The 104,306-nt window shown below is 69.9% G+C and carries 90 protein-coding genes, 3 tRNA genes and 4 pseudogenes; 53 read left to right on the top strand and 44 right to left on the bottom strand.

Going from position 1 to position 104,306, the window contains the following annotated elements:
- Nucleotides 1-1,393 (bottom strand): annotated as a pseudogene (locus tag PV396_RS40505) (ALF repeat-containing protein); the annotation flags it as partial.
- A gap of 262 nt (nucleotides 1,394-1,655) precedes the next feature.
- Between PV396_RS40505 and PV396_RS40500 the strand changes: the two are divergent.
- The 4 genes from PV396_RS40500 (at nucleotide 1,656) to PV396_RS40485 (ending at nucleotide 8,928) form a co-directional block, all read left to right on the top strand.
- On the top strand, nucleotides 1,656-2,009 hold the full coding sequence (locus PV396_RS40500; protein WP_319213330.1) for a hypothetical protein: 354 nt from the start codon (nucleotides 1,656-1,658) through the stop codon (nucleotides 2,007-2,009).
- A gap of 86 nt (nucleotides 2,010-2,095) precedes the next feature.
- Nucleotides 2,096-4,624, top strand: coding sequence for an ABC transporter permease (locus PV396_RS40495; RefSeq protein WP_319213341.1), 2,529 nt, complete (start codon nucleotides 2,096-2,098; stop codon nucleotides 4,622-4,624).
- A 206-nt stretch (nucleotides 4,625-4,830) separates the two neighbouring features.
- Nucleotides 4,831-5,664 carry a PIG-L family deacetylase gene (locus PV396_RS40490; RefSeq protein ID WP_319213329.1) on the top strand — a complete coding sequence of 278 codons (834 nt, stop codon included), beginning with the start codon at nucleotides 4,831-4,833 and terminating at the stop codon, nucleotides 5,662-5,664.
- Between the two features lie 213 nt (nucleotides 5,665-5,877).
- On the top strand, nucleotides 5,878-8,928 hold the full coding sequence (locus PV396_RS40485) for a VCBS repeat-containing protein (protein WP_319213328.1): 3,051 nt from the start codon (nucleotides 5,878-5,880) through the stop codon (nucleotides 8,926-8,928).
- 157 nt (nucleotides 8,929-9,085) lie between these two features.
- Here the strand turns inward: PV396_RS40485 and PV396_RS40480 are convergent, their stop codons facing one another.
- Nucleotides 9,086-12,181, bottom strand: a complete 3,096-nt coding sequence (locus tag PV396_RS40480; RefSeq protein ID WP_319213327.1) for an FG-GAP-like repeat-containing protein — start codon at nucleotides 12,179-12,181, stop codon at nucleotides 9,086-9,088.
- A 118-nt stretch (nucleotides 12,182-12,299) separates the two neighbouring features.
- Nucleotides 12,300-13,523 (bottom strand): helix-turn-helix domain-containing protein, encoded by a 1,224-nt coding sequence (locus PV396_RS40475; protein ID WP_319213326.1) that lies wholly within the window; start codon nucleotides 13,521-13,523, stop codon nucleotides 12,300-12,302.
- Nucleotides 13,524-14,023: 500 nt separating this feature from the next.
- On the opposite strand from PV396_RS40475, the gene PV396_RS40470 reads away from it, so the two are divergent.
- The 7 genes from PV396_RS40470 (at nucleotide 14,024) to PV396_RS40440 (ending at nucleotide 21,939) form a co-directional block, all read left to right on the top strand.
- Nucleotides 14,024-15,445: an aspartate aminotransferase family protein gene (locus tag PV396_RS40470; RefSeq protein WP_319213325.1), complete on the top strand. Its 1,422-nt coding sequence runs from the start codon at nucleotides 14,024-14,026 to the stop codon at nucleotides 15,443-15,445.
- Nucleotides 15,439-16,479, top strand: a complete 1,041-nt coding sequence (locus PV396_RS40465) for an NAD-dependent epimerase/dehydratase family protein (RefSeq protein ID WP_319213324.1) — start codon at nucleotides 15,439-15,441, stop codon at nucleotides 16,477-16,479. The genes PV396_RS40470 and PV396_RS40465 overlap by 7 nt, the downstream gene beginning before the upstream one ends.
- A 131-nt stretch (nucleotides 16,480-16,610) precedes the next feature.
- Nucleotides 16,611-17,582, top strand: coding sequence for a UbiA prenyltransferase family protein (locus PV396_RS40460; RefSeq protein WP_319213323.1), 972 nt, complete (start codon nucleotides 16,611-16,613; stop codon nucleotides 17,580-17,582).
- A gap of 56 nt (nucleotides 17,583-17,638) precedes the next feature.
- Nucleotides 17,639-18,670, top strand: a complete 1,032-nt coding sequence (locus tag PV396_RS40455) for a glycosyltransferase family 2 protein (RefSeq protein ID WP_319213322.1) — start codon at nucleotides 17,639-17,641, stop codon at nucleotides 18,668-18,670.
- A gap of 14 nt (nucleotides 18,671-18,684) precedes the next feature.
- On the top strand, nucleotides 18,685-19,962 hold the full coding sequence (locus PV396_RS40450; protein WP_319213321.1) for an endonuclease/exonuclease/phosphatase family protein: 1,278 nt from the start codon (nucleotides 18,685-18,687) through the stop codon (nucleotides 19,960-19,962).
- Nucleotides 19,959-20,918: a lysylphosphatidylglycerol synthase domain-containing protein gene (locus PV396_RS40445; protein ID WP_319213320.1), complete on the top strand. Its 960-nt coding sequence runs from the start codon at nucleotides 19,959-19,961 to the stop codon at nucleotides 20,916-20,918. The genes PV396_RS40450 and PV396_RS40445 overlap by 4 nt, the downstream gene beginning before the upstream one ends.
- Nucleotides 20,919-20,934: 16 nt before the next feature.
- Nucleotides 20,935-21,939 carry an aldo/keto reductase gene (locus PV396_RS40440; RefSeq protein ID WP_319213319.1) on the top strand — a complete coding sequence of 335 codons (1,005 nt, stop codon included), beginning with the start codon at nucleotides 20,935-20,937 and terminating at the stop codon, nucleotides 21,937-21,939.
- Nucleotides 21,940-22,033: 94 nt separating this feature from the next.
- On the opposite strand, the gene PV396_RS40435 is transcribed toward PV396_RS40440, so the two are convergent.
- Nucleotides 22,034-22,228: a hypothetical protein gene (locus tag PV396_RS40435; protein ID WP_319213318.1), complete on the bottom strand. Its 195-nt coding sequence runs from the start codon at nucleotides 22,226-22,228 to the stop codon at nucleotides 22,034-22,036.
- 104 nt (nucleotides 22,229-22,332) lie between these two features.
- Between PV396_RS40435 and PV396_RS40430 the strand changes: the two genes are divergently transcribed.
- Nucleotides 22,333-23,760, top strand: a complete 1,428-nt coding sequence (locus PV396_RS40430; RefSeq protein WP_319213317.1) for a PLP-dependent aminotransferase family protein — start codon at nucleotides 22,333-22,335, stop codon at nucleotides 23,758-23,760.
- A 19-nt stretch (nucleotides 23,761-23,779) separates the two neighbouring features.
- Here PV396_RS40430 and PV396_RS40425 read toward each other — a convergent pair whose 3' ends face one another.
- A complete protein-coding gene (locus PV396_RS40425; RefSeq protein ID WP_319213316.1) occupies nucleotides 23,780-24,136 on the bottom strand; it encodes a hypothetical protein in 357 nt (118 codons plus the stop codon).
- A gap of 368 nt (nucleotides 24,137-24,504) precedes the next feature.
- Between PV396_RS40425 and PV396_RS40415 the strand changes: the two genes are divergently transcribed.
- The 4 genes and pseudogenes from PV396_RS40415 to PV396_RS40400 all read left to right on the top strand — a co-directional run bounded on the left by PV396_RS40415 (nucleotide 24,505) and on the right by PV396_RS40400 (nucleotide 26,439).
- Nucleotides 24,505-25,335, top strand: coding sequence for a helix-turn-helix transcriptional regulator (locus PV396_RS40415; RefSeq protein WP_319213340.1), 831 nt, complete (start codon nucleotides 24,505-24,507; stop codon nucleotides 25,333-25,335).
- On the top strand, nucleotides 25,332-25,544 hold the full coding sequence (locus PV396_RS40410) for a DUF397 domain-containing protein (protein WP_319213314.1): 213 nt from the start codon (nucleotides 25,332-25,334) through the stop codon (nucleotides 25,542-25,544). The genes PV396_RS40415 and PV396_RS40410 overlap by 4 nt, the downstream gene beginning before the upstream one ends.
- A 253-nt stretch (nucleotides 25,545-25,797) precedes the next feature.
- Entirely contained in the window at nucleotides 25,798-26,094 is a 297-nt protein-coding gene (locus tag PV396_RS40405; protein WP_319213313.1) for a hypothetical protein, read from the top strand.
- Nucleotides 26,076-26,439: pseudogene (locus PV396_RS40400) on the top strand (DNA-binding protein). Before PV396_RS40405 ends, PV396_RS40400 begins: the two are co-directional and overlap by 19 nt.
- Nucleotides 26,440-26,878: 439 nt before the next feature.
- Here the strand turns inward: PV396_RS40400 and PV396_RS40395 are convergent.
- Genes PV396_RS40395 through PV396_RS40380 form a run of 4 tightly spaced genes read right to left on the bottom strand, consistent with a single transcriptional unit; the run spans nucleotide 26,879 to nucleotide 29,268 of the window.
- Complete coding sequence (locus PV396_RS40395) at nucleotides 26,879-28,042, bottom strand: FAD-dependent oxidoreductase (protein WP_319213312.1); 1,164 nt, start codon at nucleotides 28,040-28,042, stop codon at nucleotides 26,879-26,881.
- A 36-nt stretch (nucleotides 28,043-28,078) separates the two neighbouring features.
- The gene (locus tag PV396_RS40390; protein WP_319213311.1) at nucleotides 28,079-28,468 is read right to left on the bottom strand and encodes a VOC family protein; all 390 of its coding nucleotides are present in this window, start codon (nucleotides 28,466-28,468) and stop codon (nucleotides 28,079-28,081) included.
- Nucleotides 28,465-29,079, bottom strand: coding sequence for a dihydrofolate reductase (locus PV396_RS40385; protein WP_319213310.1), 615 nt, complete (start codon nucleotides 29,077-29,079; stop codon nucleotides 28,465-28,467). The genes PV396_RS40390 and PV396_RS40385 overlap by 4 nt, the downstream gene beginning before the upstream one ends.
- Before the next feature lie 21 nt (nucleotides 29,080-29,100).
- The gene (locus PV396_RS40380) at nucleotides 29,101-29,268 is read right to left on the bottom strand and encodes a hypothetical protein (protein WP_319213309.1); all 168 of its coding nucleotides are present in this window, start codon (nucleotides 29,266-29,268) and stop codon (nucleotides 29,101-29,103) included.
- A gap of 110 nt (nucleotides 29,269-29,378) precedes the next feature.
- Between PV396_RS40380 and PV396_RS40375 the strand changes: the two genes are divergently transcribed.
- Entirely contained in the window at nucleotides 29,379-30,011 is a 633-nt protein-coding gene (locus tag PV396_RS40375) for a TetR/AcrR family transcriptional regulator (RefSeq protein WP_319213339.1), read from the top strand.
- Here the strand turns inward: PV396_RS40375 and PV396_RS40370 are convergent.
- Nucleotides 29,996-30,166, bottom strand: coding sequence for a GNAT family N-acetyltransferase (locus PV396_RS40370; RefSeq protein WP_416071566.1), 171 nt, complete (start codon nucleotides 30,164-30,166; stop codon nucleotides 29,996-29,998). The two genes, PV396_RS40375 and PV396_RS40370, sit on opposite strands and share 16 nt — an antisense overlap.
- 9 nt (nucleotides 30,167-30,175) lie before the next feature.
- On the opposite strand from PV396_RS40370, the pseudogene PV396_RS40365 reads away from it, so the two are divergent.
- A pseudogene (locus PV396_RS40365) lies at nucleotides 30,176-30,959 on the top strand (IS5 family transposase).
- A 301-nt stretch (nucleotides 30,960-31,260) separates the two neighbouring features.
- On the opposite strand, the gene PV396_RS40360 reads toward PV396_RS40365, so the two are convergent.
- Nucleotides 31,261-32,394 (bottom strand): hypothetical protein, encoded by a 1,134-nt coding sequence (locus PV396_RS40360; RefSeq protein ID WP_319213307.1) that lies wholly within the window; start codon nucleotides 32,392-32,394, stop codon nucleotides 31,261-31,263.
- Nucleotides 32,395-32,661: 267 nt separating this feature from the next.
- On the opposite strand from PV396_RS40360, the gene PV396_RS40355 reads away from it, so the two are divergent.
- The 3 genes from PV396_RS40355 (at nucleotide 32,662) to PV396_RS40345 (ending at nucleotide 35,633) form a co-directional block, all read left to right on the top strand.
- A complete protein-coding gene (locus PV396_RS40355; RefSeq protein ID WP_319213306.1) occupies nucleotides 32,662-33,537 on the top strand; it encodes a calcium-binding protein in 876 nt (291 codons plus the stop codon).
- Between the two features lie 139 nt (nucleotides 33,538-33,676).
- A complete protein-coding gene (locus PV396_RS40350; RefSeq protein WP_319213305.1) occupies nucleotides 33,677-33,826 on the top strand; it encodes a hypothetical protein in 150 nt (49 codons plus the stop codon).
- 253 nt (nucleotides 33,827-34,079) lie between these two features.
- A complete protein-coding gene (locus PV396_RS40345) occupies nucleotides 34,080-35,633 on the top strand; it encodes an alpha/beta hydrolase (protein ID WP_319213304.1) in 1,554 nt (517 codons plus the stop codon).
- Between the two features lie 454 nt (nucleotides 35,634-36,087).
- Here the strand turns inward: PV396_RS40345 and PV396_RS40340 are convergent, their stop codons facing one another.
- Nucleotides 36,088-39,060, bottom strand: a complete 2,973-nt coding sequence (locus PV396_RS40340; protein ID WP_319213303.1) for a SpoIIE family protein phosphatase — start codon at nucleotides 39,058-39,060, stop codon at nucleotides 36,088-36,090.
- Between the two features lie 258 nt (nucleotides 39,061-39,318).
- Between PV396_RS40340 and rutA the strand changes: the two genes are divergently transcribed.
- The 3 genes and pseudogenes from rutA to PV396_RS40325 form a co-directional block, all read left to right on the top strand.
- Nucleotides 39,319-40,401 (top strand): pyrimidine utilization protein A, encoded by a 1,083-nt coding sequence (gene rutA / locus PV396_RS40335; protein WP_319213302.1) that lies wholly within the window; start codon nucleotides 39,319-39,321, stop codon nucleotides 40,399-40,401.
- Nucleotides 40,398-41,090, top strand: a complete 693-nt coding sequence (locus PV396_RS40330) for an isochorismatase family protein (RefSeq protein ID WP_319213301.1) — start codon at nucleotides 40,398-40,400, stop codon at nucleotides 41,088-41,090. The genes rutA and PV396_RS40330 overlap by 4 nt, the downstream gene beginning before the upstream one ends.
- A 120-nt stretch (nucleotides 41,091-41,210) precedes the next feature.
- Nucleotides 41,211-41,849: pseudogene (locus tag PV396_RS40325) on the top strand (ATP-grasp domain-containing protein); the annotation flags it as partial.
- Nucleotides 41,850-41,938: 89 nt separating this feature from the next.
- On the opposite strand, the gene PV396_RS40320 reads toward PV396_RS40325, so the two are convergent.
- Nucleotides 41,939-42,391, bottom strand: coding sequence for a DUF5707 domain-containing protein (locus PV396_RS40320; RefSeq protein WP_319213300.1), 453 nt, complete (start codon nucleotides 42,389-42,391; stop codon nucleotides 41,939-41,941).
- Between the two features lie 170 nt (nucleotides 42,392-42,561).
- Nucleotides 42,562-43,146 (bottom strand): TetR/AcrR family transcriptional regulator, encoded by a 585-nt coding sequence (locus PV396_RS40315; RefSeq protein WP_319213299.1) that lies wholly within the window; start codon nucleotides 43,144-43,146, stop codon nucleotides 42,562-42,564.
- A gap of 121 nt (nucleotides 43,147-43,267) precedes the next feature.
- Here PV396_RS40315 and PV396_RS40310 point away from each other — a divergent pair, with 121 nt between their 5' ends.
- On the top strand, nucleotides 43,268-43,693 hold the full coding sequence (locus PV396_RS40310; RefSeq protein ID WP_319213298.1) for a nuclear transport factor 2 family protein: 426 nt from the start codon (nucleotides 43,268-43,270) through the stop codon (nucleotides 43,691-43,693).
- Nucleotides 43,690-44,547: an NAD(P)H-binding protein gene (locus tag PV396_RS40305; protein ID WP_319213297.1), complete on the top strand. Its 858-nt coding sequence runs from the start codon at nucleotides 43,690-43,692 to the stop codon at nucleotides 44,545-44,547. Before PV396_RS40310 ends, PV396_RS40305 begins: the two co-directional genes overlap by 4 nt.
- Here PV396_RS40305 and PV396_RS40300 read toward each other — a convergent pair.
- The 9 genes from PV396_RS40300 to PV396_RS40260 form a co-directional block, all read right to left on the bottom strand.
- The gene (locus PV396_RS40300) at nucleotides 44,516-45,715 is read right to left on the bottom strand and encodes a hypothetical protein (protein WP_319213296.1); all 1,200 of its coding nucleotides are present in this window, start codon (nucleotides 45,713-45,715) and stop codon (nucleotides 44,516-44,518) included. The genes PV396_RS40305 and PV396_RS40300 overlap by 32 nt on opposite strands.
- A 95-nt stretch (nucleotides 45,716-45,810) precedes the next feature.
- On the bottom strand, nucleotides 45,811-47,838 hold the full coding sequence (locus PV396_RS40295; RefSeq protein ID WP_319213295.1) for a beta-galactosidase: 2,028 nt from the start codon (nucleotides 47,836-47,838) through the stop codon (nucleotides 45,811-45,813).
- A 42-nt stretch (nucleotides 47,839-47,880) separates the two neighbouring features.
- Nucleotides 47,881-48,804 carry a carbohydrate ABC transporter permease gene (locus PV396_RS40290; RefSeq protein WP_319213294.1) on the bottom strand — a complete coding sequence of 308 codons (924 nt, stop codon included), beginning with the start codon at nucleotides 48,802-48,804 and terminating at the stop codon, nucleotides 47,881-47,883.
- Complete coding sequence (locus PV396_RS40285; RefSeq protein WP_319213293.1) at nucleotides 48,801-49,799, bottom strand: sugar ABC transporter permease; 999 nt, start codon at nucleotides 49,797-49,799, stop codon at nucleotides 48,801-48,803. Before PV396_RS40285 ends, PV396_RS40290 begins: the two co-directional genes overlap by 4 nt.
- Nucleotides 49,796-51,106, bottom strand: a complete 1,311-nt coding sequence (locus PV396_RS40280) for an ABC transporter substrate-binding protein (protein WP_319213292.1) — start codon at nucleotides 51,104-51,106, stop codon at nucleotides 49,796-49,798. Before PV396_RS40280 ends, PV396_RS40285 begins: the two co-directional genes overlap by 4 nt.
- Before the next feature lie 481 nt (nucleotides 51,107-51,587).
- Complete coding sequence (locus tag PV396_RS40275; protein ID WP_319213338.1) at nucleotides 51,588-53,441, bottom strand: copper resistance CopC/CopD family protein; 1,854 nt, start codon at nucleotides 53,439-53,441, stop codon at nucleotides 51,588-51,590.
- 207 nt (nucleotides 53,442-53,648) lie between these two features.
- Nucleotides 53,649-54,500 carry an SDR family NAD(P)-dependent oxidoreductase gene (locus PV396_RS40270; RefSeq protein ID WP_319213291.1) on the bottom strand — a complete coding sequence of 284 codons (852 nt, stop codon included), beginning with the start codon at nucleotides 54,498-54,500 and terminating at the stop codon, nucleotides 53,649-53,651.
- Nucleotides 54,497-54,976 (bottom strand): cupin domain-containing protein, encoded by a 480-nt coding sequence (locus PV396_RS40265; RefSeq protein WP_319213290.1) that lies wholly within the window; start codon nucleotides 54,974-54,976, stop codon nucleotides 54,497-54,499. The genes PV396_RS40270 and PV396_RS40265 overlap by 4 nt, the downstream gene beginning before the upstream one ends.
- A 38-nt stretch (nucleotides 54,977-55,014) precedes the next feature.
- Nucleotides 55,015-57,717 (bottom strand): GNAT family N-acetyltransferase, encoded by a 2,703-nt coding sequence (locus PV396_RS40260; RefSeq protein ID WP_319213289.1) that lies wholly within the window; start codon nucleotides 57,715-57,717, stop codon nucleotides 55,015-55,017.
- A 90-nt stretch (nucleotides 57,718-57,807) separates the two neighbouring features.
- On the opposite strand from PV396_RS40260, the gene PV396_RS40255 reads away from it, so the two are divergent.
- The 6 genes from PV396_RS40255 (at nucleotide 57,808) to PV396_RS40230 (ending at nucleotide 61,416) form a co-directional block, all read left to right on the top strand.
- On the top strand, nucleotides 57,808-58,551 hold the full coding sequence (locus PV396_RS40255; protein ID WP_319213288.1) for a siderophore-interacting protein: 744 nt from the start codon (nucleotides 57,808-57,810) through the stop codon (nucleotides 58,549-58,551).
- Nucleotides 58,552-58,585: 34 nt separating this feature from the next.
- Nucleotides 58,586-59,179, top strand: coding sequence for an HhH-GPD-type base excision DNA repair protein (locus tag PV396_RS40250; RefSeq protein WP_319213287.1), 594 nt, complete (start codon nucleotides 58,586-58,588; stop codon nucleotides 59,177-59,179).
- Between the two features lie 384 nt (nucleotides 59,180-59,563).
- Nucleotides 59,564-59,905: a hypothetical protein gene (locus PV396_RS40245; protein ID WP_319213286.1), complete on the top strand. Its 342-nt coding sequence runs from the start codon at nucleotides 59,564-59,566 to the stop codon at nucleotides 59,903-59,905.
- A 67-nt stretch (nucleotides 59,906-59,972) separates the two neighbouring features.
- Entirely contained in the window at nucleotides 59,973-60,104 is a 132-nt protein-coding gene (locus PV396_RS40240; protein WP_319213285.1) for a hypothetical protein, read from the top strand.
- A 255-nt stretch (nucleotides 60,105-60,359) separates the two neighbouring features.
- The gene (locus PV396_RS40235) at nucleotides 60,360-60,656 is read left to right on the top strand and encodes a type II toxin-antitoxin system VapB family antitoxin (RefSeq protein WP_006377352.1); all 297 of its coding nucleotides are present in this window, start codon (nucleotides 60,360-60,362) and stop codon (nucleotides 60,654-60,656) included.
- 109 nt (nucleotides 60,657-60,765) lie between these two features.
- On the top strand, nucleotides 60,766-61,416 hold the full coding sequence (locus tag PV396_RS40230) for a LytR C-terminal domain-containing protein (protein ID WP_319213284.1): 651 nt from the start codon (nucleotides 60,766-60,768) through the stop codon (nucleotides 61,414-61,416).
- A gap of 42 nt (nucleotides 61,417-61,458) precedes the next feature.
- On the opposite strand, the gene upp is transcribed toward PV396_RS40230, so the two are convergent.
- Nucleotides 61,459-62,094: a uracil phosphoribosyltransferase gene (gene upp / locus PV396_RS40225; protein WP_319213283.1), complete on the bottom strand. Its 636-nt coding sequence runs from the start codon at nucleotides 62,092-62,094 to the stop codon at nucleotides 61,459-61,461.
- 117 nt (nucleotides 62,095-62,211) lie between these two features.
- On the opposite strand from upp, the gene PV396_RS40220 reads away from it, so the two are divergent.
- The 9 genes from PV396_RS40220 (at nucleotide 62,212) to PV396_RS40180 (ending at nucleotide 67,749) form a co-directional block, all read left to right on the top strand.
- Nucleotides 62,212-62,439, top strand: coding sequence for a hypothetical protein (locus PV396_RS40220; protein ID WP_319213282.1), 228 nt, complete (start codon nucleotides 62,212-62,214; stop codon nucleotides 62,437-62,439).
- Nucleotides 62,440-62,700: 261 nt separating this feature from the next.
- Nucleotides 62,701-63,252, top strand: coding sequence for a hypothetical protein (locus PV396_RS40215; protein ID WP_319213281.1), 552 nt, complete (start codon nucleotides 62,701-62,703; stop codon nucleotides 63,250-63,252).
- A gap of 77 nt (nucleotides 63,253-63,329) precedes the next feature.
- A complete protein-coding gene (gene tadA, locus PV396_RS40210; protein ID WP_319213280.1) occupies nucleotides 63,330-63,764 on the top strand; it encodes a tRNA adenosine(34) deaminase TadA in 435 nt (144 codons plus the stop codon).
- Nucleotides 63,765-63,826: 62 nt separating this feature from the next.
- Nucleotides 63,827-63,911, top strand: a tRNA-Ser gene (locus PV396_RS40205).
- A 91-nt stretch (nucleotides 63,912-64,002) separates the two neighbouring features.
- Nucleotides 64,003-64,179 carry a hypothetical protein gene (locus PV396_RS40200; protein WP_319213279.1) on the top strand — a complete coding sequence of 59 codons (177 nt, stop codon included), beginning with the start codon at nucleotides 64,003-64,005 and terminating at the stop codon, nucleotides 64,177-64,179.
- 31 nt (nucleotides 64,180-64,210) lie between these two features.
- On the top strand, nucleotides 64,211-64,504 hold the full coding sequence (locus PV396_RS40195) for a Dabb family protein (protein ID WP_307627601.1): 294 nt from the start codon (nucleotides 64,211-64,213) through the stop codon (nucleotides 64,502-64,504).
- 183 nt (nucleotides 64,505-64,687) lie between these two features.
- The gene (locus PV396_RS40190; protein ID WP_319213337.1) at nucleotides 64,688-65,593 is read left to right on the top strand and encodes an RNA polymerase sigma factor SigF; all 906 of its coding nucleotides are present in this window, start codon (nucleotides 64,688-64,690) and stop codon (nucleotides 65,591-65,593) included.
- 325 nt (nucleotides 65,594-65,918) lie between these two features.
- Nucleotides 65,919-66,836 (top strand): RNA polymerase sigma factor SigF, encoded by a 918-nt coding sequence (locus tag PV396_RS40185; protein ID WP_319213278.1) that lies wholly within the window; start codon nucleotides 65,919-65,921, stop codon nucleotides 66,834-66,836.
- A 58-nt stretch (nucleotides 66,837-66,894) separates the two neighbouring features.
- Nucleotides 66,895-67,749 carry a hypothetical protein gene (locus PV396_RS40180; protein ID WP_319213277.1) on the top strand — a complete coding sequence of 285 codons (855 nt, stop codon included), beginning with the start codon at nucleotides 66,895-66,897 and terminating at the stop codon, nucleotides 67,747-67,749.
- Here PV396_RS40180 and PV396_RS40175 read toward each other — a convergent pair.
- A complete protein-coding gene (locus PV396_RS40175) occupies nucleotides 67,739-68,902 on the bottom strand; it encodes an endonuclease/exonuclease/phosphatase family protein (RefSeq protein ID WP_416071565.1) in 1,164 nt (387 codons plus the stop codon). The two genes, PV396_RS40180 and PV396_RS40175, sit on opposite strands and share 11 nt — an antisense overlap.
- A gap of 605 nt (nucleotides 68,903-69,507) precedes the next feature.
- Here PV396_RS40175 and PV396_RS40170 point away from each other — a divergent pair.
- Both PV396_RS40170 and PV396_RS40165 read left to right on the top strand, forming a co-directional pair.
- Nucleotides 69,508-70,203: a response regulator transcription factor gene (locus PV396_RS40170; protein WP_319213276.1), complete on the top strand. Its 696-nt coding sequence runs from the start codon at nucleotides 69,508-69,510 to the stop codon at nucleotides 70,201-70,203.
- A 10-nt stretch (nucleotides 70,204-70,213) separates the two neighbouring features.
- Nucleotides 70,214-71,308 (top strand): HAMP domain-containing sensor histidine kinase, encoded by a 1,095-nt coding sequence (locus PV396_RS40165; RefSeq protein WP_319213275.1) that lies wholly within the window; start codon nucleotides 70,214-70,216, stop codon nucleotides 71,306-71,308.
- 60 nt (nucleotides 71,309-71,368) lie between these two features.
- Here PV396_RS40165 and PV396_RS40160 read toward each other — a convergent pair whose 3' ends face one another.
- On the bottom strand, nucleotides 71,369-71,569 hold the full coding sequence (locus PV396_RS40160) for a hypothetical protein (RefSeq protein ID WP_319213274.1): 201 nt from the start codon (nucleotides 71,567-71,569) through the stop codon (nucleotides 71,369-71,371).
- 204 nt (nucleotides 71,570-71,773) lie between these two features.
- Here PV396_RS40160 and PV396_RS40155 point away from each other — a divergent pair, with 204 nt between their 5' ends.
- From PV396_RS40155 to PV396_RS40140, 4 genes are all read left to right on the top strand, one after another.
- On the top strand, nucleotides 71,774-72,211 hold the full coding sequence (locus PV396_RS40155) for a MarR family winged helix-turn-helix transcriptional regulator (RefSeq protein WP_319213273.1): 438 nt from the start codon (nucleotides 71,774-71,776) through the stop codon (nucleotides 72,209-72,211).
- A 27-nt stretch (nucleotides 72,212-72,238) separates the two neighbouring features.
- Entirely contained in the window at nucleotides 72,239-74,761 is a 2,523-nt protein-coding gene (locus PV396_RS40150) for an MFS transporter (RefSeq protein ID WP_319213272.1), read from the top strand.
- A gap of 15 nt (nucleotides 74,762-74,776) precedes the next feature.
- Nucleotides 74,777-75,727 (top strand): YceI family protein, encoded by a 951-nt coding sequence (locus PV396_RS40145; protein ID WP_319213335.1) that lies wholly within the window; start codon nucleotides 74,777-74,779, stop codon nucleotides 75,725-75,727.
- A gap of 141 nt (nucleotides 75,728-75,868) precedes the next feature.
- A complete protein-coding gene (locus tag PV396_RS40140) occupies nucleotides 75,869-76,336 on the top strand; it encodes a PPOX class F420-dependent oxidoreductase (RefSeq protein ID WP_319213271.1) in 468 nt (155 codons plus the stop codon).
- A 117-nt stretch (nucleotides 76,337-76,453) separates the two neighbouring features.
- Here the strand turns inward: PV396_RS40140 and PV396_RS40135 are convergent, their stop codons facing one another.
- The 7 genes from PV396_RS40135 to PV396_RS40105 all read right to left on the bottom strand — a co-directional run bounded on the left by PV396_RS40135 (nucleotide 76,454) and on the right by PV396_RS40105 (nucleotide 85,300).
- Nucleotides 76,454-78,664, bottom strand: a complete 2,211-nt coding sequence (locus tag PV396_RS40135; protein ID WP_319213270.1) for an ArnT family glycosyltransferase — start codon at nucleotides 78,662-78,664, stop codon at nucleotides 76,454-76,456.
- Complete coding sequence (locus PV396_RS40130) at nucleotides 78,661-80,058, bottom strand: bifunctional glycosyltransferase family 2/GtrA family protein (protein WP_319213269.1); 1,398 nt, start codon at nucleotides 80,056-80,058, stop codon at nucleotides 78,661-78,663. Before PV396_RS40130 ends, PV396_RS40135 begins: the two co-directional genes overlap by 4 nt.
- A 14-nt stretch (nucleotides 80,059-80,072) precedes the next feature.
- On the bottom strand, nucleotides 80,073-81,929 hold the full coding sequence (locus tag PV396_RS40125; protein ID WP_319213268.1) for a HAMP domain-containing sensor histidine kinase: 1,857 nt from the start codon (nucleotides 81,927-81,929) through the stop codon (nucleotides 80,073-80,075).
- 61 nt (nucleotides 81,930-81,990) lie between these two features.
- Nucleotides 81,991-82,728 carry a response regulator transcription factor gene (locus PV396_RS40120; RefSeq protein ID WP_319213267.1) on the bottom strand — a complete coding sequence of 246 codons (738 nt, stop codon included), beginning with the start codon at nucleotides 82,726-82,728 and terminating at the stop codon, nucleotides 81,991-81,993.
- A 160-nt stretch (nucleotides 82,729-82,888) separates the two neighbouring features.
- A complete protein-coding gene (locus PV396_RS40115; protein WP_416071564.1) occupies nucleotides 82,889-83,845 on the bottom strand; it encodes an amidohydrolase family protein in 957 nt (318 codons plus the stop codon).
- 106 nt (nucleotides 83,846-83,951) lie between these two features.
- Nucleotides 83,952-84,860 carry a DUF2797 domain-containing protein gene (locus PV396_RS40110; protein ID WP_319213265.1) on the bottom strand — a complete coding sequence of 303 codons (909 nt, stop codon included), beginning with the start codon at nucleotides 84,858-84,860 and terminating at the stop codon, nucleotides 83,952-83,954.
- Nucleotides 84,861-84,937: 77 nt separating this feature from the next.
- The gene (locus tag PV396_RS40105; protein ID WP_319213264.1) at nucleotides 84,938-85,300 is read right to left on the bottom strand and encodes an HGxxPAAW family protein; all 363 of its coding nucleotides are present in this window, start codon (nucleotides 85,298-85,300) and stop codon (nucleotides 84,938-84,940) included.
- A 183-nt stretch (nucleotides 85,301-85,483) separates the two neighbouring features.
- On the opposite strand from PV396_RS40105, the gene PV396_RS40100 reads away from it, so the two are divergent.
- Nucleotides 85,484-85,912 carry a helix-turn-helix domain-containing protein gene (locus PV396_RS40100; protein ID WP_319213334.1) on the top strand — a complete coding sequence of 143 codons (429 nt, stop codon included), beginning with the start codon at nucleotides 85,484-85,486 and terminating at the stop codon, nucleotides 85,910-85,912.
- A 22-nt stretch (nucleotides 85,913-85,934) separates the two neighbouring features.
- Here PV396_RS40100 and PV396_RS40095 read toward each other — a convergent pair whose 3' ends face one another.
- The 4 genes from PV396_RS40095 to PV396_RS40080 all read right to left on the bottom strand — a co-directional run bounded on the left by PV396_RS40095 (nucleotide 85,935) and on the right by PV396_RS40080 (nucleotide 87,808).
- Nucleotides 85,935-86,615, bottom strand: a complete 681-nt coding sequence (locus PV396_RS40095; RefSeq protein WP_319213263.1) for a class I SAM-dependent methyltransferase — start codon at nucleotides 86,613-86,615, stop codon at nucleotides 85,935-85,937.
- 55 nt (nucleotides 86,616-86,670) lie between these two features.
- On the bottom strand, nucleotides 86,671-87,024 hold the full coding sequence (locus PV396_RS40090; RefSeq protein ID WP_319213262.1) for an ANTAR domain-containing protein: 354 nt from the start codon (nucleotides 87,022-87,024) through the stop codon (nucleotides 86,671-86,673).
- Nucleotides 87,025-87,471: 447 nt separating this feature from the next.
- Nucleotides 87,472-87,544 (bottom strand) — tRNA-Arg (locus tag PV396_RS40085).
- Between the two features lie 173 nt (nucleotides 87,545-87,717).
- Nucleotides 87,718-87,808: transfer RNA gene (locus PV396_RS40080), tRNA-Ser, on the bottom strand.
- A 184-nt stretch (nucleotides 87,809-87,992) separates the two neighbouring features.
- On the opposite strand from PV396_RS40080, the gene PV396_RS40075 reads away from it, so the two are divergent.
- Together PV396_RS40075 and PV396_RS40070 are read left to right on the top strand one after the other, a co-directional pair.
- Nucleotides 87,993-88,637 (top strand): SSI family serine proteinase inhibitor, encoded by a 645-nt coding sequence (locus PV396_RS40075; RefSeq protein WP_319213261.1) that lies wholly within the window; start codon nucleotides 87,993-87,995, stop codon nucleotides 88,635-88,637.
- Nucleotides 88,638-88,819: 182 nt separating this feature from the next.
- Nucleotides 88,820-93,418 carry a PAS domain-containing protein gene (locus PV396_RS40070; RefSeq protein WP_319213260.1) on the top strand — a complete coding sequence of 1,533 codons (4,599 nt, stop codon included), beginning with the start codon at nucleotides 88,820-88,822 and terminating at the stop codon, nucleotides 93,416-93,418.
- A gap of 62 nt (nucleotides 93,419-93,480) precedes the next feature.
- Here PV396_RS40070 and PV396_RS40065 read toward each other — a convergent pair whose 3' ends face one another.
- The 6 genes from PV396_RS40065 to PV396_RS40040 all read right to left on the bottom strand — a co-directional run bounded on the left by PV396_RS40065 (nucleotide 93,481) and on the right by PV396_RS40040 (nucleotide 99,135).
- Nucleotides 93,481-95,124 carry a long-chain fatty acid--CoA ligase gene (locus PV396_RS40065; RefSeq protein WP_319213333.1) on the bottom strand — a complete coding sequence of 548 codons (1,644 nt, stop codon included), beginning with the start codon at nucleotides 95,122-95,124 and terminating at the stop codon, nucleotides 93,481-93,483.
- Between the two features lie 140 nt (nucleotides 95,125-95,264).
- Nucleotides 95,265-95,837, bottom strand: coding sequence for a SigE family RNA polymerase sigma factor (locus tag PV396_RS40060; protein ID WP_319213259.1), 573 nt, complete (start codon nucleotides 95,835-95,837; stop codon nucleotides 95,265-95,267).
- Nucleotides 95,838-96,062: 225 nt separating this feature from the next.
- Complete coding sequence (locus PV396_RS40055) at nucleotides 96,063-97,229, bottom strand: lipid-transfer protein (RefSeq protein WP_319213258.1); 1,167 nt, start codon at nucleotides 97,227-97,229, stop codon at nucleotides 96,063-96,065.
- A complete protein-coding gene (locus PV396_RS40050) occupies nucleotides 97,226-97,633 on the bottom strand; it encodes a MaoC family dehydratase (protein ID WP_319213257.1) in 408 nt (135 codons plus the stop codon). Before PV396_RS40050 ends, PV396_RS40055 begins: the two co-directional genes overlap by 4 nt.
- Entirely contained in the window at nucleotides 97,630-98,550 is a 921-nt protein-coding gene (locus PV396_RS40045) for a bifunctional MaoC family dehydratase N-terminal/OB-fold nucleic acid binding domain-containing protein (RefSeq protein ID WP_319213332.1), read from the bottom strand. Before PV396_RS40045 ends, PV396_RS40050 begins: the two co-directional genes overlap by 4 nt.
- Nucleotides 98,551-98,829: 279 nt before the next feature.
- Nucleotides 98,830-99,135: a hypothetical protein gene (locus PV396_RS40040; RefSeq protein ID WP_319213256.1), complete on the bottom strand. Its 306-nt coding sequence runs from the start codon at nucleotides 99,133-99,135 to the stop codon at nucleotides 98,830-98,832.
- A 408-nt stretch (nucleotides 99,136-99,543) separates the two neighbouring features.
- On the opposite strand from PV396_RS40040, the gene PV396_RS40035 reads away from it, so the two are divergent.
- Nucleotides 99,544-100,413 (top strand): bifunctional DNA primase/polymerase, encoded by an 870-nt coding sequence (locus tag PV396_RS40035; RefSeq protein WP_319213255.1) that lies wholly within the window; start codon nucleotides 99,544-99,546, stop codon nucleotides 100,411-100,413.
- Nucleotides 100,414-100,466: 53 nt separating this feature from the next.
- Here PV396_RS40035 and PV396_RS40030 read toward each other — a convergent pair whose 3' ends face one another.
- Nucleotides 100,467-100,823, bottom strand: a complete 357-nt coding sequence (locus tag PV396_RS40030; protein ID WP_319213254.1) for a hypothetical protein — start codon at nucleotides 100,821-100,823, stop codon at nucleotides 100,467-100,469.
- Between the two features lie 807 nt (nucleotides 100,824-101,630).
- On the opposite strand from PV396_RS40030, the gene PV396_RS40025 reads away from it, so the two are divergent.
- Nucleotides 101,631-103,004, top strand: a complete 1,374-nt coding sequence (locus tag PV396_RS40025; RefSeq protein WP_319213253.1) for an AAA family ATPase — start codon at nucleotides 101,631-101,633, stop codon at nucleotides 103,002-103,004.
- The gene (locus PV396_RS40020) at nucleotides 103,004-103,858 is read left to right on the top strand and encodes a hypothetical protein (protein WP_319213252.1); all 855 of its coding nucleotides are present in this window, start codon (nucleotides 103,004-103,006) and stop codon (nucleotides 103,856-103,858) included. The genes PV396_RS40025 and PV396_RS40020 overlap by 1 nt, the downstream gene beginning before the upstream one ends.
- Nucleotides 103,859-104,306 lie beyond the last annotated feature (448 nt).

Raw genomic sequence — 104,306 nt, 5'->3', positions numbered from 1 at the left:
ACCACGCCCAGGCCGACCGCAACGTACGACGTGTATGACAGCCGGGGCCGGCCGCGAACAGGGGACCCCCTGCGGGGGCCGGGGCTGCCAGTGCGGGTTCTGCTGCGGGTGGCCCTGCGGCGGGTACGGCTGCTGCGGTTGCGGCGGCGGCCTTGTTGAGGGACACGGCGGGGTCGGCCAGGAGGGCGGAAGGTGCCTCGGCGCCGGCGAGGGCCGCCTTGGCGGCAGCGGCGGCGGCGCTACGGGCCTTGGCGGCGGCGTTACGGGCGGCCACCGCGGCGTCCTTGGCGCCCTGCGCCTTGCCGGCGTCCTTGGACGCGGCGATCGCGGCGTTGTAGGCGCGGGCGGCGGCGTTGCCGGCCTTCGCGGCGGCCTGGGCGGCGCCTACGGCGGCCCAGGACGCGCGGCGGGAAGCCTGCACGGCGGCGTTGGAGGCGTTGACGGCGTTGCGGGAGGCGTCGGCCGCGCCCTTCGCCGCACTCGCGGCCTTGCGGGCCGCGGCCCCTGACTTCTGTACGTCGCTCTGGGCGGCGGCGGCCTCGGCGGCGGCCTTCTCGGCGGCCTCCTTGGCCTTGACGGCGGCGGTCTCGGCGCGGGCCCCGGCCTCGACGGCCAGGTTCGTCTCGCGCTCGGCGCGCTTGCCCTCGCGCTCGACGACGGCCACCAGCTCCTCGATGGTCGCCGACTCCTGGTCGCGGGCGCGCGCGATGTGCTGGCCGGTCTCCATGAACCACTCGAGGTCGTTCGCGGTGCCGCTGAGCGCGCGGTCCGCGTACTTCTTCACCTCCGGACCACCGGTCAACAGCATGGCGTTGACCTGGAGCCGGGTGTCCTCCACCCGGGCGTCGTACTGGCCGTCGGCGAGGAAGTCGATGAGGGCCTGCTCGGTACCGACGTTCAGGGCGGCGTTGGCCTTGCGGACCACGGCCTTGTCGCCGGTGGACGCGACGATGCTGGTGGCGACCTGGAGGTCCTCGCGAATGGCGGCGGCGAAGCCCTGCGAGAGGAATCCGGCCACCGCTCCGTCACCGTTGTCCAGTGCGGCGACGGCCTCGCGGCGCAGGCCCTTGCCCGCGCGGTCCAGACTGCGGACGATCGCGACCCGGTTGTCCTGCACGATCTGCTGCGGCAGCGTCTGCGCGAGGAAGGTCTGTATCTCCGTGTCGGTCCCGTAGAGAGCCTTGGTCGCGGCGGCTTTGACACCCTTGCCGCCGGTCAGCCACGCACGGACGGCCTTGGCGCGCTCGGTGTCCGGCAGCGGCACCGGGTCGGCGCCCGCGGTCTCGGCGGCCACGGCGATGGCCGGCCGCAGGATCGAGGGGGCGGCGGCGACAGCGGTCGTCGCCGCGATCGCTCCGAGAACACGACGTCTGCTCCAGAAAGCTGTCTGCATACGGAACTTGCCCTTCTACGAGTAATGCGGTGACGTGTCGGATTTCGCGTCGCAAATGGACGACAGATCCGTTGATCGACGTTCGCACAAGTCGTGAACAGTATCAACGTAGTAAAAAACTCGGAGCAGTTGGGCCAATTGAGGCTTGAACTGTGCAGTCGCATATGACCATTTGACGGACCGACACATTTCCTTCGCAAATGCAGTTCGCGATTCGGGTACGTGCCGGCCCGTTGTCAGACCCATCCGTCAGAATCCGGCCATGCTGACAGCGACAAGCGCGAACGGGCACGTGGTGAAGCGTCCCTCGGAGCCGGACATCGGGACGATGCTCGCCAATCTGGGACGCGGCAACGAGCACATGCTGCTCGACCGGCAGGAGGAGGACCTCGAAGGGGACTGGTACATCCAGGTCCTGCTCCACGACAACAACACGTACCAACTGGAGTACCGGGACGGCGTCCCCGCTGAGCACTATCAGACGCAGACCGTCTCGCAGGAGAAGGTGCTGGCGGCGCTGACCGGTTGGGCGACCGGCAGGGCGGGCCGGCGCGACGGGTTCATGTGGAACAACATCGGCGACATGTTCACGTCGGCACCGTCACCCGGGGGATAGCCCCCTGCTGAGGACGCCGGGTCACCGCAATGTGCGGGTGCCTGCGCGCAGGGGACTGTGTGGGCATGTCACGGATGAGTTCCCCCATGATGCTGCGCTACGCCCTGAAGACCGTCCGCGCGCGCAAGGCAGGCTTTCTCGGTGCCTTTCTCGCCCTGATGTGTGCGAGTGCCCTGATCACCGCGTGCGGCACGCTCCTCGAGACGGGGTTGCGCGGCACCGTCCGGACCGAGCGTTACGGCGCGGCCCCGGTCGTGGTCTCCGCCGATCAGAACGTCCATCAGACCACCGTCAAGCAGAAGAAAGGCAAGACCAAGGTCAAGCACAAGGCCAAACCCATCGCCGAGCGCGCCTGGTTACCGGACAGCGTCAGGCGCACTTTGGCCGGCACACCCGGTGTCGCCCGCGTCGTTCCCGAACTCACCTTCATGGCCGAGCCGTTGACCCCGAACGGCACCGGCGGCCGGCCCGCCTTCGGGCATGCCTGGGAGTCGGCCGTGCTGACGCCCTACCGGCTCGTCGCGGGTACCGCCCCCGCGGCCGTCACCGATGTCGTCGTCGACCGCCACCTCGCCGAGCGCGCCCGCCTCGAACCCGGTGACCGTCTCGCCGTGCAGTCGACGCAGGCCCCACGCTCCTACCGTGTCTCCGGTATCGCCGCCCCCACCACGGCCGTTCGCCACCAGACGTCCCTGTTCTTCTCCGACGCCGAGGCCCGGCGTCTCGCCGACCGGCCCGGGCAGGTCACCGCGTTCGGTGTGATCCCGGACGCGGGCACCGATCCGGGCCGACTGCGCAGCGCCGTCGCCACAGCGCTGAGTGGCACCGGCGCCCAGGTCAGCGCCGGAGACGCCCGTGGTCCGGTGGAGTTCCTGGACGCCGCTGCCGCGCGTACCAAGCTGGTCAGCATGGGCGGCGCCATGGGGGGCACCTCACTGCTCGTGGCGGTCCTCGTGGTCGTCGGAACCTTCGCGCTCTCCGTCCAGCAACGCCATCGCGAACTCGCCCTGCTCCGGGCCATCGCCGCCACCTCCGGGCAGATCCGCAGGCTCCTCGGGCGGGAGGCCCTGATCGTCGGAGCGGCTGCGGGCACGGCCGGAGCACTGGTGGGGCTTCCCCTGGGCAGTTGGCTGCACGGCAGGTTCGTCGCCCTGGGCGCCGTACCCGCCACCTTGGAGCACACCGTCGGCGTCTTCCCGCCGCTCGCCGCCCTCGCCGCGACCCTGTTCGGTGCGTGGGCCGCCGCCCGGATCGCCTCGCGCCGGGTCGCCCGGATCCGCCCGGCCGAGGCGCTCGCCGAGGCCCGGACCGAGCGCGCCCGCCCCGCCTGGGGTCGTCTCCTCGCCGGTCTGCTGCTGCTCGCCGGTGGCGCCGTCCTCGTAGCCCTGCTCAGCGTCCTGCGCAGCGAGCCCGCGTCCACGCCGGTGACGTTCCTCGCCGTCGTCGTCCTGTCCGGTTCCGTCGCCCTGCTCGGGCCGGTTCTCGTCAAGGCAGCCGCCCTTCTGCTCGCCGGTCCACTGCGCCTGACCGGCCCCGGTGGGGGGCTCGCCACCGCCAACCTTCGCGGCAACGCCGTCCGCATGGCCTCCGTCGTCACTCCCCTCACCCTGCTGATCGGTATGACCTGCACGGTCCTGTTCGTGCAGCCCACCCTCGGCGACGCGGCCCGCGCCCAGACCCGTGACGGCGTCCACGCCGACTGGGTGGTCACCTCCCAAGGTCCGGGCGTCCCGTCCGAAGCGGCACGGCAGCTGCGTACGCACCACGCCGTCGTCACCGAAGTGGTCCGTACGACCGTCCGCGTCGGGCTCGACAAGTACGCGGCGCAGGGCGTCAGCCCGGCCGGCCTCGCCCGCACCTGGGATCCGGACGTCACCGCCGGGTCCCTCCGAGGGCTCACCGAGCGCACAGTCGCCGTCAGCGAGCTTGCCGCCGACCAGCTCCACCTGGAACCCGGAAGCACCCTGAAGCTCACGCTCGGCGACGGCACGCCCGCCACGCTCACCGTCGCCGCCGTCTACACCCGGGGGCTCGGCTTCGGGGACCTCACCTTCGCGCACGACCTGCTCGTACACCACGTCGACAACCCGCTCTCCACCTCCCTCCTCGTCAGCACGGACCGTACACAGACACAACTCTCGACTACTCTGCGTGAGTTCCCGAAGCTCGATGTTCTCTCGCCGGCCACCGCCGACTCGCTCCAGGCGCGGCGCCTGCAGGCCAACGCCGAGGTCAATTTCCTCGCCATGGGGCTCGTGCTGGCCTTCACGGCCATCGCCGTGGTCAACACGCTCGCCATGTCGGTCTCCGAGCGCGTCCGGGAGTTCGCGCTGCTGCGTCTCGCGGGGGCGACCCGCCGGCAGGTGCTGCGCATGCTGCGTACCGAGGCCCTGGCGGTCCTCCTCCTCGCCGGTGCCCTCGGCAGTGCCGTCGCCCTGGCCGTCCTGACCTCGTTCAGCATCGGTATGACAGGAGAGGCGGCGCCGGCCGTCGTACCGCTCGTGTACGTCACGGTGGTCGCCGTGGCCGGGCTCCTCGCGCTCGTCGGGACCGCCCTGCCCGGCCGCGTGGCGTTGCGGGTCCGGGCGGTGACGGTGGCGACGGCCAGGGAATGAGGTACCGCCGAGCAGGGCATTGGGTCGGGTCGGGAACAGTCGGTCCCGCCCGAGCGGTTGCATCTCCGGGGGATCGGCCTGGTACGGGCGGGGAACACGGAGACCGTAAGGTCGTCCGCCTCGCCACGTCCGGGTCCCCGGGCCGGCGGCACGTTCGCCGCCGCTCACTCGGAGTCAGACGTTTTCATCCGCTGGAGGACTGTTCCATGACTGACCGGCCCTTGACGCTCATGGCCGTGCACGCGCACCCCGACGACGAGGCCACCGGGACCGGAGGGGTCCTCGCCCGGTATGCCGCGGAGGGCATCCGCACGGTCCTCGTGACCTGTACCGACGGGGGATGCGGTGACGGGCCGGGAGGCACGAAGCCGGGTGATCCCGGGCACGATCCGGCGGCGGTCGCCCAGATGCGTCGGCAGGAACTCGAGGCCAGTTGCGAGGTCCTGAAGATCAGCGATCTGGAGATGCTCGACTATGCCGACTCCGGAATGATGGGCTGGGCCGGCAACGACGCCCCCGGTTCCTTCTGGCGGACACCCGTTGAGGAGGGCGCGGCCCGGCTCGCGGAACTCATGCGGCACTACCGTCCCGACGTGGTCGTCACCTACGACGAGAACGGCTTCTACGGCCATCCCGACCACATCCAGGCCCACCGCATCACGATGGCGGCGCTCGAGATGACCGAGCTGACACCGAAGGTCTACTGGACCACGATGCCCCGCTCGAAAATGCAGCGGTTCGGCGAGATCATCCGTGAGTTCGGGGAGGACATGCCGGAGCCGGATCCCGCCGAGGCCGCCGCGCTGGCCGAGATCGGTCTGCCCGACGACGAGATCACCACCTGGGTGGACACCACCGCGTTCAGTGATCAGAAGTTCGACGCGCTGGCCGCGCACGCCAGCCAGGGCGAGAACATCTTCTTCCTCAAGATGGGCAGGGAGAGGTTCGGCGAGTTCATGGGCCTGGAGACCTTCCTGAGGGTCCAGGACACCACGGGTGCGGCCATACCCGAGGACGACCTCTTCGCCGGCCTGCGCTGATCCGATCGTCCCGACCGGCTGACCGCCCGGAGTCCCGGCCACGCCGGTTCCGCGACGGGCGGCCCGCGTCAGAACCTCGCGCCCGGGTGCCATGACTTCTCCCTCGCCCTTCACAAGGTCGTCCGCGTCCGTCAACTGCTAGGATTCGACAGCTTGTTCGGGGGGACGGGGCCCTCCGCGGGGGAGGGAAACCAAGTGGCTTTTCATACGTTCGTGCGTGGCTCGCTTGCCGCCGTCACCGGGTTGGCGCTGTATGTGTCCGCCGTCCCGCCGACAGCGTCGGCGCACGCGGAAACCACGGCGGAGACAGAGGTCGTCGTCCCGGCCACCATGCGTACGACTCCGCGCACGGCGCGTCCGCAGAGTGCCGGGGCCTCCGGCTTCCTCGAGTACCGTTCCACCGCCGCGGGCCGCGGCCTCTGGTGGACCACGTACGACGGCCGCCGGAAGCCCGTGGAGGGCGGCGATCGGCTCGAGCCGCGCACTCTGGGTTACTACGGGACCGGGTCGGACGTCGTCGCCCTTCCCAGCCTGTCGCAGAACGGAACCGGCGGGCAGGTCCTGCTCCGTGACATGGGGACCGGGACGACGGAGACCGTGGCGATTCCGGCAGGGCAGAGCTATCTGAGGACGTACGGGCGCATCGTCCTGACCGGGATTTCCACGGGTGGGGAACGGACTGGACTGTTCCTGCTGCACAACGAGAACGGCAGCACGGTGCAGCAGCCCCTCACCGGCTTCCCGGACGGGGCGGTCCTCGATTCTCTTCCCCGGGGCACCGCCTCCGGGCTTCTCGTCACGTACGCCGACGCGGACAACCTCTCCCAGCAGGCCTGGGTGGATCCTCAGACCGGTGCCGTCACCCTCCTGCCCCCGGGGGTGTCGAACTGGGCCGCCGTGGCGGGTCCCGACTACGTGGTCAGCAGGTCGTCCACGTCGACGGTGCGGGTGTACGCCGCGGGTGCCTTCGACTCGCCCACACACGAGATTCCGTTCGCCGCCAACGCCGCGCACAAGATCCTCGGGGTCGTCGGTGACGCGCTCGTCGTCGCGCGGCGCGACGAGTCCTCCGTCTGGAGTGTGTTCGCGGTGCCCTTCGACGGCTCCGGGGAACTTCCCCTGGCCAAGCGGGCGGATCCCGAGGCCGCCCTCGTCACGCCCGACGGTGGCCTGCTGCTCGCCGGCGGGGAGTCCTCCGTGGACTACGGCATCGCCAAGATCGAGGCGGGCGCCGACGGTCTGCCCGCGATGCACCGGATCGTGGACCTGCCGGCCGTGCCCATGGGCATCGAGTCGCTCGATCTGAGCGGCGGTCAGCTGATGACCTACGAGTCCGGCGACCAGGCGACGCGCCTGTACAGCCGCTCGTTGCTCGCGAATGGAACCCTGACCGCGGGCACCCGCACCGACCGGGGGGGCACCGGGAGATGCGGGATCATGGCCGGGGACTACGGATCCTGTCCCCAGCTCATGGGTACGGGTGACGGGCGGGCGGTCTACCGGACCGGGGACGGCGTGCTGCGCGTCCTGGACCGGGGTGAGTCGCTCCCCGGGACCGTGTTCGCCTCCGGCCTCGACGAGACCCAGTGGCTCGGGGACGCCGCCGGCCGGTACGCGAGCTGGAAGGGGCCGACGCCCGCGGGAGACGGCCTGACGGTGACGGATCTGGACACGCGCCAAGCCGTACTCACCCGCGCTGGTTCAGCCGGCAGGGTCCCCACCGCCCTGTGGGGGGAGGCCCTGTGGACGTGGTCCGCCGACGGCACCGCGACGGCCACCGAGGTGCGTTCGGGCGACACGGTCGCGTCGTTCCGGGTGGGCGGTGGTTGCGGTGCCGGGGACTTCCAGGCGGTGGGGCGCTGGGTGTACTGGTCCGGTTGGTGCGACGGTCCCCAGGGGCAGGTGGCGAAGGCCTTCGTGTACGACGCCCGCAGCAGGAAGCTCATCGCCGCTCCGACCGGACGGGAGAGCCGCCTGGGCGACGGTTTCCTGGTCACGCGTGACTCCACGTCCGGGGCACTGAACGTCACGGACGTCACCGGCGGCTCCGCGGTGAGCCGGCCCCTGGCCGCCGCGGCCGGGAAGTGGGACGTCGATCCGTACACCGGCCTGGTCGCTTACGTGGACCCCGCCTCCCAGGACATCCACGTCGTGCAAAGCGGCCCGACCGCCACGGACATCGCGGTCATCGGGCAGAAGGCGGCACCCTCGCTCCATGTGGTGGGCCCGTCGTCCACATGGAGCGGCACATGGTGGGCGTCGAAGCCGGCCGAGTCGTGGACGTTGGTATTCAGGAACAAAGCGACCGGCGTCATCGCGGTGATCATGGGCGAGAACCGCCCCCGGGACTTGCTCCGAGTGGCTTGGCAAGGCAGAACACCCTACGGGAACCTGGTACCCAACGGCACCTACACCTGGACGCTGACGGTGATGCCGGGCGACCGGCGGGGCGCGCCGACCACGGTGTCCGGCTCGCTGAAGCTGGTCGGTGGTGCTGCCGTGAGGCACGACCATGTCGGGTCCGACGGCTTCGGTGACCTGCTCACGCTCACTCCTTCGGGCGCGCTCACCTTCCACCAGGGCGACGGCGCCGGAAGGTTCCCGACGAAGACGACGGCCACGGGCTGGCCGTCCTCGATCACCGCGGTGCCGTTCGGAGACCTGAGCGGTGACCGCTGCGACGACGTGCTGGTGCGGCTCAACAGCGGCACGCTGCGGGCATACCGGCCGGTGTGCGGCAAGGCCCTGACCACGGCCACGCCGTACACCACGCTGGGCACAGGCTTCAACCAGTACAACGTGCTGACCTCCCCCGGCGACGTCAACGGTGACGGCCGGACGGACCTGATCGCCCGCCAGACGTCGACCAATGACGTCTACCTGTACACGTCCACGCGCGGTGGAACCCTCTCGCCGCGGGTGAAGATCGCCAAGTGGTCCGGCTACAAGAAGATCATCGGCGCCGGTGACCTCAACGGCGACGGGCACGGCGACCTACTGGCGCAGGACACGTCGAACAGACTGTGGCGATACGCGGGCACGGGGACCGGCGGCTTCGGGGCGCGGGTCAAGGTGGCCGACAACTGGGGCGCCTCCTACAACGTGGTGGTGGGCGTCGGCGACGTCACCGGGGACGGAAAGGCCGACCTCGTCGCCCGTGACACCTCCGGCAAGCTGTGGCGCCACAACGGCAACGGCAAGGGCTCCTTCGGCCCCCGCACTGCGATTGCCACGGGCTGGCAGGACTACAAGGCCCTGTACTGACCCGACCCACGCAACCCACGGCGGGTGGGCTACGGAGCTGTCCCGCAGTCGTTCACAAGCCGGCGAGGCCAGCCTGGCACGACGGCGAAGGGCCCCACCGCTCGCGGTGGGGCCCTTCGCGTCATCGTCTGCCCGCGCCTGCTGCCGGGTGGTTCATTCAGTACAGGCCCGTGTAGCCGTTCCAGCCGGTGGCGATGCGGGTCTTGGTGCCCAAGGTGGCCGATGGTGTGCCGTTCCAGCGCCACAGGGCGCCCGAGCGGTCGCGGCCGACGAGGTCCGGGCGTCCGTCGCCGTTCAGGTCGCCGGGTACCGTCAGGGCGTTGACGGTGATGCCGGTGGCGATGCGGGTCCGGCTGCCGAAGGCGCCCTTGCCGTTGCCGAGCCAGCGCCAGAGCACGTTCGCACGGTCCAGGCCGACCATGTCGCCGATGCCGTCGCCGTTCATGTCGCCGGCGCCGATCAGCCGGGTGTAGCCGCCCTGGCCCCCGACCACCTTGACCCGCGCGGTCAGGCCGCCCCTGCCGTCGGCGGCGTAGCGCCACAGCACCCCCGCCCTGTCGCGGGCGATCAGGTCGGGGTGGCCGTCACCGGTCAGGTCGCCGGGGGAGGTCAGCACGTTGTACCCGCCGAAACCGGTGCCGAGCAGGCGGTGCGGGCTCCTCGGCGTGAACGCCCTCCCGCACGTGCCCTCGTACCGGGTCAGCCGCCCGGCGGAGTCCCGGACCAGGAGGTCGTTGCACATGTCGCCGGTCACTTCACCGAACGGCACGAAGGCCGACGAGGTGGGCCAACCGCTGCCCAGGACCTTGTGGGCGGTGTCGATGGTGCCGCGCCCGGTGCCGGGCTGGATCGCCAGGCGGCCCGCGCTGTCGAAGGTGAGCAGGTCGCCGATGCCGTCCCGGCCGAAGTCATGGCGTTCCACCGAACGTATCGGCACCTGCTTGTCGAGGAGCACCACGTTCGTGGGCGTGCCGTTCGCGGACTGGGCGGTCATGCGTATCCGGTAGGTACCGGTGCGGACCAGTGCGCCCTTCTCGTTGCGCCCGTCCCAGACCGCGGTGAGGGTCCCGCGCGTGACGCCACCGGTGACGGTCCGCACGGGGGCGCCGGTGGAGGTGGCGATGGTCAGCTTCCAGCTCGTGGCCGGCCTGTTCAACTGCCAGACGCCCTGGAAGCCGCTGTTCTCCCGCAGGTTGACGGAGGTGGGGACGTCGACGTGGATCGCCCCGAACGGGGAGTTGGTCACCTGCGGCCACTTCACCGTGATGTCGCCGGACGCCGTCTGGTAGGCGACCGGACCGCCGTACGGGTCCACGTTCCAGAACCGGCCCCGGCGGTCGGCGGGGGCGTACGCCGGGGACGGCAGCGGGCCGAGTTCCTGGGTGCCGACCCGGTCGGCGGGGACCGCGCCCGGCAGATAGGTGATCAGCAGCTTGCCGAGATCGGCGTCCTGGGTGACCAGGTAGCCGTCGCCCAGCCGCGCGTAGCCCTGCGGTACGTCGTGCTCCGTCCCGGTGACCTGGTCGAGGACGCGCGCGTCCGCGTCCGGGCCGCAGGACCAGTAGACGTACCGGCCCACCACCTGCAGATCGGAGGGGAGGCAGGTGCCGGACGGTGTCAGGCTGCCCAGCCGACGCATCGACGGCAGGGCGGACCGCTCGAACACGGTGTCGCCCCTCGCGTCGGTCCCGGCCGTCCACAGGGTGTTCCCCCACAGGGCGGCGGCCGGCCAGGAGCCGGTGGTCAGCACTTTGGAGCCGTCCCGTACCTCCACTTTGCCCCGGCCGGTGCGGAGAACCCGGTACGAGGCGGACGCCGCCACCACGGCCGACACCTCTTGCGCCGGGCGGTCGATCTCGCTCTCGCCGGTGCCGGTGAGCCGCAGGCACTCCTCGTAGCAGTCGACGTGGTAGCTGTAATCGGGGTTGGACTCCTCGTACCCGAGGTCGCCCAGGGTCTCGGGCGGGGCGGCGGTCAGCGTCCCGTCGGCCGCGAGGGAGAGCGCGGTGGCGGAGAGATGGGTGCCGTCGTACGCGCTGGTCGCGTCCGCGCGCTCGGTGCCGAGCAGGACCCGTCCCTGGTCGACCGCGATGCCGCCGGCCTCGTACACCGAGACGGCGGGCAGCGGCGCCACCGCTTCGAAGACGGGGATGCCGTCCGTGCCCAGGGTGACGCGCTGGACCGCCCAGTGCTCCGCGTCCGTGCCACCCTCGATGGAGAAGCTGCCGTCGTCGCCGTCGACGAACTTGCCGGTCGAGGCGGCCAGCAGCGTCCGCGCGGGGCCGCCGGTCACCGGCACGGCGAGGATCGTGTTCTTGGCGGTGTCGGGATAGACCACCCAGTCGCCGATCGCCCGGGCCTTGAGGCGGGCGTCTTCCGGAATGTCGATGAGGTGTCCGGGAGCCGCCGGACGCGCGCGGTCGATGACGTACAACCGCGAGTTCGAGAACCTCTTGTCGAGCGCGTAGAAGATCACGGTGTCGCCGGCCAGGTGCGGGTATTCCAGGAGGCCGAAGTCGTCACTCGGTACGTAGGTCAGCGCGGCGGTGTCGAAGTCCAGCAGCGCGGTGCGCCAGGGTTCGCCGCCGTCGGCCTGCTTGTACCAGAACGCGGCTCCCCGCGTGTCCGAGGTCTCTTCGAGCATCCACCCGGCGAAGTCGTCCGCCACGCCGGTCACCGGCCGGTCGACCGGCGTGCCGCCGCCCGCCGGCATCTCCAGCAGGTGGAGCGTCCACTTCCCCTCGACCTGGCGGGAGACCAGCAGGCGGTTCTCAGCGAAGACCCTGGTGACCCGGTCGCCGGCCGGCACGTAGAACCGCGTCACCTTGCCGGTGGGGTAGTGCCGGATCTGGTGGACGTTCGTCGTCTGCGGGACTTTTTCCAGCCCGAGGACGCCGTTGTAGGCGGTCGTGTACGGGCGGTTCGGGATGTCCCTGATCGTGCCGTCGCGGCCGATCCACCTCGCCGGGGAGCCGCCCGGGTACGCACTCGGTACGGACAGGTACCCGGAGCTGTCGGCGGCGGCCAGGAACGCCTGTCGCGGCGCGGCCCGGTGAGCGCCGGTCAGCGTGACGGACGGCATGTCGCCGTCGTCCGCCGCGACGGCCGGCCCCGCCGCGAACTGCAGCAGCCCGGCCACCACGGCCAGGGCCGCCGCGACGGAGACCGCCCCAGTGGCCGTCCGCTTTCTGTACTGCTTGCCGAACTGCTTGCTGGACTGCTTTTGGTACCTGTTCGGCTTTTCGTTCCGCATCGCACGCAGAGTCATGCGTCTCACGCGTCCACCCCCGTTTTGTCCGCCCGTGTACATGCGTGACCCGCATGTACCGCCCAGTCAGACTCACGCCGCGGTGAATGCGTTGTACGAGACCTCACTGTCGTTCGGGTGTCTCCGCGAGGGTCCGCCAGATCTCCGCGGCCAGGTCGATGTTCGACGTCTGCTGGGCCCGTTCGGCGAGTTCGCGCAATTGGGTGCTGCCCTGCTGGGTGCGGCCCTCCTGGATCAGCAGTCGGCTGTGGAGCATGTCGAGCCGGATACGGTCCCGGTAGGTGAGCCTCAGTTCGTCGAGCACGAGTTCGTCGTGGGCCGCGCGCGCGTCCTCGTACCGGCCCTCCTCGAAGGCGAGGTGCACCCGGAGCGTCAGCATCTCCTGGCGCAGTACCGGGGTTCCGACGAGGGCGAGCGCGGGTTCCGCCTCGTCCAGGCGCCGCCCGCACTCGTCGAGCTGCCGGGGTGAGACCTGGAGGTAGAGGGAGGCGGCGGCCAGCCGCAGTCGCATCCACAGGACCAGGTCGAGGCGGCTGTCGAACTCCTCTATGGCCTGCTCCAGCCGTTGCCGGGCGGTGGCGGAGTCGCCCTGACGGAAGCTCACCGTGGCCGCCGCCCACAGGGCCTCCGCACGCAGGGTGTCCGTACGCAGGGTGTCCGTACGTTCCGCCACCAGGGCGAGCAGGTCGTCGGCGTGCGCCCTGGCGTCGTAGAGCCGGCCCGCCTCCGCCTCCACCGAGACCAGCGTCAGCAGGGCCGCGCCGGCGTCCTGGACCGACAGTTTGTGGTCGTGGGCAAGGCGGCTCGCCTCCTGCGCGGCCTCCAGTGCCCGGGGAATCTCGCCGAGGGAGCGCAGACAGCGGGCGAGCTGGGCGCGGGCCCTGCACTGCAGTTCGGGGATCATCAGTTCCTCGGCGGTGCGCACCAGTTCCTCGCGCAGCCTGGCCTCCTCCACGCGCTCCCCGTGTCCGGCCGCGGCGCCGGCGAGGAGCCACAGCACCTGCCAGCGCAGCGTCGGATCGACGGCGGGCGACTGTTCCAGGGCCGCGGACAGTTTCCGCAGCGCCTCGTCGCCGCCGTCGGACGAGGTGGCCAGCGCGAGGGCCTCGGCGACCGAGCCGACGCTCGGTTCGTCGAACTCGGACGGGTCCACCTGGAGCCGTTCGGCCAGGTAGGCGACCGCGCGCGCGGTCGGCTGGCGCGCCCCCGACTCCAGCCGGGACAGATAGCCGGTCGACATGTTGTCGCCGGCGACGGCCGCCTGCGACAGCCCCCGTTCCCTGCGCATTTCCCTGAGGCGGCGTCCGAAGGCAGGTTGCTCCACCATGTGGGTCTCCCCCAGTTGCTCGTGAGGGTGGCGGGGCCTCGTCCGGCAGGGCCTGAGCCACCTCGTGAGATGAGATGCCTGATGTGTCCCCCGACGCCGTGACCACGCTAGTCGCGCACGGGGAGACTGGCAAGGATTTGCCAAGTTCGACACGGGCGATGCGCGTGCCATTTCTGGCAAGCATATGCCCCAAGCGATTCACCGAGCCCTTCGACCGGTAGATCCCCGGCCGTTTCACCTGCCCTCACACTGCCCATCTGAGCAGCAAAAAGGGGAACATCCGCACGTCACGTCCCGATTACTCACCGCTTTGGCAAGTGCTTGCCAAGCTCTGGCAAGCGCTGTTACGTTCGTTTGGCAACACCGGAGCACGTGCCCTGTCCCTGCGGACCCACAAGGTGGTGGTCAGCAATGCACGTCCTGATCGACTGGCCGTAGGCCCTCACTCGAACCAGCACGGAGACAACGCAACCCAGCAGCGACGCGAGAGGAAGCCACTCATGCCCGAGCTCATCGGAATCGAGCAGTGCGAACAGCTCAGCGCAAAGCAGGTACAGGCTCTCTACCGGGACTACGTGAGCCGCAGCCACGTGTCCCTCACCACCACGTTCGGCTTCGGCAAGCAGCTGATCGAGAAGGCCGAGGGGGTCTGGCTGCACACCCGGGACGGCGGGAAGATCCTCGACTTCACCGGCGCCGTCGGGGTCCTGAACCACGGGCACAACCACCCGCGCATCCTCGAGGCCCGCAGGCGCTTCGCGGAACGCACCCGGATGGAGGTCCACAAGGCGTTCCTGTCGCCCTATGTGGCCGCGCTCAGCCACAACGTCGGCCGGCTCCTCCCCGGCGACCTCGACATCTCGTACTTCCCCAACTCGGGCGCCGAGGCGAACGAGGGCGCCATCAAGCTGGCGTACAAGTACCACGAGGGCAAGCGGCAGACGATCCTGCGGTCGGACATCAGCTTCCACGGCAAGCTGATCGCCACGGGCAGCCTCACCGGCTCCCTGGAGAACAGCTTCCGCTTCCCCGGCATCCCCAACGTGACGTATCCGTACGGCGACATCGACGCCATCCGTGAACTGGTGGCCGCCCACCGCACCGCCGACGGGTCCTGCGACGTCTACGCGATCATGGTGGAACCTTTCAGCGCCTCCACCATGAACAGCTGGACCGAGGCCGCGCTGCGGGAACTGCGGGAGCTGTGCACCCGGGAGGACATCGTCCTGATCTTCGACGAGGTCTACACCGGGTGGGGCAAGTCGGGCAGCCTCTTCTACTTCATGCGCTACGACGGGCTGATACCGGACATCCTCACCTACTCCAAGTCCTTCGGCGGCGGCAAGGCGTCCATCGCCGGGTACACCACGCGGGAGCCGGTGTTCCGCAAGGCCTACGACCGGCTGAGCGAGGTGATCCTGCACTCCACGACCTACTACGGCTTCGGCGAGGAGACGGCCACCGCGATCGAGGCCGTCAACATCATCGTGGAGGACGACTACCCGGGCCGGGCCCGCAAGATCGAGGAGATGCTCACCCACGGGCTGGCCGAGATCCAGCGCAAGCACCCCGAGACGGTGACCGCCACCGAAGGCGTCGGCGCCATCCACGGCGTCTTCCTCGGCGGCGGCACGAAACTGCTCGACCTGGCGGGCAAACTGGCGCCCTCGGGGCTGGCGGCCGACCCGAAGTTCCGTACGAAGCTGATCACCAGTGCGGTGATCGCCGAGCTCTACCGCGAGCACGGCATCCTCACCTACTTCAGCCCCAACGGGGACAACCCGCTGGTGGTGGCGCCCTCGCTGGTCGTCGAACCTGCCGAGGTGAACTACTTCCTGGAGAGCCTGGACGCGACCCTCGCCAAGGGGCTGCCGGGCCTGCTCACCAAGTTCGCCCGCGACCGGGTCCTGGCCCGATGGTGAGCCGCGTCGTCGTCACGGGCAGCAGCGGCATGCTGGGCCGCAACCTCGTCGCCCGCTTCGCCGCCGACGGCTGGTCCGTCACCGGCCTCGACATCGCACCCAGCGGTCAACAGCCTTCCGGCGTACGGGAGATCACCGGAGACATCCGCGACCCGCAGGCGGTGGGACGCGCCCTCGAGGGTGCCGATCTGCTGGTGCACTGCGCGGCGGCCCTGCCGAGCTACCCCGCCGAGGAGATCCGCTCGATCGTCGTCGGCGGCACCCGCACCCTCCTCACCGCCGCCCGCAGGCTGGACGTACCCCGCGTCGTCCACATCTCCTCGACCGCCGTCTACGGCCTCCCGGAGATCGTCCCCACCCCCGAGACCCACCCCTACGCGCCCGTCGACCACTACAGCCGGGCCAAGGCCGAGGCCGAGGCGCTCGCGCTGGGGTTCAGGGACGAGGGCATGGTGCTGCCGGTGCTGCGCCCCAAGACCTTTGTGGGGCCGGGTCGCATGGGTTTGTTCTCGATGCTCTTCGAATGGGCCGAGGAGGGCCGCAACTTCCCCGTGCTCGGCCGGGGTGACGTACGCATCCAGATGCTCGCCATCGACGACCTGGTGGACGCCGTCCTCCTGGCCGCCACCGCGCCCGCCTCCACCGCGAACGGCACCTTCAACGTCGCCGCCGCCGAGTTCGGCACCCTGCGCGAGGACTTCCAGGCCGTCCTGGACGAGGCCGGACACGGCAAACGCATCGTCTCCGTCCCGGCCGGGCCCGCGCTCGCCACGCTCCAACTGCTCCAGAAGGCCCATCTGTCCCCGGTCTACGGACGGCTCCTGCAGAAGCTGCGCGCCGATTCGTACGTCAGCACCGACCACATCCGGGACACGCTCGGCTTCGTCCCCCGCAGCTCCAACCGGGACGCCATCCTCGCCACGTACCGCTGGTGGCGCGAGCAGCCTCGCGGGGCGCGGGCCGCCCGGGCCGGCCGGACCAGCCGCGATCCCTGGCGCCAGGGCGCCCTCGGACTGGCCAAGGTGCTCTTCTGACCCGTACGGCGGATCCGTACGGCTGATCCGCTGATCGGTACGGCTGATCGGTACGGCTGACCCGTACGTCGCCGTTCCCCCCACCCAACTCCCCTCGCTCTCCCTCGACTTCTGGCACGAGGAGATCACCCATGTCCACCGTCACCACGCCCGGTACGCGTCCGTCCCCGGACGCGACCGCGCTCGCCGCTCCCCCGACTTCGCCGACTCCCCCACAACGCGCCCGTCGGCGCGGTCCGTTCGCCGAGCTGCTGACCCTGTCGCGCCCCTACCAGTGGGCCAAGAACCCGCTGGCCGTGGCGCTCGCCCTGATCACGATGCCGGTCTGGGGGACCGACACCGTGCTGGGCATCGCCTGGTCGACCGGGCTGTTCGTGCTCGCCTCCGTCGCCGTGTACGTCCTCAACGACGTCCTCGACCGGCACCGGGACGGCCTGCACCCCGTCAAACGGCACCGCCCGCTGGCCTCCGGCCGGCTGCGGGTCCCGACCGCCCTCGCGTTCCTGGCCGTCGTGTGCGCGCTCTTCGCGGGCGGGGTCGTCCTCGCCTCTCCGGCCCGCTGCTGGCCCGTACTCGTCTACCTCGGGCTGAACCTCGCCTACAGCCTGCGGCTCAAGCACATCCCGCTCATCGACGCCTTCTGTGTGGCTCTCGGGTTCGTGCTGCGCACGCTCCAGGGGTACACGGCCGTCGACGTGCCCGCCTCCGGCTGGCTGCTGCTCACCGTGTTCGCGGTCTGCCTGCTGCTCGTCTTCGGCAAACGGCGGCACGAACTGGCCCAGGGCAACGCCTCCCACCGGCCCGCGCTGCGCGGCTACACCGTCCCCTACCTGGACCATCTGACCGTGATCAGCGCCACCCTGGCCACCGTCGGCTATCTCCTCTGCGTCCGCTCGGACATGGCCCTCCAGGACGGCACGGCGACCCTGGTCCTGCTCACCGCGCCCTGCGCGTTCTTCGCCGTCTTCCGCTATCTGCAACTGCTGCTCGTCGGACACGGCGGCGCCGACCCGGTGCGCACCCTCTCCGGCGACCGGCTGCTGGTCGGCAGCGGTCTGCTGTGGGCCGCGCTGACGGCCGTATGCCTCGCGGCACTTCACTGACTTCGCCGGCACCGACCTCGCCGACCCCACCGCCCCCGCCGAAGGAACGATTTGCCATGGACTCGCTCCCCCTGGTCTCCGTCATCGTCCCCAACTACAACTACGGCCGCACGATCGGCCTGTGCCTCGACTCGGTACGCCGGCAGACGTACCCGCACCTCGAAGTGATCGTCGTGGACGACTGCTCCACCGACGACTCCGCGCACATCGCCCGCGAGGCCGGCGTCACCGTGCTCAGCACCGGTACCAACAGCGGGGTCGCCGCCACCCGCAACGTCGGCGTCCGGCATGCCGGCGGCGAGGTGCTCCTCTTCCTCGACTCCGATGTGGCGCTCGCCCCGGACGCCGTGGAAAAGGCCGTGACCCGGCTGCTCGCGGAGCCCAACGCCGGTGCCGTGTGCGGTATTTACGAGCCCGTACCGCTGATCCGGGACAGCATGGTCGAGGAGTGCCGCTCGCTCCAGGCCTACTACTGGCGGGAGACGGCGGAGGGCACCGTCACCTTCCTCTTCCCGTCCATCTGCGCCATGTGGCGCCGGGTGTACGACGACGTCGGGCCCTTCGACGCCCGGCTGCGGCAGACCGAGGAGGTGGACTACGGGCTGCGCCTCTCCGCCCGCTACGACCTCATCCTCACCTCCGCCGTCAGAGGCACCCACGACGACGACCACGAACTCCTGCCGCTGGCCCGCAAGATCTTCACCCGGGCACGGCTGCGCGTGCCGCTGTACGCCCGCAGGCGGAAGTTCGCCAAGGGCTTCGAGACCGCGTCCCGCGCGTGGGGAAGCCTCGCCGCGCTCATGGCCCTGCCCGCTCTGCTGCTGCCGCTGCTCGTGGGGCCGGTCGGCTGGCTGCTGCCCGCCGCGCTGCTGGCCCTCTCCCTCGGCTGCGACCTCGGCATGTACCGCTATGTGCGCGCCGCGCGCGGCACCGGCTTCCTGCTGTTCTTCGTCGCCGTCCAGTTCGTCTTCAACCTGGCGGTCGCCTCCGGGGTGGTGACGGGAGTCCTCCACTGGCTGCTCTCCGGCCGCTTCCGCGCCCTGTACGACCGCGAGGACGCCCCCGTCGCCGTCCTGCCCGCCCACTGAGGACGGGGAGAACCATGGCCACGGACAGCACGCACACCACACACACCACAAACAGCACGCACAGCACGCACAGCACGCACAGCACGCACGGTACGGATATCGCCGACAGCCCGGATGACCTGACCCGGGAGCCCTCCTCCGACTCCGCCGCCGGCTCCGACGCCATACCCCCGGATGATGCCGCCGCCCCCGCGACCCCGCCCCGCTGGTGCCTCTACACCCGGCTGCTGGTCGCGGCCGGCGCCGGATGGCTGGTCCTGCTCCTCCTCCAGTACGCGCTCAGTGGCCGTTGGTGGGCCATGATGGCGCTCAACCTCGAACCGCCCCTCGCCTTCCTCGCCGTACCCCTGCTCCTGCTGGCCGGTGTCCCCGCCGCCAGGCTGGCGCGGCGCAAGGTGCCCCGGCGGCCCGCGCTGGCCGTCACCGGTCTCGCCCTGGCCGGGCTGGTCCTCGGCTACCCGTGGGCGGGCCTGAACCCGGCAGCCCTGTGGAACGGCGACGCCGAGGCACCTCCCGGCGCGCTGCGCGTCGTCTCCTTCAACACCCTGGCCTGGGGAAAGAGCACCACCCCGGACCGCTTCTACCAGGCGCTCAAGGCACGGAACGCCGACGTCTACCTGCTCCAGGAGTACGTCTGGAGCGACCAGGACGACGCCAACGAGCGGCGGATCGACGACATGGCCCGGATCAGAAAGCAGTTCCCCCAGTACCACGTGGCCGTACAGGGCGAACTCGTCACGCTCTCCCGGTACCCGATCGTCGCCCGCCCGCTGGTCGGCCCGTACCGGGCGACCGCCCGCACCGCCTCGCCCGACTGGTACGACGTCTACCGGACCGGGAAGGTGCTGCGGACCGACATCCGCGTCCGGGGGGAGGTCGTCTCCCTCTACAACGTGCACATCCCCGTCCAGGTGGACATGCGCGAGAGCTTTCTGACGCCCACCTTCTACCGGGTGATCCACGACCGGGAGGCGGCCCGCCGCGCCCAGTACCGGGGGCTGCTCGACGACATCGGCGCCAACCGCAACCCGCTCCTGGTCGCCGGGGACTTCAACACCACCGCCGCGATGGGCGATCTGCGGCCACTGCGCTCGGCACTGGACGACGCGGCCGACCACGGCGACTCGGTCCTGCCCCTCTCCTGGAACGAGCAGGGCAGGCTGCGGCTGTGGCGGCTCGACTGGACGTTCACGGCCGGCCTGAAGACCTACCGGTACGCGCTCACCGCGCTGCCGGAGATCTCCGACCACCGTCTCCAGGAGACCGTCGTCTCCGTGCGGGCGTCCCGATGAGCCGGAGCAGACGCCTCCTCAGAACGGCTCTGGCGGCGACGTTCCTCGCCGCGGCCACCGCCGGCATGGGCGCGGTGCTCTGGGGACACGGCGACGATGTCCTCGCGATGTTCTCCGGGCCCCGGGCCACCGCACTGCTCGGCTGCGCCCTGCTGCTCAAGGCCCTTGGCCAGCTTGCCGGTTGGGCCTCCTGGCGGGCCGGACTGACCGGGCTCGGCGCACCGCTGCCCGCCCGGCAGAGCGCGCGCATCTACTTCCTCGCCCTGCTGGGCAAGTACATCCCGGGGCCGGTGTGGGGCGTGCTGGCCTACGTCCGGCTCGGCGGTGCGGTCGGTGTGGGCGCGGGCCGGATGGTGACGGCCTATCTGCTCAACACGGTCGTGGTGCTGCTCACCGCCGCAGTCGTGGGCCTGCTGTGCGCCCCGGGGCTCGGCGCCGGAGGCCTGTGGCTGCTGGCGGCGGCCCCGCTCGCCCTCGCCGTGCTGTGGCGCCCGCGGATGCTGCTGCGTGTGGTGTCGGGGGCGGCCCGCTTGCTGCGACGCGAGCCGCCCTCGGCGGATTTCTCCGACCGGAGTGTGCGTGCGGCGATCGGGCTGGAGACGCTGTGCTGGGCGGTGTCGGGGCTGCACCTGTGGCTGATCGCCGTCCTCCTCGGCGCCTCGCCGGGACAGGCGCTGCCGGTCTGCCTGGGCGCGTTCGCCCTGGCCACGGTCGTCGGGGCGCTCACCCTGGTGGTGCCCGACGGCGCCGGCACCCGGGAGCTCGTCCTGCTCGCCGCGCTGTCGGCCGTACTGCCCTGGGCCCAGGCGGGCGCGGCGGCCCTGGCCAGCCGGGTGGTGTGCACGGCGGCCGAACTGCTCGGCGCGGGCGGGGTGTTGCTGCTGACCAGCCGGAAGAAGATCGACAGACTGCCCGAGATACCGGTGAAGGTACCGGTAACAGAAACCAGAGCATGAAACACAAGGGAGTGACATGAACGACCAGCGACGACGAACCCTTGTCGCCGACGGACCCGAGGTATCGGCCCTCGGGCTGGGCACCTGGGCACTCGGCGGCCCCTCCGCCGCCGGTGACCAACCCCTCGGCTGGGGCGCCCGGTTCGACCGCGCCGAGGCGGCGGACGTCTTCCGGGCCGCGTACGACAGCGGCATCACGCTCTACGACACGGCCGACGCCTACGGCACGGGCACCGCCGAGCGCCTCATCGGCGAGACCCTGTCGGGCAAGCCGGACACACGGGACCGGATCACCCTGGTCTCCAAGTGGGGCAACACCATCGACGAGGAGGCCCGCCAGCTCACCGGCCAGAACGCCACCCCCGGATACGTCCGCCAGGCCCTGGAGGCCTCCCTGGGCAGGCTCCGCACCGACTACCTCGACCTCTACCTGCTCCACCTGTCCGGCCTGCCCGTCGCCGAGGCCGACGAACTGCTGGGCACCCTCCAGGAACTGGTGGCGGAGGGCGCGATCCGCGCGTACGGCTGGTCCACGGACGACCCGGAACTCGCCGCCGCCTGGATCGGCCAACCCGGCTTCGGGGGCCTGGAGTTCGAGATCAACGTGGTGCACGACGCGCCCGCCCTCGTAGAACTCTGCGAGACCCACAACATCCCCGGCCTGGCCCGTGGCCCCCTGGGCACCGGCCTGCTGACCGGCGCGCACCCGCTGGGTTCCCTGATCACGGACGAGCAGGACTTCCGGCGCCGCTCCCCGGACTGGCTCAACTACTTCAAGGACGGCGCACCGGTGAAGGAACTCGCCGAGGCGCTGGAGGCCGTACGGCACATCCTGACCTCCGGCGGCCGCACGCTCGCCCAGGGCGCGCTGGCCTGGCTGTGGGCACGCTCACCCGCGCTGCTGCCGGTGCCGGGGGCGCGGACGGTCGCCCAGGTACGGGAGAACGCCGCCGCGATGGAGCACGGCCCGCTCACGGCGGACCAGCTGCGGGAGATCGACGGGCTGCTCGCGGCGAGGTGAGACGCCGAGCCGCCAAGACGGCGAGATGACATACGGCCGCGCCCCGCTGGTGGCATCCAGCGGGGCGCGGCCGTATGTCGTCATGTCGTGTCTGTCATCGGGCTCGCGGCCAGTCGATCTCCCGGCCCCGCAGCCACCGGGACACGGGCCGGCGCGACCGGGAGTCGTCCGGTACGACGGGCGCGTCCGGCAGTGCCGACATGGCGCCGGCCTTGGCGTGCCAGTCGGCGAACACGCCGAGGAACAGCGGGTGGGCCTGGGTCTGCGTCGATCGCCTCATAGTTGCCACGACTTGCTCCCATGTCTGTTGCGTACGGCTGCTTCTCGCTTGGTTGTCGCTCTCGTACACATTCGAAGTTAGAGGGAAATGGCCCGCTGCTACCGTCCAATGGCATGCGGGTATCACAGACCAATTCCCATACCAATCTGGCGGGAGATCTCCTGCTCCACCTCGGCGGAGCCGGCGACGGGCCGCTGCACGAGCGGGTGAAGCGAGGGCTGCGCGCGGCCATCAGGGAAGGGCGTATCGAGGTCGGCACCGCGCTGCCGCCCAGCCGCCAACTGGCCGCCGACCTGGGCTGTTCGCGGTGGGCGGTGACCGAGGCGTACGGGCAGCTCGTGGCCGAGGGCTATCTCGAGGCCCGGACGGGCTCCGCGACGAGGGTGTGCTGGTCGAACACCCCCGACGTCGGCGCACCCGACCGCGCCGCCCCGCAGGCTCCGGCAGCCCGCTTCGACCTCGCGCCCGGTCTGCCCGACCTGCGCGCGTTCCCGCGCCGCCGGTGGGCGGACGCCGTCCGCGCCCAGGTGACGGAGGCCGAGTTCACCGAGTTCGGGTATCCGCAGTCCGGCGGTCATCCCCGGCTGCGGCGGCTGCTCGCCGAGTACCTGGCCCGCTCCCGGGGTGTCGTCGCCGACGCGCGGGACGTGACGGTGTGCACGAGCGTGACCGACGGCGTACGACGCGTCTGCCACACCCTGCGGGCCCAGGGCATCACCGCGGTCGGCTGCGAGGAGCCCGGCTGGACCCGGCTGCGTGAGGTGATCCGCGCGGCGGGCCTCGACCCGGTGCCCGTCCCGACCGACGGGGATGGCGTGCGCACCGAGGACCTCACCGCTCACCCGGGCCTGAGGGCGGTGCTGACGACCCCGGCGCACCAGTTCCCGCTGGGGAGCGTGCTCGTACCCGAGCGGCGGGCGGCCCTGCTGCACTGGGCCCGCCGGGTGGACGGCGTCGTACTGGAGGACGACTACGACGCCGAGTTCCGCTACGACCGCCGTCCGGTGGCCGCCCTCCAGGGCATGGACCCGTCCAGGGTGATCCTGTTCAAGTCGCTCAGCAAGATCATCTCCCCGGCGCTGGGCATCGGCTGGATCGTGGCGCCGCCCCGCTGGACGGCCCGCCTCCATGAGGCCGACCAGGCGGCGACCCAGCCCCCGACGGTCGACCAGCTGGCCTTCGCGGCCCTGCTGGAGTCGGGCGCGTACGACCGCCACCTACGCGCCTGCCGCCAGCGCTACCGCAACCGCCGAGACGCCCTGGTCCGCACCCTCGCCACCCACCTCCCGGATGCCCCGATCTCCGGGGTCGCAGCGGGCCTCCACCTGATCCTCGGGCTGCCGGCGGACGTGGACACGGCAGCGGTCGTCAAGACGGCGGCCCGCCGCTCCCTACTCGTCGCCGACCTGGCGGCGTACCACGCGACGGAGGCGCGAGCTGAGCATGGGTTGGTGTTGGGGTACGGGAATCTTGCGGACAGCGCGGTGGGGGAGGCGGTTCGGCGGCTGCGGGGGGCGATTGAGGTGAGTGCGCGGGGGTGAACGGGGGTGGGAGGCGGGGTCAGTTCGCGCGTCCGTCCGCCGGTTGGGCGGTTCGCCGCCACGGCGAACACTGGCACCAGTAACCCTCGACCCCGCGCGCAGGGCAGTTCACGCCAGCCCCTCCCGCCACATCACCCGGGCGCTCGATCACCTCCGCGTAGCCGGTGTGTTCGGGGTGCTCGCGCAGGTGGTTGAACGCCCAGGTCTGCGGTTCGGTCGGGTCGGTGCTCGGCAGTGACCTCGCTCCACACCCGGTGTCGTCGTCCTCGATGGCGAGACACCGGAGGGCGTACGTGGTCGGCGGGGCGTCGTCTTCACGGTCGGGGCGCAACGTCCACCGGACGAGCCGGAACACGCGACCGACCTCGCTGCTCACAGCAACTCACCCCGACTTCGCGCATTCGCGCGAGCGGTCTCGGCCCGCAGACGCTGGTCGGGGCTCGCAGGGGCCACGTCCCGGGGATTCACGGCCCACTCCGTTCCGCCGGTGACGGGCCGGAGCGACCAGAAGCCACACCACTCACCGCGAAACTCGCCGACCCGATCGTGTATGTCCACGAAGAGAGTTCCGAGGGGAGGGAGGGTGGGGGGTCCCTGTCTCTCCGGCGCCTCGTGCGCAGAGCCGTTCTCGCCGGACATGGGTCACTCCTCTCCGTAGTCATTCCACTACCAAGCGAGTTCAGCGTGACTTATAGTCGAGAGGTCTTCAACCTGCGTTATTCGCTCGGAGAGTTGGGCTCTCACATGGTCAACCGGAAGGCACTGGACCCCGAATCATCGCCAGGAGCGGCGTTCGGGCAACGCTTACGCAGGCTGCGAGAGGAACGCGGCTGGACGCAGGACGAGCTGGGCGTACGCATGGGGTGCACCGGCACGCACATTTCCGCCGTGGAAACTGGTCGACGCCCTCCAACTGGTCGTTTCTCAGCAAGTGCTGACAGAGCGCTGGGCACCGGGGAGGAATTGCAGGGCCAGTGCAATGCGATACGGCACACGGCACTACTGGAAGGCTTCCCGGAGTACGTCCGTCAGGAGGCCCGAGCTGCCGAGATCAGGCTCTTCGAGCTGGGGATCGTCCCGGGGCTGCTCCAGACTCCGGAGTACGCGGCGGCCATCACCATGGGTGCCGTGCGGCGGGGCGCGATCACGGAACAACAGGCGGAGGAACGGCTGACGTTGCTCGCAAAGCGGCAGGCGTCCCTGGAGCGGACGCCTGCGCCGCTGGTTTACGCGGTGCTGGACGAGAGTTGCATCTGCCGTCCAGTTGGCGGGAACGGAGTGACGGCGGCTCAGCTGGAACGGCTCATCGCGTTCGCCGAGTTGCCCTCAACGGTCCTCCAAGTGGCCCCGTTCTCCCTCGGCGAGCGGAGATCGTTCGATCTGCCCGTGACGCTTCTGACGCTCCCGGACCGGTCTCCCATCGCATACTCCGAGTCCGCACAACAAGGGCGGTTGGAGCGCGATATGAGGTTCGTACAGCCTTTGTTGACGGCCTACCATCAGTTGCAGGCCGAATCCGCTTCGCAGGCGGCGTCAGTGGCCACGATCGAACGGCTACGAAAGGGCACACCGTGACGACGACCGAAACCCCGCGTTGGTTCACGTCCTCGTACAGCAGCAACGGCGGCCAGTGCATCCAGGTCGCCGCGAACCTCGTCACCTCACGCGGCATCGTCCCCGTCCGCGACTCCAAGAACCCGGCCGGCCCGGTTCTGAACGTCCCCGCCGACTCGTTCGCGTCCTTCGTGACGGGCGTCAAGGCAGGGCGGTTCGACACCGTCTGACGGCAACGACGATCAGAGCCCTGCCGTATCTCCTCCAGTTCGGAAGGTATGGCGGGGCTCTGGTCGTTCTGATGGGGCGCGGAGGCGGCGCCGACGAGCCGTGGCGCGGACTGTCCGGCAGCGTTCAGACGCTGCCGGACATCGGTGGATGAGACCCGGAACTGAGACCACGAGGTGACGGGCGGGAGGCCCGCGTCGTTGGACCGAGGGCTGCACCCCGATCAATTTCCTACTTGTTTGAAATCTCGATCCCATGAGTGAGATTCCGTACAACGTCGGTGAAGGGCCGGCCACCAGGGTCAGCCTCTCCCTCCCCGAGGGGACGGCGGAGGCGATCCGCCGACGGGTCGGCAAGCGTGAGTTTTCGGCGTTCATCACCGAAGCGGTCGAGTGCGAGCTGCGCGGTCAAATCCTGGACGAGTATCTGGCGGACTACGAACGCCGGCAGGGGCCGATCTCCGAGCACGAGCAGGAGCATGCCCGCCGGGTCTTCGACGAGGTGTTCGCCGAGGTGTTCGCCGAGGAGGGGCAGTGGCCCGCCGCAGACTGAGCCACAAAGGCACCCTCGTTCTCGACTGCGAGGGCCTGTCGAAGTTGGTCAGTGATCACGAGCCCGTACGCGCTCACCATCATCGAAGCGGTGAATCGCCGGACCGACAAGACGCGGCTCGCCTGGGTCCTGTCCGGCGGGCGGATCGTGCACATCGGCGACGAGGAGGCCAAGGCCGCCTCAGCCATGCTGATCAACGCCGGGCTGCATGGTCACAAGTACGCCATCGACGCCGCCGTGGCAGAGGCAGCGCTGTGCCAACGCCGCCCGGTCGTCATGCTCACCTCGGACATCGACGACATGACGAAGCTCTGCGGCGACAGGGTGCGTCTCGTCGCCGTGTAGTCGACGCCCGGGGCGTGGACGCCGGGGACGGAGGTCGGCTCCTACACACATGCCCGCGCCGCGCTGATGCACAAAGTCAGGCGAGCTGATAACCCTCGAAGTGCATCGGGCGTGCTCGTGCAGAGGACCGTTTGCGAGAGACCAGCTGCGCCTCCCCGTGCTCCGGAATTGCAAGATCGAGTGAGACGGTACAGATCGTTTACGACATGGTCGACTGCTCGTCGGATGCCGCCAGCCGATCGGGGCGGGACTGCGCCGGGTGCCGCGGTCGCTGCTTCTGGGTTTCGACCCCTCGGGTTTCCCCACGATGTCGCCAACCTCCTATCGACTATCGGGCTCTTGGTACCGTCCCGCCGATCCGCGGTGTGCCAGACGCTGAATGGGCCTTGGTGTAGCGCTAGGGCAATCTGCCCCCCACGTCCACGCAGGCACGGCACGGTCAGGCAGCAGCCTTCTGTGGCTCGCCGGGTTCGTAGCTGTACAGCCACGCGGTGGCCTTCTCGTAGATGAGCGGCACGCACACGCGCATCAGCAGCGCCTGCAACCGCCGTTTGACGGGGCCGGCCTTCTTCACGCCGCGGTTGTCCTCGGCGGCGCCGAGGAGTTTGACGATGCGTGGGCGGCGTTGGGTGTCGTACGCCGTCAACGCGGCCGGGATCGTGGGCTCTGCTCGCAGCACGGTGGCGAGTGTGAGGGCGTCCTCGATGGCCATCGAGGCGCCCTGTCCGGCGCCGACCGGGTGTGCGGCGTCGCCGATCAGGACGACGCGGTCGGCGTGCCAGGTCGGTACCGGGCCGACCGCATGGAAGATCACCGTTGGCTGCAGGTGTGTGGTGGCGGCGACGACCGCCGAGGGCACTGCCTCTTTCGCGTAGAGGTCCGCGGTGCGCCGCAGCCAGTGCTTGTCGCTGACGTCGTTCCGGTCCGGTTCGACCGGGTCGGCGATCTGCGCCGACCACCACACCTCGTCGTCGCCTGTGGCGAGGTGGATGAAGGCGCCGTTGCGGGCGAAGGTCATGTTGAACACGCCTGGCTCGACACCGTCCATCCGGGACACGCCAGAGACGGCGTAGAGCCCGGCGTATTCTGGGTGCGGCGCGTCCTGGTCGAGCAGTCCGCGTACGGTCGACCAGATGCCGTCCGCGGCCACCAGCAGATCGGCGGTGTCGCGCTTTCCGCTGGCGAACTCGGCGACCACGCCGTCCGGTGTCTCGGTCACGGCGGCGAGCCGTTCTCCGGTCACGATCTCCGCCCCGGCTGCGCTGGCGGCGTCGCGTAATACCGCCACGAGTCGGCCACGCATCAGCGTGACGCTGTGCAGGGTGTCGCTGCGACGCCGGCCCCGTGGCACGTCGCCCAGGAGGTGCCCGCCAGCGGACCACATTCGTTGTCTGGGGATATCGACGCCGGCCGCCTGGATTTGTGGCAGGCAGCCGAGCGCGTCCAGGCCACGCAACCCGTTGGTGGCCAGGCTGACGAACGAGCCGACCTGCCCGGCCGGGTCCTCGTGGGCCTCGTAGACGGTCACCTCGACATTGGTCTGGCACAACGCCCGCGCCGTGGCAGCCCCGGCGACACCGCCGCCGATCACTATCGCACGCATTCCAGCTCTCCGTTCAGTCAAGGGGGTCGGTGAGCGTCAGGACGCCCATTCGACGAATTGCAGCACGATGCCGTTGGGGTCGGTGACCTGGAACAGCCGTTCACCCCAGGGTTCTTCGCGCAACGGCACAGTGATGTTGGCGCCCCCGGCGCGCAGGCGCTCGTGTTCGGCGGCGATGCCGGTCACGGTGAAGGCCAGGATCAGTCCGGCCACTTGCTGGTCACGCTGGTCCTCGGGCAGGACCTCGATGCCGCGCCGCAGCAGCACGATGTCGGCTGCCGCGTTGGGTGTCGTGTCGGGTCGGGTCAGGGAGACGAAGCCGTCGGCGGCGTTTACTTGCTTGTAGCCGAAGTGGGTGATGAGAAAGTCCCGGGACGCGGCCACGTCCTCGACGGTGAGCGAGATGGTCGTGGCGGTGATGTTCATCGTTGTCCCCCGGCTGTTTCCGTGGCGGTGTAGGTGAGGATGGCGACCCCGCTGTCGAGGACCACGTTGTCGCGCAAGGCGAAGCGGCGTGGGCCGGCGTCGGTCCTGCCAGCGAACAGAGGGATGCCGGCCAGGGCGGCTACCGGGTTGACCTTGAGGATGAGTTCGTCGATCTCGTAGTAGAGCGCGCCGGCGAGTTCGGCACCGCCGGCGAGCCAGATGCCCCTGGTGGTCTCCGTGGTCTCGGCCTTGAGTTCCCTGACTGTCGCCACCGGGTCGGTCGCGACCACCTCCACACCCGGGTCGGGGTTGTGGTCGAGGGTGCGGGAGAAGACAAGGTGCCGCAGATGCGGGTAGGCGTTGGTGACGCCCGCGTCGAGACCGATCTGGTATGAGCGGCGGCCTTCGAGCACGGCGTCGAAGCGGGTGCCCGGGTCAGTGACGCCGAGCGCCTCCCGGGCGCCTGCCGGCAGGGTCTCCGGGTAGTGCTCGACGATGTGGGCCAGGTAGTCCTGGCCGACGGTGAACAGGCTGCCCGTGGGGTCGGCGCGGTCGGCTTCGGCGATGTACCCGTCGAGTGTGGTCGCGACGTAGTAGGTCAGTGTGCGCAAAGGATTCCTTCCGGGGGAGGATCAGCGGGCGCCATGGGCGCGCGGAATGCCACGGTGTGCCTTGGGCGCTGGCTGCGAGTAACGCATGGCGCGGACCTGCGCCTGACGCCACGCGCCGCGGCGGCGGCGAAGTGGGAACTCCTCGAGCGTCGGGTCGGACTGGGACTTGCCGAGGTCGGACTTTCGCATCCAACTTCCCTTCAGATTAACTTTGCGACAGTGGTAAGTTTGCCTGAAGGCACTCTGTGGTGTCAACATAAATTTACTACGAGAGTAAGATTCTTTCTGTGGAGACCAAGATGGATGCCCCACTGGGCTTGCGGGAGACCAAGAAGCAGGAGACTCGACAGCTGATCTCCGACCACGCCACCCGGCTGTTCATCGAGCAGGGCTTCGAGAACACGACCATCGCCGAGATCGCCGCGGCCGCCCGGGTCGCGAAGAAGACGGTGACCAACTACTTCGCGCGCAAGGAGGACCTGGCCCTCGACCACCAGGACGAGTTCGCCGCCACGCTGGCGCATGCCGTGGCCTCCCGCCGTTCCGGGGAGTCCGCGCTCGCGGCGCTGCGCCGCGCGTTCGAGGCCGCGATCACGGCACGGGACCCGGTCGCGGGGTTCTCCGGTCCGGCGTTCTCCCGCATGGTTACCGAGAGCCCGACCCTGTCGGCGTGCCTGCGTGGCCTGCATGACCAGCGCGAACACGTGCTCGCCGACGCGTTGGCCGAGGCTGTCGGTGTTCGAACGGACGACATGACCGTCCGGACGGCCGCCGGGCTGCTCGGCGCCGTGCACCGTGTCCTGTTCGGGCGCCTCCAGGACCTCACCCTGGCCGGGCACACCAACGACGAGATCGCCGAGATCGTCACCGGGGAGGCGGCCCGCGCGTTCGACCTTCTCGAACCAGCCCTCGGTGACTACGCGGTTGCCTGAGTGGTCGCTTCGGTCTCGTAGTAGTGCAGGTTTTCGTCGGAGCGGGTGCGGTGCAGGCCGGCCTTCTCCAGCACCCGCTGGGAGGCGAGGTTGTCGTGGGCGGTGTCGGCGCGCACGCGACGCACGCGCCCGGTGGTCAAGGCGTAGTGGAGCAGGGTGCGTTGATGGAACCGACCTTGACGGCCTGGCGGACCGAACGGCAGAAGACCTCGCTCAACCTCGGCGGCAAGGTCACTGACCTACGCGAAGTGATGAACGCGATTCTCTTCCTAAACCGAACCGGCGTCCCCTGGCGCTACCTGCCGCACGACTTCCCGCCGCACACCACCGTGTTCAGCTACTTCAGCGCCTGGACCGCCGACGGCACCATCGAGAAGCTCGGCGTCCGCCTGCACCGGATCGTCCGTGAGCAGGTAGGACGCGCCGCCGAGCCCACCGCCCTGCGTCCTCGACGCACTGAGCGTCAAGACCGCCCCCAGCGTGCCCAACGATACCCAGGGAACCGACGCCGGCAAGAAGATCGTGGGACGCAAACGCAGCATCGTCGTCGACACCCTCGGCCTGTTACTGCTGGTCATCGTGACTGCCGCCAGCGTCCCTGACAACCGCTGGCAAGCAACTCCTCTCCCGGATCGCTGCCGACCACCCCACGATCACCAAGGCATGGGGCGAAACCGGCTACAAGACCCAAGCCATCGAGCACACGGCGCCACCCCCGGCATAGATGTCGACGTCGTCCGCAGGAACCCGCAGGTCAAATGGTTCTCGGTTACCCCTGGGCGCTGAGTAGTAGAGCGAACTTTCGGTTGGATCATGATGCACCGCCGCCTCGCCCGGAACTACGAGACCAAACCCGCCCACTCGGAGAGCATGATCCGCCTCGCCATGATCTCCAACCTCGCAAAACGAGCAACCGGTGAAACACTCATAACTTGCCATAATCCATGAACTGTCGCGTCTTCAACCGGAACATCCTCTCAGAGGCCTCGTTGTCCGGTCCCGGGTGATGCTTGACAGTTCGGTCCCAGCTGATGGTTGACAGTGGCCGTGATCGGCTTTTCTGTGCACGTCGTTGCGCCGTGTGCTGGCGGACGGGATCAGCGTCCGTTTCCGTGCCCGGTGAGAGACGGACTGCCTCGCGCAACCTCGACGCGCTGACCGGCACCGGCCCGCGCGACCGTGCCCACACCTGGACCACGAGCAGCTACCCCCCTCCTCGCCGGACGCCCCCGAGTTGCCGGACCGCGAATCAGCCGGCCACCTGAGGCGCCGCCCCCGGCCGAACCACCGACCGCCTGCGCCGCCGGTCCCGTACCGGCCAGAACAACACGTACGCCGTCGAGACCGCCACGAAGCCCAGGCGGACCGAGCCGCGGGCCGCGTCGTCGGGGACGACGAAGACGCTGCCGTACAGGGTGATCAGGGCTATCCAGCTCCACCACGGCACCAGGCGGCGCTGGCCGATCACGTCCCACAGCAGGGTGCCCAGTAGGACCGAGGCCGTGTAGTAGGTGTAGACGCTGGGGTCCAGGGCGATGCGGACGTTGGCGCCGATCAGGACGACGGCCGGCCAGCGTCCGCGCCACACCGCCACGCAGCCCAGGGCCACTCCCGCGACGGCCTGGGCCGGTCGTACCCAGGGCGGGGTCACCGGGTCGCCCACCCCGAGGCGGCGCAGGGCGGACGCCGGCTGGTTGGGGATGACGAACTCGGCGGCTGCCAACGAGTGCGGGGCGCCTAGGAAGAAGGGAAGCCAGACGATCGCGATCAGGCCCACGCACCACAGGCCCGCGCGCAGCCACTGGCGTTTCGGTAGGGCGAGCAGGAGCGGGAGGAAGGCGACAGCTGTCGGTTTCGAGTCGACGGCGAGGGCGAGGAGGATGCCGGTCGCCGCCGCGTCGCCGCGGGTGAGGGAACGTACCGCCAGAGCCGTGAAGAAGAGGGCCAGGACGTCGTCGAGGTGGCCGAAGCGGACCGCGACCTCGATCCACATCGGGATGAAGGCGAGGCCCGCGATCAGTACGCGTTGGCGCAGCCGCTGGTGGTTGGTGCCGGTGCCCAGGAAGTACTGGGCGGCGCTGCGGCCTGCCACCACCAGGATCACCAGGCCGAGGAGAGACATCGCTGCGGCTGCCAGGAACTGGCTGACGTGCTCGGGGAAAGGATTCAGCAGGCCCGCCGCGAGGAAGCTGACGGGGCCCATCTGGAGTTCGGGGTGGTGGGCGTAGAGGTTCAGTCCGCCGTCGGGGCTGCCGGGGCGCTCGTAGATCAACTCCCCGCCGGTGCGCAGATAGTGCCAGGAGAAACCGCCGTGCGGCTCGACCAGGGCGAACCACAGAACCGTCCAGACGGTGAGCAGCACGAGGTGCGTCCGCTGGCCCATGCGCGGCACGTCTCTTCCTGGTCCCTTCCGCTCGTTCCTCCTCCCCCTTCTACAGAGGGTCGAACGGGGGTGCGGGTTCTCTGTGGAACCCGTGATTCAGCGCGATTCCCCGTTATTCGGCTCGATTCACCGTGATTCTTGATCATTACGGTGTGATTGGCCGTGATTGGTCGTGAATCGGATTTTCGGTACAACCCAAGACCCTGGTCCGCTGTCTAACGGGTAATCAGAACCCACGGCACCACTCCCGCGAAGGGGCTGCTCGGCATGCGTACACACAGAAGGATCGCCACCGCCACAACCACCGCTCTCGCCCTCACCTGCGCCCTCGGCGCGGCCGCGCTCACCGCCCCTACCGCCCAGGCGGCCACGCCGAGCGCGGGTACGCTCGTCGACGCGGCCAACGACCTCCGGTACGTGGGCAACCCCGGCCAGGTGAGCCGGCTGTCGGTCACGAGCGTGTACGAGGACCGCGACGGCGAGAACGACGTCTACTACATCCTCACCTTCCGCGACCGCGCCCCCATCACCATCGCCCCCAGCGCGGCGGAGGACTACGAGTGCGTGTATCCCTCGCCGGCGGACCGCACGGTCGCCCGCTGCGCCGTCCACATCCCGGTGGGAACCGACTTCACCGACATGTACTACATCGATCTGGGCGACGGAAACGACACCGTGACGATCCCCGCCGCCAACGACGTCTCCGTCACGATCTTCGGCGGCAAGGGCAACGACACTCTGAACGGCAACAGTGCGTCGACGCTCTACGGGCAGGACGGGAACGATCGCACGGTTGGTGGAGGCGGGCCCTACGACAACGGGGCGCGCGGTGGTGCCGGGAACGATGTCATGACCGGGTGCGCGTCTGCGTGCTGGGGTGAGGCCGGGAACGACAAGATCATCGGCGTGGACAACAGGGTTCCCGGGGATTACGACCTTCTCGACGGTGGGGACGGCAACGACGTGGTGTACGGGAAGGGGGGCAACGACCTTCTGCGTGGTGGCAGGGGGAACGACCGGCTGTACGGGGAGAAGGGCAACGACACGATCTACGGGAACAGTGGGAACGACACCCTTTATGGGGGCCCGGGGCGAGACCGCCTCTCGGGTGGGCCCGGAACGGACAGGGTTTACCAGAACTAGGCCGTTTCGTCGTTTCGTTCAGATCATCTGATCGTTGGTCCGGATGTGCCGTTGACTGCCGCGCAGTGGGCGCGGAGCGAGCCGTCACTTCCGGACCGAACGCCGAGGCCGGGGGGGTCGGTGACGTGACCACCGCGAGGTGATCGACGCGATCGCCTTCAAGTTCCTGCGCACACGCGGAATCCGTGCGGTCAGCCCCGTCCCCGCCGACCAGCAGACACACCGCCTTCCCACGCGGCAGCCGGAGCGGCAGGCCGCCCGCCTCGCAGGCCGCCCGCCTCGGGCGTGAGACCTCCAAGCACCGCAACACCGTCGAGCAGTGCATCAACTGCCTCAAGCAGTGGCGCGGTCCGTGGAGGAACAGGGCGGCTCTGACCGAGGCCGCGGTGGGTCACTCGATCAGTCCGTTACGCCAGGAGCCGAGCTGCTGTCGGAGACGGCTTGTACGCTGCACTCATTCGACGATCGGACGATCGGACGACCGCGCACACGGGCATGCGTGCCCGGGGCGGGCGTCCAGGGGCGGGAGCGCGGGGGCTTCGATGATTGACGCATATCCGATACGACGCCGCAGACCGGGCCTCTCGGCCGGTGCGTGGATCATCGCCGGGATCTTCCTCGCCGCGATCGGGGTCGTCGGCGCCTGGCTCCAGCACGACGCTCCCGGCCGGAGTGCGGAGCCGCGTACGGAGTTCACCGCGAACAACCCGCCCGCCGGTCTGCCCACCGCGCTCACCACCGGCCAGCGCCTCCACTGGTCCCGCTGCACCTCGCCGCCCACCGCGCGCACGGGCTACGACTGCGCCACCATGAAGACCCCCCTCGACTACCGGAAACCAGATGGCAGGACGATCGAAGTCGCCCTGATCCGCCGCAAGGCCACCGGCCCGAACGCCCGGCGCATCGGCTCACTCGTCTTCAACTTCGGTGGCCCCGGCGCATCCGGCGTGAGCGGATTACCTGAATACCTCAACCAGTACAAGCCGCTCCTCGACCGCTACGACCTGGTCTCCTTCGACCCGCGCGGCGTCGGCGCGACCATCCCCGTGCGCTGCGGCAAGACCGCGGACGACACCAGCTACGACGGGGCCGACGCCTGCGCCGAGCACTCCGGGGCGCTCCTCCCGTACATCGGCACGTCACACACCGCGCGTGACCTCGACCTGATGCGCTACCTCCTCGGCGACGAGCGACTGCACTACTTCGGCGTCTCGTACGGAACGGCGCTCGGCGCGGTCTACGCCCACCTGTACCCGTCGCACGTCGGACGGCTCGTCCTCGAAGCGTCCGTCGATCCCACCGAGGACCTCAACGAGGAGCAGGTGTCGCAGGTCAAGGCGGTCCAGGCGGCGTTCGACCGGTTCGCTGTGCACTGCGCGGCCCGTATCCGCCACTGCCCGACCGGCGACGGGCCCGAGGAAGCCGCGCGGCGCATGGCGCGCCTGGCCGACCGCCTGGAGAAAAAGCCCGCCCCGGCCGGCGGCGGACGGAGCCTCGATGCCGACGACCTCGCGCACATTGTCAGCGACCATCTCGACCTCGGCACAGATGGCTGGTCGCCGCTCGCCAAGGCCCTCACCGCGCTGATCGACCGCAACGACGGCGGTCCGCTGAGCAAGGGCGCGGACGACGGCGGCTCCGCCGACCGCGCGCCGACCCCGCGCGACAACAGCCGCGCCGCCCGAACCGCAATCACCTGCGCGGACTCCAGCCTGCGCCCCGGCTTCGAACGTCTCGCCAGGGACGAGGCCCGTGTCAAAGCCGCCTCACCTGTCTTCGGCGCGGCTTGGTCCACCGGCGTCTACCTTTGTTACGACTGGCCGTTCGACGGCGAGCGCGCCACGCCCCAGGTGAACGCCGACGGCGCGGCCCCCGTCCTGGTGGTCGGCGGCACCGGCGACCCGACTACCCCATATTCCGGCGCCCGCAACATGGCCCGCGCTCTGGGCGACGGTGTCGGCGTGCTCCTGACGGCCGAGGAGGAGGGGCACGGCACGTACCCGCAGAACCGCTGCGTCATGGAGGCGGTCGACACATATCTCCATACGGGCCGAACCCCGGCCGTGGGGACTGTGTGCCGGGGCAGCATGTCCTGAGGCCTGTATGGACGCCGGGCGGGCGGGTGGCCGGGGGGCCGGGTGGCCGGGTGGCCGTCAGCACACCGGTTTGCTCGCAGGGGCCCTGGGCGTGCACCGTCCTTTTAGTGCGGGCCGGAGGGGGTGGGTGCGCAGTTCCCCGCGCCCCTTCGATGACAGTGCCGGCCCGTGGGGGCCGGGCGCGCCGTTCCCCGCGCCCCTTTAGTGCCAGTGCCGGCCGGTTCGGGTTGCTCGCGCAGTTCCCCGCGCCCCTTCGATGACAGTGCCGGCCGGTGGGGGTTGCTCGCGCAGTTCCCCGCGCCCCTCAGGGCTGCGCCCTCAGGGGCGCCCGCCCCCTGGATCCTGCCCCCTTGGATCTGCGCCCCTGGATCCGCGCACCCTAGGATCCACACCCCTTGGGATCCGCGCACCCTAGGATCCACACCCCTTGGGATCCGCGCCGCGAGGCCGTCCCTCAGCCCAGATCCCCCAGCCCCCTCAACTCCGCAATGTCCTCGAACTCCCCCGGCCCAAGAAACATCAACTCCAACGCGTCCTCCGCCACACCGTCCCCACCCCGCCCGCCCTCCGGAGGAGCATGCAGTGCCTGTTCCGTCCAGATGCACTTCCCCGTCGGGGTGTACCGCGTCCCCCAGCGCTGTGACAGCGCGGTGATCAGCTGCAGGCCCCGGCCGCCCTCGTCCGTCTCCGTCGCTCGGCGGATGCGGGGCATCGTCAGGCTGCCGTCGAAGACCTCGCAGATCAGCTCCGCCCCGTGCAGGAGGCGGAGTTGGACGGGGCCCTTGGCGTGTCGTACGACGTTGCCGACCAGTTCGCTGGCCAGGAGTTCTGTTGTCGCCGTCAGGTCGTCCAGGCCCCACGCCGAGAGTTGTTCGCGGACGTGGCGGCGGGCCTGGCCTGCCGCTCTCGGGTCCTCGGGCAGGGGCCAGGAGGCGACCCGGTCTCCGGTGAGGGCGTGGAGGCGGGCGACCAGGAGGGCCGCGTCGTCCGCGCTCGGCTGCTCGGCGGGGAGGAGTCCTGAGGTGAGCGTGTCGCAGAGGGCCTCGAGGTCGCCTTCCGTGCCGGCTTCGTACGCGCCCCGAAGGAGACGGGCCAGTTGTCCCATGCCCTCGTCGATCTCCCGTTTCGACGACTCGACCAGGCCGTCCGTGTAGAGGACCAGCAGGCTGCCTTCCGGGACTCTCAACTCGACCGTCTCGAAGGGGGGTTCGGCCGCGCCGAGTGGTGGGTCCGCGGTCAGCGCCGGGAAGTACACGGTGCCGTCGGGGTGGACGACCGCCGGCGGGGGATGGCCGGCCCGGGTGATGGAACAGGTCTGGGTGATGGAGTCGTAGAGGGCGTACAGGCAGGTGGCGTACGACTCCTCGCCCATGTTGCCGACGATGTCGTTGAGGTGGCTCATGATCTCGTCGGGGGGCAGCTCGAGGTCGGCGAGCGTGTGGACGGCGGTACGCAGCCGGCCCATGGTCGCCGCCTGGGGCAGGCCATGGCCCATGACATCGCCGACGACGAGGGCGACCTGGCCGCCGGAGAGCGGGATGATGTCGTACCAGTCGCCGCCGACGCCCATGCCCTGGGCGGCGGGAAGGTAGCGGGCGGCGGCCGAGCAGGCGGGCAGGTCGGGCAACTCGCGTGGCAGCAGCCCGCGTTGGAGTTCGCGGGAGCGGCTGTACTCGGCGTCGTAGAGGCGGGCCCGGTCCAAAGCCTGGGCTACGAGGGCGCTGATCGTGGTGAGGAGGGTGCGCTCCTCCTCGGTGAGGCCGCGCGGGCGGTCGAAGCTGACCGAGCAGACGCCGAAGGTACGGCCGGACACGGTCAGCGGCAGGAACGCCCACGCCTGTTTGCCGCTGAGCTCGGGCAGGCCGGCCAGGTCGGGATAGTGGGCGGCGAACTCCTCGGGGGACGAGTAGAACGCGGGGGTTTCGGTGCTGATCACGTCGAAGCTCGGCCAGCCTTGCATCAGTTGGCTGTTGTCGATCCTGGCGAGGAACTCTTCCGTGTAGCCGATGGCTCCGACGGTGTAGAGGTGGTCGTCCTCGATGGTCTGGACGATCAGGCCGGCGGCGTTGAACGGCGGCATCACGCGCCGGCCGACCGCGTCGACGACGTCCCGGGAGGTCGTCGCCTTGGCGAGGGCGGCGGTCAACTCCGCTATGCGGGCGGCGCGTTCGGAAGCGGCGCGTTCGGTGGCCCGCCGTTCCTCCTCGTGCCGCCGCTTCTCGGTGACGTCCTGGAGGTAGAGGGTGCGGCCGTCGGGGCCCGGCACCAGCCGCAGGTGGTAGCGGCGTCCGGTGCCGGGCACGCGTATGTCGAAGCCGGCCGGTCTGTCCTCGGCGGCGGCCTTCCGGCAGCGTCTCTCAAGACCGGGCAGCTGCCGTACGGTCGGCAGGTCCCACAGGACGCGCCCGAACAGTTCCGCCTCGGAGAGATCGAGGGTGCGTTCGGCCTCGAGGTTGGCGAAGGTGATCCGCCAGTCGTCGTCGACCGCGAGGAATCCGTCGCTCATGTGCCGCAGGGCGCGGCCGAGCGCGTCCCGGGCGGTCCGTGACTCGTTGCTGTCCCAGCCCATGCCGATCATCCGGTGGGGCTCGCCGTTCTCGTGGTACGTCGCCCGGCCGCGCGCCTGGTGCCAGCCGTACGTGCCGTCCAGGCCCCGTACGCGGTACTCGGCCTCGAACACCGAGCGGCCGCGGATCGCCCGGTCGACGAGGGCGAGGGTGGGGCCCAGGTCGTCGGGGTGGACGCAGCGCATCCAGTTCTCGACGCGGGCGGTGTACTCCTCGGGGCGGGTGCCGTACAGCTCCATCGCGGCTTCGTCCCAGATCAGTTCACCGTTGGCTATGTGCCAGTCCCAGGAGCCGACCCGGACCTCCTTCAGCGCCTGGCGCAGCCGGTCGCCGCTCATCTCCGAGTGCACGGGACCGGCGGGCAGGGGCGCCTGTTCCATGCGCTCCTCGGTCCAGGCGACGACCTCCCGCAGGAACTCCCAGTGGGCGGACGTCGGTTCACCGTGGTCGCCGGTGATGACGGTGAGGGCGCCGATGCTGCGTTCGTCGCGGATGACGGGCACGGCGGCGAGTCCGCTGCCGGGGATGGGAGCGGTGGAGGGGCAGATGGGCACGGCGGGTTCGACGCTGTCGTCCGCCGCCCCGGGTATCCACACGCCCCGGCCTGCGTGGTTGCCCTCGTACAGGGCGCGGGCGGGGGCCAGCGGGCCCTCCTGGTCGATGATCTCCCAGGGGCCGGTGAGCGCGGTGGGTAATCCGGTGGCCGACACCAGGCGCAGGGCCGACATCGGGCCCCGGAGGTGAATCGTTCCCCCGAGCGCGCCCAGCTCGGCCACCGAGTGCTGGAGAGCCAGGCGGAAGACCTCGCTCTCAGCGACCCCGGGATCAACCGAGCCGAGCAGTGCCAGCCGTGCGTTCATACTTGAAGTTTTACCGTTCGAATGGCACTTCAAGCGACACTTTGCAGGAAACTCACGATCACCTCTGGCCACCTTCACCCGTCTGCGGGGGCGGGCGGCAGGCGGTCAACCTGCGCGTGTTCAGGGCGGGTTGTGTGACATATCGCCGTCATGGCCGCCATGTACCGTGCGTTGAAGGACAGTTGAGCTTTGAACGTAACTGACTGTCGAGGACTTCACATCTGAGGTTCCGTCCAGAGGATCTCTCCGAGGAGTGGCATGGACATCGGCGTTTTCATCCCCATCGGCAACAACGGCTGGCTGATCTCGAAGAGTTCACCCCAGTACATGCCGAGCTTCGAGCTCAACAAGGCGATCGTGCAGAAGGCGGAGGCCCATGACCTGGACTTCGCGCTCTCCATGATCAAGCTGAAGGGGTTCGGCGGCGAGACGGAGTTCTGGGACCACAACCTGGAGTCCTTCACGCTGATGGCGGGCCTGGCGGCGGTCACGGACCGCATCAAGCTCTACGCCTCCACCCCCATCCTGGCCCTGCCCCCGGCGATCGTCGCCCGGATGGCGGTCACGGTCGACTCGATCGCCCCCGGCCGCTTCGGCATCAACATCGTGACCGGCTGGGCCCCCGGCGAGTACGCCCAGATGGGCCTGTGGCCCGGCGACGACCACTTCGGCAACCGCTACGCGCGCGCCGTCGAGTACGTCACCGTGATGAAGGACCTTTGGCGCGACGGCGTCAGCAACTTCAAGGGCGAGTTCTACGAGATGGACGACTGCGTCCTCTCCCCGCGCCCGGCGAACGGGCACATCGACATCGTCGCGGCCGGCCAGAGCGGCACCGGCATGAAGTTCGCCGCGGAGCACGCCGAGTACAACTTCATCCTGGGCAGCGGGGTCAACACCCCGACCGCCCTGTCCGGCAGCACGGCGACGCTGGCGGAGGAGGCGGAACGGACCGGAAGAGACGTGGGAGCCCTCTCCCTGTTCATGATCATTGCGGCCGAGACGGACGAAAAAGCCCAGGCCAAGTGGCAGGACTACCACGACAACGCCGACCGCGCGGCGCTCGCCTACATGGCCGGCGAGACGGACGCGGACACGACGTCCACGGGCACCTCGACGGCCCGCACGATCGCGCTGCCGGAGGGCGCGGTCAACTTCAACATGGGCACGCTGGTCGGCTCGTACGAGAGCGTGGCGCGGATGCTCGACGAGGTCGCCGGAGTGGCCGGCACCAAGGGCATCATGCTGGTCTTCGACGACTTCCTGGAAGGCCTGGAGGACTTCGGGACCCGTATCCAGCCGCTGATGAAGTCCCGGGCGGGGAGGGGGAGTTCGGAGTGAGCCCAACGGGCAGTGGTCCCGAGGAGAATCGGGTCGAGGACGCTCGTGCCGAGGAGGATCGGGCCGAGGCGGACTACGAACGCGCCGGTCTGGGCGGGCAGTTGACCCCCGGCACCGCCCCCGCCCTCCTGCTCGTGGACCCGGCCCGGGCGTACGTCGATCCCGCCTGCCCCCTCTACGCGGGGGCGGGCGCGGAGGGCGCCGCCGAGGCGATGCGGGGGCTGCTCGCCCTCGCCCGCCGGGCCGGGATCCCGGTGATCGTGACGCGCGTGGTGCTGCGCCCCGACGGCCGCGACGGAGGCGTCTTCTACCGCAAGGTGCCAAGCCTGCGGGTGTTCGCCGAGGGCAGCCCGTACGCGGAGTTCATCGAGGGCCTGGCCCCGACCGCCGACGAACTGACGGTGACGAAGCAGTACCCGAGCGCCTTCTTCGGCACCGCCCTGTCCACGTACCTCACCTCCCACGGCATCGACACCCTCCTCATCGCCGGCCTGACGACCAGCGGCTGCGTACGGGCCACGGCGCTGGACGCCATGCAGCACGGGTTCGTCCCGGTGGTCGTCGAGGAGGCGGTCGGCGACCGGGACGCGGGCGTCCACGCGGCAAACCTGTTCGACATCCGGCACAAGATCGGTGAGGTTTGGGGGGTGGGGCGGGTGACGGAGTACCTGTCCCCGGGCGCGATGTAGCAGGGGTTGGCAGGAGAGGGAGACGCGGTGAACGGGGACGGACGGGCACCGTTGTTCCTGACCTCGGGGCAGCGGACGAGTACGACGGTGCTGCTCGCGGAGGCGGCGGCCGGCCGGGGGATGGAGGCGCGGTCGCTCACCGAAGCAGGCGCCCTGAGTCGTTCGGCCGCCGAGGCGGTGCACTGGTACGGGGGACCGCTCGCGTACGACCAGCGCGTCGCCGGTGTGCTCGACCTCGCCCTGCTGGAACCCTCCGACGACTGGCTCGCGGTGCTGCCGGAGGAGTTCACGGGCCGGCGCGTACGACTGACGACGCTCGCGGAGGCGTGGCGGATCGGGCACCCGGTGTTCGCCAAGCCGCCCAGCGCCAAGTCGTTCCCGGCGGCGGTGTACGCCGACGGTTCGCGGCTTCCCCGTACGGGCGACGACGTGGGCCCGGACACGCCGGTGCTGGTGTCGGAGATCGTCACGTTCGCCGTCGAGTACCGCCTGTTCGTACTCGACGGACGGGTGACGGCGGGCAGCCGGTACGCGGTGTACGGGCGGCTCGATCCCGCGCCCCTCGACGAGGACGTGCACGAACCGGAGGTACTCCGCTTCGCGGACCGGCTCCTCACCGAGCAGGGGCACAGCCTGCCGAGCGCGGTCACCGTCGACATCGGCCTCGTCCAGGATCCCGACCGGGGAGGGCACGAGCAGTGGGCCGTGGTGGAGGCCAACATGCCCTGGTTCTCGCACAGTTACGCGGCCCGGGTCGAGGGGGTCCTCGACGTCGTACTGCGGGCGGCGGGGCCTCGGGGGCGGGTCGGCCGGGAGGACGAACGGTTCGTGCGGGGCGCGGCGCCGGTTCACGCGACGTTGAAGTCCGCCGCCTTCGTGAGCAGCTTCGAGTCGCCGTCCTTCGACGTGGCCAGGACCGCGACGTGCCACGCTCCACGCGGGGACGACCCCGCGTCGGCGCCGGTGACGGGGACCGTGTAGACGCAGCGCACGGTGTCGCCGCCGGACGGCTTGCACTTGGCCGACTCCACGGACGCCATGTCCTTGGCCGTGATCGCCTTCTTGGCGAAGGGCGAGTTCGCCGGCCAGGCCAGGACCTTGACCTCCTTGACGCCGGAGGACGCCGTGACGTCGGTGGTGAAGGTCAACGAGCCGTCGCGGTCGCCGGCGGGAGCCGTGTAGCGGGCGGCGCTGTGCGCCACGGAGGGAGGCTGCTCACCGGCGTACGCGAGGGCGAAGGCGCCGGCACCACCGAGAACGACGACACCGGAAGCAACGGCCAGAACGACGCGACGCGACATGAGAATTTCCCCCAGAGATTGAGCTGGTCGGTCCGGCGCTGTTGGCTGCGCCGTTGCGCCAATCCTGGCCGCTCGGCGGGCCGTGGGTATGAGCGCACGTACTCAACTCCGCCCTGAGTAGAGGCTGTTCAGCACTCAGACAGACACTCCGTAGGCATTCAGGTGGGCACTCAGGCGGCGGAGCTCAGGACCCTCGCGGTGAGGTTCGCCAGTTGTGCGCGCATCCTCTCCCGGGGCATGCCCTCCCGTCCGGCCAGGTGCTCGACGAGATCGGCGCGGACGGCCGCGAGCAGGGTGTGGGCGGTGAAGTCGTTGTCGGTCAGACCCGGGATCTCGTCCAGTACGTCTCGGAGCAGGCCGTGCCAGCGGCCATAGTGCTCCGCCTGGTACGGGCTGCCGCTGCCGCTCTCCTCCAGGGCCAGCGTGAGCCGGCGGTTGTCGAGCTTGAAGCACAGGAGGGCGTCGAGCAGGGCTGGCACGCGCTGCCGTGGTGGAGTGGTGGGCCCGAGGGGTGGCGGTCCGGCTTCGACGGCCTCCCTGATCGGTTCGAGCCGCGCTTCGTACAGGGCGCGGAGCAGCCCGGCGCGGTCGCCGAAGGCGCGAAAGAGGGTTCCCTTGCCGACCCCGGCGGCGGCCGCGACCTCGGCCATGGTGACGTCCTCGACCCCCTCCGAACGCGCGAAGAGAGCATCGGCGGCCGCCAGAACGGCCTCCCGGTTACGGACGGCGTCCTCACGGGGCTTGCGCTCGGGCATACGTCTCCTCCGGTTGCCCCGGTTGATAAACGGACCCAGGGTCCGTATCGTCGCCGAAGCGGACCCCGGGTCCGCATTCTATGAGACGTACGAGACCACGACGTACGAGATGGAGGCACCCATGTCCGCACCGGCTTCTCCGGCGGATCTCTACCGCCACAGCCTGCGACTGCTGCTCGACAAGGACATCCCCGCGTGGGTCGCCCTGTGGGACGAGAACGGGGTCATGGAGTTCCCCTTCGCGCCCGACGGTTGGCCCAAGCGCCTGGACGGCAGGGAGGCCGTCGCCGACTACATGCGCTCCTATCCCGACCACATCGAACTGCACGACTTCCCCGACCTGACGATCCACGAGACCATCGATCCGCAGGTCATCGTGGTCGAGATGCGAGGCGTGGGGCGCCTGGTGGGGACCGGCGGCCCGTTCGACATGACGTACATCGCCGTCGTGACCTTCCGGGACGGGCTCATCACCTCCTACCGCGACTACTGGAACCCGCTCGCGGTCCTCGACCCCGCCACCGGCTTCACCGGGACCGGCCGATGACCGTCACCGGCACCACCCTCGTCATCGGCGCCACGGGCACCACCGGCAGTCGCACCGCGGCGCAGCTGACGGCCGGCGGCCACCGTGTCAGGGCCGCCAGCAGAGAAGCGGGCGTACGCGGTTCGGCGCGGGTCTCGTTCGACTGGTACGACCCCGCCACCCATACCGCCGCCCTCGACGGAGTCGACCGCGTCTACCTCGTCCCGCCCGTGGGCGACCCCGATCCGGCGGCGGTCATGCTGCCGTTTCTCCGGCGGGCCCGCGCCGCCGGAGTGCGGCGCGCGGTGCTCCTGAGCTCCTCGGCCATCCCCGAGGGCGGCCCGGCGGTGGGAAAGGTTCACCAGGCCCTGCCCGGCCTGTTCGACCAGTGGGCGGTCCTGCGGCCCTCGTGGTTCATGCAGAACTTCACCGGCGCGCACGCGCACGCCGTCGGCATCCGTGAGCACGGCACCCTCTGGAGCGCGACCGCCGACGGCCGGGTCGGTTTCGTCGACGCCGACGACATCGCGGCCGTCGCCGTCCGCGCCCTGACCGACGAACACGCCCCCGACACCGATCTCGTCATCACCGGCCCGGAGACACTCGGCTACGACGACATCGCCGCGATCACCACAGAGGTCACCGGCCGGCCCGTGACGCACCACCGCCTGTCGTACGAGGAGATGCGCGACCACCTCACCCGCACCGCCCGGATATCGCCGGAGTTCGCCGCCATGCTGGCCGGCATGGACCGAGCCATCGCGGAGGGTTCGGAGGACCGCGTCACCGACACCGTCCAGCGCCTCACCGGCCGGCCGCCGCGCACATTCCGCGCCCTCCTCCTCAGCCAGTCACCGACAGGACCAGCAACGTGACGAGCAGGGCGACGACGACCGCCGCCGAGGCGATGCCCACCAGCCGGAGCACGCGCTGCTTCGCGGGCCGCCGGACGACATTGAGGGGGGCGGCGCTCTCCGACCGCCCGGGGAACGCGAAGTACACCCAGTCCGGATCCGCGTCGACCGTGACGCGGGCGACAGGCAGATAGCGGAGGGTCGCCAGGCGCGCCACTTCCCTTTCGGCGAGCGCCAGTTGGGGTTCGACCTGGCCGCGGAGCGTTTCCGGCAGGTCGGCCGGGAGCTTGTCGGTGACCCTGTGCAGGCGCTTCTCGCGCCAGCCCGCACGCCATTGGGTGCGCCATCGGAGGTGGGCAGGCGCCGCGACCCGTTCCTGTTCCGACTCCACGGGGTGGGTGATCCGCGCCTCGATGAACGTGGTGAAGAAGCCGGTGCCCTCGCACGGCTTGTGCCGTACGCGTTTCGCGCCGTTGCAGGCCTCGCACTTGCGGCGTCGTTTCCCGTCGCAGACCGGGCAGGTCATCGTCTGGAAGCCGACACACTTGGGGCAGGCCGCCTTCGGGGCGGCGCAGCGCCTGCACCAGTCGGTTCGCGGCGACGCGTTCGGGGGCGGCTTGCGGCTGCCCGGCCTGCGGTTTCCGCCGCACGACCAGCACGAGTCGCTGCCACCGCCGCAGCCGTCGCACGCCACGAGTTCCGGGCAGTCCTGCGTGCCGCTTCCGCCGCAGGTGTCGCAGTCCCGTTTCCCGGCCGCGCAGTCCGGGCACGGCCCCTCGGCGACCGAGCCCGCGAGCACGAGTCTCACCGGGAGTGTGGGTTGGAAGCCGGCGGGCACCGGAACCTGATGGGTGGCGAGGTCGGTGTACGAAGGCCGCTTGGCGATCTGCTTCAGCTTCTTTCCTGGCACCCGCTCCGGAACGCCCGGATGCCGCTCCTCGAACCGCCGGTCGATACGGAACTCCAGCAACGGCTGCCGGGACAGCTCAGCCGTACCGGGAGCCACCAGCCGTACGGGGTTGCCCCGCCCGGAGAGGTAGCGCTCGACGGACTGGAGCACCTCTTCGTCGGACGGGTTCTCCGGCGACTTGGACGGCTCGGACGACCTGGCAGGCTCGGAGAACTCGGTGGACCCCGACGGCTCGGACTGCTGGGCGGACTCGTACGGCTCGGAAGATGGCGTGGCCAACCCTGCTCCCCTGGTCGACGATCCAGGGGAGCAGAGTACGAGTCACCTGATACCTCATCAAGAGGGCGTACGAGGACGCCTGTTGACGTTTCCTGTCAGAGACGCGGCTCCCGTACGACCGCCACCCCGCCCGGCGGAACCCGTACCGCGCCCCCGTCCACCCGTTCCCCGGTGAGGAGTTCGGTCGCCCCCGCCGCCACCTCGACCTCGGCCCCGCCGCCCGCGTGGTCGATCAGGAACAGGAAGTCGGCGTCGGCGCCCCGGCGCAGCACCGCCTCCACGCCCTCCGGAGTCGCCCGCACCCTCTCGACACCCGCCTCCGCGCACATACGCCCGAGCAGCGCACCCAGCGTCGACGGGTCCGGCCGGGTCGCCACATACCAACCGGCGCCCGCACCCACCGAGTTGCGCGTCACCGCCGGGACCCCGGCCAACGGACCGTCGGTGTACGACAGCACCGCTTCCGCTCCTTCATCCTTCAGCCGAAGCCGCTCCGACCAGAGGGATCCCGTCCCGGTATCGCCATCCCTGCCGTCGCCGAGCCCGACCGACTCTCCCGGCAGCAAGGGGAACAGCTCGTCCGCTCGCACCCCGAGGGCCTCGCGGAACGCGCCCGGGTAACCCCCCAGCCGTACATGGCAGTTGGTGTCGACGGCCCCGCTGTGGAAGCCGACGGCCAGCGTGCCGCCGCCCTCCGCGAAGCCCACGAGGTTCGACGCGCCCTCGTCGTCGACCAGGTACAGGCTGGGCACGAGTACCAGCCGGTACCCCTCCAGCTCGGCCCCGGGCCGTACGAAGTCCACGGCGACTCCCGCCCGCCACAGCGGCTCGTACCAGTCCCGTACGAGGTCCTGGAAGCGCAGTTCGCTGTTCGGCTGGGAGGGGAGTTCCAGGGCCCAACGGGCGTCCCAGTCCCAGACGATGGCCACGGAAGCGGTGCCCGTGCTGCCGCGCACCTCGGCCAACGCCCGTAGATCCGCGCCCAGTTGGACGACGTCCTGCCAGATCTGGCTGTCGGTGCCGGCGTGCGGAAGCATCGCCGAGTGCCACTGCTCGGCGCCCGCCTTCGCGGCCCGCCACTGGAAGTAGGCGATGCCGTCCGCGCCGTGGGCGACATGGGCGAGGGCGTTGCGGCGCAACTCCCCCGCCGTCTTGGCCCTGTTGACCGGCTGCCAGTTCACCGCGCCCGTGGAGTGCTCCATCAGGAACCAGGGGCCGCCCGCGAGCGACCGCATCAGGTCGCCGCTGAGCGCGATGTCGATGTGCGACTCGGGGTCGGTCGAGCGGAGGTAGTGGTCGTTGGCGACGACGTCCAGCTCCGGGGCCCAGCGCCAGTAGTCGAGGGCGTCGAAGTTGTACATGACCATGAAGTTGGTGGTGGCCGGGGTGCCGGGCGCCGCCGCCCTCAGCACGTCCCTCTCCGCCTTGTACAGCGCGAGCAGTTCGTCGGAGCAGAAGCGGCGCCAGTCCAGCTGGTGGGTGGGGTTGGGGACGGCGCCGGTCGCGCGGGGCGGGATGATCTCGGCCCAGTCGTAGTACCACTGGCTCCAGAAGGTGGTGCCCCAGGCGTGGTTCAGGGCGGCCAGGTCGTCCGCGTAGCGTGCCCGCAGCCAGCGACGGAACGATTCGGCGCTCTCGTCGCAGTAGCAGGCGGGGTTGTGGCAGCCGTACTCGTTGTGGACGTGCCACATCGCGACGGCCGGGTGGTCGGCGTACCGCTCGGCCAGCGCGCCCGCGATCCGCAGGGCGGCCTCGCGGTAGGCGGGGCTGGAGGGGCAGAACGTCTGGCGGCTGCCGTACGAGAGGGTGCGGCCGTCCTTGTCGACGGGGAGTGCCTCGGGGTGGGCGCGGAAGAACCAGGCGGGCGGGGCGGCCGTCGGGGTCGCGAGGTCGGCGGCGATGCCGTTCTCGTGCAGGAGGTCGAGGAGGCGGTCCATGCGGGCGAAGTCGTAGACGCCCTCGGCCGGTTCGAGCAGGGCCCAGGAGAAGATGCCGACGCTGACCATGGTGACCCCGGCCTCGCGCATCAGGCGCATGTCCTCGGCCCACACCTCCTCGGGCCACTGCTCGGGGTTGTAGTCGCCCCCGTACGCGAGACCGGGAACGGCGAGTTCGCGCTTCATCGACACAACTCCACTTCGGATTCACTCAGTTGGACGCGGGCGTCAGCCCTTGTTGGCGCCCAGGGTCAGACCGCTGACGAACTGCCGCTGCAGCGCGAAGTACACGATCAGGGTGGGGATCGCGGTCAGCAGCGCACCCGCGGCGACCAGGTTGGGGTCGGTGAAGTACTGGCCCGAGAGGTTGTTCAGTGCCGAGGTGATCGGCATGTTCTCGCCCGTGGAGATCAGCACGATCGCCCAGAAGAAGTCGTTGTAGATCCAGATGGACAGCAGGGTGGCCAGAGCCGCCATCGCCGGACGGCACAGCGGCAGCACGATCTGCCAGTACATCCGCCACACCGACGCGCCGTCGACGAGCGCGGCCTCGGTCAGCTCGTGCGGAAGCATCCGCATGTAGTTGGCGAGGACGAAGGCGCAGAAGCCGGACTGGAACGCGATGTGGATGAGGACCAGGCCGAGCGCCGAGTCGTACAGCTTGCCGGACGCGGTGATCCCCGGCAGGTCCACGAGCAGGTACATGCGGTACAGCGGGGTGATGATGACCTGCTGCGGGAGCAGGTTGCCGGCCGTGAAGACCAGCAGCAGGGCCAGGTTGACCCGGAAGTCGAAGCGGCTGACGTAGAAGGCGACCATCGACGACAGGAACAGCGTCAGCAGCACCGCCGGGACCGCGATGATCAGCGTGTTCCCGAAGTAGTGCAGCATGTCCGACTGCGTGAACGCGTTCGTGAAGTTGGCGAAGCTCAGCTTGTCGGGCCAGGAGACATAGCCCTTGTCGCTGGTCTCGGCGTACGGGCGCAGGGCCGCGAACATGGCCCACAGCAGGGGCGCGAGCCAGGCCAGCGACATGACGACGAGGAACGTGTGCAGCAGGATCCGGGCGGGGCGGACGGGGGCGCGTCCCTTCAGGGACGCGTGCGCGGGCCCGTTCGAGGATCGCCGATTGGCCAGGGTGGGAGCGCTCATGCCCGCCGCTCCTTCCGGAAGGTGCTGATCAGATAGGGGATGATCACGACGAGCGAGATCACCAGCAGGACGACGGCGATGGCGGACCCGTAACCGATACGGCTGGACTCACCGATGATGTTGTTGGTCACGAGGATCGACAGCAGTTCCGTGCCCTGGGCGCCGCCGTTGAAGACGTACACGAGGTCGAAGGCGCGCAGGGCCTCGATGATCGTGACGACCAGGACGATGGTGTTGGTGGGGCGCAGGGTCGGGAAGATGACGTTCTTGAACGTCTGCCACTCGTTGGCGCCGTCGAGCGAGGAGGCCTCGCGCAGCGACGGGTCGACGCCCTTGAGGCCGGCCAGGTAGAGGATCATCATGTAGCCGGTGTGCCGCCAGCACGCGGCGACCAGAACGGCCCACAGATTGAGATCCGGGTCGCCGATCCAGTCGATGTAGTGGCCGGGCTTGTTGGCCCCGATGAGGCTGTTGATCAGGCCGGTGTCCGGGTTGTAGACCAGCTGCCAGACGAAGCCGGTGACCGCCAGCGACACCACGACCGGCAGGAAGAACGCCGTCTGGTAGACCCGGGTGAACCGGATGTTCTTGTCCAGTTGCACGGCCAGGAACAGGCCCAGCGGGGTCGGGATCGCGATGAGTACGACGAACCAGATGATGTTGTGCTGGACGGCGGGCCAGAACTGCGGGTTGTTGGTGAACAGTTCGCGGAAGTTCTGCAGCCCGACCCACTCGATGGAGTCGAAGCCGATGCCGTCCCAGGTGGTGAAGGCCAGCGCGATGGAGGCGAAGGCCGTCACCCACACGAGGAGGACGTGCAGGAAGGTCGGCAGACCGGCCATGAAGCCCAGGGCGACCCTGTCGCGGCGGGTCAGCAGTCGGCGGTGGCCCTGCGGTGGCTTGCGGCTCTGCGGGGACGACGGGGTGCGGGTACCGCCCGGAGGCGGCACGTCGGCCGCCCCCGGGATCACGGGAATCGAATCGGAGTTGCTCATGAGGAGGCGAAGATCGTCTTCTTCTGGCGCTCGATGGACGCGAGCAGGCTGTCGATGTCCTTGGGGTCACGGATGAACTTCTGCAGCGCCGGCTGCATCACCGTGGAGGTGAAGTCCGGACGGCTGTCACGGTCCATGAACTGCGTGAGGTTCTTCGCGCCGGTGATCATCGCGTACGCCTTCTTCTGCAGCGGGCTGTACGAGGAGGTGTCGGCGGTGGTGGAGGCGGCGACGACGTTCGGGTCGGACTTGAGGTAGATCTCCTCGGCCTCCGGAGTACCCAGGAACTCGAGCAGCTGAGTCGAACCGGACTTGTTCTTCGGGGACTTGGAGAGCATGAAGCCGTCGGTGGGCGCCTCGACCGTGTCCTGCCCGAAGGAGGGGTCGATCTCCGGGAAGGCGAAGAAGTCGAGGTCGTCACGATCGGTCGCGTTCGTGAACTGCTGGCCCACGAAGGTGCCCAGCAGATACATGCCGGCCTTCTTCGAGACGAGCGTCTGCGCCGCGTCCTGCCAGGTGCGACCGGTCGATCCCTCCTGGCTGTAGGGGAGGATTTCAGCCCAGTTGTCGAAGGCGGCGCGAACCTTCGCGTCGGTCCAGGATGCCTTTCCGGCCATCAGCTCGACATGGAAGTCGTAGCCGTTGGTACGGAAGTTGATCTGGTCGAAGGTGCCGAGCGCGGGCCAGGCGTCCTTGTCGCCGAAGGCGATCGGGACGAGGCCGTCCTTCTGCATCTGCTTGCACAGCGCGATGAACTGCGCCCAGGTGGTGGGCACCTCGTAGCCGTGCTCCTTGAAGACGCTCTTCCGGTAGAACATCGCCCACGGGTACGTGTACAGCGGAACGAAGTAGTACTTGCCGTCCGCACCCTTGCTGAGCTGCTTCATCGCGTCGGGGAAGTTGCTCCCGATCTTCTGCCACACGTCGTCGATCGGGCTGGCCAGGCCCTTGCCCGCGAAGAACTGCATGCGGTAGCCGGCGAACCAGGTGAACACGTCGTCCGGCGTGCCCTGCAGGTAGGAGTTGATCTGCTCCTGGAACGTGTTGTGGTCCTTCGTGTTCACGTCGACCTTGATGCCGGTCTTCTTAGTGAACGCCGCGTAGATCTCGGCGAAGGCCTTCTTCGGGACCGCGTCCGACGCGTTCGAGCCAAGGGTGACGGTCTTCGCGTCGGAACCCGAGTCGCTGTCGCCGCAGGCGCTCAGCAGCGGCGCGGCAGCGCCGAGCGCCGCCGCGCCGCCGATCCCACGCAGGAGGGTGCGGCGACTCGGCCCGGGGACGGCGAGTCCGGAGGGGGTGTAGTGCATGGTGGCTCCTGTGGGACAGACCCCCCTAAACGGGGAGCAAGGTCACGACTACGCTGGGTCCATGCTGATCTAAAACGACCAGAAATCAACTTGACCGAACATCGTGGCGGCAATAAGAGCTGCTTGTCCGGTCCTGCGTCAAGGGCTGACGTCCGCCGTGCCTGAAACGTGATGGACACCGGGATGTGAAGGTTTGCTAATAGACAGAGAGCAAAGATCACGGGCCCGGGCAGGCCGGAGCGGTCCTGGGCCTGCGGCCCGGGGGCGCAGTTCTCGCCCCCGCCGCCCATACCCGTCCCATCCCTGGGGGCTGCGCCCCCAGACCCCCGCTGGGTATTTCAGCCCCTCCGGCGTTTGAGGAGCGGGGGGTCGGGGGCAGCGCCCCCGAGAAGGATGGGACGGGTAGGGGCGGCGGGGGCGAGGAAACCCTCCGCCGCCCGGTTCGGCTGTTCGGTGTACCCGGGCGTCCCCCGGGGACCGGTCAGCGGCCGATCTTCACCTTGCGCGACACACTCACCTGATCGACATCCGACGTCCGAACCGTCACCTTCATGGTCCACGTCCCGGCGATCGGCAGGTTGAGGGAGTTCGTGCCCCAGTAACCGCCCTGGTCGGTGAGCTCGGCGTTGAGCTGGCCGATCTCCTTGCTGGGCAGGGAGAAGGAGAGCCGCAGCTCGGGGACGATCGCGAAGCCGTCGTCGGGACCGAACACCACGGCCTGCACGGTGTTCACGCCGACCCGGCCGGGCTCGAGGGTGACCTGCACCTTGCCGTGACCCCCCGGCGTACCGACGTCGAAGGGGATCGTCGTCGAGGACGCGCTGATCACCCCGGGCACCGGCGCGTCCTTGGCGGCCTCGGCCGCCTCCGCGGCGGCCCGCCCCGGCAACGTCGTCGTCAGGATGGTCGTGATCACCAACACCGCGATCCCGACGGCCACTTCGGCCAGCACGGAACGACGCAGCCGACGACGGTAGACGTCGGCGGAAGAGGAGGACGGGGTGCTTTCGTCACGGACGTCACCCTCGCTCTCGCTGTCGCTCTTGCCGGCCGGTGTCTGCGGACCGCCCACCGTCTCCGGCACCCGATCGACCACCTTGGCCTCCGCCACCTCCGCCACCTCCGGCATCAGCAACCGGCCCGTCCAACGGCGCGAGAACCCGGCGGCGACCAGCAGCAGCGTCACCGCGCACAGCTTGGCGATCAGGATGCGGCCGTACGACGTGCCGGTGAGCGCGTCCCAGGAGCCGAGGCCGCGCCAGGACTGGTAGACGCCGGTGACGGTCAGGACGGCCACCGATACGAAGGCCAGCCGGGAGAACCGGGCCACCGTGGACCCCGAAAGCGGCTCCGCCGCCTGGAGGAGGGTGAGCAGGGCCGCGAGGCCGCCCAGCCAGACGGCCATGGCGAGCAGATGCAGCACCGAGGACGCCATCGCCACCGGCACCTGGATACCGGCCGACGCGTGCTCGGCGGCGGCCCACGTCAGTGTGAGACCGAGGGCGAGCGCACCCCCGGCGGCAAGGAAGACCGGCTTGCCCGCGCCGATGCCACCGCCACCGCCACTCCCGCCGTCGCTGTCGGTGACGCGCTGCTTCCGGCGGCCGACCACCGTCAGGAGTACGGCCGCAGCGGCCAGGAGCGCGACCCGGGCGAGGAGTGCCACACCGGGCCTGCTGGTCACGGTCCGTTCCAGCGTCGCCGGGTCGAAGGCGCCGGAAGGCCCGGTGCCGGCCTCGTACGGGCCGCGCAGCACAAGCAGAGCCACGGTGGACACGAGGAGGACCCACCAGCCCGTCAGGACCAGCCTGCGCAGCGGGTCCGTGCTCGACGGGCGACAGAGCAGCACGAAGACGACGGTGCCGATGAGCAGGGCCAGGGCCGCGTACGCCAGATAGCGGACGATGTCGTAGAGGGCGCTGGTGGCAGCGTTCTCGGTGGGGCCGGTGTCGATGGCGGCCGGGGTCGCGGAGGGCTCGCCGATGGAGAAGGTGAAGGCGCCCGAGATGGGGTGACTGTCCGCCGAGACGACCCGCCAGGCCACGGTGAACGTGCCTTCGCCGAGACCCTTGGGCAGGCTCACGCGTACCGCGTCCGAACGCCCGTCGACATGCTCGGCCTCGCCGGTGCTCACCCGCCGGCCGTCCGGGTCGAAGGCGCGGAAGGAGTCGTCGAGCAGACCGACGGACTCGGTGAAGGTGAGGGTGACCTGTCGGGGCGCGGAGTCGAGGACGCTGCCGTCGCGGGGGTCGGTGCTGCGGAGAGCGGCGTGCGCGGACGCGGTGCCCGCCCCGCCGACGAAGAGGAACAGGACCAGGGCGGTGCCCAGCAGCAGCGCCCGCTGAACTCCCCTGGATCCCCTTCTCTTCGTCCGTCCGCCGGTCACCGTGCGCTGCCCTCCTACAGCTCGTCGGTGGTCGCGCCCTTCGTTCCGCAGTCGGCCCACGTACCTTCTCCGTCTTCGGGACTTTTCGGCTCTCGTATACGTACGGACGATCCTGGCGCCCCGCTCACCCCGCCGGAACCGGATTCACCGTGGTCTTCACCACGTGGGCCGGGCGGAGACCCCGCCGTCCACGACCAGGTCGTGCCCGCTGACCCAGGACGCCAGCGGTGAGGCGAGGAAGACACACGCGTCGCCGATGTCCTCGGGCCGCCCCAACCTCCCTACCGGCGCCGCCTGTTGCCACCGCCGCACACCCTCCGGCCAGTCGTCCGCGAGCCCTTCCCGGTCGATGAGCCCGGGCGAGACGGTGTTGACGCGGATGCCGTACGCCCCGTACTCGAGGGCGGCCGACCGCGCGTGCATCACGACCGCCGCTTTCGAGGCGGAGTAGTGGGCATGGCCGGGTGCCGGACGCGCGGCCTCGATGGACGCGACGTGCGTGACACTGCCCCCACGCCCCCCGCCGCCCCCGTGGTCGCCCCCCTCTCCCCCTTCACCCACCTGCTCCCGCATGACCTCCACCGCGGCCTGCGTACAGGCGAAGACGCTCAGGAGGTTCGCGTCGACGACGGCCCGCCAGTCCGCGGCGGTCATCCCGGCCAGCTCCTGGACCGGTTGCACGCCCGCGTTGTTGACCAGCGCGTCGAGCCGACCGCCGCCCCACTCGGCGGCCTCCCGCACCACCCGCCGGCACTCGTCCTCGACGGTGAGATCGCCCCGCAGTACGACGGCCCGCCCGCCCGACTCCTCGATCCGCGCGACCACTTCGCGCGCACCCTCGTCCGAGGTCCGGCAGTGCACGGCGACGGCGGCCCCCTCCGCCGCGAACCGCGCCGCGATCCCACGCCCGATCCCGCCACCTGCCCCGGTGACAAGGGCGACCTGACCGCCGAGCAGACGCGTGGAACTGCTGGTCGAACTGCTGGTGGAATTCCTGGGTGGCCTCATGGCCGACACAGTGCCTCGATACGGGCCGCCTCGGCCGGATAACGCGCGGCCAGCTCGACGGCGTCGCCGTGCTCGTACCCCTCGAAGGTGAACCCGGGCGCCATCGTGCACCCGAAGAACGTGAACGTGCCGCCCTCGACGACCCGCGCGCCCATCCAGGTGCCGGCGGGAACGGTGAGCTGGGGTTCCTGGCCGTGCCGCAGCCCCGGCCCGAGCACGGCTGTCCGCGAGGTGCCGTCGGGCCCGAGGAGCAGCATCTCCAGCGGATCGCCGAGGTAGAAGTGCCAGACCTCGTCGGAGGGAAGCCGGTGCAGCGCGGAGAAGTCGCCGGGCTCGGCGGTCAGCAGCGCGACGATCGCCGAGCCCTCCGGCCGCCCGTCGGCCCGCTCGGGCCCCGCCCACGTACGCCGAAACAGCCCGCCCTCACGCGGGATCGGCTCCAGCCCGTAGTGGGCGATCAGTTCGTCGGGCGTCACAGGGCCAGGGCCAGGTCCAGGTCCATCGGGGTTCGGGTTCACGCCGGAAAAGCTACCTCCCGGGGCAGGAAAGCCAGTTGGGCGCGCTTCTGCGGCAGATACACGTCCGGCAGGTCGATCTCGGGCAGGACGACGACGGGACCGGGCAGGAATCCCTGCCGCAGAAAACGGGCGACGGCCTTCTCGTTGTCCACATCGGGATCGACCACGACCCGCTTCCGCCCCAGCCCGACCAGCACATACCGTGCCAGTACGGCCATCAGTGCGGCCGACCACCCGGGTTGCCCGCCCTCCGGCCCGGCGGGCGCGAGCAGCAGATGGATGCCGATGTCGCCGGGCTCGACGGGGTAGCACTCGCCCACCCGGTCGGCCTCGGGCTCGTACGTCTGGAGCAGCGCGACCGCCGTACCGTCCTTCACCACCAGATAGGCGTGATGGGTGTCGAGGGTGTCCAAGTGGCCGTAGATCTCGGTCACTTGCTCCTCACCGAGCCCGTTCATCCCCCAGAACTCGGCCCGCCTCGCACTCACCCACCCGTGCACCACCGGGGCGTCGGCGACGGGGTCGAGCCGCAGCACGCGCACGGTGCCGAACCCGTCGACCACCTGCTCGTGCACGGCGGCACGGTCCGCGTAGGAGGGGGCGGCCGGCGGATCCTCCCGGGTCAGCCGCTCCCAGTCGGTGACGACGGGCACCAGCTCTCCCCTTGTCCACAGGGGGAGTTGATCGCGGTGGTGGGCGGAGCCCGGCACCCCGGAGGCCCCGAAGGGCACCACCCAGAGGCTGTCCTCACGCCGGGCCAGATCCCAGACATACCTGGCGGCGGGCCCGCGCGCCACGAGGTCGGTGAGCCCGGGAACGGAGGAGGTGCTCAGCACGCAGTCGTGATCACCGGCGAGCCCGGGTTCGTCGTACGGGTCGGCGGTGGCGACGAGGGCCCGCCAGGGGAGCAGCCGGTGCCGCTCGCCCCAGGTCCCGGACCCGGACGGCGACCCCGCAGCCACTTCCGCGAGGGCTTCCCGTACGAGGGCGGCGCGCTCGATCCCGTACAGCTCCCGTGCCGTCAGGAGCCCTTCGAGTGCGAAGGCGATCCGGGGCAGCAGGGCGAGCCAGGGGAGGAAGACCTCCGGGTACGCGGGCGGGACGGCCAGTGCGGCGAAGGCGGGGTGGGCGGCGAGGCGGCGTACGACGGCGGAGCGCAGGTCCGCGTAGGAGGCCGCCTCGGTGCTGTCGGCCGACATCCGGCGGTCCCAGCGCAGGAGTCGGTCGCGCAGGGCGGCCTCCTCGGGGGCGAGTCCGTCGAGGGCGGCGAGGAGGTCGAGGAGCGGGGCGGCGGAGGCGAGGTGGGTGTCCATGTGGAGGGCGGGCAGGTCGGCCGCCGACCACTGGTCCCGCTCCTCGAGGAGCGCGCGGATACGGGCCGCCCGGTGCGGCGGCGCGAACTCGACCCCGAGCGGTGTGGCGAGCCCCCGGTGGTTGGCCATGACGGCGAGCCCGTCGTCGACGGTGCCGTACGGCGTCTCGTGCCGCCCGTCCCATTCGTGACCGGGTTCCCAGGCCCGCACCAGCCGGGTCCGGTTCGCCTCGGCGCGGACGGGGACGTGGCCCGCGACCCGGTGCAGCAGCCCGTTCTCGGTGTCGGCGGCCTGGACGACGTTGACGGGCTCGGCCCACAGGTCGAGGGCACGGTCGACGTCGACGACGCGACGGGCGCGGAGGAGGGGGAGGAGGGCGGAGAACCCGAGGTCACCGGTGACGCGGGGCGGGTAGCGCAGACTGACCGCCGCTCCCGCGTACTCGTCCCCACCCGTACCGAGACCCGCCTCGGGACCGATCACGACCACCCCCCGCCCGGTCTCGATCACCTCCACCTCGATCGGCTCCCCGCCCGCGACCTCGACCACCTCCACACGGACATCGGCCGACCGCCACTCCCCGTCGGCCCCCAGCGCCTCAACTCCCTCCCTTGTACGGCGAATCCGCTCCTCGTAAAGGTCCTGGTAGTCGGCCATGGCGTTGGTGATGGCCCAGGCGACCGTGCCCGTGTGACCGAAGTGGGCGATCCCGGGAACGCCCGGGACGGCCAGCCCGACGACGTCGAACTCCGGGCAGGCCAGCCGGACTTGCTGGTACACGCCGGGAGCCTCGATGAACCGGTGCGGGTCACCCGCGATCAACGGGAGCCCGGTGACCGACCGTTCGCCGCTGACGAGCCAGCCGTTGCTGCCGGAGGTGCCGGGTCCGTCGGTGGCGAACAGGGCGACGGCCTCGGCGCCGAGATGGGCCGCGACCTGTTCGCGCCAGAGCTTGGCCGGGAATCCGGCGAACAGGATGTGCGTGGCGAGCCAGACGCCGAGCGGGGTCCACGGCTCCCAGCGGCCGGGGGCGAGGCCGGTCGTGGCGAACTCGGGCGCGTGGCCGGCCCCTTCCACCAGTCCCTCGTTGACGCCGTCGACGTACGCCCGTACCCAGGCGGCGGTTTCGGGGTCCCGTCTCTCCAGGGTGGCGTAGCAGTGTCTCGCGGTGTCGTCGAGGCGGGCGCGTCTCGCGAACACGTCCCAGCCGGCCGCGTCGGCGCCGAGGAAGGCGGCCGAGGTGCCCTGTGCGCGGTGGCGTTCGACCTCCAGCTGCCAGGCACGGTCGAGGGCGGTGACGCGGCCCTGGCCACGGGCGAGTTCGTACGCGTCGTCCGCGCGCAGATGCGGGATGCCCCAGTCGTCGCGGTAGAGCTCGGTGGCCATATCTGCATCCTCACTGGTCCGGAACTGTGACTTAGGTTAGCCTCACCTAAATTATTTGCGAGGGAATCGTACGTGAGGGGTGAAGGCGCCATGGCGCAGGAACAGGGGAAGGGGAAGGGGCACGGCTGGGAGGGCGCGGTCCTCAAGCTCTTCCGGGGCAAGGACTTCGTGTTCACCGTGACGGCCGCCGAGGACGTCACCCCGCGCTACCGGCGCCTCCACCTCACCGACGGGGGCATGCTGTCGGCCACCGGCGTCCACCCCACGATGTGGGTCCGGCTGTGGTTCGACAACGCGGGCAAACCGCACCAGCGGGCGTACACGCTGGTCGACCCGGACCCCGAGGCCGGCACGTTCGGCCTCGAGTTCGCGCTCCACGAAGGATCCGCCAGTGACTGGGCGCGGGCGGCGAAGCCCGGCGACACCATCGAGGCGACGGTCCAGGGAACCGGCTTCACGCGGCCCCGGCCGGAACCCTCGCACGTCTTCGCGATCGGCGACCCGGCCTCGCTGCCCGCGCTCAACTCCCTCCTGGACACGCTGGGTTCGGCCCCGGCGACGATCTGGTTCGAGTCGGACCACGGCACCGACGGCTACCCCCTCCGCACGACGCCCGACGTTCACGACGTCCGCCCGGTGCCCCGCCGGGACGCGGGCGCCCATCTCGTCGCCGAGGTCCGCTCCGCCTTCCCCGCCCTTCTCGAGCGCGGCGCCGACCCGTACGTCTGGATCGCCTGCGACACGGCAACGACCCGCACCCTGACGTCCTACTTCCGCAAGGAGGCGGGCCTGCCGAAGCAGCGGGTGCACGGCCTCGGCTACTGGCGGCCGTAGGGCACCCCGGCCGCCTTCGGGGCATGATCGACCCATGGACGTCACCCTCCACCTCGCCCAGGACCCCGAGGCCGACGCGCTGCTCGGCCGCAGCCCGCTCGCCGCGCTGACCGGAATGCTGCTGGACCAGCAGGTTCCCATGGAGTGGGCGTTCAAGGGCCCGGCGACGATCGCCCAGCGCCTGGGCGCCGACGACCTCGACGCGCACGAGATCGCGGCGTACGACCCCGACGCCTTCGCCGCCCTCCTCTCCGACAAGCCGGCCGTGCACCGGTACCCGGGCTCGATGGCCAAGCGCATCCAGCAGCTCTGCCAGTACCTCGTCGAGCACTACGACGGAGACGCCGAGGGCGTCTGGCGGGACGCGGCGACCGGCCAGGACCTCCTGAAGCGCCTCACCGACCTGCCGGGCTTCGGCAGGCAGAAGGCCCAGATCTTCCTGGCCCTCCTCGGCAAGCAGCTCGGCGTGACACCCAAGGGCTGGCGCGAGGCGGCCGGCGCCTACGGCGAACCGAAGTCCTTCCGCTCCGTGGCCGACATCACCGGCCCCGAGTCCCTGGTCAAGGTCCGGGCACACAAACAGGAGATGAAGGCGGCGGCAAAGGCCGCGAAGGCCTCCGGCAAGTAGACACGCCGACGGCACGGTCGCGCCCTTCCCGACGGCGCACCCGCGCGACCCCGCACGCATCGATGACCGACGCCGGCGCCCGTCCCGGCCCACGATCCAGACCCCGAACCACGGCCACGCTCCCCAAGCGCCGATCACTCGACGCGCCCGCACGACCCCGCGCACTCCGACGGCCGACGCCCGCACCAACGACCGAACTCCTCCCGGCCCACGATCCAGACCCCGAACCACGGCCACGCTTCTCGAGCGCCCGGTCGCTCCGCGCCGTTTCGCTGCCCCCCTCCCCAGGGTGTGCCCGGCGGCGCCGGGCCGCCGGTAGGCCGAGCGGGCGTATCTCGGCCCGGGATGGTCGGCCCTGTGCGTGTCGCGGGGAGATGACTCCTCATGAGCCCCGCCGCCCGCACCCCGTACACCTCGTACGCCGTGCGCCGGGCTGCCAGGCTCCGGGTGCTGGCCCTGCTGCTGGCCCTGTTCCTGCCGGGAACGGTGGCGCACTGCGCGGCCGCCGAGTCGGTCGTCTCCGGCGCCGCGGCCGCCGAGCACGACGTCCACGACACCGCCCTGCGCCTGCCGGGCCACTCCGGCCACCGTCCCGTCGTACCCCTGCGGCCCGTGCCCCGACCGCCGCTGTCCGCACGGCACCCTGCGGCGACGACGGCCCACCCGCTCCCCGTACCGTCGCGGCCCGAGCCGCACATCCTTCGCTCGGTGGTCCTGCGCTGCTGACGGGACCGGCCTGCCCGGTCCATCAGTCCGTACGCCCAGTACGCCACACGAAACAGGGAACCCCGACATGGCGATCGACCCCTACGCGGTCCTGCGCGCCCTGCTGCGCGCCGAGGCCGCACGCAACGCACCGAAACCGCAAGTACCGCAGGCGAAGGAAACCGAGCAGCAACGGCCCCCGCAGCAGCCGGGCCGCTGACCGACGGCGGAGGCGGGGCTCCCGGGTGGCTGTGGAGCTATCGCCTCCGCCGTGCGTACCGAAGACCGAAGACCGAAGACCGAAGAGAGAACGGGTGATGTGGGTCGGGCGGCGCGTTTGCCGGTGGCAAGCCGGTCTCGGGGTCGCCCATGTCGGGCACCTCTTCCTGTTTGCCCCGCTTTGGTGCATCTTTTCCGGCGCCGCACTCCGTCTCCATGGCTGCGCCCGGAACGTATGGACCGGTAGGCTTTCCGTGTGATCTTCAAGCGCATCGGAAACGGCCGGCCGTACCCCGACCACGGCCGGGAAAGCACCCGGCAGTGGGCGGACGTCGCGCCACGCCCGGTCCGCCTCGATCAGCTCGTGACGACCAAGGGCCAGCTCGACCTGGAAACCCTGCTCGCCGAGGACTCGACGTTCTACGGCGACCTCTTCGCGCATGTCGTGAAGTGGCAGGGCGACCTGTACCTGGAGGACGGTCTGCACCGCGCTGTCCGGGCGGCCCTCCAGCAACGGCAGGTACTGCACGCCCGCGTCCTCGAGATGGACTGACGGCCGTCCTCGCCGTCCCACGACGCTTATTGGCCCTTTCGGGTAGTACTGCGGCCGGGGCAATGATCATTTAGTAGGCATCACCGCCCGGGCGCACTACGCTGCGCCCATGAGCATGCTGACTCCCCCCGGAATGGGCGGCCAGTACCGCATCACGGGGGACAAGTACCCGCGGATGCGTCGACCCCGGGGGCGCCGCAGGTTCGCGCTCGGACTCGTGGCCTCCGTCGCCGCCCTCGGCCTGATCGGCTGGGGCACCCTGCAGCTCATCGACGTCTTCACCGGCGGTGGCAGCAAGGCCACGGCCGCGGGACCCAAGGCGGACTGCGCGACCAAGGTGAGCCCTTCGCCCACGGCGACGAAGGCGTCCGGAGCGCTGCCCAAGCCGGGCCAGATCACCGTCAACGTCCTGAACGCCACACCGCGCAGCGGCCTCGCCAAGCAGGCCGCCGACGAGCTGCGGAAGCGCGGCTTCCGCATCGGCGACGTCGGCAACGCGCCCAAGGACTACGACAAGAAGATCCCCGGAACCGGTGTGGTGCTCGGCGCGAAGTCGGCCGCCGAGGCCGCCCTGCCCGTGCTCGGCACCCAGCTCGCCGGCGCCCAGGTGAAGACCGACACGCGCCGCTCGGCCACCGAGGTCGACCTGCTCATCGGCACCACGTACACGGCCCTCACCAACAAGAAGGACGCCGACCAGGCCCTGGCCGCACTGGCCGGTCCCGCGCCGGCGCCCTCCAGCAGCCCGAAGAGCTGCTGAGCCCCTTACTCCCGTACACCCGCCCTTGACTTGGGGCGGGTGCTACTCGGCCGCGCCGTACAGCCGGTCGCCCGCGTCGCCGAGGCCCGGGACGATGTAGCCGTGCTCGTTCAGGCGCTCGTCGACCGAGGCCGTCACGACCGTCACCGGGGTGCCCGCCAGCTCGCGTTCCATGATCTCGACGCCCTCCGGGGCGGCGAGCAGGACCACGGCCGTCACGTCGTCGGCGCCGCGCTTGATCAGCTCCTGGATCGCCGCGACCAGGGTGCCGCCGGTGGCGAGCATCGGGTCGAGGACGTACACCTGGCGCCCGGAGAGGTCCTCCGGCATCCGGGTCGCGTACGTCGACGCCTGGAGCGTCTCCTCGTCGCGCACCATGCCCATGAAGCCCACCTCGGCGGTCGGCAGCAGCCGGACCATGCCGTCCAGCATGCCGAGACCGGCCCGCAGGATCGGCACCACCAGCGGACGCGGGTGGGACAGCTTGACGCCCGTGGTCGCGGCGACCGGCGTCGTGATGTCGACCTGTTCGGTACGCACGTCGCGCGTGGCCTCATAGGCGAGCAGGGTGACCAGTTCGTCGGCCAGCCGGCGGAAGGTCGCGGAGTCGGTGCGCTGGTCGCGCAGGGTAGTGAGCTTGTGGGCGACCAGAGGGTGGTCGACGACGTGGAGACGCATGGTCCTAACAGTAGCCGTGGTCCCGTACAACGGCTTCGCTCCCACCTCACCCTTCCGGTGGCATCAAACCGCCCGGCGGAGGGAAGGTGGGAGGGACGCACCGACTGGGGGTGTCGCATGTCCGACCGTGAACGCGCCCGGGAACGCGCCCGTGAAGCCGAACGGGAACGGGACCGGGAACAGGACCAGAAGACGTCGGAGACCGAGGCCGAGCGGCGTCGGCGCCGGGCCGTCTTCCTGCGCGAGCTGACCGAGGCCCGCGAGTTGCGCGACCGTGTCCAGCCCCGCCGCGCCAAGACCGCCCGCCTCCGCCACGCCATGCGCATGCGTACGTTCCGCTGGTAGTGCGCGCGTTGAGGGGGTGGCCGTGCGAGGGCGGCACGGAAGGCGGTTACGATCCGCTGGTGGCGGCAACGAGAGCGCTGCTGAAGGGCTCGACCGACAACCGATCAAAAGAGCCGGACACAGGGGGCCGAAGACGTCCCCTGAACGCTCCGTTTCTGCCACGATTCCGAGTGGATGGGGCCGGCGCACAGCATGCCCCGCCCACAACCTCCGCCGGGGGGACCCCCAACCGGCACGCCTAGGACCAGTGGGAGAGTCACGGTGTACTTCGCCGCACTGCTCGCGCGCACCGAAGACGGGTGGGAAGCGAGCGACACAGAGCTCGACGATGTGGAGACCCTGTCGGACCTGGCCGAACTGGCCCGTGAAGCCTCCCCCGAGGACGACACGGTGCTGGTGCTCATCGAACAGGAGGACGCCTGGTTCGGCGTCGTCCGGATCGACGGCGAGGACGATCCCCGGATCTACGTCTCGGACGCCGCCGCCGCTGCCCGTAGTTCGTACGGTGAGATCCTGCTCACGGCCGAGCTGCTCGGCCGAGATCCGGACGCCGACGAGCCAGATCTCGACGCCCTCGACCTCGACGGCACCGAGGACGGTGAGTCGGACTCCGATACGGACGCCGACTCCGACGACGAGGAGGAGACCGGCGCCCCCGCCGAAGCGGTGCCGCACGGCCCCGTGGGGGACGTGGAGATCCTCGACGACCTCGGCGTCGGCAAGAAGGAACTGAGCGCCCTGGACGCCGACGACGCGCTGGGCGCGATCGCCGAGGCCCTGGGAGCGTCGGAGGTCCTGGAGACGGTGCGCTGAGCCAGGAGGGCCCCGTCGACGAGGGGCTGACCGACGAGGGGTCGCCCGACCCCGTACGGGATCCGTGGCGGGCCGCGATGCGGCTCGCCCTGGCCGAGGCCGGGCGGGCCCTGCCGGGCGGTGACGTCCCCGTCGGTGCCGTCGTGCTGGCCGCCGACGGGACGACGGTGCTCGCGACCGGGCACAACGAGCGCGAGGCGACGGGCGATCCCACCGCGCACGCGGAGGTCCTCGCGCTCCGGCGGGCCGCCGCTGAGCTCGGTGAGTGGCGGCTGTCCGGCTGCACGCTCGTCGTGACGCTGGAGCCCTGCACGATGTGCGCGGGCGCCCTCGTGCAGTCCCGGGTCGAGCGGGTCGTCTACGGCGCCCGCGACGACAAGGCGGGCGCGGCCGGCTCCCTCTGGGACCTCGTACGCGACCGCCGCCTCAACCACCGCCCCGAGGTGATCGGCGGCGTCCTCGCGGACGACTGCGCCGGCCTCCTCACCACCTTCTTCCGCGACGGCCGCTGACGGATACCGATTCCCGAATACTGATTTCGGAGCATGCCGCACCTTGCTGTAAGGTCTCCCTCGGTAGCGTGTCCGAGCGGCCGAAGGAGCTCGCCTCGAAAGCGAGTGTGGCGCAAGTCACCGAGGGTTCAAATCCCTCCGCTACCGCTGTAGAAAGGCCTCGCCGGACGGCGGGGCCTTTCGTGCGACATCAGTGGAGTCCGATCGGGTCTGGAACGGGTCTGAGGGGGAGGCCGCCGTGGCGGTGAACGCGAAGAAGATAGCCGTCTACGCCCTCGTGGTGTTCGTGCTGTACGTGATCATCACGGACCCACGAAAGGCCGCCGACTATGTCCAGATCGCGTTCGAAGGAATCTCGAACGCGGCCAGTGCCATAGGGGACTTCATGACGTGGGTCGCCGACGGCGCCAAGTAGCAGCCGCCCAAGCCACAGCCAGGGAGTACGTGTGATCCGCCATCTGGTCCTCTTCAAGCTCAACGAGGGCGTCCAGCGCGACGAACCGCGGGTCGTGGCGGGCGTCGAGGGCTTCCGTGCCCTGCCCGGCCAGATCGACGAACTCCGCTTCTGGGAGTGCGCCTGGAACATCACCGACCGCCCCATCGCCTACGACTTCGCGATCAACTCGGCGGTCGACGACACGGACGCCCTGAAGCGGTACCTGGAGCACCCGGCCCACCAGGCCGCCGCGGCACCGTGGCGCGAGTTCGCCACGTGGGTGATCGCCGACTACGAATTCTGAGCCGAACGGCCGCGCACGCAGGGTCCCGCACCGACAGGGTGCGGGACCTTTTCGCGTCCCGGACGTCAACTCGCCCTCAACACGGTGTTATGGGGTGCTTGCACACAGTGCACATGTCTTGTGATGCTATGACCGCTTTTGACGGATGAGTTGATCGATGAGTTGACCGATGAAGAGGTGGCGTTGACCGTGTCGGCCAGTACTGCGCCACCCCAGGAAGTCGTCACCCAGGAAGCCGTCACCCAGGAAGCCGTCACCCAGGAAGCCGCACCTCAGGAAGCCGCACCTCAGGAAGCCGCACCTCAGGAGCCCGCCCCACAGCGGAGTCGGGGCGCGGACACCCGGGCGCTCACCCAGGTGCTCTTCGGCCAGCTCAAGGTGCTGGAGCCGGGTACGCCGGAGCACAACCGCGTACGGGGGGCGCTCATCGAGGCGAATCTCCCGCTCGTGCGCTACGCGGCCGCCCGTTTCCGCTCCCGCAACGAGCCGATGGAGGACGTCGTCCAGGTCGGCACCATCGGTCTGATCAACGCCATCGACCGGTTCGACCCCGACCGGGGTGTGCAGTTCCCCACGTTCGCGATGCCGACCGTCATCGGCGAGATCAAGCGGTACTTCCGGGACAACGTCCGCACGGTCCACGTACCGCGCCGACTGCACGAGTTGTGGGTCCAGGTCAACGGCGCGACCGAGGACCTGACGACGGCGTTCGGGCGTGTCCCGACGACCGCCGAGATCGCCGAGCGACTGCGCATCAGCGAAGAGGATGTGCTCTCCTGCATCGAGGCCGGCCGGTCGTACCACGCGACCTCACTGGAGGCCGCCCAAGAGGGCGACGGCCTTCCCGGCCTGGTGGACCGCCTCGGCTACGAGGACCCGGCGCTGGACGGTGTCGAGCACCGCGACCTGGTCCGCCACCTCCTGGTCCAACTCCCGGAACGCGAACAGCGCATCCTTTTGCTGCGTTACTACAGCAATCTCACCCAGTCGCAGATCAGCGCGGAACTGGGCGTCTCCCAGATGCACGTGTCCCGGCTGCTGGCCCGCAGCTTCGCCCGACTGCGCTCGGCGAACCGGGTCGAGGCCTAGGGCGTAGGGCGTAGGGCGTAGTCCGAAGCGCGACCCGGGGCATCGCGTCGGGCGTATCCGCATACAGGATCGAGTCGTCACCTGTGAGAGCGAATCGCTCACAGGCGCACTTCCCTGTATTTCTGGGCTGAAAAACCGTCACACCCCCTTTTTCCAGGGCGGATTCGCGTCCCACATGTCGACATGTCACTACAGCGTGTTGCCGACATGTGACATTCTGCCGGAAGAGCGTTTGCCGTGGCTTCGGCTCCGGTATTCAGGTGAAGGCTGCGTTCCCTCGATCGGGAACGACAGCCGCGACCGTCCGCGACCCAAAGGGGGTGGCATGTCCGCAGACCAGGGCAGCTCGAAGGTGCTCACGCTCACCAAGAGCGAGTCGGCGCCCGCCGAGCTTCACGACGTCCCGGCCCTCGTAGTGGAGGTCGAGGCAGAGGCAGCCCCGGCCGTCCAGGCCCTCCCGGCCGCTCCGCCGGCCACGGGGTCCATCGACACCCGCACCCTGTCTCGTTCCCTGTTCCTGCGGCTCGCCGCCCTCGACGAGAACAGCCCCGAGCGTGCGTACGTCCGGGACACCCTCATCGAGTTGAACCTCCCCCTCGTCCGGTACGCGGCGGCCCGCTTCCGCTCCCGCAACGAGCCGATGGAGGACATCGTCCAGGTCGGCACGATCGGCCTGATCAAGGCGATCGACCGCTTCGACTGCGAACGGGGCGTCGAGTTCCCGACGTTCGCGATGCCGACGGTCGTGGGCGAGATCAAGCGGTTCTTCCGCGACACGTCGTGGTCCGTCCGCGTCCCGCGCCGGCTCCAGGAGCTGCGCCTGGCCCTCACCAAGGCCAGCGACGAACTCGCGCAGAAGCTGGACCGCTCCCCGACGGTCGCCGAACTCGCCGTGGTCCTGGGCGTGTCCGAGGAGGACGTCGTCGACGGCCTCGCGGTCGGCAACGCGTACACGGCCTCGTCCCTGGACTCCCCGGCCCCGGAGGACGACGGCGGCGAGGGCTCCCTGGCGGACCGCCTCGGCTACGAGGACACGGCGCTCGAGGGCGTGGAGTACCGCGAGTCCCTCAAGCCGCTGCTGGCCAAACTTCCGCCGCGCGAACGCCGGATCATCATGCTGCGCTTCTTCGCCAACATGACCCAGTCGCAGATCGGCGAGGAGGTCGGCATCTCCCAGATGCACGTGTCACGTCTCCTGACCCGGACCCTCTCCCAGCTCCGCGAGGGCCTGATCTCCGACTGACGTATCCAACTGGAGCGTGAGGGTTCACTTCTGACGGAACATCAGCGACGATGTCGCGATGCTTCGACAGCTGCGCACGACGCACGCGACGCATGACCGCCGGGGCGCCATCGCCCTCACCACCTCGGCGGCCGTCGTGACCTGCGCCCTGGCAGGGGCGCTGGCGGCGTGCGGAGGCGGTGACCCCGACGAGGGTTACGTCGCGGTCGAGCGACCGGCGACCGGCGGTACGGCGATCGCTCCCACCGGGGAGGTGACGTTCGTACCGCTGGAGGGAACTCCGGTGCCCGACTCACCTCCTGGGCAGGGGAGTCGGCCGCGCACATCGCCAACTGGCCGCGCGTCGCCCGTCGTTCCGGGGGCCGGCCTCAACTTGCCGGGCAGCGGCGAGCATTCGGCTTCTACGACACCTGCGGGCACGGGTGCGGATGTGCGGGCGGGCACGGGTGCGGGCACTGGTGCGGGGGTGCCCGCCACGACGCCGGCCCCGGTACCGGACCCGCTACCGGCCCCTGTCCCTGCCCCCGTCCCTGAACCGACTTTGTCCTCGGCACCCGTACCGACCCCGTCGGGATCGTCCCCGCCCTCCGGTCCCGCGCGGCTGATCGCGGGTGCGCCGGTACGCGAGGGCACCGACAAGCGCTGGTGCGAGAAGGTGACGCTTGCCCTTCACAACCCCGGTGCCTCACCTGTGCGTTCGGGCACCGTGACCTTTGGCACGCACATCATCGACCTGCTCGGCATCGACTGGGCGACGGTCGAGTCAAGGGTGCCGCTTGGCGCGCCGCTCGATGCGGGAGCGCGCAGGGAGGACGCCTGGACGGTGTGCGTGGACGCGTGGCGGGTGCCCTGGGGGATGCGGGTGGAGACACGGGTCGTCGACGTGGAGTGGGAAGCCGGTGTCAGAAGCTGATTCCCGCGGCCACCGGCAGGTGGTCGCTGCCGGTGGCCGGCAGGACCCATGAACTGTCCGGCTCCACGCCGCGCACCAGGATCTGATCGATCCGCGCCACCGGGAATTTCGCCGGCCAGGTGAAGCCGAAGCCGTCCCCGGCCGTGTCCTGGGCGGAGTGCAGCTTCGAGGTGAGGCCGGCGAGCGCGCGGTCGTCCGTGGTGCCGTTCAGGTCGCCGAGCAGCACGACCCGGTTGTTCCGCTCGGCGGCGAGGGCCCGGCCCAGCGCCTGTGCGTTTCTGTCCCGCGTGCCCGTCCAGAAGCCCGACCGGGGATTCACGCGTACGGATCCCAGGTGAGCCACGTAGACCGCGAGCGGGCCGTGGTCCGTGGCCACCGTGGTGCGCAGCGCCCGGTTGCCGGCCATCCTGACGTCGGCCGGCTTGGTGGCCGCCAGCGGCCCGTAGTCCGTCTCGATCTCGACCGGCCGGCTGTCCGACAGGGGCAGCTTGCTCCACAGGCCCACCGTGCCCTGGACGGTGCGGTACGGATACGCCTTCGCCAACTCCTTCTCGTACGTCCCCGTGGCCTGGTCGTCCAGTTCCTCCAGTGCCAGCACGTCCGCGCCGGAGGCGGCGAGGTCGCGGGCGGTGCCGGCCGGGTCCGGGTTGTCGGCGCTGACGTTGTGGCCGGCCAGTGTGAGGTCGCTGCCCGCGTGGGACTTGTCGCCGAGCAGTCCACCGAAGAGGTTCAGCCACACGGTGACCGGCAGCAGCAGTGCGACCACCGCTGCGGCGGAGCGGCGCCAGAGCGCCCCGGCGAGCAGGAGAGGGATGAACACGCCGAACCACGGCAGGAAGGTCTCCGTCAGACTGCCGAGGTTCCCGACCCGGTTCGGGATGCTCGAGTGCACCATCATGAGCAGGCCGAGCAGCAACGCGGAGGCCGCGAGCAACGGGCCACGCTTCCAGGGCTCGGGCCGGAATCCGACGCGGAGCACCCACCGGACGCCCACACGCCAGGGCCCGGCACCGGTGCCGTGCCCGGCGGCCGTACCGGTGTCGGTGCCAGTACTGGTGCCGGTAGGCGACCCGGTGCCGGTGGCCGTGCCGGGGGCTGTACCTGGGCCGGGGGCCGCGCCCGTGCCGGGGGCCGCGCCCGTGCCAGTACCCATGTCGGTGACCGTGTTGGTAACCGTGCCGGCGTCGGGGCCCGTCCCAATGCCCGAGCCGACAGCCGTGCCCGTGTCATTGCCGGTGCCGACACCGGTGCCGTTCCCGGCGCCTGCGCCAGCGCCGACGCCCGTCCCGGTGCTCGTGCCGGGGGCCGTGCGCGTGCCATGGCCGGGGCCGGTGACCGCCCCGGTGCCGGCGCCCGTGCCCGTGCCATGGCCGGTGCCGGTGGCTGTCCCGGTGCCCGTGCCAGCGCCGACGCCCGTCCCGGTGCTCGTGCCGGGGGCCGTGCGCGTGCCATGGCCGGGGCCGGTGACCGTGCCGGCGCCCGTGCCCGTGCCATGGCCGGGGCCGGTGGCTGTCCCGGCGCCGATGGCCATGTCGGTAACCGTGCCGGCGCCCATCCCGGTAGCCGACCCGGCCCCGGTCGCCGTGCCCGTCCCGGTAGGCGACCCTGTGCCGGTGGCGGTCTGACCGGGCTTCGCCCCGGCGGGGCCCGTGGTGATCTCTGTTCGAGTCATACCGTCAGTCAACGCAGCGCGGTGTTGTCGTCACGTATGCGGTTTTCGATACACCGGCGATACGCGGCGGCTCGTAGCCTCGGAGCATGCGTGTGCTGATTGTCGAGGACGAACCCTATTTGGCGGAGGCCGTCCGGGACGGCCTGCGCCTCGAAGCGATCGCCGCCGACATCGCGCACGACGGCGACACCGCTCTGGAGCTGCTGAGCGTCAACGCGTACGACATCGCCGTCCTCGACCGCGACATCCCCGGCCCCTCCGGTGACGAGGTCGCCAGACGCATCGTCGCCTCCGGCAGCGGGATGCCGATCCTCATGCTCACCGCGGCGGACCGGCTCGACGACAAGGCCTCCGGGTTCGAGCTCGGCGCCGACGACTACCTCACGAAGCCGTTCGAACTCCGGGAACTGGTGCTCAGGCTCAGGGCGCTCGACCGCAGGCGCGCCCACAACAGGCCGCCCGTACGGGAGATCGCCGGACTGCGACTGGACCCGTTCCGCCGCGAGGTGTACCGGGACGGCCGCTATGTCGCGCTGACCAGGAAGCAGTTCGCCGTGCTCGAGGTCCTCGTCGCCGCCGAGGGCGGTGTCGTCAGCGCCGAGCAACTGCTGGAGCACGCGTGGGACGGCAACGCCGACCCGTTCACCAACGCCGTCCGCATCACCGTCTCCGCCCTGCGCAAACGGCTCGCCGAACCCTGGATCATCGCCACCCTGCCGGGCGTCGGCTACCGCATCGACGCGCAACCGGACTCCGGGCCGGAGGGAGTCGGGCGTGGGTAGGGGCCCCGGGATGAGCGTGCGCGTGAAACTCACCCTCACCTACGCCGGGTTCCTCATGCTGGCCGGAGCCCTGCTGCTCGCGGCCGTGTGGGTGTTCCTGCTGCGGTACGTCCCCGACCGTGCGACGCTCATCGTCCCCGACAACCTGTCCCCCGGCGGCGTCTTTCCCGTCCGGTCCAGCCTCCTGCGCCTGTTCGCTCCCCGGGCGGCCGCCGTACTGGCGTTCCTGCTGGTGTTCGGTCTCGTGGGGGGATGGCTGCTCGCCGGTCGCATGCTCGCCCCGCTGGCCCGGATCACCGAGGCCACGCGCATGGCGGCGAACGGGTCGCTCTCGCACCGCATCCGGCTGCCGGGCAGCAGGGACGAGTTCCGCGAGCTCGCCGACGCCTTCGACACGATGCTCGCGCGGCTCGAAGCGCACGTCGGCGAACAGCAGAGGTTCGCGGCCAATGCCTCGCACGAGCTGCGCACCCCGCTGGCGGTCTCGAAGACCCTGCTCGACGTGGCACGCACCGATCCGGACCACGACCCCGGCCAGGTCATCGACCGCCTTCACGCGGTCAACACCCGCGCGATCAACCTCACCGAGGCGCTGCTGCTGCTCAGCCGTGCTCAGCAGCGGTCCTTCACCCGAGAAGACGTCGACCTGTCCCTCCTCGCGGAGGAAGCCACCGAGACGCTCCTGCCCCTCGCGGAGAAGCACGGCATCACCATCGACACCGGGGGCGACATCGCCACCACGGCCGGCTCGCACGCGCTCCTGCTGCAGCTGACGACGAACCTCGTACAGAACGCGATCCTCCACAACCGGCCCGCCGAGGGCATGGTGTGGGTGGAGACCGGCGTACGGCCGGGTCGAGTGGTCCTCAGCGTCGAGAACACCGGCGAGAGCATCTCCGCGCAGCTCGCCTCGACACTCACCGAACCGTTCCAGCGCGGCACCGAACGCGTGCACACCGATCACGCGGGCGTCGGCCTCGGCCTGGCGATCGTCAGGTCCATCGCCCACGCACACGACGGAACGCTCACCCTCACACCGCGCGCGGCAGGCGGCCTGCGCGTGACTGTGGAACTGCCGGCGGCGTCCCCGCACACGGGCAGTTGAGGACCAGGGCCCGAGCTTCCGCTCAGGGCCCCTCGACCCTCGGTTCTACTTCAGCCGGTTCTACTTCAGCGCCAGCCAGGCCACCGCCGCGACGACCAGTACGGCGACGACCACGCCGACGATCAGGCCGATGCGGGGGCCCGCCGGGGCGGGGGCCTGGCGGCCGGTGCCGCCCTGCGGGGTCTCGTCGACGAATGCTCGGAACATCTGGGTGCTGCCCGCGGGGTCGTAGTTGCCCTCGGGGCCCTGGGTGTTGGCCATGGTGCGAGACCCTAGCGAACTCGCCGGGGCCCACCCAAGCTGGGCCCCTTTCCGCCCGCTCCGACCTGTGTGTTTACGTTCGCCAATGCTTGCCTTTGCCAACTTTTTAGCCCACCCCTCGTCCGATTCATTTGCCTGTAGCAACCAATCTTTTCTATGGTTGCCCCAAGCAACGAATACGGTGACGCAGGGGCAGGGAATGTGATGGCCGAGCAGGCGCAGTACGAGGAGCTGGTGCGTCAGTTCAGTGCCTTCGGTGCCGTGAAGCGGGAGATGGGGCGGATCATGCCGCCCGAGTGTCCCGGCGGTTCCGCCGCCGTGCTGCTGCTCCTCCTCCGGCACGGGGACATGCGGATGAGCCGGCTCGCCGAGCTGCTCGCCGTCGACATGTCCGTGACCAGCCGCCATGTCGCCCATGTCGCCGGACGCGGCTGGATCGAACGCCTCCCCGACCCCGCCGACAAGCGCTGCCGCATTCTGCGGCTGACCCCCGCCGGGCACGCGCAGATCGGCGAGTTGTCGCGGCGGTCCACCGAACTGCTCGCCCACCGGCTCTCCGACTGGAGCGACGAGGACATCGGGGAACTCGTCCGGCTCATGAGCCGACTTCGCGACAGCTTCAACACCCAGCAAACGCAGTGAAGAAGACGACGTAGACAAGGAAGTTCAATGGCAACGACCACACCGGCCGGTGTGCGAGCGGCTCACGCCAAGCACGGGGGAGGTGCCCACGGCTCGGCCGACGGCGCTCCGATGTCGCACCGGCAGATCATGGAAGCGCTCACCGGGCTGCTGCTCGGTATGTTCGTCGCGATCCTGTCGTCGACGATCGTCTCCAACGCCCTGCCCGACATCATCAAGGACCTGGGCGGCGGACAGAGCGCCTACACCTGGGTCGTGACCGCGTCGCTGCTCGCGATGACCGCGTCCACCCCGCTGTGGGGCAAGCTCGCCGACCTCTTCTCCAAGAAGCTGCTGATCCAGTTCGCGCTCGTCATCTTCGTGCTGGGCTCGGCCGCCGCCGGGCTCTCGCAGAACGCGGGCATGCTCATCGGCTTCCGTGCCGTGCAGGGCATCGGCATGGGCGGTCTGTCGGCCCTCGCCCAGATCATCCTCGCGGCGATGATCTCCCCGCGTGAGCGCGGACGCTACAACGGCTACCTCGGCGCGACCTTCGCGACCGCGATGGTCGGCGGCCCGCTGATCGGCGGTGTCATCACCGACACCAGCTGGCTGGGCTGGCGCTGGTGCTTCTACGTCGGCGTGCCCTTCGCCGTCATCGCCCTCATCGTGCTCCAGCGGACCCTGCACCTGCCCGTCGTGAAGCGCAAGGCCAAGGTCGACTGGACCGGCGCCTTCTTCATCACCGCGGCCGTCTGCCTGCTGCTGGTCTGGGTGACCTTCGCCGGCGACAAGTACGACTGGGTGTCCTGGCAGACGTACGCGATGATCGGCGGCACGGTCGCGCTGCTCGGCGTCTTCGTTCTCGTCGAGTCGAAGGCGAGCGAGCCGATCATCCCGCTGCGGCTCTTCCGCAACCGCACGATCACCCTCGCCTCCCTCGCCTCGCTCTTCGTCGGCGTCGCGATGTTCGCGGGCACCATCTTCTTCAGCCAGTACTTCCAGCTGGCCCGCGACAAGTCGCCGACCATGTCCGGCGTCATGACGATCCCGATGATCGGCGGCCTGTTCGTCTCCTCCACCGTCTCCGGCCAGGTCATCACCCGTACGGGACGCTGGAAGGCGTGGCTGCTCGCGGGTGGTGTGCTGGTGACGGCCGGTCTGGGTCTGCTGGGCACCCTGCGCTACGACACCCCCTACTGGCACGTCGCCGTCTTCATGGCGCTGCTGGGGCTCGGCGTCGGCATGATGATGCAGAACCTGGTGCTGTGCACCCAGAACCAGGTCTCCCCCGCCGATCTGGGTGTCGCCAGCTCGGTGGTCACCTTCTTCCGGTCCCTCGGCGGTGCGATCGGCGTCTCCGCGCTGGGCGCGGTCCTCAGTCACCGGATCACCGACCACCTCAAGGACGGCCTGGCCACCATCGACCCGAAGTACGCGTCGGCGATGCCGGGTTCCTCCTCCAACGCCATCCCCGACCTCGACGCGCTGCCCGCGCCGCTGCGCACGGTCATCGAGGGCGCGTACGGCCACGGCATCGGCGACGTCTTCCTCTACGCCGCCCCGGCCGCGCTGCTCGCGCTGGTCTTCTCCCTCTTCATCAAGGAGGTCCCGTTGCGGACCAAGGGCGCGCTGGCACAGGCCGCGGAGGAGAAGCAGCAGACCGGTATCGCTCCGGCCGCCCCCGTCACCGGCACCGCCGAAGCCGCCGAGGCCGCCGGGACGGAGAAGGCGCTCGCCGCCGTCACCACGGTGACGGCCGAGTCCGTCGAGGCCGCCGAGGGGCCCGCCGGGCGACCTGCCGGTGGCGGGATTCCGGTACGCGGTCACGTGCGCGGTGCCGAGAGCGCGCCCCTTCCGCAGGCCGCCGTCACGCTGATCTCCCTCTCCGGACGTCAGCTGGGCCGCGCGGTCGCGCAGGGCGACGGCGCCTACGCGCTGGACGCGCCCGGCACGGGCTCGTACGTCCTGATCGCCTCGGCGGACGGGTTCCAGCCGCAGGCCTCGACCGTCGTCGTGAACGGCGAGCCGGTCTCGTACGACATTCTGCTCAGCGGCACCAGCGGGCTCAGCGGGCTGGTGCGGGGCTCCGAGACCGGGGTGCCGGTCAGGGACGCGATGGTGATCGTCACCGATGTGCGCGGGGATGTGCTGGCCACCGGGACGACCGGTGAGCAGGGCGAGTTCACGTTCGCCGAGCTGGTGCCGGGTGCCGTGACCGTCGCCGTCAACGCCCTCGGGTACCGGCCTCGGGCGCTGCCCGTCGAGGTCGGCGGCACGGGAGTCACCCGGATCGAGGTGGAACTGGCGTCCGGGGCGCAGCTCCAGGGTGTCGTTCGGGCGCCGCAGGGGCCGCTCGGGGACGCGCGGGTCACACTCGTCGACGCGGCGGGCAACGTGGTCGGCTCGGCCACGACCGGTGCGGACGGGGCGTACGCCTTCACGGATCTGGACAGCGGCGACTACACGGTCATCGCCACCGGCTACCCGCCGAAGGCCACCGCTCTGACCGTCTCCGGGCGCGGCACCGACGACCACGACATCGAACTCGCCCACCCGGGCGGGGAGTAGCGGGACATGACGGGCATGACCGAAGAACTGACAGGACAGACAGGGCAGACAGGGCAGACAGGGCAGACAGAGCTGACAGGGCTGACAGGGCTGAGCGCGCGGGTTCGTACGCGGGACGGGTGGGCCGTGTCCCACGCGGTCGTCACCGTGACCGACGCGACCGGGCAGCAGGTGCTGCGGGCCGGGGCCGACGCGGACGGGGTCGTGCGTGACGCGACCCCGCTCGCGCCCGGCGCGTACACCGTGATCGTGACGGCCGTCGGGTACGCGCCCACCGCGTCCAGCGCCATCGTCACCGCTGGGAGTACCCCCTCTGAGGGACGGCGGACCGACGTCGGGACCGTCACCCTCGCCCGGCTGGGCGGCGGCGCCGAACTGCCGCCGCCGGGGCCGTGGACCGTCGACCCGGCCCACTCGTCCGTCGGGGCCGTCGCTCAGCACCTGGGCATCTCCAGCGTGCGCGGACGGTTCACCGAGTTCACGGCGACGATCGCGATCGCGCCGGACGAGGTCACCGACTCCCGGGTGGACGCGGTGATTTCGGCCGCCTCCATCGACACGGGGAACGCGACGCGGGACGAGCATCTGCGCTCCCCCGACTTCCTCGACGTCGAACGATGCCCGGAGATCACGTTCCGCTCGACGGGCCTCACCCCGGCCGCCGGTCCCGACCGCTGGACCGTCCACGGCGAGCTGAGCATGCGCGGTGTCGTACGCCCGGTCGACCTCGACCTCTCCTACCTCGGCACCGGCACGGATCCCTGGGGCGCGGCGCGGGCCGCGTTCCGGGCGACCGCGGAGCTGCGGCGCGAGGACTTCGCCATGGACTACAACCAGGTGGTGCGGGCGGGGATCGCGGCGATCGGTACGACGCTCAAGGTGGAGCTGGAGATTCAGGCCGTGCGGGGTGCCGGCCTCCAGGGCCGGTCGTCAAATTCCCGTCGTCCGCCCGGAGGGCGGGCCTGACGGCGTCAGGTGCGTGCTCTCGGCGTGCCGGGCACAGGCCCTCGTACTGGTTGTACGTGGGTCTGTGCCCGGTGCGGCGAGAGGGCGTGCGTGGCGTCGCCAGGCAGACGGGAATTTGACGACCGGCCCTAGGCTGCCCGTATGGCACCGAACATCGCTACGAATACCGCTGTGTCCCTGGCCGAGCTGCTCGACTTCGTACGGCCCCGCCACCGGGCGATCCTCCTCACCCGACGCGCGGACGGTTCCCCCCAGGCCTCGCCGCTGACCTGCGGGGTCGACGACTCGGGCCGGATCGTCGTGTCGACGTACCCCGAGCGCGCCAAGACGCGCAACGCCAAGCGGGACGAGCGCGTCAGTCTGCTCGTCCTGAGCGACGACTGGAACGGGCCCTGGGTCCAGATCGACGGAACGGCCGAGGTCATCGACTCCCCGGACTCGGTCGAGCCGCTCGTGGAGTACTTCCGGAACATCTCCGGTGAACACCCGGACTGGGACGAGTACCGCGAGGCCATGGTCAAGCAGGGCAAGTCGATCATCCGGGTCACGCCGGAGCGGTGGGGTCCGGTGGCGACGGGCGGTTTCCCGGCGCGCCTTGTGAGCGAGTGAGCGAGGAGTCGTCCCAAAGGGGCGCGGGGAACTGCGCGAGCAGCCACCGACGGCCCGCAGCCGCAGAAAGCGGTGGCCCGGAGCGATCTCACTCCGGGCCACCACGAGAAGGAACCGTCAGCTGCTGCTCGTAGGCTGCGTCAGGTCGTAGAAGGTGGCCGAACCCACCGTCACCTCCTTGAAGTTGCTCTCGATCCACGTGCTGATCTGGGACGAGGTACTCGTCGTACCGTTACCGCTGCCGCCGCCCATGCCACCGCGACCGGATCCGCTGGAGATGAAGTAGTGGATCTTGCCGTCCGCCACGTACTGCTTGAACTCCGCCAACGTCGGTGAGGGGTCGGTGCCGTTGAAGCCGCCGATCGCCATCACCGGTTCCCCGGTGGAGAGTTGGTAGCTCGCCGCGTTCTGGGCGCCGATGGCCGCCGCGGCCCACGTGTAGTCACTGGCCTTCTCCAGCAGAGCCTTGGCCTCGCTGCTGACGCTGGCACCGTTGAGCAGACCGCCCATGCCACCGCCGCCGGCGCCCATGCCGCCCGCCTCACCGGTCCGGCCGCCGGGGACACCCTGCTGGGTGCTCCCGTTGGTGTTCCCGCCGCCGGGGAAGCCGCCTGTCGGGGGCTGCCCCATGCCGCCGCCCGGCTGGTTGCCCTGCTGGTTGCCCTGGGTGTTGCCGTTGCCGTTCTGCTGGCCCTGCTGGCCCTGCTGGCCGCCCGTACCGCCGCCGAAGCCGCCGCGCATACCGCCGCCGCCCCCGAACCCACCGCCGGGACCACCGCGACCGCCCGCCACGGACGGGCCCGCCGTGACGATCGAACCGGTGTGCCCCTCGTTGAGGGTCGTGAGGGAGTACGCGGCCGGACCCGCCAGCGCCGTGACGAAGCTCAACCCGACCACAGCCAGGGCCAGTTGACGCCCGAGCCGGTTGACGAAGATGAGCCCGAGCGCGGCCGTCAGACCGCCCACCAGCACGAGCCACTTCAGCCAGGGCAGGTAGTCGGAGGAGCGGTTGAGCAGGACGTACCCCCAGACCGCGGTGGCCGTCATGGCACCCGCGAGCGCGAGCGACGCCCACATCCTGTCCCGCTCCTGCCAGAGCAGGGCCGCGCCCATGCCGACCAGCGGCGCGATGTAGGGGGCGAGGGCGACGGTGTAGTAGTCGTGGAAGATGCCCTGCATAAAGCTGAAGATCACCATGGTGATCAGCAGCGACCCGCCCCAGAGCAGGAACCCGGCGCGGACGTCGTCCGTGCGCCTGGCCTTGCGGCCGGCCCAGATCGCCGCGACGAGCAGGATCAGCGCGGCCGGAATCAGCCAGGAGATCTGGCCGCCGCTGGTGGAGTTGAACATCCGGTTCCAGCCGGTCTCGCCCCACATTCCGGTGCCGCCGCCACCTCCACCGCCGCCGACGCTGCCGGTCTCCTCACCGTTGATACGGCCAAGTCCGTTGTAGCCGAAGGTCAGTTCAAGGAAGGAGTTGTTCTGCGAGCCGCCGATGTAGGGGCGCGAGGACGCCGGCCACAGTTCGACGATCGCGACCCACCAGCCGCCCGCGACGACCATCGCGAGCCCGGCGGCCAGCACCTGCCCGATGCGCCTGCGCACACCGGTCGGCGCGAACACCACGTACACCAGCGCCAGCACCGGCAGGATCAGGAAGGCCTGGAGCGTCTTGACCAGGAAGGCGAAACCGATCGCCGTACCCGCCCAGAGCAGCCACTTCGTCTCGGCCTTCTCCATGGCCCGCTGGGTGCAGTAGACCGAGACGGCCATCAGGAGCGCGAGGACCGCGTCCGGGTTGTTGAAGCGGAACATCAGCGCGGCGACGGGCGTCAGCGCGAAGACCGCCATCGTGAGGAACCCGGCCGTGGCGCTGAACCGGCGCCGCACGGACGCGTACAGCACACCCGCCGTGGCGACGGCCATCAGCACCTGCGGGAACAGGATCGCGAAGGAGTTGAGCCCGAAGACCCTGACCGACAGCGACATCGGCCACAGCGAGGCCGGGGGCTTGTCGACCGTGATGGCGTTGGAGGCGTCGAGAGAGCCGAAGAAGAAGGCCTTCCAGGACTTGCTCCCGGCCTGAACGGCCGCCGAGTAGAAGGAGTTGGCGTATCCCGAGGCGGTCAGGTTCCAGGTGTACAGCGCGCCGATCACCAGCAGCGCGGCGAGGAAAGCGGGCCGCACCCACCGGTGGTCCTCGGCCCGCCCTCGCCACAGTCTGCGTACGAAGGGCTGCTCGGGCTCACCGGAGGAGGGAGCCGGCACGTCCGTGACAGGCGGGGCCTGCGCATCCGGACGGGTCGTCTGGTCGAAGTGAGTGGTCATCGCGGGTTCCTCTGATCCTGGCTGTCGTGCGGGAGCACCACCGGCCGAAGCCGCGTGGTCGGCTCCTCCCACGAGTCGCCGTAGGAGGTACTACTGAAGGAGTCTTCGTACGAAATCGATGTGTATGTCCGGTGGTCGGACAAGGTCGGCTCATCGCCCTGGTCGGGGAACACCCAGGCCCTGAAGAGCAGGAACCGCAGCACTGTCGCCGCGAGGTTGGCGGTGATGAGCACCGCCAGTTCCGTGGAGTGGCCGGGGTCGCTGGTCGCCGCGTCGAGGGCGGCGAGCGAGCCGCTGGTGAGGGCGAGTCCGATACCGAAGACGACCAGGCCCTGCGCCTGGTGCCGCACCGCACCGCCCCGGCCGCGCACCCCGAAGGTCAGGCGCCGGTTGGCCGCGGTGTTCGCGACGGCCGAGACCAGCAGCGCGAGCGCGTTGGCGAGCTGCGAGCCGGCGAACCCCCGGAAGGCGCTGTAGAGCAGCAGGTAGAAAAGGGTCGACATCCCGCCGACCACACAGAACCCGACGAGCTGGCGGGCCAGTCCCTTCGGTACGTCCTTTATGTCGCGGTCGCGCGGATCGTCACCGAAGGGCCGGGCGAGCCGGTCCAACGGCAGCGAGCCGGTGGCGAGGGCCCTGCCCACGCGCAGCACGCCCTTCAGGTCCTCGGTCGCCGTCCTGACGATGTGGACGGTCGAGTCCGGGTCGTCGACCCAGTCGACCGGAACCTCATGGATACGCAGACCCGCGCGCTCGGCGAGCACCAGCATCTCGGTGTCGAAGAACCAGCCGGTGTCCTCGATGAGCGGCAGCAGGATCTGGGCGACATCACGCCGGATGGCCTTGAATCCGCACTGCGCGTCCGTGAAGCGGGCCTGGAGCGAGCCCCGCAGGATCAGGTTGTACGTCCGGCTGATGAACTCCCGCTTGGCGCCGCGCACGACGCGCGAGGAGCGGGCGAGCCGGGAGCCGATCGCGAGGTCCGAGTGACCGGAGATCAGCGGTGCCACCAGCGGCAGCAGGGCGTTCAGGTCGGTCGACAGGTCGACGTCCATGTAGGCGAGAATCGGCGCGTCGGACGCGGACCACACGGTCCGCAGGGCCCGGCCGCGCCCCTTCTGCTCCAGCCGGAAGGACCTGACCTCCGGTATCTCCGCCGCCAGCCGCGCCGCCACCAGGTCGGTGGTGTCCGTCGACGCGTTGTCCGCGACCGTGATGCGGAACGCGTACGGGAACGTGCGCTTGAGGTGCTCGTGCAGTCTGAGCACGCATGGCTGGAGGTCCTTCTCCTCGTTGTAGACGGGGATCACTACGTCCAGGACAGGCGTACCGGCTGCCGCGGCCGGGAGGTGCTCCCGCGCCGGCAGGGTGCCGGGAGAAGAGTCGGTTCGCATGAGACCGACTTTTGTCAGGCCCCCTGTTGCGCCCATGTGGTGGCACTGTGGTGTGCCTGTGAGTCCGACAGCCGATCCGAATGACGGTCCGACTGCCAGTCCGAATGCCAGTCCGTTTCGGGTGCGGCTTCGAGGCCGAGGGCCGGCAGATGCACCGTGAAGACGGTCTGCCCGGGCACACTGTCGACGGTCACGGCACCGCCGTGCGCGGTCGCGACGGCCTGCACGATGGCGAGCCCGAGACCGGTCGACCCGGTGGACCGGGAGCGCGCGGAGTCGCCCCGCGCGAACCGCTCGAACACGTGCGGCAACAGATCGGCCGGGATGCCCTGTCCGTCGTCCTGCACGTCCACACACAGCCACGGCCCGCGCCGCTGCACGCGCGCGGTGACGGTCGTCCCGGACGGGGTGTGTGTACGGGCGTTGGCCAGCAGGTTCACCAGCACCTGCTGCAACCGGGCCGCGTCCGCCGACACCAGCGCGGGCTCGTCCGGCAGTTCGAGCCGCCAGTTGTGGTCCCGCCCGGCGGCACGCGCGTCACTGACGGTGTCGACGACGAGGGGTACGAGGTCGGTCTGGTCGAACTGGAGCGGCCGGCCCGCGTCGAGGCGGGCGAGCAGGAGGAGATCCTCGACGAGCAGGGTCATCCGCCCGGCCTCCGACTCGATCCGCCCGAGCGCGTGCCGGGTGTCCGGCCCGGTCTCCTCACGTCCACGTCTGGTCAACTCGGCGTACCCGCGGATCGACGCCAGCGGCGTACGCAGCTCATGACTGGCGTCCGCGACGAACTGACGTACGCGCATCTCGCTCTGCTGGCGTGACTGCAGGGCGCCGTGCACATGGTCGAGCATCCGGTTGAGCGCGGCGCCGACCTGGCCGACCTCGGTGTGCGGGTCGGTCTCGGACTCGGCGACCCGCTCGTTGAGGGTCACTTCGCCGGTGTGCAGGGGCAGTTCGGAGACCCGGGTGGCTGTCGACGCCACCTTGCGGAGGGGGCGCAGCGCCAGTCCGACGAGCACGGAGCCCGCGATACCGGCGGCGACGAGACCGGCGCCGGTGACACTGATCTCCACGAGGATCAGCGTATTGATGGTCGTGGTGACGGAGTCGGTCGGCAGGGCGACGTAGTAGTTGCCCCGGTCGCCGGTCGTGTACGCCACCCGGTACTCGCCGAGCCCGGTGAGAGTCACGGTGTGCAGCCCGCTGTCGCGGGAGACGGCGGCCAGTTCGGCCATCTGCGTCGCGTTCAGCGGCACGTCCTTCATGTTCGGGACGTCGCTGCTCGTGCCACTGGTGCTGCTCGTGGCGGTCGACTCCATCTCGGCGATCACCGCGTTGGTGACCCCGCCGTCCGCGTCGACGACGGCGGCGACGGTCTCCGCCTGCGTACCACCCCGGGTGACGAAGTCCCGCAGCCGTTTCTCGGCGGAGGGGGCAACGATTCCGGTACCGGCCGTGGTGCTGTTGCCGCCGGAAGCCGACCCGGCAGACGAAGACGAAGAGGACGAGGTGGAGGAAGAGGTGGAGGACGTGGACGGGGACGTCGAGGGAGACGAGGAGGACGAGCCGTCGGCATGCGAAAACGGTCCGGGATATTTGCCGACACCACCGCCCGGGCCCAGCCCATTGCCCTTCGGGGGCCCGCCCGCACGGTCGGCGGCGTCGGTGACCTGCCTGTCCAACTGCTTGTAGAGGTGCTTCTCCAGCGCGATGGTCGTCACCGTGCCGATCACCGCACACACCACGGCGATCAACGTGACCGCCGAGACGACAAGCCGCGTACGCAGCGTCCGCGGCTTCCTCTGCCACGGGGACTTCCGCGACGCCCTGCCCAGCCTTCGCTGCCCGCCCGCTTTCCTCTTACTGCTCACCGTGCTGCCCTCCCACCGGGCTCGACTGCCTCTTCCGGAGCGGCACCACCCATGGCAGGGGTCAGGCGGCGGGCTTGATCAGATAACCGGCACCGCGCCGGGTGTGGATCATCGGCTCGCGGCCGGCGTCGATCTTCCGCCGCAGGTAGGAGATGTACAGCTCGACCACGTTCGCCTGGCCGCCGAAGTCGTACGACCACACGCGGTCGAGTATCTGCGCCTTGCTCAGCACGCGCCGCGGGTTGCGCATCAGGAAGCGCAGCAGCTCGAACTCGGTCGCGGTGAGGTGGATGCCGTCCCCGGCCCGCGACACCTCGTGACTGTCCTCGTCGAGGGTGAGGTCACCGACGACCAGCACGGAGTCGGACCGGCGGTCGGCGGCACCGGAGCGCCGGATCAGACCGCGCAGCCGCGCCACGACCTCCTCGAGGCTGAACGGCTTGGTGACGTAGTCGTCACCACCGGCGGTGAGGCCGGCGATACGGTCCTCGACGGCGTCCTTGGCCGTCAGGAACAGCACGGGCACCTCGGGCAGTTCGCGCCGCAGCCGGCCGAGGACGGTGAGGCCGTCCATGTCGGGCAGCATCATGTCGAGGACGACGGCGTCGGGCCGGAACTCGCGCGCGGTCTGCACCGCACCCGTTCCGTCACCCGCACTGCGTATCTGCCAGCCTTCGTAGCGAAGGGCCATGGAGAGCAGCTCGGTGATCGACATCTCGTCGTCCACCACAAGCACCCGGACGGGGCTCCCGTCCGGCCTCAGCAGTTCGGTGCGCCCCTGGGGCGAGGTCGTGGTCATAGCGGAAACCATGTCGGTGCCCTCTGAGAACAGGCTTTCCGGCACCTGTGATTTTCCTGAGAAACGCACAGGCAGCTCTCAGGGAGCCACCAGAAACCTACGAGTCGGCCACCGGACATCCTGTGCGTCTCCTGGGCGAACCCGATCCGAGACCCCCGGGTCACAGCCCGAACAACCGCGCCCCGTTGTCGTGACACACGGCCCGGAGCCAGTCGTCGCCGAGGTCCAGTCGCTCGAGGGCGTGCAGCTGGTGGACGTACGGATACGGGATGTTCGGGAAGTCCGAGCCGAGCAGAACCCGGTCGCCGAGGTCCGCCAGCCGGGGGAGTGCCGACCGGGGGAACGCCGCCATGCGCTCCGCGAAGTCGGTGAACGCCATCGTCGTGTCCAGCCGCACCTCCTCGTACCGCTCGGCAAGGCCGAGGAACTCCTCGTACTCGGGCAGACCCATATGCGCGACGACCAACCGCAGCCGGGGATGCCGGGCCAGCACGCGCCCGATCGGCTCGGGCCCGGTGTGCTTGCCGGGCGCCGGACCGGAACCGCAGTGGATCACAACAGGCGTCCCCGCCTCGGCGAGCAGCCCCCAGGCCGGATCGAGAAGCTCGTCCGCCGGGTCGTACGCTCCCACCTGCACATGCGCCTTGAAGACCCGCGCCCCCGACTCGACGGCCTTCCGGACGTACCCCTCGACCCCCGGCTCAGGGAACAGGGTGGAGGTGTGCAGACAGTCGGGGGTGCGCCCGGCGAAGTCGGCGGCCCACTGGTTGAGCCACTCGGCCATGCCGGCCTTGTGCGGGTAGAGCATGGCGGTGAACGCCCGTACCCCGAACTCCCGGATCACCTCGAGCCGTTCGTCCTCCTCCAGCCGATAGGTGATCGGCCACTCGACCCCCTTGTCCACCGACCCGACGGCGTCGAAGTAGGCCCAGACCTTGCGCAGCACCCGCTCGGGCATGAAGTGCGTGTGCACGTCGACAAGCCCGGGCAACCCGAGCCGCTCCCAGAACCGCCGAACTTCGCCGGCCTCGGCGAGATGGGCGACCTCGGCGGCTCCCCCGGCGGCGGTGTCGACGTTTCCGTCACCCGAGGCACCTCTCGATCCGTCCACCGTCATGGCCTCCTCGCCCATCTTCTGGTCCCTCATCCCCCGCTACCCGCTCCCCCTTCTCTCCCCGTTCTCCCTGTTCTCGCCGCCGCTCGCTGTCTGTTCGGCGCCGGGCTCAGAACAACCCGTCCTGAACCCCCGCCGCTGCCTCCCTCACCGCCCTGAACTCCCTTACCGGAACGGTCAGTCCACCACTCCCGACGGGTACCAGATCCCACCCGGTCATCAGCCTGGTGTCCAGCACCACGACCCCCCGCCCATACTCCGCCCGCCCGTCGTCGATCGCGAGATGCAGATCGGGCCCGGCCGCCGCCACCAGCTCGCCCCCGACGACACCCCCCGCCACCAGCTCACTCACCGCCCCCACGGCCGGCGACGCCAGCCCTGTCGGCCCGAACGCCCCGACATGGTCGACGACTTGGCAGGCCGCCCGCTCCAGGGACTCGGGCCAGCCACCCAGTGCCACCGCCCGGGCATGCAGTTCCTCGACCTCGACGGCCCGCTCCGCCGCCGACCCCGGCAGCGCGGCCCGCACCGCCCGCTTGTCGGCGTACGGGATCCGGTCCGGAACCCCGAGTGCGGCGCGCAGCAGCTCCTCGGTGCGCCGGGCTGCCATCAGCGGGCCGACGCCCAGCCAGCTGAAGACGACGGCACCCTGCTCAAGCAGCCGCGCCGAGCCCCGCTCCACCGCCGTGATGCCGACCTTGGTCATCCCGGGCCCGAACCACGCCAGATATACGTGGTAGGGCCGTGGATCGTCCGCGATCGTGTCGGCGGCGACCGAGTGTGCCCGGTCCAGCCGCGCACACTCCTCGCACCGCGCCCCCGTACTCCGCCCCGACACCGCCGCCCGTATCGGACAGGCGTTCCCCCGCGCTCCCACACATGTCCGTACGCCCCCTTCCGTGACCCCGAAGGCCACCCTCTTCCCCCAGGTCAGCGCACTATCGCGCCCACCGCCCCACCGCAGCACGGGACCGTCCGCCGACCACCGCAGCCCCGAGCATCTCCACGCCTGTCCCATCCCTTGCGAGAGTACGGGCTACCACTGACAACGCCCCGCCGATCAACAAAGGCGCAGCTCAGAGCCCCAGAGCTGGATCAGACCCGTTCCGGAGCGGCGCCGACAACCTCGGCGGCAATGGCCGTACCGCCCACCCTGACCGCCCGCTGCCCCCGCCCCGCCAGCCGGCACCCCACGCACTCCGGATGCCCCGCCCGCGCGGAGCGGTCCCGGACTCCCATCCGCCACTCGCCCACCGGTCGCACACCAGGCGGCTTCCCCCACCCGGCGAGATGAAGGACCCAGGTGACCAGGACGGCGACGGCCAGCACCACGATCCCACCCGCCACCACGAGAACCGAGGTCGTGCACACCCCCAGCCCGAGCACACAGGACCCGACGGTCGCGATGGCGGTGCCGGTCCAGCCGGCGACGGTGTGTCCCTCGTCGTATGTGCTCACGTCAGCGTCTCCCCAGTAGAATCGAGATCTCTCACTCCCTAAGCAGTTTAGCCACAAAACCTCTTACGAACTAAGGCAATCTCCATGCAAGACCAGCAAGACCCGCCCGACACCTCCGCGACACCCAGCGCCGCTGGTAGCAGTGCTCGCCCACCCGCGACCCCCGCCCAACTCCTCACAGCGATGGACCACACCATCGCGACGCACCTGCTCAGCCAGCAGGAGATGGCACGTCGCCTCAACATGAACGTCACCGACATCACCTGCTTCGGCTACGTCCTGGAGGCCGGCGAGGATCTGCTCACCGCCGGTGACCTGGCCGAACGCGCACACGTCACCACGGGCGCGGTCACCGGAATCCTCAACCGCCTCGAACGCGCGGGCTACATCACCCGCCGCCCCGACCCGAACGACCGCCGCCGCGTCCGCGTGGCCGCCGAACCGGCCGCCGTCGCCCGGGCCCACGCCCTCTACGGCCCCTACTACGCCCGCCTGGCCACCCTCATCGCCGACTACTCCCCCGAGGAACTGGCCGTACTGTCCGACTGGTTCACACGCCAGGGCCAACTGGCCCGCGAGTACATGGACGAGATCCGCGGGACGGACACATAGAAGGGGGAAGGCAAAAGAAAGATCAACTCCGGGTCGGCTGCCGCCAGACCAACGTGTACCGCCAGAAGAGCCTCCGCCGCACCCGGCACCCCGGCAGCACCCGCCGTGCCTCCCTCACCACCTCACCGAACCCCATCTCCGCCGCCCGAGTCCGAGCGCTCATGGCAACCGGCCGCACCGCAGGCCGCCCCCGGTTCTTCACCCAGGCCATGACGAGGTTCGCGACGACGGCGACACCTCCCAGCAGATGATCAACGGGACCCTCGGCGCGGGCCAGCCCCACCACGACCAGCGTCCCGCCGGGCGCCAGCCGCCGGCGGAAGACGGCGAGCGCGTCGGCGTACGGCAGGTGGTGGACGACTGCGACGCAGGTGATGACGTCGTACGAACCCTCCGCCGGGTCGTCGAGAAGGCCGGTCATCGCGTCGGCGACGGTGAACGTGACCGGAAGCGCGGGGGGAGTGATTTCCCGGGCCTGCCGGATGATCACGGGATCGGAGTCGATCCCGACCACCGACGAGGTACTCCGCCCGGCCAGCAACCGCACCAGGTCCCCGCTGCCGCACCCGACGTCCAGCGCCCGGCCGTACCGCCTCGGCAACTGCCGCGTGATCCACGGGTGGTAGTGGGCGTTGTGGTCCCAGGGGTGGGCGGCATGAAATCGCTCAAGCGCACGCAGGACGGATGGCGGCAGGATCGTCATTCCCGAACGCTAGGACGACGGGGTGGGCCGATCGAAACCGGCCCCCACCGATCGGTCAGGCTTTCCGCGCGGGGCCGATGACGGTCGGCTTCATGGAGCGGCTGACCAGCGCGTGCCCGGTTTCGGCGAGACTGACCCGATGCCGGCTCGCGTAACCGGCCGGGAGCTGTCCGGCCTCCGGGATGCTCACGTCCGCGTACTCGGCGATCATGCCCTTGGCGATCTCCAGGAGGGCCTTGCCGGAGATGGCGCTCTGGACGCGGGTGATGACGTCGTCACTCCGGGCCGGTTCGATGGACCAGTGCATCAGCGCGGCTGAGTCCGCCAGGGCCTGCGCGAGGTGCACGTCGTCGGCAAGGGCTCCGACGCGATAGCCCAACAGGGTGAGGCCCCCCCAGGGGGCGCTCATGGAGACGGACCGGAACCGTCTAGGGGCCGGCATCCGGCATGGCAGCGACCAGTTCCGGCCAGGTCTTGCCCTACCAGGGGGTACTTCGTCCGACAGCCCGACAGCGATCCGTCCGGCCTCAGCCATCCGTCCCGCATTCCAGAGTTCGCTCCCTCGATACCGGCGCCGGGTCCCCGTTCGCCGAGCACAAAAAACGGTATGGATCACCGACGCGGGGCGCCGCGTCTTCCGACGTGGATCCTCACGGCCGAGCCTCGAAGGCCGGCGCTCCGGGCTCCCGCCTGCGCGGGGCCAACTGCTCGTAGAACTCCCGCAAATGACCCGACACCGCACCAACAGCGGGCGTCACCCATGAAGGCCCCTGCGAATTGGGCGACCTGGGGCCCTGATGTCACCTACTGACGCCAAAGGCCCCGCCGGATGAACCGGCGGGGCCTTTGATCGATGTGCACTCGGCAGGATTCGAACCTGCAACCTTCTGATCCGTAGTCAGATGCTCTATCCGTTAAGCTACGAGTGCTTGTGTCTTCTGTTGTGTTGGCTCTTCCCTCCAGGCTTTTCGGCCCGGTTGGCGTTGCGGGAACAACATTACATGACTGGCGGCGTGAGGTGAAATCCTTTGGTCACACCCTGCCTGACCTGCGAAAACGACCGAAGCCCCGGTCTGTGACGACCAGGGCTTCGGGTGAGGTGCGGAGGCGGAGGGATTTGAACCCTCGATGGGGCGTAAACCCCAAACCGCATTAGCAGTGCGGCGCCATAGACCGGACTAGGCGACGCCTCCAGCACAACCTCCCGCGCGAGCGCGAGTGGTGCGTGCAGATGATGACACAGACGAGCGCGGTGTCACCAATCGCCTCCCACGGTACTAGGCAGGCGGGGCGCAGGGCAAAGCCGTTGTGCCCCGCGTACCGCCCCGCCCGGCCCGGCCCGCGCAACGTCCGTCGGCGTCAGGCGTTAGTCAGGTCATGGTCAAGGTCACCCCCAACGCCCTCCCCTCCGCCCCTCCTCCCGGCACCGGTGCCGGCGGCGCCCTCCGTCGGCTCGTGTTCGCCGCCACCGCCGGTGTCTCCCTCGCCGCCGCGTCCTTCTCCGCCGTGCCGACGGCCGCGTACGCCGACGCGGTCCCGCAGGCCCGTCCCCTCACACCTCTCGCGCCCCTTCTCGCTCCCACTTCCCTGGGGCGCGCCTCCGACCACCTCACCGTCACCGTCCGGGGCACCGGTGGGCGTGGGGACGGGCGGTTCGAGCTGGCGTGTCATCCGGGGGGCGGGAGTCATCCCGACGTCGACGGGGCCTGTGGGTCGCTCGACCGGGGGGCTAGGTGGGGGAAGGATCCGTTCGCGCCCGTCTCCCCGGACAGTGTCTGCACGATGATGTACGGCGGGCCGGCGACCGCTCATGTGACCGGGACCTGGGCCGGGCGGCCCGTCGATGCCACGTTCGACCGCAGTAACGGGTGCCAGATGGCGCGCTGGGACCGGCTCGTACCGCTGCTTCCCGATCTTCGACAGGGGCTCGGGAGGGTTCCCGGTCAAGCTCCGGATCAAGCTCCCGACCAGCGAACCGACACCCCCGAGGGCCCTCACACCGCGGTCACGGGGGCCCCGTAGCGCATGAGCGATGTGAATGGGGCCGTCACAGGGTCTGTGTCACTTCGTCGTGCGACCTCCCTCTCATCCGGCGTCGCGAGCGCAACCACAGCCCTTAGACTCCCTCGCGTGACACGTTGCGGGACGGTTGGCAAGATGGCGCCCGCGGTCGGCAAGGTGCGGTAACAGGGAGGAAGCGTCTCGTGAGCAGCAGGCCATCCCGAGGCGCTGCTCGCCTCGCAGCCATACTCGACGCGCTGCCCGATGCGTTGGTGCTGGTCAACGCCAATGGGACCGTCGTCAACGCCAATACGATCGCCCTCGGGGCCTTCGAGACGCCGGGCACCGCCCTCGTCGGGCGCGGGCTGCTCGATCTGCTGCCCCAGTTCGACTCACGGCTGATCCCGGGCACCATGCGGCGCCCCGATTCCATGGACCCGTACGGGCAGACCAAGCCGACCCGGATGATCGCCCGACGGACGGACGGGAGCGAGTTTCCCGTCGAGGTCACCAGTGCGAATCTGGAGAACGGCCAACAGGCGTACGACAGCTACGGCTACACCAATGACGAGCTGCTCATGCTCGTCGTACGCGATCTGTCCGGCACCGTCGACACCGAGGCCGAACTCGCGCGATCGCAACGTCAGACCGAGATGATCCTGCGCGCGGCCGCGGAAGGGGTCGTCGGGACGGACACCGAGGGGCGGGTCGTCCTCGTCAATCCGGCCGCCGCTCAGATACTCGGTTACCGGGCCAGCGATCTCGGCGGACGCGAGCTCCACACCCTCGTCCTGCACTCGCGCGCCGACGGCGAGCCCTTCCCGTACGGGGAGTCGCCGCTCGCCGACACCCTGCGGTCCGGGCGCAAGCACCGGGTGCGCGGGCAGGTGCTGTGGTCCAAGAGCGGCGACAAGGTGTCCGTCGATCTGACGACCGCGCCCGTCCGGGACGGCGACCAGCTCGTCGGCGCCGTGATGACCTTCACCGACCGGCGTCCGTACGACTCCCTGGCCGAGGAGAAGGACGCCGCCGACAAGCTGCACGAGGAGGAGCTGGAGCGGGTCGCCGAGGAGCACGCCTCCGAGCTCACCGCGCTGCGCCAGCAGCACGTCACCGAGATCGAGCGGTTGCGCGAGGAGCACGAGGAGGAACTCGCCGCCGGTGAGGACCGGTACGCGGCTCTCGCCGAGCGCGAGAAGGACAGGTACGAGGCCCTGGCCGGCCGGCAGGAGCAGCTGCTCGTGCTGCTCGGCCGTTCACTGCGCGGCCCCCTCGACGAGCTGCGCCGCGAACTGGCCGCCCTCGCGGCCGACGACGCCGGGCAGCTGTGGCCCGAGGCCAACCAGGTGCTGCACCATCTGTCGGCCGGTTACTCGCGCATCACCACATTGGTCGACAACGTCCTCTCCTACCAGCGGCTCGACACGGGCGCCGACTCCGTCACCCGTACGAAGGTGATGCTCGACGCGGTCGTCGCGGCCGGTGTGGACGGGGCCGTCGAGCTGATCGGGCCCGGGCGGGTCCAGTTCGCCGTGCACGCACCGCCGATCGAGGCCGAGGTCGACCCGCAGCGCCTCGCCACCGCCCTCGCGCATCTCGTCGCGGACGTCGCGGGCGTCGACGCGACCGGCAACTCGCCGGCCTCCGCGGGCGGTTACATGGACAACACGGTGGTCGTGGCCGCCGCGCAGCGCGGTGAGGTCGTACGGATCGAGGTGCGCGGGCCGTATCCCGGGGGAGACCCGGTGCACGAGCCGATCGTGCGCGGGATCGTGCGGGCCCACGGCGGCGTGCTCCAGACGCACGAGGTGCCGGGCATGAGCGGCAGCGCGTACGTCCTCGAGGTGCCCATCGGGGGCGGGGCGGGCGCGGTGGAGGCCGAGGACGCGGAGACGTCCGTGGGCGCCGAGCTCGCCGTGCCCGGGCAGGTCGTCGACGACAACGGCGACAACGGCAACGGTGGGGTCGGCGGGCGGCGGCGGGCCCGGCGGTCCGTGGACGCGTTTCTGGAAGGTGATGGTCCGGAAGGCGTCGCCGAGGCCGACGTCGAGGTCGAGAACGGTGACCCCGGGAGCGAGGCGGTCGCGCCCACCGGGCGGCGCCGGAGGCGTGCCGCCGAGGAGGCTGCCGCCGCCGCCGCTGGTCACGCGCCTCAGTCCTCCGGGTCCTCCGCCGAGGGCGACAGCGGTACCGGGCGTCGGCGTGGCCGTCCCAGCCCCGTCGAAGGGGTCGAGGCGGGCGCGGGCGACGAGGGCGGCGTCTCCGAGGGTGCCGTCGTCATGGCGGGTGAGCACGGCGCGGGCACCGCTGCCGCCGGGACCGGTCTGGGCGGGACCGTGCCGCCCCAGGGTGTGCCCGGTGCTCCGGCGCGGCGCGGCGGAGGCGAGCAGCACGCGCTGCCTCCCGCCCTGCCCGCGGCTCCTTCGGCGGCCCCGGCAGCGGAGGGCGCCGCCGACGACAGCGCGGGCGGGCAGCCGACCGGGCGTCGGCGTCGGGCCCTCGCGGCTGCGGCCGAGCGCGGCGCCGCCCAGGAGGCGGGCCCCCGTCCGGTGTTCGCCCTGCCCCCGGCCGAGGCGGACCGGACGGACCAGGGTGTCCCCGAGGCACCCGCCGGTCCGGTCGGCGACCCGTTCGACGACGCCGGCCGCCATGACGGGCTCATGCACGACCCCGACGAGGACCACACCCCGCCCCAGCCGCATCCGACGTCCGCCCCGACCGGCCGCCGCCGGGCGCGTCAGGCCCCGGACCAGCAGGGGACCGTACCGCCGGGCGGGATTCCCGGTCAGGCCGTGCCCGCACAGGCTCCCGTGCAGGCACCGGCCGCCCAGGTCGCCGCCGCCGGTCCGCAGGGCGGCGTACCGGGGCACGGTCAGCAGCCCGTGCCCGCACAGGGCATGCCCGGGCAGACCCCTGGCATGGCTCAGGTGCCGCAGGCCCAGCAGGTCGCGCAGGCCATGCCGGGCCAGCCGGTTCCCGGGCAGGCGGTTCCCGCACAGGGGCTTACGCCGCAGCCCGTGCCCGGTCAACCCATGCCCGGCCAGCCCGCAGTCGCCCAGCCCATTGCCGGCCAGCCTGTCCCTGCGCAGGGAGTCCCGGCGCAGGGAGTCCCGGGTCAGCAGGTCCCCCAACAAGCCCTGCAGCAGGCGCCCCAGGCCGTTGCCCAGCAGGTCCCGGCGCAGGGTACGGCGCCCCAGCCCGCCCTCGCCCAGGGCCTCGCCCCCGGCCAGGCGATCCCGGCCCAGACCGCCCCCGTCGCCCAGCCCCAGCCCTGGCCCCAGGCCGACGACGAAACCCCGGACGTCAGCGCCGCCGTACAGCCGCAGCCGCAGCCGCAGCCGCAGCTGGACCCGAACGCGGCAGCAGCCGCAGCCGCTCCTGCCCCCGTCCCCGCCCCCGCCCCCGCGCCCGCGCCTCAGGCGGTAGTCACCCCGCTCCCTGCTGAAGGTGTCGCGCCGGTCCAGCCCGGGCAGGCGCTGCCCGCCGAGGCCGCCATCGCGCAGGTCGACCCGAACTCGACGCAGGGGCGGGCGATCAGTGTGCGCACCCTCGGGCAGGGCGTGCCGTTCAGTCGGCAGGCGGCGCAGGTTCAGACGCCGGGCCAGCCGCAGTCCGCCACGCCCCCGAACGGCACCAACGGGTCGAACGGCTCCGGCCGCCGCCGCAAGCTCGGGACCCGTACCGAACCCGTCGGCGGCCAGCCGGAGACGGCGGCCCGTCCGCACCCTCAGCCGGGCCAGGCCGCCACCGCCGCGCCTCAGGCGGCGCAGGCCGCGCCTCCCGCTCCCGTCCCCGCGCAGCCTTCCCTGGCCGGCCAGGCGCCCCTGCCGGGTCAGCCGTCGCTCGCCGGACAAGCACCGCTCGCTCAGGTGCCGTTGCCCGCGCAGCCCTCGTTGGCCGGGCAGACACAGCTCGCCCCGGGCGCTCCGCGGCTGCCCGGGTTCACCGAGGGAGCCGGGCGCTCGTACGCCATAGGAGCGCCGGACGAGAACGCCGCCGAGGGGCCCGAGCCGCTCGACGGTCCCGGCGGGGCGGTCGAGGTCTCCGACCAGCCGCAGCCGCGGCCGATGGACGACGAGCTGCCGCCGGAGCCGCTGGACAACCCGCGCCGGCTGCTGGTGTGGCCGGCGCCGGACGTCACCACGCAGCAGGCGCTCAGCGACCGTGGCTACCGGCCTGTCATCGTGCACTCCCGCGAGGAGGTCAACGCGCAGATCGCGGCCTTCCCCGCGGCGCTGTTCGTCGACCCGCTGACCGGGCCGATCACCCGGACCGCCCTCCAGTCGCTGCGCCAGGCCGCCGTGGCCGCCGAGGTGCCGGTACTGGTCACCGCCGGACTCGGGCAGGCGACGCGCGAGGCGGCGTACGGCGCCGACCCCGCCGTACTGCTGAAGGCGCTCGCCCCGCGCGACAGTGAGCAGCATCCGCCGCGGGTCCTGCTCATCGAGGAGCACGCGGAGATCGCGCTCGCGCTCACGGCGACGCTGGAGCGGCGCGGGATGCAGGTCGCGCGGGCCGCGAGCGACGCCGACGCGGTCACGCTGGCCTCGCAGTTGCGGCCGAACCTGGTGGTCATGGACCTGCTTCAGGTACGGCGTCGCAGGGCCGGGATCGTGGACTGGCTGCGGGCGAACGGGCAGTTGAACCGCACTCCGCTGGTCGTCTACACGGCCGCCGTCGACCAGGCCGATCTGCCGAGGCTCGCTTCGGGGGAGACGGTGCTGTTCCTCGCCGAACGGTCCACCAGTACCGAGGTTCAGAGCCGGATCGTCGACCTGCTCGCCCGTATCGGCACCAACTAACACATTTCACTCGAGAGCCGGGGCAGTGTTTCACGTGAAACACTGCCCCGGCTCGTCGTATGTCAGAGCTTGGTGACGTCCAGCTCGCCCTCCGCGTACTGCTTGCGCAGGACCTTCTTGTCGAACTTGCCGACGCTTGTCTTCGGTACCGACTCGATGATCGTCCAGCGCTCCGGGAGCTGCCACTTGGCGATCTTGCCGTCGTCGGCGAGGAAGTCGCGCAGGGACGCGAAGTCGGCGGTCGAGCCCTCCGACAGCACGACGGTGGCCAGCGGGCGCTCACCCCACTTCTCGTCGGGGACGGCCACAACGGCCGCCTCCAGGACGTCCGGGTGGGCCATGAGGGCGTTCTCCAGGTCGACGGACGAGATCCACTCGCCGCCGGACTTGATGACGTCCTTGGCGCGGTCGGTGAGGGTCAGGAAGCCGTCGGGACTGATGGTGCCCACGTCGCCCGTCTTGAGCCAGCCGTCCTCGCTGAACTTGTCGGCGGGGCGCAGGGGTTCACCGTCGGCGCCGTTGTAGTAGGAGCCCGCGATCCACGGGCCGCGCACCTCCAGCTCACCGGCCGATTCGCCGTCCCAGGGGAGGCGTTCGCCCGCGGGACCGCTCAGCCGGGCCTCGACGCTCGCCGGGAAACGGCCCTGCGTGAGGCGGTACGCGAACTCCTCGTCCGTACCGAGGGCACTGGCCGGCGGGCGGGCGATCGTGCCGAGCGGGGAGGTCTCCGTCATGCCCCAGGCGTGGCAGACACGCATGCCCAGCTCGTCGAAGGCCGCCATGAGGGCGGGCGGACAGGCGGAGCCGCCGATGGTGACCTGCTGGAGGGAGGTGACGTTCCTGGGGCGTGCGGTCAGCTCGCCGAGGAGGCCCTGCCAGATGGTGGGGACCGCGGCGGCGTGCGTCGGCCGGATCTGCTCGATCATCTCGGCGAGCGGGGCGGGCTGCAGGAAGCGATCCGGCATCAGCATGTTGACGCCGGTCATGAAGGTGGCGTGGGGCAGCCCCCAGGCGTTGACATGGAACTGCGGGACCACCAGGAGGGAGGTGTCCTGGTCGGTCAGACCCATGGACTGGGCCATGTTGACCTGCATGGAGTGCAGATAGATGGAACGGTGGCTGTAGACCACGCCCTTGGGGTCGCCCGTCGTGCCGGAGGTGTAGCACATGGACGCGGCCGTACGTTCGTCCAGCTCGGGCCAGTCGTAGCCGGTCGGCTTCCCTGCGATGAGGTCCTCGTACTCGTGCACCTGGGCGTGCGACCCGGCGAGGCCGGAACGGTCACCGGGGCCGGCGATCACGACGTGCTCGACCGTCTTGAAGTGCGGGAGCAGCGGGACGAGCAGCGGCAGCAGCGAGCCGTTCGCGATGATCACCTTGTCGGCGGCGTGGTTGACGATCCAGGCCAGCTGTTCGGGAGGCAGTCGCAGGTTGAGGGTGTGCAGGACCGCGCCCATGGAGGGGATCGCGAAGTAGGCCTCGACATGCTCGGGGTTGTTCCACATCAAAGTGGCCACACGGTCGTCGCCGGTGACTCCGAGGTCGTCGCGCAGGGCGTGCGCCAGCTGTGCGGACCGTGCCCCGATCTCGGCGAAGGAGCGGCGCCGGGGTTCGGCCTCGCCGGTCCAGGTGATGACCTGCGAGTCGCCGTGGATCGTCGACCCATGGGTCAGGATCCTTGAGATCAGCAGCGGTACGTCCTGCATGGTGCTCAGCACGGCGTCCTCCCGGGGGCTTCATCGCCTACTCGGTGGTAAATGGTGTGCTGATTCTGCTCACATACCGGCCGGTACGTCACTAGGAGCGAGCGATCGATCAGATCACGTCGGGCTGCGGAACTCTGGGACTAGCGGGCGAGTACCAGTTCGGGGTCCTCGCGCAGCTTGCCCAACGCCCGCGAGACAGCCGACTTGACCGTTCCCACCGACACTCCGAGCACCTCGGCCGTCTGGACCTCGCTCAGGTCCTCGTAGTACCGCAGCACCACCATCGCCCGCTGCCGCGCGGGCAGTTTCATGATCGCGCGCCACATCGCGTCGTGCAGCACCTGGTGCTCCGCCGGATCGCCGACCGGTGTCCCCTCGGGCTCCGGCAGCTCGTCGCAGACGAACTCGTCGACCTTGCGCTTGCGCCACTGCGAGGTCCGCGTGTTCAGCAGCGCCCGGCGGACATAGCCGTCGAGCGCGCGGTGGTCCTCGATGCGCTCCCAGGCGACGTACGTCTTGGTGAGCGCGGTCTGCAGCAGGTCCTCGGCGTCGCTCGGGTTCGCGGTGAGCGACCGGGCGGTGCGCAGCAGCACCGGGCGGCGGGCCTTCACGTACGAGGAGAACGACGGGTACGAGGTGTACGACGCGAACGACAGGGTCTGCGTCGCCGGCGTAGCCGCGTTCGAAGCGCTGGTGCAGACGAGTGTGGTCATGGCTCTACGCTAGGTTCGACCCCTACTCCGGCTCATCGGCCGCAGGTCCCGAAGCCGCGTCCCCCTCAGGTTGTAGGAGGGAGGCCACCTCCACCTCCTGAAGGTGGAGGCACAGTACCGAGCTATGAGGGTTCGCCCCTGAGGGGTGGTACGGGGGTACTACGGAAGCTGCTCCTCCAGTAGTAGCGGCAGCCGGGGATCCGGTGGTCGCCCGACCAGGCCGGTTCATCCAGCGGCCTCCAGTACCAGCCCCGAGGTCGGCACCCCCGTACCGGCGGTGACCAGCACTCTTTCCGCGCCCGGCACCCGGTTGACGGCGGTTTTGCGGAGCTGGCGCACCGCCTCCGCGATGCCGTTCATGCCGTGCAGGTACGCCTCCCCGAGCTGACCGCCGTGCGTGTTCAGGGGCAGTCCCTCGGCCGCGACGAATTCCGCGGCCTCACCCGGCGCGCAGAAGCCGAACTCCTCGAGCTGCATCAGTACGAACGGGGTGAAGTGGTCGTACAGGATGGCGACGTCGATGTCGGACGGGCCGACGCCGGCGGTCCGCCACAGTTGACGGGCCACGACACCCATCTCGGGGAGGCCGGTGAGGTCGTCGCGGTAGAAGCTGGTCATCTGTTCCTGGGCGCGGCCCGCGCCCTGGGCCGCCGCCGCGACGACGGCGGGCGGGTGCCGCAGGTCGCGCGCCCGTTCGACGGAGGTGACGACGACCGCCTGGCCGCCGTCCGTCTCCTGGCAGCAGTCCAGCAGCCGCAGCGGCTCGGCGATCCAGCGCGAGGCCGCGTGGTCGGCGAGGGTGATGGGCCGGCCGTGGAACCAGGCGGCCGGATTGGTCGCCGCGTACTTCCGGCCACGGACGGCGACGTGCCCGAAGGCGTCCGGCGACAGCCCGTACGTGTACAGGTACCGCTGCGCCGCCATCGCCACCCAGGACGCGGGCGTGAGCAGCCCGAACGGCAGCGACCAGCCGAGCGCCGCACCCTCGGCCGACGGTTCCCGCCGCTGCACCCCCGACCCGAATCGCCGTCCCGACCGCTCATTGAACGCCCGGTAGCAGACGACGACCTCGGCGACCCCGGCCGCGACGGCGAGCGCGGCCTGCTGCACGGTCGCGCAGGCGGCGCCCCCGCCGTAGTGGACCCGGGAGAAGAAGGACAGCTCCCCGATACCGGCGGCCTGCGCGACGGTGATCTCCGGGCTCGTGTCCATCGTGAACGTGACCATGCCGTCCACGTCGGCGGGCGTCAGCCCGGCGTCGTCGAGCGCGGCCCGCACCGCCTCCACCGCGAGCCGCAGCTCGCTGCGCCCCGAGTCCTTGGAGAACTCGGTGGCCCCGATGCCGACGATGGCCGTACGGCCGCCGAGCGCGTCACGCGCGTGCAGGCTCACAGGGTGCCTCCCGGGGCCGAGGAGACGGGCACGGAGACGGTCGCAGTTCCCGAGACATGCCGGCCGATCCCGTTGGCGCCGACGACGCGTATGACGGCCGTGCCGCCGTCGACCTCCTCGACACGGCCGGTCAACACCATGGTGTCGCCGGGGTAGTTGGGGGCGCCGAGGCGGATGGCGAGCCTGCGCAGGACGGCGGTGGGGCCGAAGAAGTCGGTGATGTACCGTCCCACCAGCCCGTTCGTGGTGAGGATGTTCATGAAGATGTCGGGGGAGCCCTTCGCCCGCGCCAGCTCGGCGTCGTGGTGCACGTCCTGGAAGTCGCGGGACGCGACGGCCCCGGAGACGATCAGTGTCCGCGTGATCTCGATCTCGAGCGGCGGCAGTTCGTCCCCGGCCTTCACGCACCCACCTCCGCCGAAGATCCGCCCCGGAACACCGGAAGGGCCGGCTGCCCCTCCTCGTACCGTACGAATTCCAGCCGCACCGGCATCCCGATCCGCACCTTGTCGTACGGCACGCCCACCACGTTGCTGATGATCCGCACCCCCTCGGCGAGCTCGATCAGCCCGACCGCGTAGGGCGGGTCGAAGGCGGGGAAGGGCGGGTGGTACATGACGACGTACGAGTAGACGGTGCCGTCGCCGCACGCCTCGACGGTGTCCCAGTCGCCGCTGCCGCAGGCGTTGCACCCCGGCAGCCAGGGGAAACGGAGGGCGCGGCAGCCGAGGCAACGCTGGATGAGGAGCTGGTGACGTTCGACGCCGTCCCAGAATCCGGCGTTGTCGCGGTTGACGACGGGCCGGGGGCGGGTCGCGGCGGGGGTCTCCGGGGTTTTCCGCCCCGCAGATGTCTCAGGGGCGCGCGCGGGGGCGTACTTGAGGATCCGGAACCGGTGCGAGCCGACGGGCTCACCGTCCACCCGTACATCCATCCGGGTCGTGACGAAGTAGCCGGTGCCGAGCTTGGTGGTCTTGGGCCCGGAGACGGACTCGACGACCGATTCATACGTGACCCTGTCGCCCGGCCTCAGGGGCCTCAGGTACTCCTGCTCGCAGTCGGTGGCGACGACCGAGGTGCAGCCCGCGTCGTCGAGGAGGGCGAGCAGTTCGTCGTACGCGGCCGAGCGGCCCTGGTTCCCGGAGAGGCCGCCCATGGTCCACACCTGGAGCATGGCGGGCGGCGCGACCGCGTCCGGCCCGGCGTACGCGGCACCGGTGTCGCCCAGTGCCTCGCACCAGTGCCGGATCATCGGCAGGTTGACGGGATCCTTTCCGACCCCGCCGACGACGGCGGGCCGCCCTTCGAACGCGGCCAGCAGCGGGCCGAGTTGCTCGTCCGACGAGGGGCGGGACGGATGGCCGGCGGGATGACGGAGCGGGTGGCCGCGTGGGGCGCTGGGTGGGTCGCTGAGTGGGTGGCTCACGGTTTCTGACTGTCCGTCAGATACGGGAGGGTGTCAAGGGTCCGAAAACGCCTGCGCGGCGACACGATGTACCGAAGTACGTGCCGCCGCGCAGACGATTCATCACCCCATGAAGCGCTCCCCACCAGGGAGTTCAGGACCGCCGGGGACCCACACCCCCGTCGGCCCCACGGCTCACCAGAGGTTGGTGAAGTTGACGACGGCGTTGGACTGGTCGATGGCCGTGAACGCGGAGCCGTTGACCTGCGCGGTGTTGTTCTGGTTCGAGGCGCCGGAACCGACCGCCTGCTGCTGCGAGGTGGACGCGTTGCCGTTGTTGTTTCCGCCCACTCCGCTGCCGACGATGCCGGCGACGGCCGCGTTCGATCCGTTGTCCGCGAAGGCGCCGTTGTCCGCCGCCGCGACACCGCCGAAGAGCGCGGCGGCGAGGGGCAGGGCCGAGACCGCGGCGAGAACGCGGGCGGTACGGATGCTTGCCATGTCTGTTCCTCCAGAAAAGTACGCCCCGGCTCCGTGATGCCGCCGGACCGTACGAAGTACGTGTGATGCGCGAACTACCTCTGACTCCAAGGCAGTTGGCCACCCGCCCCGGTGTCGCTCCGCCGCTGTGCGCTGCGTCGCGAGATCAGAATTGCCCACCGAATCCCCGGCGAACCACCCCGGAACCGTTTATTCCCCCTGAAGCGTGATGACAAGTCGATAAACCCTCTTCACATCATCAAAGTCGCAGTTCAGGCTGATAAAGACGATTTCCGCCAAGCCGGCGCACGGTTACCCAAGGGGCGCAAGGGGCGAAGCGTTCCCGCACATTTCGAGCCATTCCGCCGAACCGGCCCGACCGACCCGCGCACCCTTCCTTTTCTCGAACACAAGTACGAATATAGAAGTATGGCCACCACAGAACGGCAGGCCACGACGCTGGCCCTCGCCCACGCCCTGTCAGCCGCCGAACGCGGCCTGGCCGTCATCCCCCTGTCCCGGACGAAACTCCCGGCCCTGCGCTCCCCCCACCGCGCCGACCCGACGCCCGTCCTGTGCCGCGGCGAGTGCGGAGTCACGGGCCACGGCGTGTACGACGCCTCGACCGACCCGTCCCGTATCCGCGAACTCTTCGCCGCCGCCCCCTGGGCCACCGGTTACGGCATCGCCTGCGGCCTGCCCCCGCACCACCTCATCGGCATCGACCTGGACACCAAGTCGGGCACCGACTCCTCCGCGGCCCTGCGCGAGCTGGCCCTGCGCCACCTCTTCACGATCCCCGAGACGGTCGTCGTCCTGACCCCGTCCGGCGGCCGCCACCTGTGGCTGACCGGCCCTCCGGACGCCGTGGTCCCCAACTCGGCGAGCCGGCTGGCCCCCGGAATCGACATCAGAGGAGCCGGCGGCTACCTCGTCGGCCCCGGCTCCCGCACCGAACACGGCGTCTACGGCACGGCCCCGGGCACCGCCCATCTGACCCCGGCCCCCTGCCCACCGTCCCTCCTGCGTCTTCTCCTCCCCCCGCCCCGCACCCACCGCGCCGCGCCCTCCTCACCGGACGAGCACCACGGCCAGGGCCTGGTCCACTTCGTCCTCGCCGCCCACGAGGGCCAACGCAACACCCGCCTGTTCTGGGCAGCGTGCCGCGCGTACGAGAACGGCCTGGGCCCTGGCCTACTGGGTGCGTTGATAACCGCGGCGGTCCAGACAGGCCTGACGGACCGGGAGGCCAGGGCGACGGTGGCTTCGGCGGCGCGGATGACGGGGTGGCGGGGGTGAGAGTGGGGGCGGGACCCGCTTCCCCATCCCCCCTCCCCATCCGTACCGAGGTGTCACGGGCCGTAACACTGCGGGACGCCGGGCAGCCAGTTGTCCGGGTGCGAGATGTAGTAGCTCGCCATCCACCCGTAGAAGCCCCGGGTCCGGTTGTCCACGAAGACCCAGTTCGGGTTGGAGCCGACCGTCTCACCCCGCGTCTGGCACGACACCTCGAGCTGGTCGCCCCGCTGCGCCTTGCCGATCACCTGCGGGCAGTTGCCGGGCGAGGGGAACTCGGGGCAGCGGAAGCCCGGGGCCGAGTCCCGTCGGACGTTCACATCCGTCGCCCAGGTGGTGAACATCGTGCCCGCCGACGTCTGTTCGGCGGTCGCCCGGGCAGGCGCGGCGCCCACGGTCTGGCGAGCGCGCACAGCACCGCCGCGCCGCCGCCCAGCCGGGCGCCGCGCCTCGCTGACTTGTTCAACATGTCGTCCCCTTCGGACCGTTCGGCCGCGTGCCGGTCTCGAACTCGCGATCGGTCAGGCACCGTTGCCCGCACCACCGGGTGGACGGGCGCGCGTGCCGCGCCGTATGAGGGCGGGGGCGAAGAAACAGCAGCTGCTGCCGGGACGTGCGTAAACGTGCAGAAGGGGCGCCCCCTGTCCAGGGGCACCCCTTCTGACCTGCTGCGGTGGGTGTGGGATTTGAACCCACGGTGACATCGCTGCCACGACGGTTTTCAAGAGCGTCGCGGAATCGGGAACCAAACACTGTCTGACCTGCGGGGGGAGCGTCATTCCAGGGTCGTTGGCGGCCAGCTGGCCCACACATAGCCCACAACTCCCTGCCAGAGGGGTGAAACATCAGCCGTTGACGTCTGCGGGCGCTCGTTCCACCGCGAGCAGATGAGAACTTGCAACGAGCAGCTCCGAGACAGCTCAGCCGTCCGCATGAGAGTCACGACAGAGACAGCCAGCAGATTTTACAGCACCCTCAGCCCTGCCGAGGTCCAGGAGGTTGCCGTAGCCCGCTGGCAAGGAGCTGTGCCAACGGCCCCTACACGCACGCGTACTGAACACATCTGGCTCGATGCCACAGACACGGCTCGAACTTGCAGTTTCGTTGACCAAGGTGAGCAATTTACCCCCGTAGGGAGGAGCGGTTAGCTAGCCTTGACCGACGCATCACGCCTGCCACAGGACAATCAAACTCACAGACGACACCCCTGGGGATCCTCAATGAATACACTGCGCTCTTTCACCGTCGAAGATCTCCTTAACAGGTTTAGGCATGAGGTTATTTTTCCTAACGATTCACAGTTCGTCATCCTTCACGGACCGAATGGAGTCGGAAAGACGCGAATGCTCGAACTAGTGGAGGCGGTATTCTGTTTCAACCTCACCAAAATCTTCGAAACACCATTCTCCAAGGCAACATTCGAGTTCGACGAAAAATGCAAGCTTACAATCACCAAGGAATCGAAGAGTAAACCGATAAATTGGACTATTCCAGAAAAACTCATCTTTACTTTCCTCAGGCGCGGCTCGAAGCCAGTGACTGGCCACATTGAGAGCGCATTGCATCAGTTTCCAACCGCAGTCGCACGAGATATTGCCCAAGAAACGACACAGCTACTGGAGAGTGGCCTTTCGGTTAAAGAGAAGTACCGGGCACTAAAGAGTGGGGAGGATTCTCCCTACTGGCTGGAGTCTGGGCGCCCTCGCTTTCGTAACACTCGCGGATCCCTGTACGACGTCTCTTCACTCGATGAAGAAATCGTTACATTTTTGAGTGGCGTGCATATTCATATGGTAGAAACGCAGCGCCTATTGATCCTGAACCAAATCAAGGAAAATGTTCGACGGCATGGCGTCGACTCTCATCATCAGCGGATGCGCGTAACTGAGCTTTCTAACGATCTAGTTCGCCGACTTGGCGCGGCCCTGGCAGAGAATTCCAGGAAATCTCAAGCACTAGATAAGAGTTTCCCAAGTCGAATCCTTGACGATAACCCAGACGAGTCGATCCCTACAGAAAAAGAGATCCGGGCACTCTATGCGGAACAAAGCGAGCTTCGCAATCGACTGGCCCGGATCGCACTCCTTGAGGAGTCGATGGATGTCGCCCTGAAGGATAAAGAACTGACTGAATCTCAACGGAAGGTTCTAGGCACATACTTGCGAGACAGTAAGGAGAAGTTGTCGACGTTCCTTGACCTTCTATATCGCGTTGAGCTACTCACTTCAATTGTTAACAAGCGTTTCCTCTTCAAGCGGCTGGTAATTAACCGCGAAGGCGGATTTGTCTTTGTTTCCGACACCGGGCAGGAGGTTCCACCGCAACTTCTGTCTTCAGGCGAGCAGCACGAACTTGTGCTGATGTACGACCTCCTATTTAACGTGCAAGCTAACTCAATCGTAATGATCGACGAGCCGGAAATTTCGCTGCATGTTGCATGGCAGCAAGAATTCATGGGCGATATTGTCCGAGTCGCAACACTCGCGCAGTTTCGATTCATCGTAGCAACCCATTCGCCGCAAATCATTAACGAATGGTGGTCCCATACAATCGGTCTTCATTCGGAAAGCAGCACCGAGGGGGAAGTCTCCTGATGCTGGAGCTCATCACGCCAGAGCAGCGACGAAACCAAATCGGCATGCTTCTAAACCACGACTCCATGACAGTCATAGTTGTCGAAGGTGGAAGCGATGCCGGCACCCTTACAAATTGCATTTCCCGAGACGACTGTAGGTTCGTCGTCGCTGGTGGAAAAACAGCCGTTCTCCAGACTCTGGAACTGTGCGATGATCAGGGATTTAACGGGGTTCTGGGGGTTCTAGATAGAGATTTCGTAGATATGGCAGAACAGCGCAGCTCCAGCACAAATATCGTATACACCGACGACTACGACCTAGACGCAATGGTTTTCTTTGCCGACGGTTTGACCACTCGCATGGTGGAAAGTCTCTGCGGATTTGAAAACGTCCACCACCAAGAATCCACTCTTCCGCTAAATAGCGTGACAGAGTACGCGACTGGCATCGCATCGGTTATCGGAACCCTCCGCCTTTGGGTCTGCCAGAACTCGATCATTCTACGAACCGAGAAATTTCCGATCGATCAAATAACCACACCCGATAAATGCATTGATTACACGAAGTTGTGCGATCTCGCTTTTAAGCGTTGCGAGACTGAAAGTGTCACCGAGACAACCATTCTTACCTGTCTGCAAGCCGCGCCGCAGGCAGGTTCAGGAAGGCGAAGAATAAGTCAAGGTCACGACTTGTTTCGTGCGCTCAGCCATATCATGAAAACGACCTGGGGAGTCGCTATAAAGGCCGAATTTATCGAGAAAGCGTGCAGGGCCTCATGGACTCCTGACCATCTCCGCAGAACCCAGCTATTCCAAGAAGTTCAGGATTGGGAAAAGCGCTCTCAGCGTACGGTTTGGCGCCTGACTTCTTGATTTGACCGTTTCCACTTATCGCAGTCGTGACCATCACGCGAGAGTCGTACTAGGCAGGCGACCGGGCATGGAGGGGCATTCTCGATGCACAGCTACGCCCGCCCTGCCTCAGAACGGAGAGTGCTCCACGGATGGGCACCGCTGGCTGACGCTCTGAGGGTGATGGCACGCGGTGAACTCATGGTTTTCGGCACCCCCCTTGCCCTGCTCCACCTCCTGGCGAGTCGCGGCAAGCGAAGGCTTGTGGCTGCGTGCTGAGCAAAAAGTGTCGGCCCGCACCGTTCGGTGCGGGCCGTCGTCATACGAGCGGATCAGCTGATAGGCGGGCTGTAGCGTAGGGCCCAACCGGGGCTAGAAGGTCGATGAAGATCTTGGTGAGGGGTTGTCCGGCCGTCAGGCCGGACAACCCCTGTGGTCATGTACCGGCCGGTGCGATGTGCCAGGTGCC

Origin of the sequence: Streptomyces sp. ME02-8801-2C (assembly GCF_033793965.1) — a bacterium.
GTDB lineage: Bacteria > Actinomycetota > Actinomycetes > Streptomycetales > Streptomycetaceae > Streptomyces.
This window is presented reverse-complemented; position numbering and strand designations above follow the sequence as displayed.

What these genes read in the sequence shown, in the direction of transcription:
- PV396_RS40500 (WP_319213330.1), top strand. Translation starts at nt 1,656, where the DNA reads ATGCTGACAGCGACAAGCGCGAACGGGCACGTGGTGAAGCGTCCCTCG.
- PV396_RS40495 (WP_319213341.1), top strand. Translation starts at nt 2,096, where the DNA reads ATGATGCTGCGCTACGCCCTGAAGACCGTCCGCGCGCGCAAGGCAGGC.
- PV396_RS40490 (WP_319213329.1), top strand. Translation starts at nt 4,831, where the DNA reads ATGACTGACCGGCCCTTGACGCTCATGGCCGTGCACGCGCACCCCGAC.
- PV396_RS40480 (WP_319213327.1), bottom strand. Translation starts at nt 12,181, where the DNA reads ATGCGGAACGAAAAGCCGAACAGGTACCAAAAGCAGTCCAGCAAGCAG.
- PV396_RS40475 (WP_319213326.1), bottom strand. Translation starts at nt 13,523, where the DNA reads ATGGTGGAGCAACCTGCCTTCGGACGCCGCCTCAGGGAAATGCGCAGG.
- PV396_RS40470 (WP_319213325.1), top strand. Translation starts at nt 14,024, where the DNA reads ATGCCCGAGCTCATCGGAATCGAGCAGTGCGAACAGCTCAGCGCAAAG.
- PV396_RS40465 (WP_319213324.1), top strand. Translation starts at nt 15,439, where the DNA reads ATGGTGAGCCGCGTCGTCGTCACGGGCAGCAGCGGCATGCTGGGCCGC.
- PV396_RS40460 (WP_319213323.1), top strand. Translation starts at nt 16,611, where the DNA reads ATGTCCACCGTCACCACGCCCGGTACGCGTCCGTCCCCGGACGCGACC.
- PV396_RS40455 (WP_319213322.1), top strand. Translation starts at nt 17,639, where the DNA reads ATGGACTCGCTCCCCCTGGTCTCCGTCATCGTCCCCAACTACAACTAC.
- PV396_RS40450 (WP_319213321.1), top strand. Translation starts at nt 18,685, where the DNA reads ATGGCCACGGACAGCACGCACACCACACACACCACAAACAGCACGCAC.
- PV396_RS40445 (WP_319213320.1), top strand. Translation starts at nt 19,959, where the DNA reads ATGAGCCGGAGCAGACGCCTCCTCAGAACGGCTCTGGCGGCGACGTTC.
- PV396_RS40440 (WP_319213319.1), top strand. Translation starts at nt 20,935, where the DNA reads ATGAACGACCAGCGACGACGAACCCTTGTCGCCGACGGACCCGAGGTA.
- PV396_RS40430 (WP_319213317.1), top strand. Translation starts at nt 22,333, where the DNA reads ATGCGGGTATCACAGACCAATTCCCATACCAATCTGGCGGGAGATCTC.
- PV396_RS40415 (WP_319213340.1), top strand. Translation starts at nt 24,505, where the DNA reads ATGGTCAACCGGAAGGCACTGGACCCCGAATCATCGCCAGGAGCGGCG.
- PV396_RS40405 (WP_319213313.1), top strand. Translation starts at nt 25,798, where the DNA reads ATGAGTGAGATTCCGTACAACGTCGGTGAAGGGCCGGCCACCAGGGTC.
- PV396_RS40395 (WP_319213312.1), bottom strand. Translation starts at nt 28,042, where the DNA reads ATGCGTGCGATAGTGATCGGCGGCGGTGTCGCCGGGGCTGCCACGGCG.
- PV396_RS40390 (WP_319213311.1), bottom strand. Translation starts at nt 28,468, where the DNA reads ATGAACATCACCGCCACGACCATCTCGCTCACCGTCGAGGACGTGGCC.
- PV396_RS40380 (WP_319213309.1), bottom strand. Translation starts at nt 29,268, where the DNA reads ATGCGAAAGTCCGACCTCGGCAAGTCCCAGTCCGACCCGACGCTCGAG.
- PV396_RS40375 (WP_319213339.1), top strand. Translation starts at nt 29,379, where the DNA reads ATGGATGCCCCACTGGGCTTGCGGGAGACCAAGAAGCAGGAGACTCGA.
- PV396_RS40360 (WP_319213307.1), bottom strand. Translation starts at nt 32,394, where the DNA reads ATGGGCCAGCGGACGCACCTCGTGCTGCTCACCGTCTGGACGGTTCTG.
- PV396_RS40355 (WP_319213306.1), top strand. Translation starts at nt 32,662, where the DNA reads ATGCGTACACACAGAAGGATCGCCACCGCCACAACCACCGCTCTCGCC.
- PV396_RS40345 (WP_319213304.1), top strand. Translation starts at nt 34,080, where the DNA reads ATGATTGACGCATATCCGATACGACGCCGCAGACCGGGCCTCTCGGCC.
- PV396_RS40340 (WP_319213303.1), bottom strand. Translation starts at nt 39,060, where the DNA reads ATGAACGCACGGCTGGCACTGCTCGGCTCGGTTGATCCCGGGGTCGCT.
- rutA (WP_319213302.1), top strand. Translation starts at nt 39,319, where the DNA reads ATGGACATCGGCGTTTTCATCCCCATCGGCAACAACGGCTGGCTGATC.
- PV396_RS40320 (WP_319213300.1), bottom strand. Translation starts at nt 42,391, where the DNA reads ATGTCGCGTCGCGTCGTTCTGGCCGTTGCTTCCGGTGTCGTCGTTCTC.
- PV396_RS40315 (WP_319213299.1), bottom strand. Translation starts at nt 43,146, where the DNA reads ATGCCCGAGCGCAAGCCCCGTGAGGACGCCGTCCGTAACCGGGAGGCC.
- PV396_RS40310 (WP_319213298.1), top strand. Translation starts at nt 43,268, where the DNA reads ATGTCCGCACCGGCTTCTCCGGCGGATCTCTACCGCCACAGCCTGCGA.
- PV396_RS40305 (WP_319213297.1), top strand. Translation starts at nt 43,690, where the DNA reads ATGACCGTCACCGGCACCACCCTCGTCATCGGCGCCACGGGCACCACC.
- PV396_RS40295 (WP_319213295.1), bottom strand. Translation starts at nt 47,838, where the DNA reads ATGAAGCGCGAACTCGCCGTTCCCGGTCTCGCGTACGGGGGCGACTAC.
- PV396_RS40290 (WP_319213294.1), bottom strand. Translation starts at nt 48,804, where the DNA reads ATGAGCGCTCCCACCCTGGCCAATCGGCGATCCTCGAACGGGCCCGCG.
- PV396_RS40285 (WP_319213293.1), bottom strand. Translation starts at nt 49,799, where the DNA reads ATGAGCAACTCCGATTCGATTCCCGTGATCCCGGGGGCGGCCGACGTG.
- PV396_RS40280 (WP_319213292.1), bottom strand. Translation starts at nt 51,106, where the DNA reads ATGCACTACACCCCCTCCGGACTCGCCGTCCCCGGGCCGAGTCGCCGC.
- PV396_RS40270 (WP_319213291.1), bottom strand. Translation starts at nt 54,500, where the DNA reads ATGAGGCCACCCAGGAATTCCACCAGCAGTTCGACCAGCAGTTCCACG.
- PV396_RS40260 (WP_319213289.1), bottom strand. Translation starts at nt 57,717, where the DNA reads ATGGCCACCGAGCTCTACCGCGACGACTGGGGCATCCCGCATCTGCGC.
- PV396_RS40255 (WP_319213288.1), top strand. Translation starts at nt 57,808, where the DNA reads ATGGCGCAGGAACAGGGGAAGGGGAAGGGGCACGGCTGGGAGGGCGCG.
- PV396_RS40250 (WP_319213287.1), top strand. Translation starts at nt 58,586, where the DNA reads ATGGACGTCACCCTCCACCTCGCCCAGGACCCCGAGGCCGACGCGCTG.
- PV396_RS40245 (WP_319213286.1), top strand. Translation starts at nt 59,564, where the DNA reads ATGAGCCCCGCCGCCCGCACCCCGTACACCTCGTACGCCGTGCGCCGG.
- PV396_RS40240 (WP_319213285.1), top strand. Translation starts at nt 59,973, where the DNA reads ATGGCGATCGACCCCTACGCGGTCCTGCGCGCCCTGCTGCGCGCCGAG.
- PV396_RS40230 (WP_319213284.1), top strand. Translation starts at nt 60,766, where the DNA reads ATGAGCATGCTGACTCCCCCCGGAATGGGCGGCCAGTACCGCATCACG.
- upp (WP_319213283.1), bottom strand. Translation starts at nt 62,094, where the DNA reads ATGCGTCTCCACGTCGTCGACCACCCTCTGGTCGCCCACAAGCTCACT.
- PV396_RS40220 (WP_319213282.1), top strand. Translation starts at nt 62,212, where the DNA reads ATGTCCGACCGTGAACGCGCCCGGGAACGCGCCCGTGAAGCCGAACGG.
- tadA (WP_319213280.1), top strand. Translation starts at nt 63,330, where the DNA reads ATGCGGCTCGCCCTGGCCGAGGCCGGGCGGGCCCTGCCGGGCGGTGAC.
- PV396_RS40185 (WP_319213278.1), top strand. Translation starts at nt 65,919, where the DNA reads ATGTCCGCAGACCAGGGCAGCTCGAAGGTGCTCACGCTCACCAAGAGC.
- PV396_RS40180 (WP_319213277.1), top strand. Translation starts at nt 66,895, where the DNA reads ATGCTTCGACAGCTGCGCACGACGCACGCGACGCATGACCGCCGGGGC.
- PV396_RS40175 (WP_416071565.1), bottom strand. Translation starts at nt 68,902, where the DNA reads ATGGGTACTGGCACGGGCGCGGCCCCCGGCACGGGCGCGGCCCCCGGC.
- PV396_RS40170 (WP_319213276.1), top strand. Translation starts at nt 69,508, where the DNA reads ATGCGTGTGCTGATTGTCGAGGACGAACCCTATTTGGCGGAGGCCGTC.
- PV396_RS40165 (WP_319213275.1), top strand. Translation starts at nt 70,214, where the DNA reads ATGAGCGTGCGCGTGAAACTCACCCTCACCTACGCCGGGTTCCTCATG.
- PV396_RS40160 (WP_319213274.1), bottom strand. Translation starts at nt 71,569, where the DNA reads ATGGCCAACACCCAGGGCCCCGAGGGCAACTACGACCCCGCGGGCAGC.
- PV396_RS40155 (WP_319213273.1), top strand. Translation starts at nt 71,774, where the DNA reads ATGGCCGAGCAGGCGCAGTACGAGGAGCTGGTGCGTCAGTTCAGTGCC.
- PV396_RS40150 (WP_319213272.1), top strand. Translation starts at nt 72,239, where the DNA reads ATGGCAACGACCACACCGGCCGGTGTGCGAGCGGCTCACGCCAAGCAC.
- PV396_RS40145 (WP_319213335.1), top strand. Translation starts at nt 74,777, where the DNA reads ATGACCGAAGAACTGACAGGACAGACAGGGCAGACAGGGCAGACAGGG.
- PV396_RS40140 (WP_319213271.1), top strand. Translation starts at nt 75,869, where the DNA reads ATGGCACCGAACATCGCTACGAATACCGCTGTGTCCCTGGCCGAGCTG.
- PV396_RS40135 (WP_319213270.1), bottom strand. Translation starts at nt 78,664, where the DNA reads ATGACCACTCACTTCGACCAGACGACCCGTCCGGATGCGCAGGCCCCG.
- PV396_RS40130 (WP_319213269.1), bottom strand. Translation starts at nt 80,058, where the DNA reads ATGCGAACCGACTCTTCTCCCGGCACCCTGCCGGCGCGGGAGCACCTC.
- PV396_RS40120 (WP_319213267.1), bottom strand. Translation starts at nt 82,728, where the DNA reads ATGACCACGACCTCGCCCCAGGGGCGCACCGAACTGCTGAGGCCGGAC.
- PV396_RS40115 (WP_416071564.1), bottom strand. Translation starts at nt 83,845, where the DNA reads ATGACGGTGGACGGATCGAGAGGTGCCTCGGGTGACGGAAACGTCGAC.
- PV396_RS40110 (WP_319213265.1), bottom strand. Translation starts at nt 84,860, where the DNA reads ATGGGACAGGCGTGGAGATGCTCGGGGCTGCGGTGGTCGGCGGACGGT.
- PV396_RS40100 (WP_319213334.1), top strand. Translation starts at nt 85,484, where the DNA reads ATGGACCACACCATCGCGACGCACCTGCTCAGCCAGCAGGAGATGGCA.
- PV396_RS40095 (WP_319213263.1), bottom strand. Translation starts at nt 86,615, where the DNA reads ATGACGATCCTGCCGCCATCCGTCCTGCGTGCGCTTGAGCGATTTCAT.
- PV396_RS40090 (WP_319213262.1), bottom strand. Translation starts at nt 87,024, where the DNA reads ATGAGCGCCCCCTGGGGGGGCCTCACCCTGTTGGGCTATCGCGTCGGA.
- PV396_RS40075 (WP_319213261.1), top strand. Translation starts at nt 87,993, where the DNA reads ATGGTCAAGGTCACCCCCAACGCCCTCCCCTCCGCCCCTCCTCCCGGC.
- PV396_RS40065 (WP_319213333.1), bottom strand. Translation starts at nt 95,124, where the DNA reads ATGCAGGACGTACCGCTGCTGATCTCAAGGATCCTGACCCATGGGTCG.
- PV396_RS40060 (WP_319213259.1), bottom strand. Translation starts at nt 95,837, where the DNA reads ATGACCACACTCGTCTGCACCAGCGCTTCGAACGCGGCTACGCCGGCG.
- PV396_RS40040 (WP_319213256.1), bottom strand. Translation starts at nt 99,135, where the DNA reads ATGGCAAGCATCCGTACCGCCCGCGTTCTCGCCGCGGTCTCGGCCCTG.
- PV396_RS40035 (WP_319213255.1), top strand. Translation starts at nt 99,544, where the DNA reads ATGGCCACCACAGAACGGCAGGCCACGACGCTGGCCCTCGCCCACGCC.
- PV396_RS40025 (WP_319213253.1), top strand. Translation starts at nt 101,631, where the DNA reads ATGAATACACTGCGCTCTTTCACCGTCGAAGATCTCCTTAACAGGTTT.
- PV396_RS40020 (WP_319213252.1), top strand. Translation starts at nt 103,004, where the DNA reads ATGCTGGAGCTCATCACGCCAGAGCAGCGACGAAACCAAATCGGCATG.